This is a genomic window from Bacillus sp. FSL K6-2971 (genome assembly GCF_038006405.1).
Taxonomy (GTDB): Bacteria; Bacillota; Bacilli; order Bacillales; family Bacillaceae; genus Bacillus; species Bacillus pumilus.
In genome coordinates this window covers 2924462-3039804 of sequence record NZ_JBBOVD010000001.1, presented here as the reverse complement: position 1 = coordinate 3039804, position 115343 = coordinate 2924462, and the positions used below count along the sequence as shown (strand labels likewise).

109 protein-coding genes and 3 other annotated features (2 of these 112 running past the window's edge) are annotated in these 115343 nt (G+C 42.0%); of the genes, 81 read left to right on the top strand and 28 right to left on the bottom strand.

All coding sequences use genetic code 11. The features are described 5' to 3' along the window. On the top strand, window positions 1-955 hold the 3' portion of the coding sequence (gene ccpA, locus MHI33_RS16230; protein ID WP_034665514.1) for a catabolite control protein A. Its footprint begins 47 nt before the window's first position; only the last 955 of its 1002 coding nucleotides appear in the window; its start codon lies beyond the left edge, outside the window; it ends in the stop codon at window positions 953-955. A 42-nt stretch (window positions 956-997) separates the two neighbouring features. Here ccpA and MHI33_RS16225 read toward each other — a convergent pair whose 3' ends face one another. The 3 genes from MHI33_RS16225 to MHI33_RS16215 are packed head-to-tail and all read right to left on the bottom strand — an operon-like array spanning window position 998 to window position 3468. Further along, window positions 998-2158 (bottom strand): acetoin utilization protein AcuC, encoded by a 1161-nt coding sequence (locus MHI33_RS16225; protein ID WP_340912581.1) that lies wholly within the window; start codon window positions 2156-2158, stop codon window positions 998-1000. After that, window positions 2155-2796 carry a CBS and ACT domain-containing protein gene (locus MHI33_RS16220; RefSeq protein ID WP_340912579.1) on the bottom strand — a complete coding sequence of 214 codons (642 nt, stop codon included), beginning with the start codon at window positions 2794-2796 and terminating at the stop codon, window positions 2155-2157. Before MHI33_RS16220 ends, MHI33_RS16225 begins: the two co-directional genes overlap by 4 nt. 39 nt (window positions 2797-2835) lie before the next feature. Beyond that, window positions 2836-3468 (bottom strand): GNAT family N-acetyltransferase, encoded by a 633-nt coding sequence (locus MHI33_RS16215; protein ID WP_340912576.1) that lies wholly within the window; start codon window positions 3466-3468, stop codon window positions 2836-2838. Between the two features lie 155 nt (window positions 3469-3623). On the opposite strand from MHI33_RS16215, the gene acsA reads away from it, so the two are divergent. The 6 genes from acsA to MHI33_RS16185 all read left to right on the top strand — a co-directional run bounded on the left by acsA (window position 3624) and on the right by MHI33_RS16185 (window position 11235). After that, window positions 3624-5348: an acetate--CoA ligase gene (gene acsA, locus MHI33_RS16210; RefSeq protein ID WP_044142212.1), complete on the top strand. Its 1725-nt coding sequence runs from the start codon at window positions 3624-3626 to the stop codon at window positions 5346-5348. A 59-nt stretch (window positions 5349-5407) separates the two neighbouring features. Next, window positions 5408-5646: a binding site (T-box leader), on the top strand. Between the two features lie 53 nt (window positions 5647-5699). Further along, entirely contained in the window at window positions 5700-6968 is a 1269-nt protein-coding gene (gene tyrS / locus MHI33_RS16205) for a tyrosine--tRNA ligase (protein WP_340912574.1), read from the top strand. 302 nt (window positions 6969-7270) lie between these two features. Beyond that, a complete protein-coding gene (locus MHI33_RS16200; protein WP_376699985.1) occupies window positions 7271-7849 on the top strand; it encodes an esterase/lipase family protein in 579 nt (192 codons plus the stop codon). Between the two features lie 88 nt (window positions 7850-7937). Beyond that, window positions 7938-8156, top strand: a complete 219-nt coding sequence (locus MHI33_RS16195; RefSeq protein WP_254111034.1) for a hypothetical protein — start codon at window positions 7938-7940, stop codon at window positions 8154-8156. A 106-nt stretch (window positions 8157-8262) separates the two neighbouring features. Next, window positions 8263-8826 carry a cysteine hydrolase family protein gene (locus tag MHI33_RS16190; protein WP_340912570.1) on the top strand — a complete coding sequence of 188 codons (564 nt, stop codon included), beginning with the start codon at window positions 8263-8265 and terminating at the stop codon, window positions 8824-8826. Window positions 8827-9102: 276 nt separating this feature from the next. Beyond that, window positions 9103-11235 carry a collagen-like protein gene (locus tag MHI33_RS16185; RefSeq protein WP_340912568.1) on the top strand — a complete coding sequence of 711 codons (2133 nt, stop codon included), beginning with the start codon at window positions 9103-9105 and terminating at the stop codon, window positions 11233-11235. 180 nt (window positions 11236-11415) lie between these two features. On the opposite strand, the gene rpsD is transcribed toward MHI33_RS16185, so the two are convergent. Together rpsD and MHI33_RS16175 are read right to left on the bottom strand one after the other, a co-directional pair. Beyond that, complete coding sequence (gene rpsD, locus MHI33_RS16180; RefSeq protein WP_003216816.1) at window positions 11416-12018, bottom strand: 30S ribosomal protein S4; 603 nt, start codon at window positions 12016-12018, stop codon at window positions 11416-11418. A gap of 299 nt (window positions 12019-12317) precedes the next feature. Beyond that, window positions 12318-12815, bottom strand: a complete 498-nt coding sequence (locus MHI33_RS16175; RefSeq protein WP_065098609.1) for a GAF domain-containing protein — start codon at window positions 12813-12815, stop codon at window positions 12318-12320. Window positions 12816-12941: 126 nt separating this feature from the next. On the opposite strand from MHI33_RS16175, the gene refZ reads away from it, so the two are divergent. Further along, window positions 12942-13607 (top strand): forespore capture DNA-binding protein RefZ, encoded by a 666-nt coding sequence (gene refZ / locus MHI33_RS16170; protein WP_044139330.1) that lies wholly within the window; start codon window positions 12942-12944, stop codon window positions 13605-13607. Here the strand turns inward: refZ and hisJ are convergent. Further along, window positions 13577-14392, bottom strand: a complete 816-nt coding sequence (hisJ, locus tag MHI33_RS16165; protein ID WP_106066880.1) for a histidinol-phosphatase HisJ — start codon at window positions 14390-14392, stop codon at window positions 13577-13579. The two genes, refZ and hisJ, sit on opposite strands and share 31 nt — an antisense overlap. 340 nt (window positions 14393-14732) lie before the next feature. Between hisJ and ezrA the strand changes: the two genes are divergently transcribed. After that, window positions 14733-16436: a septation ring formation regulator EzrA gene (gene ezrA / locus MHI33_RS16160; protein WP_265208030.1), complete on the top strand. Its 1704-nt coding sequence runs from the start codon at window positions 14733-14735 to the stop codon at window positions 16434-16436. A 41-nt stretch (window positions 16437-16477) separates the two neighbouring features. Here ezrA and brnQ (MHI33_RS16155) read toward each other — a convergent pair whose 3' ends face one another. Continuing rightward, window positions 16478-17821, bottom strand: a complete 1344-nt coding sequence (brnQ, locus tag MHI33_RS16155; protein WP_065098606.1) for a branched-chain amino acid transport system II carrier protein — start codon at window positions 17819-17821, stop codon at window positions 16478-16480. Between the two features lie 208 nt (window positions 17822-18029). Continuing rightward, window positions 18030-19373, bottom strand: coding sequence for a branched-chain amino acid transport system II carrier protein (gene brnQ, locus MHI33_RS16150; RefSeq protein WP_065098605.1), 1344 nt, complete (start codon window positions 19371-19373; stop codon window positions 18030-18032). Between the two features lie 200 nt (window positions 19374-19573). Between brnQ (MHI33_RS16150) and MHI33_RS16145 the strand changes: the two genes are divergently transcribed. The 7 genes from MHI33_RS16145 to MHI33_RS16115 all read left to right on the top strand — a co-directional run bounded on the left by MHI33_RS16145 (window position 19574) and on the right by MHI33_RS16115 (window position 25976). Continuing rightward, the gene (locus tag MHI33_RS16145; RefSeq protein ID WP_278176078.1) at window positions 19574-20716 is read left to right on the top strand and encodes a cysteine desulfurase family protein; all 1143 of its coding nucleotides are present in this window, start codon (window positions 19574-19576) and stop codon (window positions 20714-20716) included. 4 nt (window positions 20717-20720) lie between these two features. Further along, window positions 20721-21926 (top strand): tRNA uracil 4-sulfurtransferase ThiI, encoded by a 1206-nt coding sequence (thiI, locus tag MHI33_RS16140; RefSeq protein WP_340912561.1) that lies wholly within the window; start codon window positions 20721-20723, stop codon window positions 21924-21926. Between the two features lie 89 nt (window positions 21927-22015). After that, window positions 22016-22228 (top strand): alpha/beta-type small acid-soluble spore protein, encoded by a 213-nt coding sequence (locus MHI33_RS16135; protein WP_003216385.1) that lies wholly within the window; start codon window positions 22016-22018, stop codon window positions 22226-22228. 225 nt (window positions 22229-22453) lie between these two features. Further along, the gene (gene mbcS / locus MHI33_RS16130) at window positions 22454-24034 is read left to right on the top strand and encodes an acyl-CoA synthetase MbcS (protein ID WP_217013068.1); all 1581 of its coding nucleotides are present in this window, start codon (window positions 22454-22456) and stop codon (window positions 24032-24034) included. A 130-nt stretch (window positions 24035-24164) separates the two neighbouring features. Then, window positions 24165-24779 (top strand): LysE/ArgO family amino acid transporter, encoded by a 615-nt coding sequence (locus MHI33_RS16125; RefSeq protein WP_340912558.1) that lies wholly within the window; start codon window positions 24165-24167, stop codon window positions 24777-24779. Window positions 24780-25032: 253 nt separating this feature from the next. After that, window positions 25033-25785 (top strand): hypothetical protein, encoded by a 753-nt coding sequence (locus MHI33_RS16120; RefSeq protein WP_217013070.1) that lies wholly within the window; start codon window positions 25033-25035, stop codon window positions 25783-25785. Window positions 25786-25799: 14 nt separating this feature from the next. Further along, entirely contained in the window at window positions 25800-25976 is a 177-nt protein-coding gene (locus tag MHI33_RS16115) for a hypothetical protein (RefSeq protein WP_185107143.1), read from the top strand. Window positions 25977-26025: 49 nt separating this feature from the next. Here MHI33_RS16115 and MHI33_RS16110 read toward each other — a convergent pair whose 3' ends face one another. Continuing rightward, window positions 26026-26451, bottom strand: a complete 426-nt coding sequence (locus tag MHI33_RS16110) for a MarR family winged helix-turn-helix transcriptional regulator (RefSeq protein ID WP_340912554.1) — start codon at window positions 26449-26451, stop codon at window positions 26026-26028. Between the two features lie 117 nt (window positions 26452-26568). Here MHI33_RS16110 and MHI33_RS16105 point away from each other — a divergent pair, with 117 nt between their 5' ends. Both MHI33_RS16105 and MHI33_RS16100 read left to right on the top strand, forming a co-directional pair. Beyond that, window positions 26569-27156 (top strand): NAD(P)H-dependent oxidoreductase, encoded by a 588-nt coding sequence (locus MHI33_RS16105; protein ID WP_111911292.1) that lies wholly within the window; start codon window positions 26569-26571, stop codon window positions 27154-27156. 104 nt (window positions 27157-27260) lie between these two features. Beyond that, window positions 27261-28613 (top strand): amidohydrolase family protein, encoded by a 1353-nt coding sequence (locus tag MHI33_RS16100; protein WP_340912549.1) that lies wholly within the window; start codon window positions 27261-27263, stop codon window positions 28611-28613. Window positions 28614-28653: 40 nt separating this feature from the next. On the opposite strand, the gene MHI33_RS16095 is transcribed toward MHI33_RS16100, so the two are convergent. From MHI33_RS16095 to MHI33_RS16050, 10 genes are all read right to left on the bottom strand, one after another. Next, window positions 28654-30591 (bottom strand): ABC transporter permease, encoded by a 1938-nt coding sequence (locus MHI33_RS16095; protein ID WP_126740809.1) that lies wholly within the window; start codon window positions 30589-30591, stop codon window positions 28654-28656. Further along, window positions 30581-31342, bottom strand: a complete 762-nt coding sequence (locus MHI33_RS16090) for an ABC transporter ATP-binding protein (RefSeq protein ID WP_044139317.1) — start codon at window positions 31340-31342, stop codon at window positions 30581-30583. The genes MHI33_RS16095 and MHI33_RS16090 overlap by 11 nt, the downstream gene beginning before the upstream one ends. A 105-nt stretch (window positions 31343-31447) precedes the next feature. After that, on the bottom strand, window positions 31448-32452 hold the full coding sequence (locus MHI33_RS16085) for a sensor histidine kinase (protein WP_065098595.1): 1005 nt from the start codon (window positions 32450-32452) through the stop codon (window positions 31448-31450). Continuing rightward, window positions 32452-33141, bottom strand: a complete 690-nt coding sequence (locus tag MHI33_RS16080; RefSeq protein WP_148660152.1) for a response regulator transcription factor — start codon at window positions 33139-33141, stop codon at window positions 32452-32454. The genes MHI33_RS16085 and MHI33_RS16080 overlap by 1 nt, the downstream gene beginning before the upstream one ends. A 110-nt stretch (window positions 33142-33251) precedes the next feature. Continuing rightward, on the bottom strand, window positions 33252-34172 hold the full coding sequence (locus tag MHI33_RS16075; RefSeq protein WP_340912544.1) for an iron-hydroxamate ABC transporter substrate-binding protein: 921 nt from the start codon (window positions 34170-34172) through the stop codon (window positions 33252-33254). 201 nt (window positions 34173-34373) lie between these two features. Next, entirely contained in the window at window positions 34374-34973 is a 600-nt protein-coding gene (locus tag MHI33_RS16070; protein WP_044139312.1) for a response regulator transcription factor, read from the bottom strand. After that, on the bottom strand, window positions 34970-36106 hold the full coding sequence (locus tag MHI33_RS16065) for a sensor histidine kinase (protein ID WP_340912541.1): 1137 nt from the start codon (window positions 36104-36106) through the stop codon (window positions 34970-34972). The genes MHI33_RS16070 and MHI33_RS16065 overlap by 4 nt, the downstream gene beginning before the upstream one ends. A gap of 118 nt (window positions 36107-36224) precedes the next feature. Then, window positions 36225-37274 (bottom strand): fatty acid desaturase, encoded by a 1050-nt coding sequence (locus MHI33_RS16060; protein WP_106066888.1) that lies wholly within the window; start codon window positions 37272-37274, stop codon window positions 36225-36227. Between the two features lie 189 nt (window positions 37275-37463). Continuing rightward, a complete protein-coding gene (locus tag MHI33_RS16055) occupies window positions 37464-38906 on the bottom strand; it encodes a DEAD/DEAH box helicase (RefSeq protein WP_106066889.1) in 1443 nt (480 codons plus the stop codon). 101 nt (window positions 38907-39007) lie between these two features. Then, on the bottom strand, window positions 39008-39811 hold the full coding sequence (locus MHI33_RS16050) for an NAD kinase (protein ID WP_003216672.1): 804 nt from the start codon (window positions 39809-39811) through the stop codon (window positions 39008-39010). Window positions 39812-40256: 445 nt separating this feature from the next. On the opposite strand from MHI33_RS16050, the gene sppA reads away from it, so the two are divergent. The 14 genes from sppA to MHI33_RS15980 all read left to right on the top strand — a co-directional run bounded on the left by sppA (window position 40257) and on the right by MHI33_RS15980 (window position 53361). Next, window positions 40257-41258, top strand: a complete 1002-nt coding sequence (gene sppA / locus MHI33_RS16045; protein ID WP_050943576.1) for a signal peptide peptidase SppA — start codon at window positions 40257-40259, stop codon at window positions 41256-41258. A gap of 14 nt (window positions 41259-41272) precedes the next feature. Continuing rightward, window positions 41273-41794: an RDD family protein gene (locus MHI33_RS16040; RefSeq protein WP_003216326.1), complete on the top strand. Its 522-nt coding sequence runs from the start codon at window positions 41273-41275 to the stop codon at window positions 41792-41794. A gap of 98 nt (window positions 41795-41892) precedes the next feature. Continuing rightward, complete coding sequence (locus tag MHI33_RS16035; protein WP_106066890.1) at window positions 41893-42600, top strand: DUF2953 domain-containing protein; 708 nt, start codon at window positions 41893-41895, stop codon at window positions 42598-42600. Between the two features lie 14 nt (window positions 42601-42614). Then, entirely contained in the window at window positions 42615-43067 is a 453-nt protein-coding gene (gene ytfJ, locus MHI33_RS16030; RefSeq protein WP_003216488.1) for a GerW family sporulation protein, read from the top strand. A 112-nt stretch (window positions 43068-43179) separates the two neighbouring features. After that, window positions 43180-43680 (top strand): thiol peroxidase, encoded by a 501-nt coding sequence (gene tpx / locus MHI33_RS16025; protein ID WP_003216787.1) that lies wholly within the window; start codon window positions 43180-43182, stop codon window positions 43678-43680. A gap of 88 nt (window positions 43681-43768) precedes the next feature. Next, on the top strand, window positions 43769-44743 hold the full coding sequence (locus tag MHI33_RS16020) for a class I SAM-dependent methyltransferase (RefSeq protein ID WP_268508592.1): 975 nt from the start codon (window positions 43769-43771) through the stop codon (window positions 44741-44743). A 229-nt stretch (window positions 44744-44972) separates the two neighbouring features. Then, on the top strand, window positions 44973-46157 hold the full coding sequence (locus tag MHI33_RS16015; RefSeq protein ID WP_044139304.1) for an acetate kinase: 1185 nt from the start codon (window positions 44973-44975) through the stop codon (window positions 46155-46157). A gap of 307 nt (window positions 46158-46464) precedes the next feature. Beyond that, window positions 46465-46980: a MogA/MoaB family molybdenum cofactor biosynthesis protein gene (locus MHI33_RS16010; RefSeq protein ID WP_217013083.1), complete on the top strand. Its 516-nt coding sequence runs from the start codon at window positions 46465-46467 to the stop codon at window positions 46978-46980. Between the two features lie 174 nt (window positions 46981-47154). Next, window positions 47155-48366, top strand: coding sequence for an argininosuccinate synthase (locus MHI33_RS16005; protein WP_003216486.1), 1212 nt, complete (start codon window positions 47155-47157; stop codon window positions 48364-48366). Beyond that, entirely contained in the window at window positions 48363-49736 is a 1374-nt protein-coding gene (argH, locus tag MHI33_RS16000) for an argininosuccinate lyase (protein WP_217013075.1), read from the top strand. The genes MHI33_RS16005 and argH overlap by 4 nt, the downstream gene beginning before the upstream one ends. A gap of 119 nt (window positions 49737-49855) precedes the next feature. After that, window positions 49856-50245, top strand: coding sequence for a hypothetical protein (locus MHI33_RS15995; RefSeq protein WP_265208036.1), 390 nt, complete (start codon window positions 49856-49858; stop codon window positions 50243-50245). Between the two features lie 139 nt (window positions 50246-50384). Then, on the top strand, window positions 50385-51140 hold the full coding sequence (locus MHI33_RS15990) for an SDR family oxidoreductase (RefSeq protein ID WP_065098681.1): 756 nt from the start codon (window positions 50385-50387) through the stop codon (window positions 51138-51140). Window positions 51141-51207: 67 nt separating this feature from the next. Then, window positions 51208-51891, top strand: coding sequence for a metal-dependent hydrolase (locus tag MHI33_RS15985; RefSeq protein WP_106065740.1), 684 nt, complete (start codon window positions 51208-51210; stop codon window positions 51889-51891). Between the two features lie 147 nt (window positions 51892-52038). Then, window positions 52039-53361 (top strand): CBS domain-containing protein, encoded by a 1323-nt coding sequence (locus tag MHI33_RS15980; RefSeq protein ID WP_003216834.1) that lies wholly within the window; start codon window positions 52039-52041, stop codon window positions 53359-53361. A 71-nt stretch (window positions 53362-53432) separates the two neighbouring features. On the opposite strand, the gene MHI33_RS15975 is transcribed toward MHI33_RS15980, so the two are convergent. Continuing rightward, a complete protein-coding gene (locus MHI33_RS15975) occupies window positions 53433-53735 on the bottom strand; it encodes a YtpI family protein (protein WP_003216665.1) in 303 nt (100 codons plus the stop codon). Between the two features lie 147 nt (window positions 53736-53882). Between MHI33_RS15975 and MHI33_RS15970 the strand changes: the two genes are divergently transcribed. Beyond that, the gene (locus tag MHI33_RS15970; RefSeq protein ID WP_044139298.1) at window positions 53883-54824 is read left to right on the top strand and encodes a DHH family phosphoesterase; all 942 of its coding nucleotides are present in this window, start codon (window positions 53883-53885) and stop codon (window positions 54822-54824) included. A gap of 51 nt (window positions 54825-54875) precedes the next feature. Here the strand turns inward: MHI33_RS15970 and MHI33_RS15965 are convergent, their stop codons facing one another. The 3 genes from MHI33_RS15965 to MHI33_RS15955 all read right to left on the bottom strand — a co-directional run bounded on the left by MHI33_RS15965 (window position 54876) and on the right by MHI33_RS15955 (window position 56012). Continuing rightward, the gene (locus tag MHI33_RS15965; RefSeq protein WP_003216400.1) at window positions 54876-55061 is read right to left on the bottom strand and encodes a hypothetical protein; all 186 of its coding nucleotides are present in this window, start codon (window positions 55059-55061) and stop codon (window positions 54876-54878) included. A gap of 109 nt (window positions 55062-55170) precedes the next feature. After that, window positions 55171-55674, bottom strand: a complete 504-nt coding sequence (gene ytrI / locus MHI33_RS15960) for a sporulation membrane protein YtrI (RefSeq protein ID WP_003216226.1) — start codon at window positions 55672-55674, stop codon at window positions 55171-55173. Continuing rightward, window positions 55671-56012, bottom strand: a complete 342-nt coding sequence (locus MHI33_RS15955; RefSeq protein ID WP_034661856.1) for a YtrH family sporulation protein — start codon at window positions 56010-56012, stop codon at window positions 55671-55673. The genes ytrI and MHI33_RS15955 overlap by 4 nt, the downstream gene beginning before the upstream one ends. Window positions 56013-56149: 137 nt before the next feature. Here MHI33_RS15955 and dnaE point away from each other — a divergent pair, with 137 nt between their 5' ends. The 7 genes from dnaE to MHI33_RS15920 all read left to right on the top strand — a co-directional run bounded on the left by dnaE (window position 56150) and on the right by MHI33_RS15920 (window position 66583). Then, entirely contained in the window at window positions 56150-59485 is a 3336-nt protein-coding gene (dnaE, locus tag MHI33_RS15950; RefSeq protein WP_340912527.1) for a DNA polymerase III subunit alpha, read from the top strand. Window positions 59486-59626: 141 nt separating this feature from the next. Next, window positions 59627-60859, top strand: coding sequence for an NAD(P)-dependent malic enzyme (locus MHI33_RS15945; RefSeq protein ID WP_044139296.1), 1233 nt, complete (start codon window positions 59627-59629; stop codon window positions 60857-60859). Between the two features lie 304 nt (window positions 60860-61163). After that, a complete protein-coding gene (gene accD / locus MHI33_RS15940; RefSeq protein WP_185107122.1) occupies window positions 61164-62039 on the top strand; it encodes an acetyl-CoA carboxylase, carboxyltransferase subunit beta in 876 nt (291 codons plus the stop codon). Next, window positions 62024-63001 carry an acetyl-CoA carboxylase carboxyl transferase subunit alpha gene (accA, locus tag MHI33_RS15935; protein WP_106066893.1) on the top strand — a complete coding sequence of 326 codons (978 nt, stop codon included), beginning with the start codon at window positions 62024-62026 and terminating at the stop codon, window positions 62999-63001. Before accD ends, accA begins: the two co-directional genes overlap by 16 nt. A gap of 341 nt (window positions 63002-63342) precedes the next feature. Beyond that, window positions 63343-64302, top strand: a complete 960-nt coding sequence (pfkA, locus tag MHI33_RS15930; RefSeq protein WP_012010865.1) for a 6-phosphofructokinase — start codon at window positions 63343-63345, stop codon at window positions 64300-64302. Between the two features lie 27 nt (window positions 64303-64329). After that, window positions 64330-66090 (top strand): pyruvate kinase, encoded by a 1761-nt coding sequence (gene pyk / locus MHI33_RS15925; protein WP_340912519.1) that lies wholly within the window; start codon window positions 64330-64332, stop codon window positions 66088-66090. A gap of 103 nt (window positions 66091-66193) precedes the next feature. Further along, window positions 66194-66583, top strand: coding sequence for an FxsA family protein (locus tag MHI33_RS15920; protein WP_044139293.1), 390 nt, complete (start codon window positions 66194-66196; stop codon window positions 66581-66583). Window positions 66584-66608: 25 nt separating this feature from the next. Here MHI33_RS15920 and ytvI read toward each other — a convergent pair whose 3' ends face one another. Beyond that, window positions 66609-67727 (bottom strand): sporulation integral membrane protein YtvI, encoded by a 1119-nt coding sequence (ytvI, locus tag MHI33_RS15915; RefSeq protein ID WP_106065737.1) that lies wholly within the window; start codon window positions 67725-67727, stop codon window positions 66609-66611. Window positions 67728-67828: 101 nt separating this feature from the next. Between ytvI and MHI33_RS15910 the strand changes: the two genes are divergently transcribed. The 20 genes from MHI33_RS15910 (at window position 67829) to MHI33_RS15815 (ending at window position 90299) form a co-directional block, all read left to right on the top strand. Further along, window positions 67829-68293 (top strand): DUF441 domain-containing protein, encoded by a 465-nt coding sequence (locus tag MHI33_RS15910; protein WP_044139290.1) that lies wholly within the window; start codon window positions 67829-67831, stop codon window positions 68291-68293. Window positions 68294-68668: 375 nt separating this feature from the next. Then, complete coding sequence (gene citZ, locus MHI33_RS15905) at window positions 68669-69787, top strand: citrate synthase (protein WP_008346063.1); 1119 nt, start codon at window positions 68669-68671, stop codon at window positions 69785-69787. Window positions 69788-69934: 147 nt separating this feature from the next. Then, window positions 69935-71206, top strand: coding sequence for an NADP-dependent isocitrate dehydrogenase (gene icd / locus MHI33_RS15900; RefSeq protein WP_044139289.1), 1272 nt, complete (start codon window positions 69935-69937; stop codon window positions 71204-71206). A gap of 34 nt (window positions 71207-71240) precedes the next feature. Further along, window positions 71241-72179, top strand: a complete 939-nt coding sequence (gene mdh / locus MHI33_RS15895; RefSeq protein ID WP_007501693.1) for a malate dehydrogenase — start codon at window positions 71241-71243, stop codon at window positions 72177-72179. Window positions 72180-72365: 186 nt separating this feature from the next. After that, window positions 72366-73094 (top strand): response regulator transcription factor, encoded by a 729-nt coding sequence (locus MHI33_RS15890; RefSeq protein WP_044139288.1) that lies wholly within the window; start codon window positions 72366-72368, stop codon window positions 73092-73094. Continuing rightward, entirely contained in the window at window positions 73087-74829 is a 1743-nt protein-coding gene (gene pnpS / locus MHI33_RS15885; protein WP_340912512.1) for a two-component system histidine kinase PnpS, read from the top strand. Before MHI33_RS15890 ends, pnpS begins: the two co-directional genes overlap by 8 nt. Before the next feature lie 254 nt (window positions 74830-75083). After that, the gene (gene polA, locus MHI33_RS15880; protein WP_340912509.1) at window positions 75084-77723 is read left to right on the top strand and encodes a DNA polymerase I; all 2640 of its coding nucleotides are present in this window, start codon (window positions 75084-75086) and stop codon (window positions 77721-77723) included. A gap of 28 nt (window positions 77724-77751) precedes the next feature. Next, complete coding sequence (gene mutM / locus MHI33_RS15875; RefSeq protein ID WP_044139285.1) at window positions 77752-78585, top strand: DNA-formamidopyrimidine glycosylase; 834 nt, start codon at window positions 77752-77754, stop codon at window positions 78583-78585. 174 nt (window positions 78586-78759) lie between these two features. Further along, window positions 78760-79392 (top strand): sporulation membrane protein YtaF, encoded by a 633-nt coding sequence (gene ytaF / locus MHI33_RS15870; protein WP_340912505.1) that lies wholly within the window; start codon window positions 78760-78762, stop codon window positions 79390-79392. A gap of 14 nt (window positions 79393-79406) precedes the next feature. Beyond that, a complete protein-coding gene (coaE, locus tag MHI33_RS15865) occupies window positions 79407-80012 on the top strand; it encodes a dephospho-CoA kinase (protein WP_050943596.1) in 606 nt (201 codons plus the stop codon). A 170-nt stretch (window positions 80013-80182) separates the two neighbouring features. Continuing rightward, window positions 80183-81205, top strand: coding sequence for a glyceraldehyde-3-phosphate dehydrogenase (locus MHI33_RS15860; RefSeq protein WP_003216683.1), 1023 nt, complete (start codon window positions 80183-80185; stop codon window positions 81203-81205). A 234-nt stretch (window positions 81206-81439) separates the two neighbouring features. Beyond that, window positions 81440-81820 carry an adenosylmethionine decarboxylase gene (gene speD, locus MHI33_RS15855; protein ID WP_003216492.1) on the top strand — a complete coding sequence of 127 codons (381 nt, stop codon included), beginning with the start codon at window positions 81440-81442 and terminating at the stop codon, window positions 81818-81820. 185 nt (window positions 81821-82005) lie between these two features. Then, the gene (locus tag MHI33_RS15850) at window positions 82006-82392 is read left to right on the top strand and encodes a hypothetical protein (protein WP_044140645.1); all 387 of its coding nucleotides are present in this window, start codon (window positions 82006-82008) and stop codon (window positions 82390-82392) included. Window positions 82393-82396: 4 nt separating this feature from the next. Next, a complete protein-coding gene (nrdR, locus tag MHI33_RS15845) occupies window positions 82397-82855 on the top strand; it encodes a transcriptional regulator NrdR (RefSeq protein ID WP_003216720.1) in 459 nt (152 codons plus the stop codon). Between the two features lie 102 nt (window positions 82856-82957). Further along, complete coding sequence (locus MHI33_RS15840; protein ID WP_340912501.1) at window positions 82958-84382, top strand: replication initiation and membrane attachment family protein; 1425 nt, start codon at window positions 82958-82960, stop codon at window positions 84380-84382. A gap of 17 nt (window positions 84383-84399) precedes the next feature. Next, window positions 84400-85329 (top strand): primosomal protein DnaI, encoded by a 930-nt coding sequence (dnaI, locus tag MHI33_RS15835; RefSeq protein ID WP_340912498.1) that lies wholly within the window; start codon window positions 84400-84402, stop codon window positions 85327-85329. A 33-nt stretch (window positions 85330-85362) separates the two neighbouring features. After that, window positions 85363-86001 carry a TVP38/TMEM64 family protein gene (locus MHI33_RS15830; protein ID WP_340912496.1) on the top strand — a complete coding sequence of 213 codons (639 nt, stop codon included), beginning with the start codon at window positions 85363-85365 and terminating at the stop codon, window positions 85999-86001. Between the two features lie 60 nt (window positions 86002-86061). Further along, a complete protein-coding gene (ytxC, locus tag MHI33_RS15825; RefSeq protein WP_044140650.1) occupies window positions 86062-86931 on the top strand; it encodes a putative sporulation protein YtxC in 870 nt (289 codons plus the stop codon). Window positions 86932-86974: 43 nt separating this feature from the next. Further along, window positions 86975-87222 (top strand) — a binding site (T-box leader). A 45-nt stretch (window positions 87223-87267) separates the two neighbouring features. Continuing rightward, entirely contained in the window at window positions 87268-89208 is a 1941-nt protein-coding gene (thrS, locus tag MHI33_RS15820; RefSeq protein ID WP_340912491.1) for a threonine--tRNA ligase, read from the top strand. A gap of 170 nt (window positions 89209-89378) precedes the next feature. Continuing rightward, on the top strand, window positions 89379-90299 hold the full coding sequence (locus MHI33_RS15815) for a methyl-accepting chemotaxis protein (protein WP_340912489.1): 921 nt from the start codon (window positions 89379-89381) through the stop codon (window positions 90297-90299). Window positions 90300-90352: 53 nt separating this feature from the next. Here MHI33_RS15815 and MHI33_RS15810 read toward each other — a convergent pair whose 3' ends face one another. Further along, window positions 90353-91132 carry an HAD family hydrolase gene (locus MHI33_RS15810; protein ID WP_061409040.1) on the bottom strand — a complete coding sequence of 260 codons (780 nt, stop codon included), beginning with the start codon at window positions 91130-91132 and terminating at the stop codon, window positions 90353-90355. 175 nt (window positions 91133-91307) lie between these two features. Between MHI33_RS15810 and MHI33_RS15805 the strand changes: the two genes are divergently transcribed. The 8 genes from MHI33_RS15805 (at window position 91308) to MHI33_RS15770 (ending at window position 96883) form a co-directional block, all read left to right on the top strand. After that, complete coding sequence (locus tag MHI33_RS15805; protein WP_065098567.1) at window positions 91308-93065, top strand: sensor histidine kinase; 1758 nt, start codon at window positions 91308-91310, stop codon at window positions 93063-93065. After that, entirely contained in the window at window positions 93062-93799 is a 738-nt protein-coding gene (locus MHI33_RS15800; RefSeq protein ID WP_340912483.1) for a LytR/AlgR family response regulator transcription factor, read from the top strand. Before MHI33_RS15805 ends, MHI33_RS15800 begins: the two co-directional genes overlap by 4 nt. A gap of 136 nt (window positions 93800-93935) precedes the next feature. Further along, complete coding sequence (gene lrgA, locus MHI33_RS15795) at window positions 93936-94379, top strand: antiholin-like murein hydrolase modulator LrgA (protein ID WP_003216712.1); 444 nt, start codon at window positions 93936-93938, stop codon at window positions 94377-94379. A 14-nt stretch (window positions 94380-94393) separates the two neighbouring features. After that, window positions 94394-95089: an antiholin-like protein LrgB gene (lrgB, locus tag MHI33_RS15790; protein WP_170966027.1), complete on the top strand. Its 696-nt coding sequence runs from the start codon at window positions 94394-94396 to the stop codon at window positions 95087-95089. 129 nt (window positions 95090-95218) lie between these two features. Continuing rightward, window positions 95219-95350, top strand: a sequence feature (ribosomal protein L20 leader region). Window positions 95351-95421: 71 nt separating this feature from the next. Then, window positions 95422-95937, top strand: a complete 516-nt coding sequence (gene infC / locus MHI33_RS15785) for a translation initiation factor IF-3 (RefSeq protein WP_044139937.1) — start codon at window positions 95422-95424, stop codon at window positions 95935-95937. A 24-nt stretch (window positions 95938-95961) separates the two neighbouring features. After that, window positions 95962-96162 carry a 50S ribosomal protein L35 gene (gene rpmI, locus MHI33_RS15780; protein ID WP_003216324.1) on the top strand — a complete coding sequence of 67 codons (201 nt, stop codon included), beginning with the start codon at window positions 95962-95964 and terminating at the stop codon, window positions 96160-96162. 31 nt (window positions 96163-96193) lie between these two features. Further along, window positions 96194-96553 (top strand): 50S ribosomal protein L20, encoded by a 360-nt coding sequence (rplT, locus tag MHI33_RS15775; protein ID WP_003216409.1) that lies wholly within the window; start codon window positions 96194-96196, stop codon window positions 96551-96553. A gap of 63 nt (window positions 96554-96616) precedes the next feature. Continuing rightward, on the top strand, window positions 96617-96883 hold the full coding sequence (locus MHI33_RS15770; protein WP_044139938.1) for a DUF1294 domain-containing protein: 267 nt from the start codon (window positions 96617-96619) through the stop codon (window positions 96881-96883). Between the two features lie 17 nt (window positions 96884-96900). Here MHI33_RS15770 and MHI33_RS15765 read toward each other — a convergent pair whose 3' ends face one another. Then, the gene (locus MHI33_RS15765; RefSeq protein WP_044139939.1) at window positions 96901-97305 is read right to left on the bottom strand and encodes a hypothetical protein; all 405 of its coding nucleotides are present in this window, start codon (window positions 97303-97305) and stop codon (window positions 96901-96903) included. Between the two features lie 179 nt (window positions 97306-97484). On the opposite strand from MHI33_RS15765, the gene MHI33_RS15760 reads away from it, so the two are divergent. Both MHI33_RS15760 and cstA read left to right on the top strand, forming a co-directional pair. Further along, the gene (locus MHI33_RS15760; protein WP_050943605.1) at window positions 97485-98573 is read left to right on the top strand and encodes a M42 family metallopeptidase; all 1089 of its coding nucleotides are present in this window, start codon (window positions 97485-97487) and stop codon (window positions 98571-98573) included. Window positions 98574-98925: 352 nt separating this feature from the next. After that, the gene (cstA, locus tag MHI33_RS15755) at window positions 98926-100722 is read left to right on the top strand and encodes a carbon starvation protein CstA (RefSeq protein WP_340912477.1); all 1797 of its coding nucleotides are present in this window, start codon (window positions 98926-98928) and stop codon (window positions 100720-100722) included. Window positions 100723-100763: 41 nt separating this feature from the next. Here the strand turns inward: cstA and sspI are convergent, their stop codons facing one another. Next, window positions 100764-100985 (bottom strand): small acid-soluble spore protein SspI, encoded by a 222-nt coding sequence (gene sspI, locus MHI33_RS15750; RefSeq protein ID WP_003216243.1) that lies wholly within the window; start codon window positions 100983-100985, stop codon window positions 100764-100766. 113 nt (window positions 100986-101098) lie between these two features. Here sspI and MHI33_RS15745 point away from each other — a divergent pair, with 113 nt between their 5' ends. From MHI33_RS15745 to pheT, 3 genes are all read left to right on the top strand, one after another. Continuing rightward, the gene (locus MHI33_RS15745; protein WP_044139942.1) at window positions 101099-101842 is read left to right on the top strand and encodes a TrmH family RNA methyltransferase; all 744 of its coding nucleotides are present in this window, start codon (window positions 101099-101101) and stop codon (window positions 101840-101842) included. Window positions 101843-102218: 376 nt separating this feature from the next. Next, window positions 102219-103253, top strand: coding sequence for a phenylalanine--tRNA ligase subunit alpha (gene pheS, locus MHI33_RS15740; protein ID WP_044139943.1), 1035 nt, complete (start codon window positions 102219-102221; stop codon window positions 103251-103253). Between the two features lie 15 nt (window positions 103254-103268). Then, entirely contained in the window at window positions 103269-105683 is a 2415-nt protein-coding gene (gene pheT / locus MHI33_RS15735; RefSeq protein WP_340912473.1) for a phenylalanine--tRNA ligase subunit beta, read from the top strand. Between the two features lie 38 nt (window positions 105684-105721). Here the strand turns inward: pheT and rnhC are convergent, their stop codons facing one another. Next, entirely contained in the window at window positions 105722-106645 is a 924-nt protein-coding gene (rnhC, locus tag MHI33_RS15730) for a ribonuclease HIII (RefSeq protein WP_340912472.1), read from the bottom strand. 134 nt (window positions 106646-106779) lie between these two features. On the opposite strand from rnhC, the gene zapA reads away from it, so the two are divergent. The 8 genes from zapA to MHI33_RS15690 all read left to right on the top strand — a co-directional run. Next, on the top strand, window positions 106780-107046 hold the full coding sequence (gene zapA, locus MHI33_RS15725; RefSeq protein WP_044139945.1) for a cell division protein ZapA: 267 nt from the start codon (window positions 106780-106782) through the stop codon (window positions 107044-107046). 7 nt (window positions 107047-107053) lie between these two features. After that, window positions 107054-107587 carry a CvpA family protein gene (locus tag MHI33_RS15720; RefSeq protein WP_003216761.1) on the top strand — a complete coding sequence of 178 codons (534 nt, stop codon included), beginning with the start codon at window positions 107054-107056 and terminating at the stop codon, window positions 107585-107587. Between the two features lie 114 nt (window positions 107588-107701). Further along, a complete protein-coding gene (gene polX / locus MHI33_RS15715) occupies window positions 107702-109414 on the top strand; it encodes a DNA polymerase/3'-5' exonuclease PolX (protein ID WP_340912468.1) in 1713 nt (570 codons plus the stop codon). A 21-nt stretch (window positions 109415-109435) separates the two neighbouring features. Continuing rightward, window positions 109436-111793: an endonuclease MutS2 gene (locus MHI33_RS15710; RefSeq protein WP_044140037.1), complete on the top strand. Its 2358-nt coding sequence runs from the start codon at window positions 109436-109438 to the stop codon at window positions 111791-111793. A 14-nt stretch (window positions 111794-111807) separates the two neighbouring features. Beyond that, on the top strand, window positions 111808-112212 hold the full coding sequence (locus tag MHI33_RS15705) for a DUF350 domain-containing protein (protein WP_007501637.1): 405 nt from the start codon (window positions 111808-111810) through the stop codon (window positions 112210-112212). A gap of 162 nt (window positions 112213-112374) precedes the next feature. Continuing rightward, complete coding sequence (locus MHI33_RS15700; protein ID WP_044139947.1) at window positions 112375-112830, top strand: immunity 63 family protein; 456 nt, start codon at window positions 112375-112377, stop codon at window positions 112828-112830. Between the two features lie 101 nt (window positions 112831-112931). Next, window positions 112932-114653 (top strand): AMP-binding protein, encoded by a 1722-nt coding sequence (locus MHI33_RS15695; RefSeq protein ID WP_340912465.1) that lies wholly within the window; start codon window positions 112932-112934, stop codon window positions 114651-114653. Window positions 114654-114820: 167 nt separating this feature from the next. After that, window positions 114821-115343, top strand: the 5' portion of a protein-coding gene (locus tag MHI33_RS15690) for a TetR/AcrR family transcriptional regulator (RefSeq protein WP_003216590.1). 62 nt of this gene lie beyond the right edge of the window; 523 of the gene's 585 nt are visible here — the first part of the coding sequence; the start codon lies at window positions 114821-114823; the stop codon falls past the right edge of the window.

The following is a 115343-nucleotide window of genomic DNA, read 5'->3' as shown; positions in this document are numbered from 1 at the left end:
TATGGCAACGGTATCACGCGTAGTGAATGGGAATCCGAATGTAAAACCAACAACAAGAAAAAAGGTACTTGAAGCGATTGATCGCCTTGGCTATCGCCCGAATGCTGTGGCGCGAGGCCTTGCAAGTAAAAAAACAACAACGGTTGGGGTCATCATCCCTGATATTTCTAGTATCTTCTATTCGGAGCTTGCTCGCGGAATTGAAGATATCGCCACAATGTATAAGTACAACATTATTTTGAGCAACTCAGATCAAAATACCGATAAAGAGCTCCATCTTTTAAATACAATGCTAGGTAAACAAGTAGATGGGATTGTCTTTATGGGTGGAAATATCACAGATGTGCTTGTTGAAGAATTTAAGCGCTCTCCTGTGCCAATTGTTCTTGCTGCATCTGTTGAAGAGCAGGCTCAAACACCATCTGTCAACATCAACTACGAGCAAGCGATTTATGATTCAGTTCAGCTTTTAGTTGAAAAAGGACATAAACGAATTGCCTTCGTATCTGGCCCAATGTCAGAACCGATTAACTCTATGAGAAAGCTTGCAGGCTATAAGCGCGCGCTTGAAGAAGCGGGCATCGCATTTGACGATGCGCTCGTCGCTGAAGGCGATTATTCGTATGATTCTGGAATTGAATCACTTGCTCACTTGCTTGAGCAGTCTGACAAGCCGACAGCTGTTATTGCGGCTACGGATGAAATGGCGCTAGGTGTCATTCATGGAGCACAAGATAGAGGCGTATCCATTCCTGAGGATTTAGAAGTGATTGGTTTTGATAACACGAGACTTTCTCTCATGGTGCGTCCTCAGCTGACAACTGTTGTTCAGCCGACGTATGATATTGGTGCTGTCGCAATGAGACTGCTGACAAAGCTGATGAACAAAGAGCAAGTGGATGACCAAATTGTGGAACTTCCGCACAGAATTGAAGAAAGACAATCAACAAAATAAAACGAAAAAGCAGGCTTACACATCAGTGAATGCCTGCTTTTCTTATGCATTTTTCTTTTCTCTTCTAACGGGCATCAGTGCTTTTTCTACAGTTTGAGCATTTTTTTCTGTGATTTCTGCTTTTCTTGGGATCGGTGGATATAAATCGTCAGAATCTCCCCATGTGGATGGCAGGGTGACAGGCGATTGTTTATGCCAAGCCTGAACCCAGTCCTGAGGCAGTTCATCAGGCGGTGTAATGCCTTTCATTTCAAGCCAAATCCGGCTCCACGCCCTTGGCACGACACGCCAAATATCATATCCTCCTCCGCCGACAGCGATCCATTTGCCATCACAATATTGATGCGCTAACTCATGGGCAAGTCTAGGAATTTCCTCATATATTTTCATGGTGGCAGATAAATGGGTTAACGGATCATAGTAGTGTGCGTCTGCACCGTTTTGCGTCAAAATCACATCTGGTTTAAAAAAAGCAGCAATTTCAGTCACTGCTGTTCGGTATGCTTCAAGGAACGATTCGTCTTCTGTAAATGCATCAAGCGGAATATTGTAGGCGTAGCCATAGCCTTTATCATGACCTCTTTCCTGTACTTGTCCAGTTCCAGGGAACAAATAGCGTCCCGTTTCATGAATTGAGACTGTACAAACCTCAGGGTCGTCATAGAAACTGAATTGTACACCATCTCCGTGATGGGCATCCGTATCAATATACAAAATTCTTGCACCGTATGTCTTTTGAATATATTGAATCGCCACTGAGCTGTCATTATAAATACAGAAGCCAGATGCACGCCCTTTAAACCCGTGATGAAGTCCACCGCCAAGATTCAGTGCATGCTGCGAGTGTCCCATCATTACTTGGTCAACGGCTGTGAGTGTCCCGCCAACAAGGAGAGAAGCTGCCTCATGCATACCTGCAAACATCGGTGTATCCTCCGTGCCAAGACCGTAGCGCTCACCCTCTGCTGTAGAGAGCTTTCCTTCACTAGCCCGCTGCACAGCTTGAATATAATCGGCTGTATGGACGAGCTTTAATTCCTCAAGGGTCGCCATACGCGGTGCGACGATCTCATCATTTGTTAACGCCTTCATTTTTTGAAGCATGTCATATGTTAAGTAGACACGAAGCTGATTGAAGGGATGGTCTTGGTGAAACTGGTACGTTTGAAAAGAGGGTGAAAAAACAAAGGTCGCTTCCTTCATTTGATCGTCTGCTCCATAGGCCACAGCACCTTATAGCCTTTTGCACGAATCAGCTTCGTCACATGATCTGCATGCATGGTTTGAAGGCGGAAGACGAGTACTTTAGATGATTCATTTGCATGCGGATACACAAGCACACTCAGCATTTGAATATGCTGCTCTTTTAAAATGGTCGTAATGTCTGCAAGACCTTCTGTCATTTGGTCCACTTCAACCTCTAAGTGTGACCCAGGCTGATCTGCACCTGTCAGTCTGACAAACGTACGAAGCAAATCAGTCTTTGTGATAATGCCTACAAGCTTGCCGCGTCTCACCACTGGAAGGCAGCCAATTCCGTGTTCAAAAAAGACACTAGAAATCTCTTCAACGAAATCAAGCGGATGAGCAGTAATCGTCTCTAATACCATGATCTCTTCAACAGGCCGCTGAACAAAGAGCTTCCTTTTTTCTGTTTCAAATATACTTGGACTGGCATTTTTAATATCTCGATCTGTCACCATCCCAATGACAGAATCTTGATCAGATACGATTGGAATATGCCGAATGTGATGTGCACTCATTTTGTTTATGGCTTCTTCAATCGTATCGGTTTTTCGCAGCGTGATCACATCACGCTCCATAATTTGTTCAATCATCATTGTTTACCAATCCCCTTTGCCAAAAAAACGAATTGAACGTTAATACATAAAGCGTTGATGGAAGCGAAGACGATCGAAGCGCTCAATCGAATCAGGATTCACATTTTTCCCGATTCTGGCCATTAAACAATTGGCTGGATGTGAGCTGATCTCTGGCTCGTCTGTTGCAAACCAAACAAGACCGCCTGCGTTCATCATTTTCTCCATCATCTTGCGGTACTCCCATACGTTTTTCTTTGTCCCCTTTAAATCCCAATGCCAGTAATATTCAGTTGTAATGATGATATAATTCTCCATTTGCTCATCCATCATGCTCACATCAAGTAAATGCTTACCAAGTGAGCAGCCTCTAAATGGAGGAGCGACCTCAATCGCGCCAAGCTCGATTAAATTGTCCATGTTGCCCTCTGACCAGCGCTCAAGCGGATCAGGATATACATACGTGACATAGCCGACAACAAGCTCATCCACTCGTGCAATGATAATACGTCCTTCTGGAAGGTCTGCTATTTCAACAAGTGCTTGTTTCTGTTCCTCTGGCGTGCGAAATGCCGTTAGGCCTTCATGAAACGTATAGTTCGCAAGCTCTGATGCAGGTACCGGACCTTCAATAAGGATGGTACCTGTTTCTCGCTCAATGGTTTTTGAATAATAAGTTTTAGGATGCTCCACGTATCCACCGCCTCAAATTCTAGTGAGTCGTCTCTATTTTATCTTAAAACCTGCAAGAATTAAAACGGTTTCACTATAAGTTTTTTAAAAATTGAGAAAAAAAGTCATCTATACTATAATGGTCATTGTAAACGTATGCAAAGGGGGACTGTTTGATGAAAGTGGAAACGCTACCATCAGTAAAAGGAAACTATCATTTAAATGATTATGAGCAGGCATACAAAGAATTTTCATGGGAGGAAGCAAGAAAAAACTTCTCATGGTATGAAACAGGAAACATAAATGCAGCCTATGAAGCGATTGACAGACATGCGGACTCGTTTCGTAAGAACAAGGTGGCGCTTCACTACAAAGATTCACAGCGGGATGAAAAGTATACGTTCAGGGATATGAAAATCAACACAAATAAAGCGGGAAATCTATTCAGAGAAAAGGCGCATGTGCAAAAAGGGGATCGCGTATTTATCTTTATGCCAAGATCACCTGAGCTCTATTTTCTTCTGCTTGGCGCAGTTAAAATTGGTGCGATCGTTGGCCCGTTATTTGAGGCATTCATGGAAGGTGCGGTCAAAGACCGTTTAGAAAATAGCGAGGCGAAGGTCATTGTGACAACGCCCGATCTGCTTGAACGAATTCCGTTTGCAGAGCTTCCGAAACTTGAATCCGTCATCATTGTCGGCGGTGAAAAGGAAGATATCGATGGCGTTCGGACAATCCATTATGAAGAGGCTTTTGCGCAGGCGGCGAAGGACCTTGAAATCGAATGGATGGATGAAAAAGACGGCTTTCTGCTTCATTACACGTCAGGGTCGACAGGTACGCCAAAAGGTGTGCTGCATGTCCATGGTGCAATGGTGCAGCAAGACCAGACTGGTAAATGGGTGCTTGATCTGAAAGAAGACGATGTCTACTGGTGTACAGCTGACCCAGGCTGGGTAACAGGCACAGTGTACGGCATTTTTTCACCGTGGTTAAATGGGGCGACGAATGTCATTTTAGGCGGCAGATTTAACCCTGATACGTGGTATGAAACGATTGAATCACTAGGTGTGACCGTTTGGTACAGTGCACCGACCGCCTTTAGAATGCTAATGGGAGCAGGAGATGACCTCATTCAAAAATATGATCTCAGCTCGCTCCGTCATGTGTTAAGTGTAGGTGAGCCTCTTAATCCAGAAGTCATCCGCTGGGGAGATGCTGTATTTGGCAAACGAATTCATGACACTTGGTGGATGACTGAAACCGGTGCTCAACTGATTTGTAATTATCCATGCATGGACATTAAACCAGGCTCAATGGGAAAACCGGTTCCAGGCGTAGAAGCTGCGATTGTGGATAATGCCGGAAATGAACTTCCGCCATATCGGATGGGCAACCTCGCCATCAAAAAAGGCTGGCCGTCTATGATGCATACGATCTGGAACAATCCTGAAAAATATGAATCTTACTTTATGCCGGGAGATTGGTATGTTTCAGGAGATTCAGCTTATATGGACGAAGACGGATACTTTTGGTTCCAGGGACGTGTCGATGATGTGATCATGACATCAGGAGAGCGGGTCGGTCCTTTTGAGGTGGAAAGCAAACTGGTCGAACATCCAGCCATTGCAGAGGCTGGTGTCATTGGAAAACCAGATCCGGTCCGCGGTGAAATTATTAAAGCATTCATTGCGCTTAGAAGCGGATATGAGCCGACAGATGAGCTAAAAGAAGAGATTCGTACGTTTGTGAAAAAAGGACTCGCTGCACATGCGGCACCGAGAGAAATCGAGTTTAAAGACAAACTGCCTAAAACGCGAAGCGGAAAAATTATGAGACGTGTGCTAAAGGCGTGGGAACTGAATTTACCGGCTGGCGACCTATCGACAATGGAAGATTAATTTTTTTCATCAGTTGACTTGATATCAAAAGTATGTTTAAAATGGCATTAGTTGAATATATAAAGGTTTTGACTGAGATTCAGTAGAATCATCTTTCCCTGTCCAAGAGAGCTGACGGCTGGTGCGAGTCAGTACAAAGAGATATTCGAATTACCCTCACGAACCGCTTTTACGAAAAGGAGCATACGTGCTTCCCTGATTAGTGAAAGAACGGATCTGTCCGTTATCAGTGTAAGTGAAAAGATGTGATTTGTTGTCTTTTAAGCAGGGTGGTACCGCGATATATATCGTCCCTTCGTTCATTCGAAGGGGCGTTTTTTATGTTAAATTGTAAAAAAAGGAGAATGAAATATGAGTCAATTGATGGAAGAGTTATCGTTCAGAGGATTAATTCAGCAGCAAACAGATGAAGAAGGTTTAACAAAATTATTATCGGAAGAAAAAATCAAGCTTTACTCCGGTTTTGACCCAACAGCGGACAGCTTACACATTGGTCACCTATTGCCAATTTTAACATTACGCAGATTCCAGGAAGCAGGCCATCACCCGATTGCCCTCGTTGGCGGCGCAACTGGACTAATCGGCGACCCTAGCTTCAAAAAGGCAGAACGTTCACTAAACCCAGCAGAAATCGTGGAACAGTGGTCAGAGAAAATCAAAGGACAGCTCTCTCAATTTCTTGATTTTGAAGCAGGCGAGAACCCAGCCGTTATCGTGAATAACTACGACTGGATCAGCCAAATGAATGTCATCACGTTCCTTCGTGATATTGGAAAGAACTTCGGTGTGAACTTCATGCTGGCAAAAGATATCGTCAGCTCACGTATCGAAACAGGGATTTCGTACACAGAATTCAGCTACGTCATTCTGCAATCTTTAGACTTCTTAAACCTTTACAGAAATGAAAACTGTAAGCTGCAAATCGGCGGAAGCGATCAGTGGGGAAATATCACGTCTGGACTTGAGTTGATCCGTAAGTCTGAAGCAGAAGGCGCAAAAGCATTCGGTCTCACGATGCCGCTTGTCACAAAAGCAGACGGCACAAAGTTCGGTAAAACAGAAGGCGGCGCAATCTGGTTAGATAAAGAAAAAACGTCCCCATATGAATTCTACCAATTCTGGATCAACACAGATGACCGTGACGTCGTGAAATACTTAAAATACTTTACGTTCTTATCGAAAGAAGAGATCGCATCGTACGAAGAAAAAGTGCAAACAGCACCTGAAAAACGTGAAGCACAGCGCCGTCTAGCAGAGGAAGTCACGACACTTGTACATGGCCGTGAATCACTAGAACAGGCAGTCAACATCTCAAATGCGCTATTCAAAGGCGAGATTAAATCTCTTTCAGCCGAAGAAGTCAAAGTAGGCTTTAAAGATGTTCCATCAATGGAGAAAAGTAGCACAGAAGAGTTAACACTTGTCGATGTCCTTGTGGAATCAAAGCTGTCACCATCAAAACGTCAAGCACGTGAAGACATCACAAATGGGGCAGTTTCCATTAACGGAGAGAGACAAACCGATAAAGACTATGTCCTTTCAGCTGAAGATAGAATTGAAAACCAATTTACTGTTTTAAGAAGAGGGAAAAAGAAATACTTCCTTGTGAATTACAAATAAGAACGATGTGCAGCCGGCTGCGATAACCGGCTGCTTTTTTTATTCAGAGTTAAGAGTCTATTAGACTGCTAATAGAGACTTAGTCTAGTCTTTTGGCATTGGCGTTTTAGAAAGTCAAAGGTGCTTTTTCAGTAATTATTTTCTATAAAATAAAGCAACAAACAGTGCCTTGTTCACTTTTCTGACATATTTTTCTTGTATAAAATAGAGTCGAATAAGATGAATTAGGGGGAATGAAAGTGATTTGTTTTAAGAAAAAGAGTTTGCAAATTCTTGTTGCCCTTGCCTTAGTGATAGGTTCAATGGCCTTCATCCAGCCGAAAGAAATCAAAGCGGCTGAGCACAATCCGGTTGTGATGGTGCATGGTATGGGAGGAGCGTCTTACAACTTCGCTTCGATTAAAAGTTACTTGGTCACACAAGGCTGGGATCGAAATCAATTATTTGCTATCGATTTCATAGACAAAACAGGGAATAACCGCAACAATGGCCCGCGTCTATCTAGATTCGTCAAAGATGTGCTAGGCAAAACAGGTGCCAAAAAAGTAGATATTGTGGCACATAGTATGGGCGGAGCGAACACGCTATACTATATTAAGAATCTAGACGGCGGTGATAAAATTGAAAACGTCGTCACACTTGGTGGAGCGAATGGACTCGTTTCACTCAGAGCATTACCAGGCACCGATCCAAATCAAAAAATTCTTTATACATCTGTCTATAGCTCAGCCGATATGATTGTTGTCAACAGCCTCTCGCGTTTAATTGGCGCAAGAAATGTCCTCATTCACGGCGTTGGTCACATCAGTCTATTAGCTTCAAGCCAAGTCAAAGGGTATATCAAAGAAGGACTGAACGGCGGGGGCCAGAATACGAATTAAAGGAAAAATGAAAAAAGACAGCGAAATGTGCTGTCTTTTTTGATGTTATTAGAGAGATTGTGACGAATAGATCATGAGAGAGGCTTTGATGGAGGAACGTGAAAGCAAAAGCATGCAGACGATGACGCAAAAGCTAAAGCTATATTTTTTAGGATACTTTCTTTATTTTTCATGCTCATTTTTCATCATCTATTTCATCTGGATGAATATCGTCAAATCAGTTCAAATGGGAGAGGTGATGTCTAACTGTACCTCGACCATCGCGGTATCTATTACATTCTTGCTAGTGTATGGTTTGTCTTGTTGATTCAAAAACAAGCAAAACATCATGAAGAGAAATAAAAGCATATACAAATGGATCACCATTCCTTACACTACATGTATTGGATAAGAATTTTCGGAGGTGGGCATTTGTGCAGAAGAATCAAAAAGCTTTAATCATTGTGGATGTACAGAAGGCATTCGAGCATGAAAAATGGGGAGAACGTAATAATCTAGAGGCAGAGAAGAATATTAGCCGTCTATTAACGTTTTGGAGAGAGAAAGGCTGGAAAGTGATTCATATTCAGCATACAGCTGACAATCCGGATTCTTTATTTTATCCGGCAAATGAAGGGCATTGCTTCAAAGGTATCGCCAAACCGCTAGATGATGAAATGGTGATACAAAAGAAAGTCAACAGCAGCTTTATAGGCACAAACTTAGAGGAACAACTAAGATCAAACGAGATCGACACTGTTGTAATCGCAGGATTAACAACACCGCACTGCGTATCTACAACAACAAGAATGAGCGGCAATCTAGGCTTTGATACATTTCTCATTTCTGATGCATCTGCTGCCTTTGGACTAACAGATCAAAACGGTACATATTATAATCCCGAAATGATTCATCGGCTATCACTTGCTACATTGCATGATGAATTTGCTACTGTCATGACAACAGAGCAATTGATTAGTGATTTGATGGAAAAATAAAAAATCACACTTGAGAGAAACATGGAACAAAAGATCCTCTAGAATTCTAGGGGATTTTTTTTATGATAGAATTTATGGATTTGAACAGTTTCTAGTCATCATGAAAAAAATAGACAAATTTAGCGCAAAATTCAATCAAATTTTCATAAAAGGCTTTTGTCAGAGTCTAGCAAATGATGTTGATTCTACGCTTATCTTTATTCTTTGGAGATTTAACTTATCTGCACGTATTTATAGATGTAACATATCTATAATGATAAAGGAGATGAATAACTGATGGGTTGTGATAAGTATAAAAAATGCCCTAAATGTAAACAGAAACTATCAAAATCAAATTGTTGCATCATTTGTGAAACAAAAGTAATTGTAGGACGAAGAGGATTACGGGGATTACGAGGGGTTCGAGGAGCCACAGGAGCGACCGGTGCAACAGGAGCAACAGGCACGGGCACAGGAGCAACGGGAGCAACGGGAGCAACGGGTGCCGCAGGAGCTACAGGAGGCACAGGTCCAACAGGTGCAACGGGAGATACGGGTGCCACAGGAGCGACCGGTGCAACAGGAGCAACGGGTGCCGCAGGAGCCACCGGTCCAACGGGTGCAACAGGAGCAACGGGTGCCGCAGGAGCGACCGGTCCAACAGGTGCAACAGGAGATACGGGAGCTACAGGAGCGACCGGTCCAACAGGTGCAACAGGAGATACGGGAGCAACAGGAGCCACCGGTCCAACGGGTGCAACAGGAGCAACAGGTGCCGCAGGAGCGACCGGTCCAACAGGTGCAACAGGAGATACGGGAGCTACAGGAGCGACCGGTCCAACGGGTGCAACAGGAGCAACGGGTGCCGCAGGAGCTACAGGTCCAACAGGTGCAACGGGAGCCACAGGAGCGACCGGTCCAACGGGTGCAACAGGAGCAACGGGTGCCGCAGGAGCGACCGGTCCAACAGGTGCAACAGGAGATACGGGAGCAACAGGAGCGACCGGTCCAACGGGTGCAACAGGTGCCGCAGGAGCCACAGGTCCAACAGGTGCAACAGGTGCAACAGGAGATACGGGAGCTACAGGAGCGACCGGGGCAACAGGAGCAACGGGTGCCGCAGGAGCTACAGGTCCAACAGGTGCAACGGGAGCAACGGGAGCCACAGGAGCAACGGGAGCCACAGGAGCAACGGGAGCCACAGGAGCAACGGGAGCCACAGGAGCAACGGGTGCCGCAGGAGCGACCGGTCCAACAGGTGCAACAGGAGATACGGGGGCTACAGGAGCCACAGGAGCAACGGGTGCCGCAGGAGCTACAGGTCCAACAGGTGCAACAGGAGATACGGGAGCAACAGGAGCGACCGGTCCAACGGGTGCAACAGGAGATACGGGTGCCGCGGGAGCAACAGGAGCGACCGGTCCAACAGGAGCGACCGGTGCCGCAGGAGCAACCGGTGCAACGGGTGCAACAGGAGATACGGGAGCTACAGGAGCGACCGGGGCAACGGGTGCAACAGGAGATACGGGAGCAACAGGAGATACGGGAGTCACAGGAGCGACCGGTCCAACGGGTGCAACAGGAGATACGGGAGCAACAGGAGCCACCGGTCCAACAGGAAATACGGGTGCCGCGGGAGCTACAGGAGCGACCGGTCCAACAGGTGCAACAGGAGATACGGGAGCCACAGGAGCCACCGGTCCAACGGGTGCAACAGGAGATACGGGTGCCGCGGGAGCAACAGGAGCGACCGGTCCAACAGGAGCGACCGGTCCAACGGGTGCAACAGGAGATACGGGTGCCGCAGGAGCCACAGGAGCGACCGGTCCAACAGGTGCAACAGGAGATACGGGAGCCACAGGTGCAACAGGAGTAACCGGTGCTGCGGGAGCAACAGGAGCGACCGGTCCAACGGGTGCCACAGGAGATACGGGAGCCACAGGAGCGACCGGTGCAACGGGTGCCGCAGGAGCTACAGGAGCGACCGGTGCAACAGGAGCCACAGGAGCCACAGGAGCAGGGCTAGCTGAATTTGCATATGTATACAATCTAAGTGCTGAAACAGTAGCTTTAGAGGCCCCGGTGATTTTTGACTCAACTGGAATTATTACTTCTGGTATTACACATGCCCCTGGAACTTCTCAAATTATAGTCACCAATCCAGGAAACTACGAGGTTACTTTTTCAGTTTCTGGCGTAGAGCCAAATCAATTTACCCTATTTGTAAATGGAGGTCCTGTGACGAACACAGTTTATGGGTCAGGAGCTGGTACTCAACAGAATAACGGTCAGGCAATCCTCGCTCTAGCAGCGGGTGACACGCTTACTCTTGTAAACCATACTTCCGCAGCAGCAGTTACTCTTCAAACCCTAGCAGGAGGGACTCAAACAAACGTGAATGCTTCTATTATTATTAAAAAATTAGACTAACTTCAATGTGTAGAAATGCTTTTAGAAGTTTTGTCTGGTGCTCGTCTTGTGTATAGTCTGTTTTCTATATATGTTTTTAATTCATTTGTTCATAGGAGAATGCAAACAAAAAAACCTAGACCACCTTGAACAATCAAGGGATCTAGGGTTTGTTTGACCTCTCTTTGGAGAGTCATGAAATTAACGAGAGTAGAACTCAACGATTAGTTGTTCGCTGATTTCAGGCGCTAATTCAGAACGCTCTGGAAGACGAGTGAAAGTTCCTTCAAGCTTTTCAGCATCGAAAGTAAGGTATTCAGGAACGAAGCTGTTAACTTCAACTGATTCTTTCACAACTGCAAGGTTTTGAGATTTCTCACGAAGAGCAATCGTTTGACCTGGTTTCACAGAGAAAGATGGGATGTCTACACGGCTTCCATCAACAAGGATGTGACCATGGTTGACTAGCTGACGAGCTTGGCGGCGAGTACGAGCAAGGCCAAGACGGTATACTAGGTTGTCAAGGCGAGTTTCAAGAAGGATCATGAAGTTTTCACCTTGTTTACCAGGAAGTTTATCAGCTTTGTCAAATAGTGTACGGAATTGACGTTCGTTGACACCGTACATGTGACGAAGCTTTTGCTTCTCTTGTAATTGTAAACCATATTCAGATAGTTTTTTGCGTTGTCCTGGACCATGTGGGCCTGGAGCGTAAGGGCGTTTTTCAAGTTCCTTACCTGTTCCGCTTAATGAAATGCCTAAACGGCGGGAAATCTTCCAACTTGGACCTGTATAGCGAGCCATAATGTGACTCCTCCTTATTTGTTTTTATTTGTGAAAAATAAAAACCGTCTGTTCTTTGTCTTTTCCGTCATTATGTTTTCATGCATCCTCGCTCCAGCAGCAGGGAGTTACAAGATGCACCTTCATATAGAAGGAACAAAATGATACAAAAAAGCCGAACAAAAAGGCTGCCATATTTCACACAAATTCTATTATATGACGCTGGATAGGAGAAGTCAACCTATTTAAAGGGCAATGGCGATGCTTTGCGTCTGCGAAGAAAACAAAAAAGCAGACAATATGCCTGCTTTTTTGTAAGATTACGCATTTGTAGAGGCGGATAATGCCTTTTGGAGTACCTCGGTAAATTGAATTAAGTAGGTTTCATCTAATTCACTGAAACGGTCTTTCACGGGACTGTCAATGTCGAGCACCCCAATGATCTCTCCATTTACCTTGAGCGGAACGACAATTTCAGATTGTGATGCTGCATCACATGCAATATGTCCAGGGAATGCGTGCACATCAGCGATACGCTGGACTTCACCTGTTGCAAATGCAGTACCGCAAACGCCTTTTCCAGATGGGATACGCACACATGCAGGCAGTCCGTTAAACGGTCCGAGCACAAGCTCGCCGCCTTTAGCCAAATAAAATCCTGCCCAATTGACCTCTGGGAGTGAATGATACAATAGCGCCGCCGCATTTGCTAGGTTGGCAATTAGATCAGGCTCGCCATCTGTAATGGCTTCGACCTGTTTAACGAGCAATTGATAGTCTTTTGATGGATCGCCAGACTGTTTTTCGACATGAAACATGAAAATCTCCTACTTTCTATCTCAAAAATACATAACTTGCGTTTCGCATGTGGGATTTGTCGAGCAAATATAAAAGGAACTTCCGCCTTCATCTTGAAGTATGTACACATGAAGAGGGGTGAGCGGATGAAAGCATCAACAACCGTGCAAACAAAAGACCGTATTATTGAAGCTGCCATCAGACTTTTTAACCAAAAAGGATTTTCTGGAACCTCTGTCCGTGAGATTGCGAAGGAAGCAAACGTCAACGTTGCCCACATTTCTTATTACTTTCAAGGAAAAGGAGGGCTGCTTGAGCAGCTCGTATCCGATTTTTATGAAGGCTATATTCACATGATTGAATCACATATCCATCACATGGAAACTCGTCATGCAAAAGAATGCTTACTACATGTGGTTTTTGATATTTTATCTTATCAGCACAAGCACCGTCAATTAACCCGTTTCGTTTATCGAGAGGTGACGATTGATTCGACGCTCATTAGAGAAATTATGTCGACCTATTTAACGAAAGAAAAATATTTGTTTCAGCTCATCATTGAAAAAGGAAAAAGCACCCATGTGATTTGTGAGCAGCTCTCCATCTCATCTTTTATGATTCAGCTGAAATCACTACTCATGATGCCCTATTTACAGCCGCAATATTTAACGGAGGTGCTTTATTTAAATCCAAATGAGCCTTATTTCTATCAAATGTATTTTAAGGAACTGAGCCGCTCGCTTCATCATTTACTAGAACCAAAAAAGCCGGCATTAGATTCTCATTTAAAACTCATGATGTCTTCGAATTGATCATAAGCATATCCGAGATCTTCCGCTTGATGGGCATCAGACCCAAAAATGAGCGGAATTTTTTTCTGTTTTGCAAGATCAATCATCCATTGATCTAAATAGATACTTCTGGCATATGTTTTACGAAGACCTGATGTATTAAAATCTAAGGACATGCCTTTTTTTTCCGTTTCTTCAAGACAAAGGGTGACCTTTTGACAAAGTGCAGGTGTCATCTCAAATGGGAAAAGCTGTTTAAATTTCTGCACAAGGGTGATATGACCGATTCTATTTGGCTTATAGCGACCTAAAGATGATAGAATAGAAGAGTAAATTTGGTCATAGTAGCTTTGATAGACCTGTTCGATGCTGCCGTAGAGGCTTATTAGCTGCTGGAAGGCATGCTCGTCAAAATCAAGGCAAATATAATCATCGCAAGCAGGAAGAAAGTGAACAGATAAAATGCTATCGTCTAGTTCTGGACCATAGCAGTCTAAAAAGGCACTTGTTTCCTCTTCATACTCTTTGATATAGTCAACCTCAAGCCCAGTTTTTACTATTAATTGGCCTTTGTATTCCTGTTTCAACTGATCCAATTTCGTTATATACGATTCAAGTTCTTGGAGCTTCATTGCACTATCCTGCTCTGGTGTTGGATCATGGAACGATGGAGGCAGAGGGGCATGCTCGGTAAAGGTTATGGAATCAAATCCCTTTTTGATGGCTTTTTCAATATAAGAATGAAAAGAATCAAGCGAGCCGTGCGGGCAAAACGGTGTATGTAGATGTGCATCTTGCTTCAGCATGTCGTCACCTCTTGTCGATATTTTGAAAAACGTCATGTTTATCAGCGAAAATAATGAAAAATCATGACCAAAAATGCTGGTTACATGGTATCATAATAACAATGAAAACGACAGCTTCCGCATACATAAAAGCAGGTCACATGAAGACGTGTGATCAAATGATAGAAAGCACTCAAATACTTTCTTGAAAAACATACATACAACCGTGAATGGATGGTATTGGAAAACATACGATCCTGTTTATAAAAAAACAAATGCAAAGCGGACACGAAAGGGTTCTCAGGTCTACTCGGGACACTTTTACCCTGACATCACTTAGATCACAACAAGGGGGCTCATTATGGAGTTTATCATCGGTTTAATTGTCATTTTGCTTGCTTTGTTTTCAGTCGGTTATTTCCTCAGAAAAAATATATATAAAGAGATTGACCGATTGGAAGCATGGAAAATTGAAATTTTGAACAGATCAATTGTAGAAGAAATTTCAAAAATCAAACACTTAAAAATGACCGGAGAAACAGAGCAATTTTTTGAAAGATGGCGTGCAGAGTGGGACGATATCGTCACAGCCCATCTTCCAAAGGTAGAGGAGCTATTATATGACGCAGAAGAGTATTCTGATAAATATCGATTCTCCAAAGCCAAGCAGGTTCTAACGCATATTGAGGACTTGCTGAGTGCTGCTGATTCGAACATTGAAGACATTTTAAAAGAAATTGCAGACCTTGTCACAAGCGAGGAGCAAAATCGCAAGGACATTGAAAAGGTCAAAGAGCAATATCAAACGGTTCGAAAAAATCTACTTGCGTACAGCCATTTATATGGCACCCTTTATGACAAAATGGAGCAGGACTTAGATGAGGCCTGGGAAGGGATCAAGCAGTACGAGGAAGAAACAGAAAACGGAAACTACATGAAAGCAAGAAAGATTTTGCTTGAGCAAGACCGCAGACTCGACCTGCTTCAACTATATATCAATGATGTACCAAAGCTTATTGCAGACTGCAAACAAACCGTACCAGGTCAGCTGACGAAGCTGAAAGACGGATATCAAGAAATGTCAGAAAAAGGCTACAAGTTGGAGCACATTCAGATCACGAAAGAGCTGGAGACTTTAAACAAACAGCTTGCGAGGGCGGAAAAATTGCTCATTGATGAACTCAATTTAGAAGAGGCATCAAGCATTCTGCAAATGATTGATGATGCGATTGAGACGCTGTATGATCAGCTGGAGGCGGAAGTAGAAGCAGGTCAGGAAATCAAAAGCAGATTGCCTGAGCTCACAGAAGCATTCGAAAAGCTCGAGCAAGATCACACACAAACAAAGGCAGAAACGGCTCTTGTGAAAGAAAGCTACAAGCTGACAGCAGGAGAACTCGATCAACAGAAAGCATTTGAAAAACGTTTAGAAGAAATTGAAAAGCTGATGAAACAAATCCGTGAGAAGCTTGATCGTGATCACGTGGCATATTCATTATTAATGGATGAAATCAATCAGCTGGAGACCTTTATCGAAGATGCAAAAGCATTGCATGACACATTTAAAGGTCATCTCCAATCGTTAAGAAAAGAAGAATTACAAGCGAGAGAAACACTGGCTGAGCTCAAAACCATGCTGACAGATACAGTACGCCAGCTGCATAAAAGCAATATTCCAGGTGTACCTGCTGAGATGAAAGAGCGGGCTGAAAAAGCGCAGGAGATGATTCATCAAGTACATGAGCAGCTGGAAAACCTGCCGCTCAACATGCCGGCAGTAAATCAGCAATTAAAAGATGCCTCTGACACAGTCAGAAATGTTGTGGATGAGACAGAAGAAATGCTTGGTAAAGTGGATCAAATTGAACGAATCATTCAATACGGCAATCGTTTTAGAAGTCAAAACCATATTCTTTCAGAACAATTAAAAGAGGCTGAACGAAGATTTTACGCCTATGATTACAACGGATCATTTGATATAGCAGCAGCGGCTGTTGAAAAAGCATCACCCGGAGCTGTTCAAAAGCTGTTAGCTCAGCAAGAAAAAGAGTATCAGCATCAATAAAAAAGCTGAAGTCCTATCAATGGACTTCAGCTTTTTTTATATTATGACGCTTGTTTTTGACGCTCTTCTGAAGCAGAAGAAGTGAAAAGAGAGATTACAAATCCGATCACGATCCCAAGTATTGCAGGGACAATCCAGCCTATGCCAAGGTCATATAAAGGTAGTATTGATTGGAAGAAGTCTTTTATTGGATCGATTGGAAGTTTCGCAGCTGCTAAGCCGTCAAATAAGCTGACGCAGCCTGTTAAAATTAAAGAGAGAGCATATACAGGTCTTCTATGTCCAAGCCACTTATCAGCAAGTGACAAAACAATGATCACAATCGCTAGCGGATAAATCGCAGTTAAAACTGGTACAGAGAAAGCGATAATATGAGCAAGTCCAAAATTCGAAATGATAAAACTGAATAATGTCACGAGTGTAACGACCATTTTATACGAAAGCTTAGGTAGTAACTTCGAGAAATACTCTCCGCATGATGTAACGAGGCCGATACTTGTTGTTAAACAAGCAACCGTAATCGCAGCACCCAACACAATATTTCCTAAACTGCCAAATAGGAATTGAGAAGACTGAGCCAAGATTTTACTGCCATCTCCAACAAAACCAATGGCGTGTGTACTTGAAGCGCCTAAATAAGCAAGAGATAGATAAACAAATGTTAATCCGCAAGCTGCAATCAGACCCGCTTTGATACAAGCAGATGTCAGTGCCTTTTTACTTGTCACACCGCGTCCTTTAATGGCGTTGATGACAACAACCCCAAACACAATAGAAGCAAGAGCATCCATTGTTTTATAGCCCTCTAAAAATCCTTTGAAAAATGACCCGTTGCTATAGGATACATCAGGTGTGCCAATGACGCCCATCGGCGTTAAAATGGCTTTGACAATAATAAGAAGAATAATCGTAAATTTAATCGGTGTTAACACTTTCCCTACACGATCTACAATCTTCGTTGGATTTAGAGCAAGATAATACGTAATACCAAAAAAGACAAGTGTGAATAAAAGAAGGGAGAGCCAAGCTGGTACACCTGCTAAAAAGGGTAATGCACCAATTTCATATGAAACTGTTCCTGTACGAGGAATAGCGAAAAGTGGCCCAATAGATAAATATAAAATGACGGTAAACGCTGTTCCAAAAGCTGGGTGAGCTTTATCAGCTAATCCTTTCGCATCTCGACCTGTCAAAGCGATTGCAATAATCCCTAGAAGAGGTAAACCGACACCTGTTAATAAAAATCCGCCCATTGCTTTCCATACATTTGTGCCAGCATATTGCCCAAGTTCTGGTGGATAAATCATATTTCCGGCGCCGAAGAATAGAGCAAATAACATAAAACCGATAATAACTGTATCTTTCGTCGACAATGTTGCCTTCATTGAATATAAAGCCTCCAATATTATGTTGAAATATTCTGTTAATTAGTTGCTAAAACCGTTCTTCATTAACATTCACTAATTATAAAGGATGTGCGTCTGATGTCAACATGTGTTTTCGTACAAAAGTCATGAATTTTTCTATTTTAGTATATGGAGGACAATAAAAAAACATCCCCTTCATCTTTGGAAGGGGATGTTTGAAGCATGATTATGATGCGAGCTGTTTAGGCGGGCTAGTAAACATAGAGATGAGTACGCCAATACCTGCGCCGATAATTGCTGGTACGACCCATCCAATGCCTAAATCGTAAAATGGAATGAATGCGTCTAAGAAGGCAGGCAAACCACCGAGATTGAATTTGGCAGCCAGTAAGCCGTCAATAATGGCAAAAAACCCAGTGAAAATCAGGGGTACTGCATAAATCACTCGTCTACCGTTAATCCAGCGGTCAAGGAATGACAATAAAATAATGACAATTGCCAGTGGATATATCGCTACGAGTACAGGGACCGATAGAGAGATGATTTGTGCCAGTCCAAGGTTTGCAACCAATGTGCTAAATAAAGAAACAATGAGTACGACTGTGCGATAAGAAAGTGCTGGGAAAAGCTTTGAAAAATATTCGCCGCATGATGAGACAAGCCCAACACTAGTTGTGAGACAAGCAAATAAAATGGCTACACCAAGGACAATGTTACCAGCAGAACCAAATAAAAAGCTTGCTGATAGTGAAAGCAGTTTGCCGCCTTCATTTGCCCCAACCATTCCGGTTGTATCAGGACTTGAAGCACCGACATAAGCAAGCGAGATATACACTAGTGCTAGTCCAGCTGCTGCAACAAGGCCAGCTTTTATACAGGCCGCCGCAAGAGATTTGCGCTCTGTGATGCCTCTTTCTTTAACAGCTGTCACAACAACGATTCCAAATACGAGAGAAGCGAGAGCATCCATTGTTTTATAGCCCTCTAAAAACCCAGTGAAGAGAGGGTTTGCTTTATAAGTCGCATCAGGCGCACCGATTATTCCCATCGGTGTAGCTATGGCTTTAAATACAATAATTGCAATGACCGTTAATAAGATAGGTGTCAACACTTTGCCGATTCGATCAACAAGCTTTGAAGGGTTCAAAGCGAGCAGATACGTAATCGTGAAAAACACAAGGGTGAATAAGAAAAGCGGTACCCATGAAGAGATTTGTGTTTCAGACAGAAACGGTGCTAATCCAATCTCGTAAGAAACCGTACCTGTTCGCGGGATAGCAAAAAATGGTCCTATGGATAAATACAGAATGACAGTGAAAATGGTTCCAAATATAGGATGGGCTTTATCCGCAAGGCCTTTTGCACCGGTACCTGTAAGGGCGATAGCAATAACTCCTAGAAGCGGAAGACCAACTCCTGTGAGTAAAAATCCACCGATAGCAAGCCAAACATTCTCACCTGCATATTGTCCAAGGACAGGCGGGAAAATCATATTTCCTGCGCCAAAGAATAATGCAAAAAGCATTAAACCAATGGCTAATGTCTCTTTTATACTTAAACTATTTTTCAAAATAGTTCCTCCTTATCCAGTGTATTGTGCTAAATTTAAATATTCTGACAATTTAGGTGTTTATGTGCCAATTGCACTATGCATGATATAGTGAAAATGAAAAGTTGTCAACTGCCATTTTCAGAAAATTCTCTGTCTGACTTCATTATGGTAACATATAAATGCATTTATTTTTAAAGCTTTTTGTAAGGAGTCCAAGTATGATTTATCTCGATAATAGTGCAACAACAAAACCGTACCCTGAGGTTTTACAAGTATATCAGCAAGTGAGTGAACGTTTTTTTGGGAATCCGTCTTCGCTACATCAGCTCGGAATTGATGCGAGCCGCTTGCTAAGTGAAACGAGAAAACAAATCCTTCACTATACAGGTTTGAAACAATATGAGGTTATTTTTACTTCTGGTGCAACAGAAGCAAATAACATCGCCATTAAAGGAGCAGCTCTCGCCAAAATGAATCGGGGGAAACATATTGTGACAACAGCAATTGAACACCCCTCTGTCATCGAATCGTTTGAACAACTGAAGGCTTTATTTGGTTTTGACATCTCCTATATTCAAGTAAATGAGCATGGCCATGCAGATATGAACCATTTAAAAGAAGTGCTTCGCCCTGATACAGTGCTTGTCAGCATGATGCACGTCAATAACGAAACGGGTGCCATCCAGCCGATTGAAGAAGCTGCTGGCATGATTCGTGAGCATGCTGAAAATGCCCTATTTCATGTCGACGGGGTGCAGGGAATGTGCAGAGTAGCACTTGATAAACAACTGGATGTGGATCTTTTGACGATATCTGGCCATAAAATTCATGGCTTAAAAGGCACAGGAGCGCTCTTTTTAAAGAAAGGTGTAGTGCTCGCACCTTTTATCACAGGAGGAGAGCAGGAATTAGGCCTACGTTCAGGTACCGAAAACCCTGCTGGTGCTGTCAGCTTAGCAAAAGCCATGAAACATTCATTCGAACTGCTGAAAATACATCATGATGAAATGCTAAACTTAAAAACGCAGCTGCAAAAGCAGCTTGGAGAAATAGAAGGTATTGTCATCAACACACCGCTAACCCAAAGTGCGCCGCATATTGTGAATTTTTCAGTACCAGGTATTCAAATTGAGGTCCTTCTTCATATGCTTGAAAAAGAAGGCATGTATGTTTCGACAACATCTGCCTGCTCAGCCAAGAAAAAAGAGCCAAGCCAAGTTCTCCTAGCGATGGGGAGGCCGGAAGAAGTGGCAAAAAGCAGTATGAGAATCAGTTTGACGTATGGACAAGGACCCGAACTAGCGCCGCAAATCATCACATCGATCGCACAAAGTGTGAAAAAATTAAAAGGAATGAGATAACAGCATGAAATATGATCATATTTTAGTCCGTTTTGGTGAAATTTCAACAAAAGGAAAAAATAGAAAGAAATTTATTGAAAAACTAAGGCAGCATATCCGGTTTGTATTGAAAGACTTTGAAGCATTAAAGTATGCATCTGACAGAGACCGCATTACGATTATGCTGAACGGAGAAGACCCTGAACCGATTTCAGAACAGCTTAAAGGCGTATTTGGCATTCAAAGCTTTAGTCTGGCGGTGAAATGTGAGACAAATCTCGATGCCATTAAAGAAGCATCTTTAACAGCGGTACAGGAAGTGTATGAACAAGGAAATACATTTAAGGTCTCAACGAAACGCTCTTATAAGCAATTTGAACTTGATTCAAATGAAATGAACCGGGAAATTGGCGGACATGTGCTGAAGAATACGGAAAACTTAACGGTCAATGTCAAACAGCCGGATGTGCATTTGCGCATTGAAATAAGAGAACATGCGACATATATTACATTTAAAGATGTCAAAGGTGCAGGCGGACTGCCAGTTGGTTCAAGCGGAAGAGCGATGCTCATGCTTTCAGGCGGCTTTGACAGCCCAGTTGCCGGCTATCAGGCCATGAAACGCGGAATTCAAATTGAAGCTGTACATTTCTTTAGTCCCCCATATACAACTGAACGTGCCAAGCAAAAGGTCATTGATCTTGCAGAATGTTTAGCGGCATATGGAGGCGAAGTGAAGCTGCACATTGTTCCTTTCACCAAAATTCAAGAGCTGATTCACAAACAAGTACCTGAAAACTATACGATGACATCAACAAGAAGAATGATGCTGAAAATAGCAGATAAAATAAGAGCGAAGCGTGATGCACTTGCGATTATTACCGGTGAAAGCCTTGGCCAAGTCGCAAGCCAGACGCTTGAAAGCATGTATGCCATTAATCATGTCACAAATACGCCAATCATTCGCCCGCTGATTGCGGTTGATAAAAATGACATTATTGATGAAGCGAGACGAATTGGCACATATGATACAAGCATTCAGCCTTTTGAGGATTGCTGTACGATCTTTACGCCGCCGTCTCCTAAAACAAAACCAAAGCTTGAGAAAGTAGAACGCTACGAAAGCTTTGCTGATTTCGAGCCAATGCTTGATGAGGCAGTAGATCAAATCGAAACGATTATCGTCAAAAATGAGAAGAAAGCGGCTGACGAATTCGCTGATTTATTCTAAAATAAAAATTTCATAATAATTACCATAAAATCAATCGCATGAAGTCATGTGTTTCTACACATTCTATATTCACAAGGAGGTGAGAACACATGGCTCAACAAAACAGACAAAGCAGTTCTAACCAATTAGTCGTTCCAGGCGCTGCACAAGCGATCGACCAAATGAAGTATGAAATCGCTTCAGAATTTGGTGTAAACCTTGGACCAGAAACAACAGCTCGCGCTAACGGATCAGTTGGTGGAGAAATCACTAAACGTCTTGTATCTTACGCTCAACAACATATGGGTGGCGGATCTTTCTAAGACACACAATTGAAAAGCTATGGCTTATGAGCGGGATTATTCCCGCTCTTTTCTTTTTGTACATATAAATTGTTAGAATATTTTTTAAAAAGAGGACGAATGGCGAAAATTATGGCATAATACTAGGAGTAGGTCCTAATTCAAGCATTTTTCAGTTATGAATGTTAGAATAGGTAAATTGAAACATGAATGGTTTCATAGAAAGAGGCAAAAAGGAGCTGTACCATGAAAAGAGAAGACTTAATTGCACCAGAACAATATAACTTAGTCAGCGAGATTGAAGCATTCAGTCATAACCGCGAGAAAATGGCTCTGCACTGGCAGGACGGAAATGGCGGGGAAGCACATGTGACTTATGCAGCTTTAGTGGAAGATGCCAATAAAATCGGACATGTGTTGTTAGATGCAGGCTTTAAAAAAGGCGATAAAATCATTGTGATGGTGCCGCGCATGCTAGAGGCATACAGCATTTATTTGGCTATTTTGAAAACAGGGATGGTCGTCATTCCTTGTTCAGAAATGCTGCGTGCAAAAGATTTAGATTACCGAATTGAACATGCAGAAGCAAAAGGAGCGATCGTTTACTCTTCATTCATTCAATCGTTCGATGGAACCAATCAGCCAAACGATTTTAAAACATTCTCAATCGGTGAAAACGATTATGGCTGGACAAACATTTTCGCGCAAAAGGAAGAGCAATCAAGCGAGCTGCAAATGGCTCCAACAACACGCACAGACATGGCGTTCTTATCCTATACATCAGGTACAACTGGTAACCCAAAAGGGGTTGTTCATACACATGGCTGGGCATATGCACATTTACGCACTGCTGCCAAAGCATGGCTCTCCATTAATGAAGGAGATAAAGTGTGGGCGACAGCAGGACCAGGCTGGCAAAAATGGGTGTGGAGCCCTCTCTTATCTGTGTTAGGAAGTGGCGCAGAAGGCTTTGTATACGGAGGGAAGTTCAATCCAAATACGTACTTAGAGCTACTTCAAAAAAATGAAATCAATGTCCTATGCTGTACGCCGACAGAATACCGATTTATGGCGAAAGTAGATGACTTGAGTCAATACGAGCTTCCAAAGCTGCATAGTGCCGTGTCTGCGGGAGAGCCGCTGAACCGTGAAGTCATTGATACATTCAAAAAGCATTTCGATATAGAAGTACGAGATGGCTATGGCCAAACAGAAAGCACACTGCTCGTAGGGGTGCTAAAAGGAATGGACATCAAGCCTGGTAGTATGGGCAAACCAACACCTGGTAACGAAGTCGAGATCATTGATGAAGACGGCAACGTATGCGCTCCTGGAGAAGTTGGTGACATTGCGGTTCATCTCGAAACGCCAGCGCTATTTAAGGAATACTACAAAGATGATGAGCGTACAAAGGCGCAGCGCCGCGGGAATTACTTTATTACCGGTGACCGAGCGAAAAAAGATGAAGATGGATACTTCTGGTTTGAAAGCCGCAGAGATGATATCATCGTCAGCTCAGGCTATACCATTGGGCCGTTTGAAGTAGAAGATGCGCTGATTAAACACCCAGCAGTTAAAGAATGTGCGGTTGTGGCTAGTCCAGATGAAATCAGAGGATCCATCGTGAAGGCATATGTTGTCCTGCGTGATGAATCAGCGCAAAGTGATAAGCTGATCAAAGAGCTACAAACACATGTCAAAAACACAACAGCACCTTACAAATACCCAAGAGAAATTGAATTCATTGACGAACTGCCAAAAACACCGTCAGCGAAAATCCGTCGTGTCGAGCTGAGAGAAAGAGAGCTTGCACGTAAGGGATCATGATGAATAAACGAAAAGCGTTTGGATGAAAGCATCCAGCGCTTTTTTTATGGAAAATTAAATCTGCTGGAAGTGATTATGATGTTTTATGTTAAAATGTGTAGGAATTGCTGGAAAAGGAGAATGTTAGAAGATGTTCATTGCCATCGTTCATGGAATTGTGCTTGCCTTTGGCCTCATTTTACCATTGGGCGCACAAAATGTATTTGTGTTTCAGCAAGGAGCGCTTCAGCCGCGATTATATCAGGCCTTACCTGTCGTTATCACTGCTGCTCTTTGTGACACACTTTTAATTGCGTTAGCTGTCATTGGGGTTTCTGTTGTGGTGTTCAACATTCCTGTACTGCAAATGTGTCTTTATCTCATTGGATTTTGTTTTTTAGTTTATATGGGATGGTCTGTGTGGAACACAAGCTCATCAACAGATGCTAAAGAGCAGCGGGAATTCATGCCTGCGAGAAAACAAATTCTCTTTGCCTGTTCAGTTTCACTTTTAAATCCCCACGCCATTCTCGATACCATTGGCGTGATTGGAACAAATTCGCTTCAATATAACGGGGCAGAAAAACTGGCATTTACACTCGCTTGTATCATCGTGTCCTGGTTATGGTTTATTGGGCTCGCTCTTTTAGGGAAAATGCTAGGGAAGTTAGATACAAACGGTAAGTGGATGAACCGTATCAATAAAGCTTCAGCGGTCATGATCTGGCTTGTCGCGTTATATATTGCGTATCAATTGGTTGTATAAAAGTACATAGAGGATAAAGCAAAGAAGCGCTTGGGAGGTAAGATCCGGCGCTTTTTTGTGTATTGGAAAGGCTCTTCAGCCAGTATCACTATCATCGCAAGAGGAAGATCACATTCAATTGCCTATAGGAAATGATAAGAAATAGGGTATATGATACATTACCACTAGTGGGTTTTATTAGCAAAAAGGACTATTACATTATTTTCCTTTAGAGGTTATAATTTTTTTGAAATTTGCTAAAGGAGGATATATGATGAAGTTAAGAAAAATGTTTTGTGTGTTAATGTTTATAGCACTTTTATTCGGACAATTTCCTGTAGGAAAAGCTATTACCATAAAAAAGGACGAGTCTTTTAAAAAGATACAAAATGATAAAATAGAAGAAAAACTCATAAAAAAGGCAAAAAAAAGCTCTCAATTTTTAAAGGCAAAAGAATTAGCCCAAAATAAAGGTTATCTATTAAATGGAGAAAGTGCAGCCGTTCATCTGAACGCTGCTGAAACGGATGTTGTTTACTTTTATCTTAAAAAGAAGAAGTCAGATAATCAGCTGTTAGACAATGTTTCCTTCATTTCAGTTTCATTGAGCCAAATAAAAGCTTACTATATTCAACTTGCAGAATACGATGAGAAAGGAAATTTGCACTCATATTTCTTCCAAAATGGAAAATTGAAAAATAAGTTCCATATCAACCAAAAAGGGGAGTTTTTAAAAGGATCTTTTACCTATGGTGAAAATGGTGCAAAGCAAGATATGATGGAATTAAATAAAAAAATTTTCCAGGCAGATGATTCAGAAATTCAAACGAGTTTTAGTTGGAACAAGTTTTGGAACTGCTTAAAAAAGCAAAGCGGCCCGAATGAATCTCTTCCGCTACGTTCAATGGTTTTAGGAGCGTGCTATTATATTTGTTTAACGGGACCTGCTAGCTGTATAGCATGCGCAGTGATTAATGGAGGAATATCTGCAGGAATAGCCGGTTATTGTGTGAAAAAAGTTTGGTGAATGGGGGTTTTAGAATGGCTCATAATGAACAGCGCAAGGGAGTAGTTCTTGCTGTTTTTGATACGTTGACATTTGGTATACCAGTGCTGCTATGGAATTTATATAAGAATACAAATACAACATTGAAATTCATGATTCCAATTATTCCTATTGTTGGTTTCATTACGTATCTTTTAGCATCTCTTCATTAATAAAATAAAAAACCTTTGCATGAGCATACCGCTCATGCAAAGGTTTTTTTTAAAAGATTGTTCGGTTTAAAAGACGGAGAGCTTGTACGATGTCATCCACCTGTTGTATATCTGAGGAAGAGAGACGGTCTATCAACATCTTTTCGATATACATGAAGGCTTCGTTCATACAAGCGCGGCCTTGGTCAGACAGCGTAATGACATGCTTTCGTTTATCAACTGGGTCTTCCTTTTTATCTATCAATTGTTTTTCATGTAGTTTTTTCAGTTCTCTACTGACATTCGGAAGAGACATGTGCTGACAGTCGGCAATTTCACTAGGCGTAAGCGGTTCGCTGACTGCTAGCTGCTCTAGTATTAAGTATTGTAAGGTCGTTAAGTTAGCTGGTTTGACTTTGTTCATCAGGTCATGTTTTAGTTCTGAAAAAGTAGAAGCAAATGCTACGAATTCCTGGAAGAAATGGGGATGCTTCATGTTTATCACCTCCTACGTAACATACCAAAATTATTATCAAAAAACAATTATCATTTGACAACTATATAACGAAGGTATATCCTTTAGTTATCAAATGATAATAAAAGGAGATCATACATGAATGTACTCATTATTTATACTCACCCCCATCACAATAGTTTAAATGGTGCTTTTTTAAAAGAAATTATGAAAGGCAGTGAAGAAAATCCACTAGTTCATGAAGTGAAAATCATCGATTTATACAAAGAAGAATTTGATCCCGTGCTGATTTTTAATAAAGAGAAAAAAAGACGTGACATGCATAAGGACCCTGACATTCAGGTGTATCAGGAGAAGATCAAATGGGCGGACAAAATCGTGTTCGTATATCCTATTTGGTGGGGAAGACCTCCAGCCATGCTGCTTGGCTTTATTGACCGCATGTTTGCTGCGAATTTTGCTTATCGTCAAACAGGCGGGCTGTTTCCAGAAGGACTGTTAAAAGGAAAAAGTGCTGTTTGTGTATCGACGATGCAAGGGCCAACCAACTACCCTTTGTTCTTTTTGCAAAATGCACACAAGATCTTAATGAAACGAGCCCTTTTACACTATGTCGGAATCAAACCTGTGAAGTTTTTTGAGTTCGGCATGATGGAAAGCCCAAAAGGAAAACATGACGTCAAATTAAAACGTATTTACAACTATTTCAGAAAAATCAGCTCATAAAACAGTTAGCGAAGTCACTTTTCTTCTAATTTGATCCTTTTATGTTTTAAAATAACAGTGAGGGTGGGAGAACTCTTCCTCGTCATTTGAAAAGGGGGATATGGATGAAGAAAACATTGTTTAAAGATGCAGCGCTTTTAACTCTTGATCCAACTTTAGGTTTTTTAGAAAAAGGAGATTTATTAATTGAAGGGACACACATTTTAGAAGTCGGACCTTTAATTGAAGCAAATGATGCCGCCATTGTTGATGCGTCCGATATGGTGATCATGCCAGGGCTTGTGGATACACATCGTCATGTGTGGCAGTCTGTCATCAGAGGCATAGGCACAGATTGGTCTTTACAGACATATTTGAGCAAAATCTATTATAGGAACTATGGTGCGATGAGACGCCCATCTGACGATCGAATTGCGAATTATTTAGGGGCATTAGAGGCGTTAGATGCCGGAGTGACCACATTTCTAGACTGGACGATGATCAATTCAATGGATCATACAGAAGAACTCATCGGAGGGTTGAAAGATGCGGGCATTCGAGCTGTTTTTGCTTTCGGTTCCTCTGGAGATGCTGAGTATTGGGATAGGGGGAGCACGCTCACCAATATGGAGGACGCAGCACGCGTGAAAAAAGCACATTTTCAATCATCAGATCAGCTTTTGACAATGGGGCTTGCGATTCGTGGACCAGAGTTTTCTTCATGGGAAACTTCAGTATTTGAAATTGAAACAGCCCGGTCGCTAGATGCTCTATGCAGTATGCACATTGGCTTTGGGAACTGGGGAGCGGAGGATCATTCGATTGAGCTGCTTCACAAAGCAGGGTTACTTGGACCTGACCTCAACATGGTGCATATCAATGCAATCGATGCGGATCAAATGAAGATGCTGGCAGATAGTGGAAGCTCCATATCCATTACACCTGAAATTGAGATGATGATGGGTCACGGTTATCCTGTCACAGGACTTGCGATCGAACAAGGTGTTCTTCCAACGCTCGGTGTAGACGTGGTCACAGCGACAGGCGGAGATTTGTTTGCTCAAATGAAATTCGGGCTTCAGGCAGAGCGTGCGATCCAAAATCAATCATTGCTGATGGAGGGCATTATGCCAGGACCTGAACTTGGAATTTCTGCTCATCAAATGCTTGAAGCTGCGACGATCAATGGAGCTCGTGCATTACAGCTTGATCATAAAATTGGCTCGCTCACACCTGGAAAAGAAGCTGATTTCATCCTGATCGACCGGACAAGCATGAATCTTCTGCCGATGACAGACCCTGCTGGAGCGGTTGTCCAAACGGCACATCCTTCAAATGTTGATTCTGTCTATGTGGCTGGAAAAGCAGTGAAACGAAACGGAAAGCTTGTCGGTGTGAACCTAGAAGAGGTCAAACGGAAAGCTTATGCGGCAAGAGATCATATTCTATCGCATAAGTTTGAATCAACTCCATCATAAACAAACATATCCCCATAGGCAACTGCCTATGGGGAATAGATTACAAGGATTCTTTAATGACCTTTTTGTAATACTGGACAGATAGGAATCCAAAGATAGAATATAACACCGTATAAATCGACATGACGATGAGCATTGGTGTCCACAGTTCACCGCCGAATAAAAACCAGCCTGACTGTATTGCAAAGTAGCTGTGCAGTAATCCGATGATGAGCGGAATCCCAAAGTTAAATAGCTGTTTGAGCCGAATGCCTTTTAATAGATCTTTCTCTGTAAAGCCAAGCTTACGTAAGATCGTGTACGAGCTTTGTTCCTCTTCACTTTCATTCATCTGTTTGAAGTATAAAATACAGCCTGATGTGACAAGGAAGCTTAGGCCTAAAAATCCGAGGACAAACATCATCAGTCCCATTGTTTGCTTCTGCTGCTGAGCTGAAGCTAATTGAGACATGCTGTCATCACCCATTTTTAAAGAAGTAAAGATGTCATTGGCTTGTTCAACATGTTTCTCATCATTTACATTGATCGCAATATATTGGTTATTCTCAAGCTGAAGCTTAGGATCCTTGTTTTGGTCCAGCTGTTCAAAGACGTTTTGACTAACAACGGCAACAGGCATGCCGCCAGCAGTGAACCGGTAAGAGATTAAGTGATCTTTCTTCATATCAATGACTTTTAAATCAAGTGGTTTCTTTATCAGAAGTTTCACATCACCTGAGCTTTTAATCGGCATGACTTTTTTTAATAAATCATTGTAGCCGCTTAAAATGACTTCGTTGTTCTCCACATGAATGCTTGGTACGTTCCTCTCACTAATTACAGGAAATATCAATACTCCTGGACTCTTATTCAAACTGCTTAACTCCGTATCAATGATCTTCTTTGCGTCAAAATCCGCTTGAATGACCTTGAACTGCTTTTTTTCATATGCAATATGCTTGTCTGAAAGTGCACGAGTGAAGGTGGCTGCTTCCTTTTCAGAGCCCATGACAAAATGTGATGGAATCTGTTGTTCAGCCGTTTTTTCTGCTGAGTAATAGGAAATGTAGCTTAAAGATAACAACCCGATCGCAAGAGCAGATACGGTTGTTATAATCGTTAAAAGCAGTGCATTTGATTTTAATCGGAACATAATAGATGACAAAGACAGGACTTCATGAATGGCGAGATAGCCATTTTTTCTTTTCCGTACAATATTGGCAATGAAAGAAACAGAGCCTTTATAAAAAAGAAAGGTACCGATAATGACAGAGGCTAGAATATAAATCATGGCTGAAAATAACTCAAGCATGGACGTGTATGAGCCGCTAAAAAGCTGAGAAGAAATATAATAGCCTGAGCCGATCAAGACAATACCGAAAACCCCAATGATGATTTCAAACACAGAGATTTTTTTCACACGCTGCTCTGTAGAAGACGTGGTTCTAAACAAAGATAAAATCGTCTGTCTATTAATAAACCATCTATTTCTTAACATAATTAATCCATAGATGATGAAAAAGACAATGAGCGTTTGCAGAAGGGCCATGCCTGAAAAATGCAGGTTGGCGATGGCGTTCACGCCGGTTACTTTAAATAACACCATCAGCATGAGCTTTGAACCGATAAATCCAGCTATGATGCCAACAGCCATTGAGAACACATATAGGATAAAATTTTCTGCATTGAGCAGTTTGGCAATTTTTTGTTTCGTCATGCCAATGAGCTGCAGGAGACCTATTTCTTTCCCTCGGCGTTTAATAAAAATGCTGTTCGCATATAACAGGAAGATCCCAACAATGGCAATGAGTAGGACCGAAGCGGCTTTAATCGACGCACCGCCCTTAATGGACCCTTTTACATCATCAAGTGCTGGTGAGTACTGCAAGGTGACAAAAGAAAAATAGAGCGCCACACTAAACACAAGAGCGAACACGTATAAGTAGTAATTTTTCAAATTTTTCTTCAGGTTTCGGAAGACGAGCTGATTAATGTTCATGCTTCACACCGCCTAAGACACCTTGCGTTTTCATAATATCCTCGAAAAACATCTTTCTCTCTAAAGCACCTTTATTTAACTGAGTATAGATTTGTCCGTCCTTGATAAAAATGACGCGTCTTGAATAGCTGGCTGCGACAGGATCATGTGTCACCATGACAATGGTTGCTTTTCGTTTTTGATTGAAATCTTGCAGCTTATTGAGTAAATCAGATGCAGATTTGGAATCAAGCGCTCCAGTAGGTTCATCTGCGAAAATCAGACTCGGCTCATGAATGAAGGCACGGACCGCTGATGTCCGCTGCTTTTGTCCACCAGAGAGTTCATTCGGGTATTTGTCTCTTAGTTCATAGATACCCATGTCCTCCGCAAGCTGTTGAAAACGTTCGAAAGCTTCTTTCTTCGGCGTTTTGGAGATAGATAATGGCAAGAGGATGTTCTCTTTGACCGTGAGTGTATCAAGTAAGTTATAATCCTGAAAAACAAAGCCAAGCTGCTTTTTTCTGAATTCTGCGAGCTGCTGATCCTTCATTTGCGTCATCTCAGCATCTGCGATACGAATCGATCCGCTGGACACATGATCGATCGAGGACAATACGTTCAGAAGGGTTGTTTTCCCCGAGCCTGATGGCCCCATGATGCTGACGAATTCTCCGGCTTCAATGGTCAAGTCAATGCCACTCAGCACCTCTTGTTTGTTGAATTTATTTCCGTAGCTTTTATATATTTTGCGAGCTTCTAAAATGTTCATTTGTCGATCCCCTTTTCTATTTAATTGATACCTCTAGTATAAAAAGAAGCCCGCCGCATTTCCTTCGATTTGGCGAACAAAACAGACGAGCATGTGACATTGTTGTCACATGCTCGCAATATGCACAAAATCATTCTTTTTCGGAAAGATGAAGGTGAAGGTTGTACCTTGATCTATCGTGGAGTTGACCTCGATCTTGATATGAAGAGCGTCTGCTCCTTTTTTTGTTAAATAGAGTCCCATTCCTGTTGAGGCTGTGTCATTGTGATGTCTTGTTGAGGTAAAGCCTTTTTCAAAAATACGTGGAATGTCTCTTGGGTCAATTCCTCTGCCTTGATCTGTAATCGTCAGCATCACTTGGTCATCCATTTTCTTGCTTTCAATGGCAATATCGGACGAATGACTGTACTTGACTGCATTTGTGAGTACCTGCCTGATCATAAAGGATAACCATTTTGTATCACTTAATACGTGACGTTCTTCTAGCGTGATTTCAAAGCCGATTCCTTTTTGCATGCACCATGATTGGAGCGCTTTGATTTCCTTCGCTATGATGCTTTGCAGGTCCAGCTGTTCAATAAATAAATCATTTTCGATATGACGTATTCTGCTTTGATGCAGCTGGGCATCGAGTAATAAATGAATTCTGAGCCATTCGTACGTCATATTCGATTTCAGCGGCTGTTCTGTTAAACGGTCAATCATTAAGTGCATCGCTGTGAGAGGTGTTTTCACTTCATGTATCCATGAGAGCAATTCATCCTTCTCTTCTTCAAGGGCGATTTGCTGCTCTGCTGCCATTAGCCTGTAGCGGGCAATTTGCTCAGACGTCGCATCATGTACAAGCTGTTCAAATGGGGAAGATGGAGTGAGCCGCATTTGATGATCAATATGATCGTCCCATTCTTTCAGACGCTCATAATACGCCGTTTCTTTACGGTATCGGAAAAAGAGAAAGACGATCATGAAAAACGTAGATAATAACACAATATAAAAAAGCGACGCCATTGGAATGGTCGTATCCAAATAAGCAACAAACAGAATGAGGAGCTGCAAACCAAGAAAGAACAGGATCCAGCTTCTTCGTTCTTTTAAAAATGCTTGCAGCATCATTGATCATCCTTTTCTTTTGCAAGATAGCCTTGGCCCACTTTTGTTTCAATGTAGGTGCCAAGGGAGATCTCATCTAGTTTTTTTCTAAGGCGATTGACGTTTACGGTCAGTGTGTTGTCACTGACAAACCGTTCATCCTCCCACAATGCTTGAATGAGTGATTCACGGCTGACAATATGATTTTTATGCTGAATCAATTCCTTAAGAATAAACAGTTCATTTTTCGTTAATTCCACTTCACCGTGGTCATTTGTGACGGTGTTTTTTTCTAGATCAATCGTAGCGCCACACCATACCTTTAGGCTAGCCGGTTCTGCATTATAATCATGCACGCGGCGAAGAACAGCACTGACTTTGGCAATGAGCACGTCAAAGTGAAAGGGCTTTTGTACAAAATCATCGGCACCGAGCTGCATTGACATGACCATATCAGCAGGATGGTCACGAGAGGAGAGGAAGATGATTGGTACATTTGAATGATGCCGAATCATCCGGCACCAATGAAAGCCATCGTATTTTGGCAGCTGTATATCAATAATGACGAGATCAGGCTGAACAGAAGTGAATTCCTGCATCACCTGTTGAAAATCGTGAATCCCATAAACATCATAGGACCAGTTGACTAGACGTTCTTTGATTTCTTGGAAGAGGGTTGTATCGTCCTCAATGAGTAGAATTTTAAACAAAACCAGCACCACACTTTTTGTATTCGCTTGTATGTCATTGTAGCGGAAAAAAGATGCTGCCGCTAGAAGCAGATAAGAAAAAAGCAAGGGAAGGGGTCCCTTGCTTCTGTTTATTTACCTAAAAAGTGCTTTTTAAAGAATGATAGTTGATACTCGAGTGTGAGCGGATCATTAAAATAGAATTCTTCTGCATTTGCCACATACACACGATGTTTTTTCACAGCTGGTATGGACTTGTAAATTTCACTGTTTTGATAGGAATTGTCCATTTCGCTGTTTTTACTAATGATCATATAGTCTCCAGCAAATTCAGGGATGACCTCTTGCGAAACTGCATAGTAGCCAGCTTTTAATGCTTTTTCTTTCACTTTTTCAGGCATTTTTAGTTTCATTTCTTGGTAGAGAATTTCTGTGCCGCGGCCCCATGCATCTCCAAACACGTAAAGATCTTTTGTGCCGCTTTCAAATACAGAAACCGTCGCATCCTTACCGATTTTTGCTTTGATTTCTTTTCCAGCTTCAGCTGCGCGTTTTTTAAAATCTTTTACCCATGATTTGGCTTCTTTTTCTTTGTTTAATACTTTTCCAATTTCAATATGCTGCTGAAGGTAATCGACTTTGTTATACGTAAACAAGACGGTTGGTGCGATTTTTTTTAGTTTTTCTACATTTTTTGTATTGCTTAAGCCAATGATGACATCAGGCTTTAGCTTCATGATTTTTTCCACATTCTCATCCGACACTTCTTCCACATTTTTTAATTCCTTTTGGAAGCGTGGGTTCTTTTTTGACCAAGAGTCGACGCCGACCAGGTTCACACCAAGTGACATGACATTACCTGTGTAGGAACCAAGTACAACGACACGTTTTGGGTGCGCTGGCAGCTTCACAGGGCCATTTTCAGATTCATATGTAATCTTGTCTGATGATGTTGATTGATTTCCTTTATTTGAGGAAGAGCTGCTGCTATTGCCACATGCGCTCAATGCAAGTACAAAGATGAGCATCAGAGGGAACAATATTTTCTTCATGAATGTAGACTCCTTTGAAATCGGCACATTAGCCGGGTATTTGATTACATGAGTGATAATGATAATTATTATCACTTGGATATCATATCATAGAAGTACGGTCTATTGTCAATTACATTTTGATAGTTGGTGATAAAAAATAGGAGGGGAGATTTTTGGTAGAAAAAAAGATCAAGGCAGCATATGACCTGATCTTTTTTCTTATTTAAACCAGCCTTTTTCTTTAGAGCGTGTGATAGCCTCAATACGGTTTTTGACTTCTAGTTTATCTAAAATAATGGAAATGTAGTTACGGACAGTGCCGCTTTTAATGCTGAGTTCCTTTGCGATCTCTTTCGTGTTTTTGCCGTCTGCGACGAGTTCAAGGACGGATTTTTCTCGTTGGGTTAAAGGATTTTCGTCGCTATATAAGTCTTCCATTAATTCAGGGGCGTATACCTTTTTTCCTTTCATCACGCTGCGAATGGCACTTGCCAGATCTTCGCTTGGGCTGTCTTTCAGCATATAGCCGCTAACGCCAGCTTTCAGCGCCCTTTGGAAATATCCAGAACGGGCAAAGGTCGTTAAAATGATGATTCTCACATCTGATTCCTTGAGTTCTTCGGCTGCATCCAGTCCCGTTTTCCCTGGCATTTCAATATCCATTAAACAAATATCAACGGGGTGTTTTTTAGCAAAATCAATGGCGTCCTGGCCGTTTGTGCCTTTTCCAACAACCGTCATATCATCTTCTAAATCAAGTAGTGAACCGAGTGCACCAAGCAGCATTTGCTGATCCTCTGCGATAAAAATGTTGATCATTTCATTCCCTCCTTGTCTTTTGCTGCTGAATCATTTGGAATGCTCATGATCAGCTTCGTCCCATTTTTTGTCTCAAGGTGAAGGCGTCCATTTGCAAATTCCAATCGTTCTCTAATCCCTAAAAGGCCATGTCCCTTCGTTTGAGAGGAGGGGGGATCACCTTTAAATGTCCCATCATCTTCAACCGTGATGACCGCTTCTTTTGACTTTTGATGAATGGTTATTTTACAGACTGTGGCATCACTATGTTTGACGATATTGGTGACCGCTTCTTTGATACACATGCTCACAATGTTTTCGTTAAGAAGAGAGATGTGTTTTGGCGCTTCCTTTTCATCATAGATCAATTCAATTCCAGCTGCTTCGAGAATTTGCTCAATGTTCGACAGTTCATCCTTGATCCGAATACCTTTCATGGAGGACACAATTTTCCGCACTTCATTGAGAGACGTTCTGGCTGTTTGCTGGACGCTTTTCAGTTCGGCGCGTGCCTGCTCTGGGTCTTTATAAACCAGTTTTCGGGCAAGATCACTCTTTAAACCGATGAGGGAAAGCTTTTGTCCAAGGGTATCATGCAGATCACGTGCAATGCGCTGCCTTTCTTCAATTTTTACAAGGTCAGCGATCCGTTCATTGGCATCTTCTAATTTCTCTTCGAGCCGTTCACGTTCCTTCCTGCTTCGAATGCTGAGAGGGAGGAGAATGGCACTAATGAGTGTAATGAGAACCAAGGGAATTTGCGTGAGAAACCAGCCCTTTTTTAAGATCAGACTGAAGTTTACCGCAATGGCGGCGCTCCCGACATGAATATAGTATAAGATATAGAAAGGTACTTTTCTTTTAATATGCCCATTGAAATAGGCGATGCAAAAAGCGAAATAAATGTAGCTGTAGAGTATGACATAGCCAGTAGAAATCGCAATCAAGAGAAGGCCTAATACATATAAAGACCAGCCTTTTGCGATAAAGGCAAAACGATAGACAGCGAAAAAGACAACGTTCAAAATAATGCCGATCACAATGCCTAAAGTCGAAGGAGCCTTAATGATAAAATAAAAGGGAAGGATGAAAAAAATGGCCCATATATACGGGGATATCCCATGCAATTTTTGAATTTTAAGTTGTTTTTTCATCCGTGAATCACCTTTTCCATTTTTTCATTCTTTTTCACTACTTTAACAAATTGAACACGTTATCGCATCCTGTAAATACCAACAAGCTCCTTCTATTGTAAGAAAGAGCTTGCGTCGTTTATGCATTCTTCTTGAGAATGTCTCCTTTGATGACAGGTGTGCTTCTCGTCTGACGTGCTTCTTTAAAGGTAACGAATGCTTTCGTTTCTTCATCCCAAAGTCTAAATTTCATTGACTCGATACTTGTTTTTAAAGTGATGGTTGGAACATTTTGAAGCGGCTCACTATGCTCATGTGCATGCTCCAAGTGATAATTTGGTACCCTCGGACTTAAATGATGGACATGGTGATAACCGATATTACCTGTTAACCACTGAAGAAGCTTTGGCAATTTGTAAAAAGAACTGCCTTCTACAGCTGCCTGCACATAATTCCAATTCTCATCTGCTTCAAAGTAAGAATCCTCAAACGTATGCTGCACATAAAACAGCCATACACCGATTGATCCAGAAATCAGAAAGATTGGACCTTGGACAAGTAACAAACCTTCCCAGCCAAAAAGGAGATAGGTAGCTCCTGCCAATAAAACAATTGATATGTTTGTGAAATACGTGTTCCAACGCTCTTTTTTACGAGCATTTTTGACGTTGAAACGGTTTTGAAACAGGAAAACAAAGATCGGTCCTAAAATAAACATGACAAAAGGATTGCGATAAAATCTGTAGCGGAATTTCGTCCAAGCTGATGCTTCTTGATATTCTTTGACTGTCAGGAGCCAAATGTCGCCAGTACCTCGTTTGTCTAGATTACTGCTTGTGGCATGGTGAATTGAATGATCTCTTTGCCATTGAAGATAAGGGAAAAGGGTGAGTACACCCGTTATGAAACCAAACAGGTGATTCAGTGGCTTCTGTCTGAAAAAGGATTGATGGCAGCAGTCGTGAAAAATAATAAAGACACGTACTAAAAAACCAGCTGCAATAACCGCAAAGAAGAGGGTTAAAAGATAGGAGATGTTCAGGCTATAATAGGCAAGAAACCAAAGCCCCAAAAATGGAATAAATGTATTAAGGAGTTGCATGATACTTTTTTTTGAATCAGCACCAGAAAATTGACCAACTTGTTTTCTTAAAGTCGCTTGCTTCTGTGTGTTTGTTGAAGTCGTCATGAACGTTCAAGTCCTTTCCGTTTCTTTCTACTTCAAAGTATAGAAGGAAAGGTGTCATGCTCATAGTAGCACCCATCATGTATTCGATATGACATTTGTCATGTTGATTGCAGGAAAGGCTGACGGTATCAAGGTTTGTAAGCTTATTTTATTTTAAATAAAAAAGTAAAGGCGATTAGCCTTCACTTTTTATGAACGTGCTTCATGAACTTTTAATTGCTTGCCTTTAATGGTTGTGTGGCGCATGGCATTCAGCACAAGAGGGCCTTTACCGTTTAAAATATCGACATATGTTTTTGTATCTTGAATGGTAATAATCCCAATGTCATCAAAGGCAACGCCTTCTATTTTGGCAATGGTCCCAACGAAATCAACAGCCCGCAGCTTCTTTTTCTTCCCGCCGTTAAAATAAAGCTTCATTATATCCTTTTCAACGCCTGCCTGTTTATTTTCCTTTTGAATCGGCGTTTCAATCTTTTCTTCAAAGCGTTCTACATGCTGCTCTGCGTCTTCCTTTGTTGGGTATGGCTGCGTCTTGAAATCAATACCTGCTTCCTGCTTTAATTCATCAATCAGAGGCTTTGCATTATTGGTCATAAACGCAATGGTTTTTCCGCTTTTTCCCGCTCTGCCTGTTCTTCCTGTTCGGTGAATATAGCGCTCTTTTTCATAGGGGAGGTCATAATGAATCACATGTGTCATATCACTGACATCAATGCCCCGGGCTGCTATATCGGTTGCGATCAAATAACGGAATTCGCCGTTTTTGAATTCATCCATGACAGCGAAGCGGTCTTCTTGTCTCATGCCTCCATGAATTTTGTCACAAGGCACATCCCATTCATCCAGCTTCATCGTGAGTTCATTCACTCGGTCCTGTGTATTACAGAAAATAATGCAGCTATCTGGATTTTCAATGACGATCGTACGCTGAAGAAGAGAGAATTTCGCTTCTTCTTCCGTTTCAATCACGGTGTGGGTGATTTGTGGTACAGACGTTTCCGCGCGTGCTATTTCAATTACTTTTGGTGATTGTAGAAACTGTTCACTTAATTTCTTCATCTCATCAGACATGGTCGCTGAAAAGAGCATTGACATGCGCTTTGGTGGCAGATACTGAATAATAGAAGAGACTTGATCAATAAATCCCATGTTCAGCATTTCATCCGCTTCATCTAACACGAAAAATTTAAGGTTTTCTAAGGAAAGAGTACCTTTCTCAAGGTGATCTAAGACTCGTCCTGGTGTTCCGCACACAATGTGGTTTTTTTGTGCAAGCTCTACTTTTTGAGCTTGGAAAGGGGCTTTTCCATAAATGGCAGTGGCTTTGATTCGTTTCAATCGTCCAAGGCTTGTGAGATCCTGTTTGACCTGCATGGCGAGTTCTCGCGTTGGAACGAGGATAAGGGCTTGAGGTTTATTTTCAGCCCAATCGACCATTTCACAAATCGGGAGACCATAGGCTGCGGTCTTGCCGCTGCCAGTCTGAGATTTGACAATCAAATCCTGCCTTGAAAAAGCAACGGATAATGTCTCGTGCTGAACAGGTGTAGGTGTATGGAAGTGAAGTGCTTTTAGCGCTTGTTTTAAATCATCGCTTAATGGATATTGATCAAATTGTTGTAATGTCATCGAGTTCTCCTTTTCGTACATTCATACTTGTGACATCATACCATAATCATGACCGGGAATGAAAAAACATGAAAAAAAGCCCCATAAAGGAGCTTTTTTGATTAAAGGAATCTGCGTTTTACTTTTTCCCAGTAGGAGTTGTCTTTTAATTTCACCGTTTTAATGACTTTTCCTGAAAGGCCGATGTCAATTTGTTTGACATGTTTCGTGCCAAGCGCTTCGTTATCAAGCCCGATAATCGGATGGTCGTTACCGTCCTGCACAACCTTCAGCGTTAGCTTGCGGTCACTGCTTAAGATGAAAGGAGCACCCAGTGTACGATACGAGTTGTTGTTTAGAGATGCGAGCTCTGTGACTTGCATACAAGGGAGCATCGGATCAACCACTGCGCCATTTACCGATTTGTTGTAGGCTGTTGAGCCAGTCGGAGTAGAAATAATCATTCCGTCTCCTCTAAATGTTTCAAAGTGGAAATCATCTATATACACATCGATCACAAATGTTTTAATAATGCTTGAGCGGATCGACAGTTCATTTAAGCAATGGAACTGGTTTGTACTGTCAACGCTTACATCAATGATCGGATATTTTCTCACTTCAATCTGTTCAGTGTTCATGGCATCAATCATTTTATCAAAATGTTCTAATGAAAAATCGCAGTATAGATGCGAATTCTCTGTTTTTGATACCCCTACATACAGGCAGTCATCCCGGAAATTCGTTTTACGGACTGCTTGAAGAAATGTGCCATCTCCGCCAATTGAAGCAATAATATGGGCATCCTCTGCACGCTTGACGACTTGAAAGCCTTGATCGGTAGCGAGCTTCTCCAGAGAAGAAATGTGTCCATCCAATTCATGATCTTTTTTGTAAAAGAAAAATACATTGCGACGATTGTCTGTCATTGACGTTCTCCCCTTCGTTGTCAAAAGTAGATTTAGAGTAATAAAGGGCTTACATATGAAGCCTTGCTCACATTTTACACTTTTTTCATATGAAAGTAAAAACATTAGAAAAACCTTCATGATGGTGGCATTCATTTTTAGAAATGAGTCAATGTAAGGGATTTGAAAAGGGCAGAATTTGAGCATAATTGAATAGCTGTTTTCTCATGAAAGAGTGGATTAGGTGTTTCGTTGTGGTGAAGCTCTAGCCTATTAGATGCAGAGAGAGGAGAAAAAAGCCAATTTTTCGTCATGCGTATCACTTGGCAGACGATGTAAAGTTGATCGTGAATAAAGAGAGGTGCTATCATATGATGAAATGAAATGTAAAAAAACCACAATTCCTGTGAAACATTTCATGTGAATATTCGTATCAATGAAGAGAGACAAAAAGGAGGAGAAAAAGATGAATGCGAAAAGATGGGTAGCGTTAATCATTGCACTTGGAGTTTTCGGATTTTCAATTGTGATTAGTGTCACGACGGCTTTGTATGAAAGCTTCAATGACAATAAAATGAGCTATCAATTTGGGGATGAAATAGAAGAAAAGGTACTAGAGGATGGAAGTGGTGCTGGAAAAATAGCGGTTCTTGAGATTAATGGAACCATTCAAGATAATGGCGGCGCATCAAGTCTATTAGGCGGAGAAGGTTACGATCATCGTGCATTTCTTAAGGAACTAGAAAAAGCGAAAGATGATGCTTCAGTAAAAGGTGTACTGCTGCGCGTCAACTCTCCTGGCGGCGGTGTCTATGAAAGTGCAGAAATACATAAAAAATTAGAAGAAGTGAAAAAAGCGAAGAAGCCGATTTACGTCTCCATGGGCTCAATGGCAGCTTCTGGCGGTTACTACGTATCAACTCCAGCCAAGAAAATCTTTGCTTCACCTGAAACATTAACAGGATCGTTAGGTGTGATCATGCAAAGCTTGAACTATTCAAAGCTGGCAGATAATTTAGGTATTAAATACGAAACAATTAAGAGCGGAAAATTCAAAGACATCATGTCGCCAAATCGTGACATGACAAAAGATGAGCGCGACATCATGCAAAGCATGGTCGATAACTCGTATGAAGGATTTGTCAAAGTCATCTCTGAAGGACGCGGCATGTCAAAACAGAACGTCAAGAAAATTGCTGACGGCCGGGTCTATGACGGAACACAGGCGAAATCCAACGGATTAGTCGATGAGCTTGGATATTATGAAGATGCAATTAAAGCAATGAAGAAAAATGAAAAAGGGTTAAAAGGAGCGACAGTGATCAGCTATTCTCAAAGCTTTGGCTGGAACTCTCTCTTCAATATGAGTGCAAGCAAACTTTTTAAAAGCGAAATTGATTTTCTCAATCTAAAAGAAACACTGGCTGGCTCAAACGGGTCTAAACCGATGTATCTCTATTCAAAATAAAGGAGGGATCATAGATGGATTCTACATTCGATGAAGTAACCGAAAGCCGTAGCCAAGAAGAATCGAATCCGGCTCTTGCGAAACGTGCAGTGATTGAAGCACAGGCGTTTGCAGGCTTTTGGATTAGGTTTTGGGCGTTTATTCTTGATTGGCTTGTCGTCTGGGGTGTCAACCATTTGACGGTTTCTCCAATCTTTAGTCTGTTTGGCTGGTCCAAAGGAGGAGGATGGTTTTCTCCATTCTCTGTCACAACGACGATAGTATTCCTACTTTATTTCGCCATCATGACGAAAATCTTTCAACAAACGCTTGGGAAAATGGTGTTTGGGATCAAAGTGGTCTCACTTCAACCTGAGAAGAAACTGGCATGGGATGTCATTTTCTTTAGAGAGATTGTGGGACGCTATATTAATACGCTTTTTGTACTCTATGCTGTTGTTGGATTCACACCGAAAAAGCAAGGGGTTCATGATTACTTTGCCGATACGGTGGTCGTCCATGAACATTTATATGAAAAAACAGAAGCAAACGTATAATCAGAGGAGTTTGGCCGGGTACCGGTCAAACTCTTTTTTCATGATTGGGTATAAAATCCCGAATGAGAGCCATAATCGTAGAGGAAGCATCATTTGTTATGGAGGAAGTGAGCACAGTGCTTTACGTTTGGATCGCAGCTTTTTTGTTCCTTGGGATCTTATTGATCTTCATGAAAGTGACCATTTCACTGGATTATTCACATGCAAATGACAATGACCACCTTGCACTGAAAATCATCACCTTATATGGAATCATCAGACTCAAAAAAGACATTCCGATGGTGAGGGTCAATCCAGAAGATCAAACGATCGATATACGTGAAAAGAAAATGGCGAGCGCCAAAACCCCTAGTCACGAAAAAGAATCTATACATAAAAAAGTGGGAAAACGTGATATGAAGCAAATCCTTCATCAAATGGAGCGCATCACAAAAGAGATCGTCGATTTAAACCGGATCATGCATAAATTCTTCATTCACATGAGAATTGTATCGTTTCACTGGTCAACATGGATCGGCTTTCATGACGCCGCTTTAACAGGTGTAGCAGCCGGCGGGGTGTGGTCAGTGAAAGGAGCACTGCTTGCCTTTATGCAGGAGCATCTCACCTTTAAGCATAAACCGGTATATGAAGTCATTCCTGCCTTTCAGCACAATGTGTCACAAACCCAGTTTACATGTATAGCTTATTTTCGTATTGGACATGCTATGCTTGCAGCCATTCGTTTACTTGTCCATTGGTTAAAAGGAAGAAAGGCGAGAAAAAGTGCCTCTCTTCAAGCAACGAAGAATGAATCATCTGTTTAAGGAGGAACCCGAAAATGGCAGATCATCCAATCCAAGGTCTTATGAAGACAGCGATGGAAAACTTAAAAGAAATGATAGATGTGAATACGATCATCGGCGATCCAGTCGAAACACCTGACGGCAGTGTCATCCTTACTGTATCGAAGGTTGGTTTTGGATTTGCAGCAGGCGGCAGTGAATTTAACGGGAACCAAAAGAAAGAAAAACGTTCTGATGATCAAGAACGAAAAGAACCGAGACTCCCATTTGGCGGAGGAAGCGGCGGAGGTGTGTCTATTACACCAATCGCCTTCTTAATTGTCGGAACAAACGGCGTTCGAATGCTTCATTTGGATGAACATACACATCTGCTTGATAAAATATTGGATTCTGCTCCTCAAGCAATTGAACGTCTTCAGCACATGTTTAAGAAGGATGAACGGGAGAACCGTCATAAAGAACGAAAACTAGATGACATAGACCTTTAAAAAGTTAGCTGCGCTGCAGTTAACTTTTTTTTCAAAAGCGAAGATTAGGCTTTGCAGTTTTTTGCTTTCTCTACTATGATAGAACCATACATTTGATAAGGGAGGAATTGTTTTGGCATCGATCACATTTAAAGGGAGTTCTGTCACGCTTGTAGGAAATGAAGTAAAAGTAGGCGAGCAGGCTCCGGATTTCACGGTATTAACGAACTCACTAGGGGAAGTTTCACTTTCTGATTTAACAGGAAAAGTGACGATCATCTCAGTGATTCCTTCTATTGATACAGGTGTGTGTGACGCACAAACAAGACGTTTCAATGAAGAGGCAGCCGGTTTAGGTCCGGTCAATATCTATACAATTAGTGCAGACCTTCCATTTGCACAAGCACGCTGGTGCGGAGCAAACGGAATTGAAAATGTCGAAACATTATCTGATCACAGAGATATGTCATTTGGTGAAGCATTCGGTGTATATATGAAAGAATTGCGTTTATTGGCGCGTGCAGTTTTCGTATTAGACCCTAATGGGAAAGTGGTTTACACTGAATACGTAAGCGAAGCAACGAATCACCCAAATTATGAAAAAGCCATTGAAGCTGCAAAATCACTGTTATAAAAGCAGCATCGACAAGAGCTCCGGCTTCATACTGGGGCTCTTTTCAATGAGAACATATAGCTTTTAACAAAGCGAGGAGAGAAAAGCATTGCAGAAAGATCAAGTAAGTACGATTTTCGAGCTGCTCGATACAGCTTCTATTCGATTAAAAAAGGATCAAAGCATTTCCTATATTGAGGCATTAGCTGAAGCAGGAGAAGCCTTTTTCCAAGCAAATGATCGAGACGGTTTACTAAAGGATGTAATAGAGAAAGCAGATTTTGCTTCTTATGATCATGAGCAGATTCGTAAAGCGTTTCAGCTCGCCGTATTGAAAGGACAAAAGGATATTTCCCATCCAAATCGTCAGATGACCCCAGATACGATCGGGCTGTTTGTCAGCTATTTGGTGAATAAATTTTTAGAAGGTCAAAAAGAGCTAGTTGTCTTTGATCCAGCAGCAGGGACAGGGAACTTACTGCTTGCTGTCTTAAATAATCTGACTGCAGAAACAAAGCGCGGTTTTGCGTCTGAAATTGATGATGTACTCATTAAAATTGCATGGGCACAGGCGAACTTGGAAGAGAAGGAAGTCGAGCTTTTCCATCAAGACAGTCTTGAGCCGCTTTTGATCTCTCCAGTAGATGTCACTGTATGCAGTCTGCCAGTTGGTTATTATCCAAATGATGAGCGTGCAGCAGACTATGAATTAAAGGCAAAAGAAGGACATGCATTTGCGCATTATTTATTTATTGAACAAAGCCTTCGTTACACGAAAGAAGGCGGCTTCCTATTCTTCATCATTCCAAACGATTTGTTTGAAGGAAAAGAAAGCGTGCAATTAAAGGACTTTATCAAAGATCAGGCATATATGAATGCATTAATTCAGCTGCCGGTCTCCATGTTCAAGGACAAAAAGCACGTCAAAAGCTTGTTTGTGATGCAAAAGAAAAAGGAAGGCTTGGAAGCACCAAAACGGATGCTGTTTGCCAATCTGCCGTCTTTCTCACAAAAAGAATCAATGGTGGGTGTAATGAGAAAATTAGACCAATGGTTTATAGAAGAAAAAGAAACGAAAGAATAGCCAGAGTGATGTCTGGCTTTTTTATTATTCAGAAAATAACGACTTATCGATGTAAGCGATAACAGTTCGAAGGTGCACTTGAAATGCAAAGTTTTCAATGTTTAAATGAAAAAGTCAGATATTTTTCGGACTAATCGTTAAACTATAAAAGACCCGTCAAACAGGTTGAATATAGCACCGGAAAAAACGTGAAACCTTATATAACAACTGAGTAAAAGGAGCGACAAGAATGTCTAAAATTATTGCAATCAACGCAGGAAGCTCATCTCTTAAATTCCAATTGTTCGACATGCCAGAAGAAACCGTTTTAACAAAAGGTCTTGTTGAAAGAATCGGAATGGACAACAGTATCTTCACGATTTCTGTAGATGGAGAAAAGAAAACAGAAGTCACAGATATTCCAGATCATGCAGTAGCGGTTAAAATGCTGCTTGAAAAACTAATTGAATTTAACATCATAAAAGACTTTAATGAAATTGATGGTGTAGGACACCGTGTTGTTCACGGCGGAGAGAAATTCAGCGACTCTGTTCTTTTAACTGATGAAGTCATCAATGACATTGATAAGCTTTCAGAGCTAGCACCACTGCACAACCCTGCAAACGTTGTAGGAATCAAAGCATTCAAACAAATTCTGCCTGACGTACCAGCGATTGCTGTGTTCGATACAGCCTTCCACCAAACAATGCCAGAGCAGTCTTACCTATACAGCCTTCCGTACGACTACTATAAAAACTTTGGTATTCGTAAATACGGATTCCACGGGACAAGCCATAAGTTCGTAACAGAGCGTGCATCAGAGCTCTTAGGCCGTCCTCTTGAAGAGCTTCGTTTGATCTCTTGTCACCTTGGAAATGGTGCGAGTATCGCAGCAGTTGAAGGCGGAAAATCAATCGATACTTCAATGGGCTTCACGCCGCTTGCGGGTGTTGCAATGGGTACACGTTCAGGTAACATTGACCCTGCCCTTATTCCATTTATTATGGAGAAAACAGGACATACAGCTGAAGAAGTACTTTCTACTTTGAATAAGAAGAGTGGTCTTTTAGGTGTGTCTGGTCTATCAAGTGACCTTCGTGATATTGAAGAAGCAACAGAAGAAGGAAACGACCGTGCAGAAGTAGCTCTTGATATTTTTGCAAGCCGTATTCATAAATACATCGGTTCTTATGCAGCGAGAATGAATGGCGTAGATGCGATCATCTTCACAGCTGGAATCGGTGAAAACAGTTCAGAAGTAAGAGCACGTGTCCTTCGTGGTCTAGAATTCATGGGCGTTTACTGGGATCCTTCTCTTAACAACATGAGAGGCGAAGAAGCATTCATCAGCTATCCGCACTCTCCTGTGAAAGTGATCGTCATTCCAACGAACGAAGAAGTCATGATTGCAAGAGACGTTATGCGCTTAGCATAATCAAAATGAAGAAGCTCTTTTCCAAAAAGGAAAAGAGCTCAGATTGTTGACAAAGGGCTAAAATGACTTTTATTTTAGCCCTTTGTCTTCTTTTCAGCGTGATAGAAAACCTTTGCAGCCCTAGGAAGGACGAGCACTGGCGCGGAGCGAATTTGTCATTCGTGAGCACCAGTGCAGAGGACTGACACCGAATGCGAGGGTTTGTCTACACGCTTAGCTCTTTTCCAATAAGGAAAAGAGCTTTTTTCTGTTGAAAGCAGCATGCTATAATGTTGTCCAATACGAACCAAAAGGGAGCGGTGCGAAAATGAGCGTGACAGAACATAAACGTGAGGCGAAAACGAGGCTTTATGTGAAAGTCATTACGGTCAGTGATACAAGAACGAAAGAAACAGATAAAAGCGGCCGCTTGATGATTGATTTGCTTAAAGAACAGGGACATCTCATTCTTGCATACGATATTGTAAAAGATGACATTGGAGCGATCCAAGACGCTGTGTTAGAGGGAACAGGCGAACCGAAAATAGATGCCGTCTTGTTAAACGGGGGCACAGGAATTGCCGCAAGGGATGTCACCATTGAAGCGATCACCCCGCTTTTCTCCAAGGAGCTGCCAGGCTTTGGCGAAATCTTCCGCATGCTGAGCTATACAGAAGACATTGGTTCAGCCGCTATCTTGTCCCGGGCAGCGGCTGGGGTCGTTAACCAAAAAGCGGTCTTTGCCACACCAGGCTCTACTGGAGCTGTTCGTTTAGCCATGACAAAACTCATCATTCCTGAGCTTCCTCACGTCTTGCGAGAGCTTGAAAAGGATCAAAAATAGCCCAAAATGACTCTGCCAAGAAAATTTGGCAGAGTTTTTTTCATAAAGGGGTTGAAAAAACAATTTTTCCTTGTTACAGTGTATACATACTAAATGCATGTTTATAAATTAAAACTTATTTTTATGCAAAAAAACATTCACAGAATCAAAACAAGTGAGAGGAGCTTTTCAATCATGTCACAAAATAAAAAAGTCGTATTAGCATATTCCGGAGGTCTTGATACCTCTGTTGCAGTTAAATGGTTACAAGAGCAAGGATACGAAGTCGTTGCTTGCTGCCTGGACGTAGGTGAAGGAAAAGACTTAGCATTCGTTCAACAAAAAGCACTTCAAGTCGGAGCGGTTCAGTCTTACATGATTGACGCAAAAGAAGAATTCGCAGAGGAATTTGCACTAACTGCTTTACAAGCACACACGATGTATGAAGGGAAATATCCGCTTGTATCTGCATTATCTCGTCCACTTATTGCAAAAAAACTAGTGGAAGTCGCAGAAAAAGAAAATGCAGTAGCGGTTGCGCACGGATGTACTGGAAAAGGAAACGACCAAGTCCGTTTTGAAGTATCCATTAAAGCGTTGAATCCAGACCTAGAAGTTCTTGCACCAGTGCGTGAGTGGAAATGGTCTCGTGATGAAGAAATCGATTATGCACAAAAACATGGTATTCCAATTCCGATTAACTTAGACAGCCCATATTCAATCGACCAAAACCTTTGGGGCAGAAGTAACGAGTGCGGCATTTTAGAAGACCCTTGGGCTGCGCCGCCAGAAGGAGCATATGATTTAACGACGCCACTTGAAAAAACACCTGACACACCTGAAATCATTGAAATCACGTTTGAAAAAGGAAAACCAACAGCTATTGATGGTATTCAGTATTCATTATCTGATCTCATCCTTCATTTAAATGAAGTCGCTGGTCAGCATGGGGTTGGCAGAATCGACCACGTTGAAAACCGTCTTGTAGGCATTAAATCTCGTGAAGTGTACGAATGCCCAGGTGCTGTCACACTTCTAAAAGCACATAAAGAGCTTGAAGATTTAACACTAGTGAAAGAAGTCGCACACTTTAAGCCAATCGTTGAACAAAAAATGGCTGAATTAATATACAATGGCTTATGGTTCTCACCTCTTAAAGGAGCACTAGATGCTTTCTTACAAGAAACACAACAGAACGTAACAGGTGTTGTACGTGTGAAACTATTTAAAGGCCATGCCATTGTAGAAGGACGTAAATCACCATATTCACTTTATGATGAAAATCTAGCAACTTACACAAAAGCAGATGAATTCGATCATGATGCAGCGGTAGGATTTATTAACCTTTGGGGCTTACCAACAAAAGTAAACAGCATCGTGAATAAAAAGGAGCAGGTTAAAGCATGAAAAAGCTTTGGGGAGGCCGATTTCAAAAAACACCAGAAAAATGGGTCGATGAGTTTGGCGCGTCCATTCATTTCGACAAACAATTAGTCAAAGAAGATCTGACCGGCTCCCTTGCTCATGCAAGTATGCTGAATACATGCGGTATCCTGGGCGATGACGAGGCCGCTGCCATTAAAGATGGACTGAATACGCTCATGAAAAAGGCAGAGGCAGATGAACTCGAATTCTCAGTGGATTATGAGGACATCCATTTAAACCTTGAAAAAATGCTCATTGATGAGATTGGTCCGCTTGGCGGCAAATTGCACACAGCGAGAAGCCGGAATGATCAGGTTGCAACCGATATGCATTTATATTTGAATAACCAAGTAGAGCATATCATTGAACTGATCTCTTCCTTTCAAACAGTGCTAGTGGAAAAAGCAGAACAGCACGTTGAGACGATTTTTCCAGGATATACGCACTTGCAGCGTGCACAGCCTATTTCCTTTGCGCATCATATGCTCGCCTATTTCTGGATGCTAGAGCGTGACAAAGCGCGTTTCCAAGATTCTTTGAAGCGAATTAACGTGTCTCCACTTGGATGCGGGGCGCTAGCAGGAACGACATTCCCGATTGATCGTGAATATACAGCAGAGCTGCTTGGCTTTGATCATATTTACGAAAACAGCCTTGATGGCGTGAGTGATCGGGATTTCATTTTAGAGTTTTTGTCTAATAGCAGCCTTGTCATGATGCACCTCTCGCGTCTTTGTGAGGAAATCATTTTATGGTGCTCTCAAGAATTCAAATTCATTGAGCTTGATGACACATATGCAACGGGCAGCAGCATGATGCCGCAAAAGAAAAATCCGGATATGGCAGAATTGATCCGCGGGAAAACAGGCCGTGTGTATGGCAACCTGATGGGGCTTCTCACCATTATGAAAGGCTTGCCGCTTACGTATAACAAAGACTTGCAAGAAGATAAAGAAGGCATGTTTGATACAGTCAAAACCATTGCTGGCAGCCTGCAAATCTTCACAGGCATGATTCAAACAATGACAGTGAACGAAGATATCATGAAAAAAGCAACAAAAGAAGATTTCTCAAATGCGACCGAAGTGGCAGACTACCTTGCGAAAAAAGGCATGCCATTCCGTGAAGCACACGAAATCGTTGGCAAGCTCGTGTATACATGCATTCAAAAAGGCATCTACTTAAGTGATCTTCCGTTTGAGACATTTATAGAAGCGAGCGATCTTTTTGAAGAAGATATTTACACTGTTCTTGATCCATATGTTGCTGTTGAAAAAAGAACAAGTGCAGGTGGAACTGGATTTAAACAAATTCAACTCGCTTTAGAAAAAGCAAAAGCCTGCCTAGCGTAACTGACCAAAACCATTCGTTTATACGGATGGTTTTTTGTCATGGAAAAAGGAGATTGATCATCATTGGAGAAGTTTGAAAACATACCAGTGTTAAGCTGAAGAGGGAGTGACAGCAGTTCATGAAGAAAACGCTTCAGGCTTTGTTTGACCAGCCCATCGTATCAGTTGAAACGTTAGGAGAACAGTACGACGGACGGGCTAATGATGTGTGGCTGATCTCCTTACAAGACAAAACGGAATATGTGGTGAAATCTCCTGAAATGACAATAGTAGAAAGTGAATTTGTATATGGGATCAACATGATCTATGGAGTAAATGCCCATACAGGACAAGAACATCTCGATCAAATCAATGAAAAGCTGGCTCTGACGAATTCCTTTCATATTCCGGAAGTTGTTCGTAAAGTGAAGAAGGTGGGGAGACACTATTATGTCATGGAAAAAGTAGAAGGAACGCCTTCTATCGTTTTGTTTCGCTACTTCTTGATATCCATGGCTCATGGGATTTGAAAAAGTGGATGAATCACCCTATACTGTTTTACCCGCATTGATAAGGGGTTCATAAGTGCGAAGGGAGCCGGTTTATAGTAAAGTAAAGATAACAAAAGAAACACATGAACTTGCAACCTTTGTTTTAGGAGGAGATTGTGTGCGACACGCATTAATAACAGCGGGTTCTAAGGGACTTGGCAGGAAAGTCACCGAGTCTTTACTGAATATGGGGTATTCTGTGACAGTAAATTATCGAAGTGATGATGAAGCTGTGCGCCAGATGAAAGAAGAATTGCAGCAATATGAAGATAAGCTTCAATTTGTCCAAGGTGATGTGACAAACAAAGAAGATTTAAAAAATATGGTCGAGCTGGCAGCCGAGCGATTTGGGCGGATCGATGCCTTGATTAACAATGCCGGACCTTATATTTTTGAACGAAAAAAACTAGCGGATTATTCCGAAGATGAATGGTATCAAATGATGGAAGGCAACCTATCTGCTGTGTTCCATTTGTTCCGAATGGTCATCCCAATGATGAGAAAGCAAGGCTTCGGCAGAATTGTCACATATGGCTTTCAAGGCGCAGACCATGCGCCGGGATGGATGCACAGATCAGCCTTCGGAGCAGCAAAAGTGGGGCTGGCGTCACTTACGAAAACCATTGCGATTGAAGAAGCCGAAAATGGCATCACAGCCAATATGGTTTGTCCAGGCAAAATCGTTGGAGACATGAAAGAATCGACAATAGAAGAAGCACGCCAGATGAAAGACGATGAAACGCCGATTGGCAGGTCTGGTACTGGAGAAGATATCGGGCGCATCATTTCCTTTTTATGCGATGACCGCTCTGATCTGATTACAGGAACCGTTATTGAAGCAACAGGTGGTCTTAACGTCATTCACAGACATTAAGTTTTTCAGTTTTTTTATACAGGGAATAGATGAAATGAGATCAAATTCGAAAGGTGGATATACTCACATGAAAGCTACATATCACGGACATTCAGCCGTACACATTGAAACAAACGGATACCATATTTGGATTGATCCATTTTTAAATGGAAATAAGCACACAGATATCAAACCGCAAGATGTCAAAGCGGATGTCATTTTGCTCACGCACGGGCATGGAGATCATGTCGGTGATACCATTGAAATCGCTAAAAACAATGACGCGCTTGTTATCGCGCCATTCGAGCTTGCCACTTATTTAAGCTGGCAAGGGGTGAAAACGCACCCGCTTTCTATTGGGGGCGGACGTGAGTTTGAATTTGGTAAAGTGAAGCTCACTCAAGCGTTCCATGGTTCTGCTATCATTGATGAAGATGCAAAAACGATTACGTATACAGGCATGCCATCAGGTATTTTATTTACTGCAGAGGGCAAAACGATTTATCATGCCGGAGACACTGCACTCTTTTCAGATATGAAGCTGATCGGTGAGCTGAATCATATTGAGCTTGCATTCCTTCCGATCGGTGATAACTTCACGATGGGACCGGACGATGCAAGAATCGCAGCCGAATGGCTTCGGGCGAAGCAAGTCGTGCCGATTCACTACAGTACATTCCCGCCGATTGAGCAGGACCCACATGCATTTGCAGACAGCCTGCATGGCGGCGTCGGTCATGTGTTAAATAGCGGAGAATCGATAGAGATTTAATCAACATAGCAAAAAGCCGGCACTCAAATGCCGGCTTTTTTTGTTTACATGTATCGCGCTGAAAAAAAGACAAATTGCTATTAAAAGCCTCCTGCCCTTATAATGAAACTTAGATGAAAACGCTGAAAACAAAAAGGGTGAACGGGATTGGCGACAAAGCATGAACAAATTTTATCGTATATTGATTCATTAGAAGTCGGAGAGAAAATTTCTGTCCGGCGTATTGCGAAAGAAATGAAAGTGAGTGAAGGGACCGCTTACCGGGCCATCAAGGATGCTGAAAATAAAGGATTCGTTAGTACCATTGAACGAGTTGGTACCATTCGAATTGAACAGAAGAAAAAAGAAAATATTGAAAAACTGACATATGCAGAAGTGGTCAATGTGATTGACGGACAGGTGCTTGGAGGACGAGCTGGCTTACATAAAACATTAAACAAATTTGTCATCGGAGCGATGGAGCTTGATGCGATGATGCGCTATACGGCAGCTGGAAACCTGCTGATTGTCGGAAACCGGATCAATGCCCACAGACAAGCATTAGAGGCAGGAGCAGCTGTGCTGGTCACGGGCGGCTTCTCAACAGATGATGAAATCATTCAGCTCGCAGATGAGCTTGAGCTGCCGATCTTATCGACAAGCTACGATACATTTACCGTAGCAGCTCTCATTAACCGGGCCATTTATGACCAACTCATAAAAAAAGAGATTGTGCTTGTGGAAGATATTTTAACGCCGATCGAACGAACAGTGTATTTATCACCAGAGGATAAGCTTGAAAAATGGTATGAAAAGAACTATGAAACTGGTCACGGACGCTTTCCGGTCGCAGACGACCAAATGAAGATTCACGGCATTCTCACCTCAAAGGATATCGCGGGGCATGACCGCTCCACACCGATTGAAAAGGTGATGACGAAAAACCCGCTGACAGTCATTGGCAAAACCTCTGTCGCTTCTGCTGCTCAAATGATGGTATGGGAAGGCATTGAGGTGCTGCCTGTTGTAGATGATTATGCGAAACTGATTGGAATGATCAGTCGTCAGGATGTGCTGAAGGCGCTTCAAATGATTCAAAAGCAGCCGCAGGTCGGAGAAAAACTGGATGATGTTGTCTCAAGAGGGTTTAAAGAGACCGATACAGAAAAACCAAAGGCAGATGCCGTGTATCAATATGAGGTCACACCACAAATGACAAACCAGCTCGGAAACATTTCATATGGCGTGTTCACGCAAATTTTAATTGAATCCGCCAACCGCTTCTTAAAGTCTCATAAAAAAGGAGAGCTGATTGTCGAAAGTCTCTCTGTCTACTTCTTAAAACCGGTTCAAATGGAATCCACGATACAGATTAAGCCAAATATTTTAGAAGTAGGACGCAAGTTTGGAAAGCTGGAAGTAGAGGTTTATCATCAATCGAATATCGTTGGTAAAGCGATGCTGATGGTGCAGCTCATGGAGAGAGGATAATCAATCATAAAAGGGCGATGATGAAAAAGACAAAGGGCTAAAATAAGCATCATTTTAGCCCTTCTCTCTTATTATGCGTGATCTTTTTCGCCTTCCTTTAAAAAGAGTGGAAGGTAATGCTTGTAGGCTTTATATCCAGCCCACGTACTGCCGATACCGACAGCAACAAAAATAAATCCAATGACAAATGCGAGTGACGAGCGGTTTAAAAATAATTGATTCACACCGAAGAGCAGGACAAAGCAGCCAAGTGCCATACTGGATTTCGCCGACCAGAATTTCTTTTCGACTGGGCGGTTCGTACGGACATTCTTTGCTTTGTAGTATAAATAAAACATGGCAGAACAAATAATAAACACAATCAAAACAAGCATGTGCCAAGCCTCCATTGTAAGTGGTTACAACCCTATTTTAAACGTAAATAGGCTTGCTTACTAGAATAAATTGTCTATTCCTCACTTTTCCGTCAGGATAGATTATGATTTAATAATAAAAAGAGTATCGGATAAGAAGGAGTTTTTATGAAAAAAGAACTGATTAGAACCATATCATTATATGACACCATCATCATTCATAGACATGTAAGACCAGATCCTGATGCGTATGGATCGCAGTGCGGCCTTACGGAAATCTTGCGTGCCACCTATCCAGAAAAAAATATTTATGCAACAGGAACCCCGGAGCCAACCCTTTCATTTTTGTATGAACTTGATGAGGTGCCGGATGACGTGTACAAAGATGCCCTTGTCATTGTCTGTGATACAGCCAATCAAGCAAGAATTGACGATCAGCGCTATTCAATGGGCGACAAGCTGATGAAAATTGACCATCATCCAAATGAAGATCCTTATGGTGATTTGCTTTGGGTAGATACAGAGGCAAGCTCTGTGAGCGAAATGATTTATGAATTGTATTTAGAGGGGAAAGAAGAAGGATATCAGCTGAATACAAAGGCGGCTGAACTCATTTATGCCGGCATTGTAGGAGACACAGGCCGCTTCCTTTTCCCAAATACGACGAAAAAGACGCTCAAATATGCTGGAGAACTGATTGAATATCCATTTTCATCTTCAGACCTTTTCAATCAATTGTATGAGACGGATCTGAATGTCGTGAAATTAAATGGCTATATTTTTCAACATATTTCTTTGTCAGAGAATGGGGTCGCTTCTGTTTTCATTAAGCAGGATATTTTGGAATCGTTCCAAACGACAGCGCAGCAAGCCTCACAGCTTGTTGGGACACTTGGAAATATTGCAGGGATTAAGGCATGGGTCTTTTTTGTGGAAGAAAATGATCAGATTCGTGTTAGATTCCGCTCGAAAGGCGTCGTCATTAATACCATTGCGAAAAAATATCATGGCGGCGGTCACCCGCTTGCAGCTGGTGCGTCTATTTATGATTGGGCCGTGGCAGATGAGATTTTGCGTGATTTAGAAGAAGTATGTAAATCATCATCATGAGAGAGGGGGGCTTCAAGTCCCCTCTCTCTTTTTTTGTCATGGAGAAAAGGGTTACTTGCATACAGGGATAAACCAGCAGCCGATGTCAGTTGAATCTTCATAGGCTTGGAGATTTTGATGTTTTAATTCTTTTTTAATTAAATGAGCCATCATTTCTGTCTCAGCATAAGCACACATGCCGTCCTTGATCCGGCTTGCTTTGTCTCGTGCCATTTGACGATAGCTATAAACCTCCATTGTCCTCACCTCTTTCTGTTTTAGATCTCGTTCTACTTTTAGTGTATAAAAATTAAGGGGGAAAAGCGATCATTGAGGGCAGAAATTCATAAAAATTCCACATGATCATTTATTCAGCAAATGAAATGCGCACTTCAAGTGAAAGCTTCGTATAGATCGTCAGCTCCGTCACTTTGGCGCGGTATGCTTTTTCCCGAATGGTATATTCTTTGTTTTCGACCGTGCGTTTTAATAATTCCTTTGTTTTATAGACACTTTCAATATCCTTTGTAATAACCTCTGAGATATCCTCCTTGACCTGATCTTCAAATTTTAGCGTATCTGGCTCTGGTATTTTATATTGCTCACGATTGACGAGATGGACATCTACGCTTTGGATCAGCAGCCGCTTCTTATTATCCTCATTTAACTTATGCAAATCTTCCCGATAGAGTGTGATTTGTTCTTTCAGACTGTCCATATGGTGCTGCTGGCTTCTCAGCAGTGTCACCTGCTTTTCCTGAAAGGTTCCGTATGTAAAGAGGAAAATGAGCCAGCTCACAATCGCGCCAAACATCATCCCCGCAAAAAAACGCTGCCAGCCTGGACGTTTGTAAAGCTCCGGTACCCTCATGATGACACATGCTCCTGTGTGAGCCACGTTATAATAAGATAACCCGTTTGCGCACCGCCCATGGCAGAAACAATTAATAAAATCTGTTTGAAAATATCACGCGTGTTCCCTTCAAAAATGCCTCGTTCAAAGCTATAAACAGCATCAAACGTTCCGCCGATAGCTGCGACAAGTGCCCAAATCTTTAAACGGTTGGCAAGACTCGTAATAATGGATAAAGGCGGCTGACCAGACAAATAAGCACCAACACCGCCTATAATGGCACCACCCAAAATGACCCCAAGTGCAATAAAATAACAGCTAATAAAATTTGGAATAAAAGCTTCCTTCACATCCATTTTGTCCACCTCACTCTATTCAATATATGGTGCGTGCGGGACAAGTATGAACGGACAGAAAAGAAAGAACATTTGTTTCTCATCGCATCGCGTTTTATAATGAAAGAATGACTTTAGACGAAAGGAGTGGATTAAGCATGTCTTATGTTCATCTTCAGGTCCACAGTGGATACAGCTTATTAAGCAGTGCAGCAAAAGTAAAGGAGCTCGTGCTGAAAGCAAAAGAACTTGGCTGCAAGGCGCTTGCTCTTACCGATGACCATGTGATGTATGGAACGGTTGAATTTTATAAGGAATGTAAAAAACATGGCATCAAGCCGGTCATCGGTTTAACAGCTTCTGTCTTCATAGATGAACAAGAGACAGAGGCTTATCCCTTGGTACTCCTTGCCAAAAACAATGAAGGCTACCAAAATTTGATCAAGATCAGCAGTGTGCTGAAATCAAAATCAAAAGCTGGACTGAAAGAGAAATGGTTGAAAAGCTATCACCGCGGGCTCATTGCCATCACACCAGGCGTTTCCGGCTACATTGAAACGCTGCTTCAGCATGATCAGATAGAAGAAGCGCATGATGCGGCGAAACAATTGAAACATATTTTCGGTGAGGGACATGTGTACATCGCACTTCAGCCATTTCAGCAAGACGAATCGCTTGCCGGTAAACTGAGGGACGTCTCAAAAAGTGCGGACATTCCTCTTGTTGCGACAGGAGATGTCCACTACATCAACCTGGAAGACAAAACGGCCTATACGTGTTTAAAGGCTATTAAAGCAGGGCAGCAGCTGCCTGAGGTTGTGGAAGACCGAGCAGAAAAGCATTTCAGAACCTTTGAAGAAATGAAGGAATGGTATACGCAGGATATGGAGCTGCTGACAAGAACTGTGGAGATTGCAGACCGCTGCGAAGTCGATTTAAATCTTGGGCAGACAAAACTCCCATCCTATCCGACCCCTGATCAATCAACAGCAGATCAGTTTTTACGCAAAGTGTGTGCAGAAGGGATGAAGCAAAGAAAGATTGCTTCAAATGACGCGTATGTTAAAAGGCTTGAGTATGAACTGAGCATTATCCAAAAAATGAATTTCAGTGATTATTTTCTCATCGTGTGGGATTTTATGAAGTATGCCCATGACCAAGGCATTGTCACAGGGCCAGGACGGGGATCGGCAGCAGGCTCACTTGTTGCCTATGTACTGTTTATTACGGATGTTGATCCGCTCCGTCACGGTCTGTTATTTGAGCGTTTCTTAAATCCTGAGCGAATCAGTATGCCTGATATTGATATTGATTTCCCCGATACGAGAAGAGATGAAATCATTTCTTATGTAAAAGACAAATACGGAGACATGCATGTGGCGCAAATCGTCACGTTTGGAACCCTTGCAGCAAAAGCAGCCTTAAGAGATGTCGGACGTGTGATGGGGATTGATTCAAAAGCAGCGGACCGTCTCGCAAAGCTGATTCCATCAAAGCCAGGAACGACGCTGAAAGAAGCGCTCACTTCATCTCCTGAATTAAAAACAATGCTCCAGCAGTCCGAAGAGCTCAGGCAAGTCTTTCAAACTGCTTTAAAGGTTGAAGGCTTGCCAAGACATACCTCGACACATGCAGCCGGCGTTGTGCTGAGCGAGGAGCCGCTGACAGAGATCGTTCCTATTCAAGACGGCCATGATGGTGTGTATTTAACGCAGTATGCGATGAATTATTTAGAAGATCTCGGGCTTTTAAAGATGGATTTCTTAGGACTAAGAAACTTAACCTTAATTGAATCCATTAAAAACCAGATTGAAAGACAGGAAAACGTCCACATTAACTTTAGTGACATTTCATATGAAGATCAGAAAACATTTGAATTGTTATCAGCGGGAGATACAACTGGGATTTTCCAGCTTGAATCACAAGGGATGCGTCAGGTGCTGAGACGCCTCAAGCCCTCTAGTTTAGAAGACATCGTGGCAGTCAATGCCCTCTATCGCCCAGGTCCAATGGAGAATATCCCGCTTTTTATCGACCGAAAGCACGGCAGAGTCAAGGTCTCTTACCCGCATCGTGATTTGTATGACATTTTAAAAGACACATATGGCGTCATCGTCTATCAAGAGCAAATAATGCTGATTGCAGCGAAGATGGCAGGCTTTCAGCTTGGCGAGGCAGATCTATTAAGAAGAGCCGTTTCGAAGAAGGATAAAAAGGTCCTTGACGAAGAACGGAGCCATTTTGTTGAAGGATGCCTAAAAAAGGAGTATCCTGTTAACATTGCAAATGACGTTTATGACTTAATCGTCAAATTTGCAAACTATGGTTTTAATAGAAGCCATGCTGTTGCATATAGCATGATTGGCTTTCAGCTTGCTTACTTAAAAGCGCATTATCCGTTATATTTTATGTGCGGACTTTTAACGAGTGTGATTGGAAATGAAGACAAAGTCGCTCAATATTTCTATGAGGCAAAGGAAAAAGGGATATCTGTGTTGAAGCCTTCTATTAATAAGAGTGAATTTCCATTTACGGTTGAAAAAGGGGAGATCCGCTACAGCTTAAGAGCGATCAAAAATGTCGGAGTGTCAGCTGTAAAGGATATATACAGGGCAAGACAGGAAAAGCCGTTTGAAGATTTATTTGATTTTTGCGCAAGAGTATCAGTAAAGAGTGTCAACCGAAAAACGATTGAAGCGCTCATTTTTTCAGGGGCGATGGATGAGCTTTATCCAAATCGTGCGTCGTTATTGGCATCAATAGATATTGCATTAGACCACGTGTCATTTTTAAATCCAGATGATCAGCTCGACTTTCTGGGGGATACAACCTTCTCCATTAAGCCAAAATATGCGGAGATAGAAGAATTGCCGCTTGTCGATCTCCTGCAATTTGAAAAAGAGGCACTTGGACTATATTTATCAAATCATCCTGTACAAGCGTACCGAGATCGCTTAAGAGAGAATGGTGCAGTGGAAATCATCAGGCTTTCTTCCTATATAAAGCGAAGAGTCTCAATGGGTGGTCTTTTGACAAAAGTGAAATCGATTCGAACAAAAAATGGACAATCGATGACATTTGTCACATTTGGGGATGAAACGGGAGAAATGGAAGGCGTCGTCTTTCCAGAGCAATTTAGAAAGCTGTCCCCCTTACTTGAGGAGGGCGCCATGCTTTATGTTGAAGGCAGAATAGATGTCAGAAATGACAGCAGCCAGATCATCGTGCAAGAAGCCGTTCTGCTTGAAGAGATGGGCACACAAAGAAAAGAGTCTGTCTACATTCGGGTGAAAGAAGAAAATCATACGCAGGAGCTGCTAGAGCAAGTAAAGCGGGTGATCTCGATGCACAGCGGAGAAGCAGATGTCTATTTGTATTATGAGAAGCAAAAAAAGACAGTGAGACTTCCAGATGCATACAAAGTTCATGCAGATCATGCTGTCATTTTCCAGTTAAAAGAGCTGCTCGGTGAACAAAACGTTGTGATTAAATGATGACAAATCGCCTGAATATGTTTTACAAATTCACCTATTGTGTTATCATTTTAAAGATTCTGTGTATTTAAAACTGCCAGTATGTGCTTATCAACTTAGCAATTCATTAAATCATTTTCCACTTGAAGGAGTGTTCATCACATGTCATTAAGAGAAGAAGCATTACATATGCACAAAGAGAATCAAGGCAAACTTGAATCAAAATCAAAAGTACAAGTGAAAAATGCGAAAGACTTGAGCTTGGCTTACTCACCTGGTGTTGCAGAACCATGTAAAGATATTTATGACGACACAAGCAAAGTGTATGATTATACAATGAAAGGCAATATGGTCGCTGTTGTCACAGACGGAAGCGCTGTTTTAGGGCTTGGAAATATTGGTGCAGAAGCATCTCTTCCAGTCATGGAAGGAAAAGCTGTATTATTCAAAAGCTTCGCTGGCGTTGATGCCTTCCCAATCGCGCTTGCGACAAACGATGTAGACAAAATCGTTGAAACAGTAAAGCTTCTTGAGCCAACGTTTGGCGGTGTCAACCTTGAAGATATTGCAGCTCCAAACTGCTTTATTATCGAAGAGCGCTTGAAAAAAGAGACAAACATTCCAGTGTTCCACGATGATCAGCACGGAACAGCGATTGTGACAGTAGCTGGACTTGTAAATGCACTGAAACTGTCTGGAAAATCAATGTCCTCTATCAAAGTGGTGGCAAACGGCGCTGGAGCAGCGGGAATTGCGATTATCAAGCTTCTATATCATTTCGGTGTACGTGATATCATCATGTGTGATACAAAAGGCGCAATTTACGAAGGCCGCCCGAACGGTATGAATGCAGTGAAAAATGAAGTGGCTAAATTCACGAACCAAGACCGTAAAGAAGGTTCATTAGAAGAAGTTATTGAAGGCGCTGACGTCTTCATCGGGGTTTCGGTAGCAGGTGCTTTAACAAAAGAAATGGTTGGAAAAATGGCAAAAGATCCTGTCATCTTCGCAATGGCGAATCCTAATCCAGAGATCATGCCAGAAGATGCACATGCAGCAGGCGCAAGTGTTGTAGGAACTGGCCGTTCTGACTTCCCGAACCAAGTGAACAACGTACTGGCATTCCCAGGAATTTTCCGCGGAGCTTTAGATGTACGTGCAACCCACATTAACGAAGAAATGAAAATTGCAGCCGTAGAAGCAATTGCTTCTCTTGTTTCAGATGATAAATTGTCAGCTGAATACGTCATCCCTGACCCATTTGATGCACGTGTAGCACCAGCGGTAGCAAAAGCGGTAGCAAAAGCAGCAATGGAAACTGGTGTTGCAAGAATCAAAGTCGACCCAGAAGAAGTCGCTGAAAAAACAAGAAAATTAACGATTATCGGCGAATAATCAATTGGAAAAGTGTGCACGTTCTTTCTGAAATTGGAGGAAAGACGTGCACTATTTCCTCTCATACGCGAAATTTTTTTCATCCGGAATGATATTTTTTTGTAGACGTTCACAATTCACATATATCAACTGCTCAGCGCCCCAAACACATACTCATTTCTCATCAATTCCCCACTGAAAAAATTGAATGAAGGATGACAGCGTTTGACAAAAAAAGTACAATAGTTTCGGTACAGTTATGACATGTCCTATAATAGTGGATGTGCGTGTAAAGAAAAAACCCTTCAAAAAGGGAGGTAGTCATTTGTCAATCAAAAATATTTTCAGTAAAAAGAAAAAATATGCATCTGTACCCTCTGAACAGGCAAGTCAAGATGTGCCTGAAGGCATCATGACCAAATGTCCGCAATGTAAAAAAATAATGCTCACCAAAGAACTAGATAAAAATTTACGTGTTTGCATGAATTGCGGTAGACATTTGCAAATGAATGCAAAACAGCGTATTGACAGCCTTGTTGACGAAGGCACATTTGAAGAATTTAACGGGCATCTGATCTCAGAAAACCCGCTCGGATTCCCAGGCTACGAAGAAAAGCTTGAGAAAGACAGAGAAAAAACGTCTTTGAATGAAGCCATTGTTACAGGTCAAGGTGAAATTGAAGGCAAGCGTGCTGTGATCGCTGTCATGGATTCCACATTCCGTATGGGCAGCATGGGCTCAGTTGTTGGTGAAAAGATCACACTTGCGATCGAGAAAGCAAAAGCGGACAAGGTGCCATTTATCATCTTTACTGCATCAGGCGGAGCGAGAATGCAGGAGGGGATCCTCAGTCTTATGCAGATGGCAAAAACAAGCTCAGCATTAAAATTGTTCAGCGAGGACCAAGGTTTGATTATCTCTGTGATGACGAACCCAACAACTGGCGGTGTATCAGCTAGTTTCGCGTCTCTTGGTGATTACAACTTTGCAGAACCTGGTGCTTTAATTGGGTTTGCAGGCCGTAGAATCATTGAACAAACCATTCGTGAAGACCTGCCAGAGGACTTCCAAACGGCTGAATTTTTAATGAAGCATGGTCAATTGGATGCTGTCATCCATCGTGCAGAGATGAAAGAAACATTAGGCCGAATCTTAGCATTACACAGCACAGGAGGTGAACGAGAGTGGCTGGAGAACTAGAATTTGAAAAACCTGTCATTGAACTTCGAGCGAAAATTGATGAACTGAAAAAGTTCACACAAAACTCAGAAATGGATTTAAGTGCAGAAATTGATCGTCTTGAAACACGTCTGAGCAAACTTGAAGCAGACATTTATACAAATTTAAAGCCGTGGGACAGAGTACAGATTGCTCGTCATGCGATGCGCCCAACAACTCTCGATTACATTCAAGAGCTGTTTGACAACTTTTTCGAGTGTCACGGTGACCGTTTTTATGGCGATGATGAAGCGATCGTTGGAGGAATTGCCACGTTTAAAGGGCTTCCTGTCACGGTGATTGGCCATCAGCGCGGTAAAGATACAAAAGAAAACTTGCGCCGTAATTTCGGAATGCCTCATCCAGAAGGCTACCGTAAAGCGCTGCGCTTGATGAAACAAGCAGATAAATTTAATCGCCCGATCATTTGCTTTATTGATACAAAAGGAGCTTATCCTGGTAAAGCAGCTGAAGAACGCGGGCAAAGTGAAGCAATTGCGAAAAACCTATTCGAAATGGCAGGACTTCGTGTACCGGTTGTCTGTATTGTCATTGGAGAAGGAGGAAGTGGCGGCGCACTAGGCTTAGGCGTAGGAAACCACCTATACATGCTAGAGAATTCAACGTATTCAGTGATTTCACCTGAAGGTGCAGCAGCACTGCTCTGGAAGGACTCATCACTTGCGAAAAAAGCTGCAGAATCAATGAAAATTACGGCTCCAGACCTAAAAGAATTAGATATTATAGATGATGTTATTAAAGAAGTGCAAGGTGGAGCACACCGAGACGTGAAACAACAAGCAGCCTACATTGAAAAAACATTAAAACAGTCACTTACATCTTTGCTCAAACTAACACCTGAAGAACTAGTCGAACAAAGATATCAAAAATACAAAGCAATCGGGAAAGTATCGGTTGAAAATCAATATATTGGGGTAAACTAAATAAACGTGCAGCCTTTTTGGCTGACGTTTATTTTTTTCATCTTTTTTCATGAAAATCGTCCTCATGTAAGCGCTATTTGAAAATAATTTTCTTTTGTTTTCATAAAGTTTGAAACGTCTGAAAACCTTGATGCCGTGGGCTTTAGAAGGCTGAATCTTCCTCGGTTTTGAAAGAATTGCTTTCATGACTGTCTTAACTTTTGTTTAAAAACGGTTTATTTAATTGTATAATAAGTACGGTTTTAGAAATACGTATTGAAAACATCAGGTTTTGCTCATGATTGTTTTCAAGCAGTGGAAATGGTATGTTTAATTCATATATGGTCTCTGAGGTGAAAAAGATGAAGCGTATAGGAGTTTTAACGAGCGGTGGGGACTCCCCAGGAATGAATGCAGCTGTGCGCGCAGTTGTAAGGAAAGCGATTTACCATAATGTTGAAGTTTACGGTATTTATAATGGATATTCAGGTCTAATTAACGGTAAAATTGAGAAACTTGAAATAGGTTCAGTTGGAGATATCATTCATCGTGGAGGAACAAAACTTTACACGGCAAGATGCCCTGAATTCAAGACAGTTGAAGGTCGTGAAAAAGGCATTGAGAACTTAAAAAAATTCGGTATTGAAGGACTTGTTGTGATCGGCGGAGACGGTTCATTCATGGGAGCGAAGAAATTAACTGAGCTCGGTTTTCCATGTGTAGGTGTCCCGGGTACAATCGACAACGATATCCCAGGTACTGATTTCACTATTGGCTTTGATACAGCACTGAATACAGTCATTGACGCCATTGATAAAATTCGTGATACAGCCACATCTCATGAACGTACATACGTAGTGGAAGTAATGGGAAGACATGCTGGTGATATTGCTCTTTGGTCAGGTCTTGCAGGCGGAGCCGAATCTATTTTGATTCCTGAAGCAGACTATGACATGGATGAAATTATCGCGAGATTAAGAAGAGGGCACGAGCGCGGCAAGAAGCACAGTATCATCATCGTCGCAGAAGGCGTAGGCAGCGGTGTTGAATTTGGTAAGCGGATTGAAGAGGAGACAAGCCTTGAAACCCGTGTATCTGTCTTAGGACATATTCAGCGCGGAGGTTCTCCAAGCGCATTTGACCGAGTACTCGCAAGCCGTTTAGGAGCATACGCAGTAGAACTACTTCTTGAAGGAAAAGGCGGACGCTGTGTGGGGATTCAAAGCAACGAACTCGTTCACCACGATATTTTAGATATCTTAGATAAAAAACATACAGTCGATCAAAATATGTACCGACTTTCACAAGAGCTCTCTATATAAAACGAGAAGACCTTAGGAGGAACAGTAATGAGAAAGACAAAAATCGTTTGTACAATCGGTCCAGCAAGTGAAACCATTGAAAAGCTGACTGAATTGATTGAAGCAGGAATGAATGTAGCCAGACTAAACTTCTCTCATGGAGATTTTGAAGAGCATGGTGCACGCATCGAAAACATTCGTAAAGCAGGTGAAACATTAGGCAAGGACATTGCGATCCTTCTTGATACAAAAGGTCCAGAGATCCGTACACGTACAGTTGAAAACGGCTCAATTGAGCTAGTCGCTGGTGCAGATCTTATCGTAAGTATGGAAGACATTGTTGGAAATACGGAAAAAATTAGTGTGACGTATGAAGAGTTAATTCATGATGTAGAAGTAGGCTCAACGATTCTGTTAGATGATGGTCTCATTGGTTTAGAAGTGAAAGAAATTAACATGGACCGCAAAGAAATCGTCACAAAGGTCATGAATACAGGCACGCTCAAAAACAAAAAAGGTGTAAACGTTCCAGGTGTAAGTGTGAACCTGCCAGGTATTACAGAAAAGGATGCCAATGATATTTTGTTCGGAATTGAACAAGGCGTCGATTTCATCGCAGCTTCTTTTGTGAGACGAGCTTCTGATGTTCTTGAAATTCGTGAGCTTCTTGAAAAGAATAACGCGGCTGACATTCAAATCATTCCTAAGATTGAAAACCAAGAGGGTGTTGATAACATCGATGAAATCCTTGAGGTATCAGACGGTTTGATGGTTGCACGTGGAGATCTTGGTGTAGAGATCCCGGCAGAAGAAGTACCGCTTGTTCAAAAAATGCTGATCAAAAAATGCAATCGCTTAGGCAAACCAGTCATCACAGCGACCCAAATGCTTGACAGTATGCAGCGTAATCCTCGTCCAACTCGTGCGGAAGCAAGTGACGTGGCAAATGCTATTTTTGATGGCACAGATGCGATTATGCTTTCTGGTGAAACAGCAGCAGGAACATATCCAGTGGAAGCTGTACAAACGATGCATAACATTGCATCACGTTCAGAAGATGCACTCAACTATAAAGCCATTCTTTCTCGTAGAAGCGAAGAAGTAGATGTCAGCATTACAGATGCCATCGGTCAATCTGTTGCACATACAGCGATGAAGCTTGACGTTGCAGCGATTGTGACACCTACGGAAAGCGGTCATACAGCGAGAATGATTTCAAAATATAGACCAAAAGCACCAATCGTAGCAGTCACAGCAAACGAATCAGTAGCGAGAAAGCTGTCTCTCGTATTCGGTGTATTTGCAAAGAGCGGATCGAAAACGACATCTACTGATGAAATGCTTGAGAATGCAGTCGAGAAGTCGATTGAAACAGGCTATGTGAGACATGGCGATTTAATTGTTATTACAGCTGGTGTGCCAGTTGGTGAAACAGGTACTACGAACTTAATGAAAGTTTATGTTGTCGGTGACATCATTGCGAAAGGTCAAGGAATTGGCCGTAAATCTGCATTTGGACCGGTTGTCATTGCACAAAGCGGAAAAGAAGCAGAGGAAAAAATGTACGATGGTGCGATTCTTGTCGCAAACTGTACAGACCGTGACATGATGGGTGCTTTAGAAAAAGCATCTGCTCTGATCACTGAAGAAGGCGGCTTAACAAGCCATGCAGCAGTCGTTGGACTTAGCCTGGGCATTCCAGTGATTGTGGGTCTTGATGGTGCTACAACACTGCTAAAAGAAGGCGAAGAAATTACAGTAGATCCGGCACGCGGAGCGATCTACAAAGGCCGTGCAAGCGTCCTTTAAATGATACACACGAGGGGAGTTGTCTGACTCCTCTCTTTTTTTATGTTACACTAAAAAAGTAAAACAGCTTTCGGGTGAAAGATACCCCATGAGGTGATATGGCTTGAAAAAATATTTGCTACTATTATTGATTCTGTTCCCTGCAGTGGAAATCAGTTTATTTTTAATATCAAGTAAAATCATTGGCATTTTGCCAACGATGCTGATGATCGTACTCACGAGTGCATTAGGTGCTTATTTTGCAAGAAAACAAGGAATCGAAGCTTTTCAAAAAGTGCAAAGAGATTTACAATATGGCAAAATGCCAGGGGCAACGATTGTCGATGGTTTTTGCATTCTAATCGGCGGTCTACTTCTGCTCATTCCCGGCTTCTTATCTGATATCATCGGTGCGCTGCTGCTCATTCCGATGACGAGAAAGCAAATCAAGCCGCTTTTTGAACGCTGGCTCAGGAACATGTCTAATCGCAGTCGCTATACAATTATTCGCTAAAGAGACCTTGAGCTGAAGGTCTCTTTTACTTTTGCATGCCGTACCGAATGTACTGATAGATATCCCTGAAAACACCTGCATTACGAAATGCTTGCCACACGACAAGGGAGGCAGGGCCAATGACGAGTCCGAGGAAACCCAACCATTTTAACCCGACAAATAGTGCCACAAGGGTGGCTAAAGGATTAAGCCCAATGGATTTGCTTAAGACTTTTGGCTCTGAAATTTGTCTTTGAATGAGCACGACAATATACAAAATGCCGAGCCCGATGGCGAGTGAAAGGTTTCCTGTCATAGCAGAGTAAATGATCCATGGCAGAAAAACAGTGCCGCTCCCGATATAAGGAAGTAAATCGACAAACCCAATACATAAAGCAATGACAAGGGCGTGCTCGACTTTTAAGATGATCAGTCCAATGACGACAAGGCCGATGGTCATAGCAACAAGCAAAAGCTGCGCCTTCATAAAACCGGTAATGGCTTTTTTGATTTCAGATAAAATGGCTCGTGTATGCTGCATCCATTTTGCGGGAAAGATACGAGAACCATATTTTTTTAATGTAAACCAATCTTTCGTGATAAAAAAAGTCGCCAGTGCAGAAAACAAAAGGGTTGCGGCTGCATCAGGCAAAAGACTTAAAAAAGCCGGGATGAGCTCGAGTGTTTTTGAAAGAAAAGTCCCTATTTTTGCGGCAGCTTCATCGCCTAGCGCTTGGATTTGTCCCAAAATCGATTCCTTTTGACCTGCTTGAAGTGTATTAAATTGGGCGGTTACATCATGGTACAAAGGTAGGATCTTATCTGTAAAAAACTGTTCCACAATCCCAATCATTTGATCAAGGTGACCAGGCAGAACCTTTGCCAAATAAGCACTTCCTGAAATGATTTCTGCTACTAAGAGTGTGATGAAACCGGCTGCTACTACTAAAAAGAGCAGTAGTACAATGACTACAACAAATCCTCTCGGCATTCCGGTGATCTCTTCTATTTTGCATACAGCAGGGTGAATCAGGCAGGATACAATAAGTGCAATCCAAAAAGGATATAAAAAAGGAAAAGACTGATATAAAAAGGCAACCGCAAATACAGCAATGCCGATCATCATCAAACTTCGTAGAAAAATGGCCATATAGGTGTGGTTCACACAATCCCCTCCAAAAAAACAAGCATGTCCGATACTTCATTTTATTCAAAAAGATTAGTAATATGAAAAGGTCGCAATAAAAAGAAAGGAAGGGGCGGCGTATGTTTACTCAAGCAAATTTATTTTTGGTTCTTTTACTCGTTATTGCACTTATTGCAAAAAACAATTCATTAATTTTAGCGGTTTCTGTGCTCATTGGGATTAAACTGATTGGTTTGGATCAAAAAATTTTCCCAGTTCTTCAATCGAAAGGCATCAATTGGGGGGTCACCGTCATTACAATTGCTGTGCTTGTTCCTATTGCAACAGGTGACATTGGATTTAAGCAGCTTGGAGAAGCCATGAAATCATCTTATGCTTGGATTGCACTTGGAGCGGGTATATTAGTAGCATTAATCGCAAAAAACGGTATTGTGCTACTCGAAAATGATCCGCATATCACGGCAGCGCTTGTGTTCGGGACGATTTTGGCAGTTAGCTTATTTAAAGGTGTAGCTGTCGGTCCGCTGATCGGAGCAGGAATTGCTTATTTGGCGATGCAGGCTGTGAAATTTTTCAGCGGTTGAAAAGAGAGTGGTTCATGCCACTTTCTTTTTTATTTTTTTCTTGCGTGAGCTTTTGCAAAAAAACATAATTAAATATAATAAAAGAAGCAAAATCCCTTTATTCCATGCCTCATATGGAAGACTGGAAAAAAAAATATCAAAAAAAATTATAGTTAAACATTTAACAAATGTCTGATTATTGTTTATAATGGGAATAGGCTTAATTTTGAACTCATTGATCACACAAGAGATATGAGGCTAAAAGCGCTCTAACCGTATAGGTAAATGTAAGCATTTTCTTTTCTGAACCTGCCGTCTTATTCGGATTGGATAGCGCTTTCAAAAAGCGAGAATTCTGCAACGAAGGGGAATTTTTTTAAAAAGGGGAGATTGAACATGACAGCAACAAGAGGTCTTGAAGGTATTGTGGCAACAACTTCATCCGTAAGCTCAATTATTGATGATACTCTTACTTATGTAGGGTACAATATCGATGATTTAACTGAAAAAGCTACATTCGAAGAAATTGTCTACCTGTTATGGCACTTAAAGCTGCCGAATGAGCAAGAGCTGAGTGAGTTAAAACAGCAGCTCAACGAAAATGCTCACATTCCGCAAGAAATCATTGAGCACTTTAAATCGTATTCGCTGGATGGGGTTCATCCAATGTCTGCGATTCGTACAGCGGTATCCTTACTAGGATTACTTGATGACGAATCAGAGATTATGGACAAAGAAGCGAATTACAGAAAAGCCATTCGCTTACAGGCGAAAATTTCTGGACTAGTCGCTGCGTTTTCACGTATTCGTAAGGGACTTGAGCCTGTACAGCCAAAAGAAGAATACAGCTATGCTGCGAACTTCTTGTATATGCTAAATGGCGAAGAGCCGTCACCAGTAGAAATTGAGGCAATTGATAAGGCACTCATTCTACATGCGGATCATGAATTAAACGCATCGACATTTACAGCGCGTGTATGTGTTGCTACACTATCAGATATCTACTCTGGTGTAACAGCGGCTATCGGTGCGCTGAAAGGACCACTTCATGGCGGAGCCAACGAAGGCGTGATGAAGATGCTTTCAGAAATTGGCGAAGTTGAAAACGTAGATTCCTATATTCATGGTAAGCTAGAGAAGAAAGAAAAAATTATGGGCTTTGGCCACCGTGTATACCGTCAAGGTGACCCGCGTGCAAAGCATCTAAAAGAAATGAGCCAGCGTTTAACAAACCTGACTGGCGAGCCGAAATGGTATGAAATGTCTGTTCGCGCAGAGGAAATCGTGACATCAGAGAAAAATCTTCCACCAAATGTTGATTTTTATTCTGCATCTGTATATCACAGTCTTGGGATTGATCATGACTTGTTTACACCAATTTTCGTGATCAGCCGATTCTCTGGATGGATTGCTCACATTTTAGAGCAGTATGACAACAATCGTCTCATCCGTCCAAGAGCTGACTACATTGGACCTGATCTTCAAACCTTTGTTCCGATCAGTGAAAGAGACTAATGTTTATAGAATAAGCGGAGGCTGATCCAAATAAACCAATCAGCCTCCATATCAACAAAAAACGAATCACGTGAAAAACTTCTTCGCTTGCAGACATCAAGCCAAGAAGTTTCAAATATTCACTACATAACCTGGGAGGTAATATCATTGTCACAAGGCGAAAAAATTACAGTTACTGGCGGCGTATTGAATGTACCAAATAATCCAATTATCCCGTTTATCGAAGGGGACGGAATCGGTCCTGACATTTGGAAAGCAGCATCAAGAGTACTTGAAGCCGCTGTAGAAAAAGCATATAAAGGTGAAAAGCAAATCACTTGGAAAGAAGTATATGCTGGTGAGAAAGCTTACAATAAAACTGGAGAATGGCTTCCTGAGCAAACACTTGAAGACATTCGTGAATACTTAATCGCAATCAAAGGACCACTGACAACACCAATCGGCGGAGGAATCCGTTCGTTAAACGTGGCACTTAGACAAGAGCTTGATCTATTCACGTGCTTACGTCCAGTTCGCTGGTTCAAAGGTGTACCGTCTCCTGTGAAACGTCCAGAAGACACAGATATGGTCATCTTCCGTGAGAATACAGAAGATATCTATGCTGGTATCGAGTATGCACAAGGATCAGACGAAGTGAAGAAGTTAATTGACTTCTTGAAAAACGAATTAGGTGTAAACAAAATCCGTTTCCCAGAAACATCAGGTATCGGAATCAAGCCAGTTTCTGAAGAAGGAACTTCTCGCCTTGTCAGAGCGGCTATCCAATATGCAATCGACCAAGGCCGTAAGTCTGTGACACTTGTTCACAAAGGAAACATCATGAAATTCACAGAAGGTGCCTTCAAAAACTGGGGCTACGAAGTGGCTGAAAAAGAGTTTGGCGACAAGGTCTTTACATGGGCACAATATGATCGTATTGTGGAACAAGATGGAAAAGATGCGGCAAACAAAGCGCAAAGTGAAGCAGAAGCTGCTGGCAAAATTATTGTCAAAGACAGCATTGCAGATATTTTCCTTCAACAAATCCTAACTCGTCCAGCTGAGTTCGATGTTGTGGCAACAATGAACTTAAACGGAGATTACATCTCTGATGCTCTTGCAGCACAAGTTGGTGGAATTGGTATCGCACCAGGTGCGAACATCAACTACGAAACAGGACACGCTATTTTTGAAGCGACTCACGGAACAGCACCTAAATATGCTGGTCTTGATAAAGTGAACCCATCTTCTGTTCTTCTATCAGGCGTGCTTTTACTTGAGCACCTTGGCTGGCAGGAAGCAGCTGATCTAGTGATTCAATCTGTTGAAAATACAATTGCATCAAAAGTCGTCACTTACGATTTTGCTAGATTAATGGATGGCGCAAAAGAAGTGAAATGTTCTGAGTTTGCTGACGAGCTCATCAAAAACTTGTCTTGATTCTTAAACTTTAAAGTTAAAGGGGAAAAAGGAAATGGCAAACAAGCGTAAAAAAGTATCTGTTATCGGAGCAGGCTTTACTGGAGCAACTACAGCATTTCTAACGGCTCAAAAAGAATTAGCGGACGTCGTATTAGTCGATATCCCGCAGCTTGAGAACCCAACAAAAGGGAAAGCACTTGATATGCTGGAAGCAAGTCCTGTTCAAGGCTTCGATGCAAACATTACAGGAACTTCTAACTACGAAGATACAGCCGGTTCTGATGTCGTGGTCATTACGGCGGGGATTGCAAGAAAGCCGGGAATGAGCCGTGACGATCTCGTGTCAACAAATGAAAAAATCATGCGCAGTGTGACACGCGAAATCGTTAAATATTCTCCAGAAGCCATCATTGTTGTATTAACAAACCCTGTTGATGCAATGACGTATGCAGTTTATAAAGAATCAGGATTACCAAAAGAAAAAGTCATTGGACAATCGGGTATTCTTGATACAGCACGTTTCCGTACGTTCGTTGCTCAAGAATTAAACCTATCTGTTAAAGACGTGACGGGCTTTGTGCTTGGTGGACATGGCGATGACATGGTTCCTCTTGTTCGTTACTCTTATGCAGGCGGTATCCCGCTTGAAACATTGATTCCTAAAGAGCGAATTGATGCAATTGTTGAAAGAACAAGAAAAGGCGGCGGCGAAATCGTGAACCTGTTAGGTAACGGTAGTGCATATTATGCACCTGCTGCTTCACTAGTCGAAATGGTTGAGGCGATCCTTAAAGATCAGCGCCGCGTCATGCCGACGATTGCTTACCTTGAAGGTGAATATGGCTACGAAGGCATTTACCTAGGTGTACCAACAATCGTAGGTGGAAACGGCCTTGAGCAGATCATCGAGCTTGAGCTGACAGAAGAAGAAAGAAGTCAGCTTGACCGTTCTGTTGAATCAGTTAAGAATGTCATGAAAGTATTGTCTTAATATGAATAAAAAAGAAGGCTTCTCGTATGAGGAGTCTTCTTTTTGTTTACAAAACAAATCTTGTCGAAATTTTAAATTGTTCTCTTGTTAAGCTTTCGTTAAAATGAAAGAGAAAGCATGACTTCTCGCTTTTCACATAAGATACAAAAAACGGATGCAGGGGAAATCACTAATTGGAGGCACAACATGAATAAAAAAATATTAGTTGTGGATGATGAAGAATCGATTGTAACACTTCTAAGCTATAACCTTGAAAGAGCGGGCTATGATGTCGTCACAGCAAGAGACGGGGAAGAAGCGCTTGAAAAAGCAGCAAGTGAACAGCCTGACCTTATTGTATTAGATTTAATGCTTCCGAAGATGGACGGCATTGAAGTGTGCAAACAACTGAGAATTCAAAAAATGATGTTCCCTATTTTAATGCTGACAGCAAAGGACGATGAATTTGATAAGGTGCTAGGTCTTGAGCTTGGGGCCGATGATTACATGACAAAGCCATTCAGTCCTAGAGAAGTGGGTGCTCGGGTAAAAGCCATTTTGAGAAGAGCACAGCAATCTCAGCCTGCCCCCACGCAAGAGGAGAAGGAAGAGATCGTTGCAGATCAAATCAAAATTGGTGAACTGCGCATTTTACCAGAACACTACGAAGTCTATTTCCAAGAAAAACGTCTAGAGCTGACGCCAAAAGAATTTGAACTACTGCTTTATTTGGCGAAGCATAAAGGACGTGTCCTCACGCGTGATTTATTGCTAAGTGCCGTTTGGAATTATGACTTTGCAGGTGACACTCGTATTGTGGATGTCCATATTAGTCACTTGCGGGACAAAATTGAAAAGAACACGAAAAAACCAACATACATTAAAACGATTCGCGGCTTAGGCTACAAATTGGAGGAGCCAAAGTCAAATGAGTAAAATTAGAACCCGTCTGTTTTCGGGACTCATTTTTCTCCTTTTTATTGTGTTTGTGGCACTTGGTCTTTTCCTGGATCACATGTTCCATGTTTTCTATGAAACAAAATTAACAGAACGAATGGAAAAGGAATCGAGCTTTCTCCTGTCTTCTATGAATGGTGATGATCTAAAGGCGAAGCAAAACAAAGAGGTCCTCAACCAGGCAAAGCAGCATTTTGATATGAATGCGTCGATTGTGGATTTAAAGGGGAATATCATACATACAACGGGTCAAGCAGAACAAAAGGCCGTCATTCAAAATACACTAAACAATGAACGTCTCCAAACAAAAGGGGTCGTTATTGACGATGAGAAGGATGCGCTTTTCCATTATGCTGTCCCGATCTTAAAACAAAACGAACCAGCGGGTTATTTATTTCTTCATGCGTCATACGAGCCTTTAAATGAAATTGACGACCAGCTTTGGCTTGCATTAGCCTTTTGTCTTGGCTCGGCGATTATCATTATCGTTTTCTTTGGGTACCGCATGTCGATGAAATATGTGAAACCAATTGATTATGCGACAAAGGTAGCCAAACAGCTAGAACGCGGGAACTATGATACGAATAATTATGAAGAGCTGATGATTGAAACAAGTGAACTGAATACTTCCATGAAGCGTTTGGCAGGAAGTCTTCAAGAAATGACAAGTGCCGGTGAAATGCAGAGAGACCGGCTGCAAACGGTCATTGAAAATATTGGAGCGGGGATTATATTGATTGATAAGATGGGGTATATCCACCTCGTCAATCGAACCTTCCGCAAGCAGTTTAAGGTGCAAAAGCACATTTACATGCACAAGCTGTATCACGAAGCGTTTACCCATGAAGAGATTATCGAATTAATTGACGAGATTTTCATGACAGAAACGAAGGTGCGGAAGTTTTTACGTCTAGCCGTTGACATTGAACGCCGCTACTTCCAAGTGGATGGTGTACCCATTTTAAGTACAGACGATGAATGGAAAGGAATTGTTCTCGTATTTCATGACGTGACAGAAACGAAGCAGCTGGAGCAGATGCGAAAAGATTTTGTCGCCAATGTGTCTCATGAGTTAAAAACACCGATTACGTCGATTAAAGGATTTTCTGAAACCCTTCTTGATGGCGCGATTGATGACAAAGAAGCACTGACAGAATTTCTTTCTATCATTTTAAAAGAGAGTGTCCGTCTAGAAACATTGATTCAAGACTTACTTGATCTTTCTAAAATTGAGCAACAGCAATTCAAGCTGAATATTCAAGAAGCCAATGCGACAGAAATCATCCAAGAGATTCAAGTGCTGTTAAGTCAAAAGGCTACAGAAAAAGGCATTCAATTACATGTGCGTGTCCCAAAAGAACCGGTCTATGTCATGGCAGACCCGCTAAGGTTAAAGCAAATCTTTCTCAATCTCGTTAATAATGCCCTTACCTATACACCAGAGGGAGGAAGTGTCACCATCTCAGCAAGACCGAGAAAAGGTGCCTATGAATTTGATGTAGCAGATACAGGAATTGGTATGAAGAAAAGTGAGATTCCAAGAATATTTGAGAGATTTTATCGAATTGATAAAGATAGAAGCAGGAATTCAGGCGGTACAGGTCTTGGGCTTGCCATTGTCAAACACCTTGTGGAGGCGCATGAAGGAACAATTTCTGTCGGCAGCAAACAAGGTAAAGGAACGACTTTTACAGTGAGCCTGAAATCGACATAGAGAAAAAAGGAAAGTCACGTTAAAATTTACATGATCTTTACAATGAATTCATGTTTTGTTAAACATTCATTGATAGGATGAATAGGAACCCCTTCATCCAAGGAGCCAATTTTGGAAGGACGAAAACACTTGTTGTTTTCGTCCCTTTTTTATGAAGGCTCGACTATTTTCTTTTCAAAATAAACTTTGATAAAATGAAGATACAATGTGTGAAAGAGACGGCTGAGATGGCTCAGCCGATGGAGGATTAAAACATGACAGACAAAAAGAAATTAGTGTTAGTGGATGGAAACAGCCTCGCATATCGAGCTTTCTTTGCTTTGCCGCTATTATCAAATGATAAAGGCGTACATACAAATGCTATTTATGGCTTTGCGATGATCTTAATGAAGATGCTGGAGGACGAGAAGCCAACCCATATGCTCGTCACATTTGATGCGGGAAAAACAACATTCCGCCACGAGACATTTAAAGAATATAAAGGCGGAAGACAAAAAACCCCGCCAGAGCTATCAGAACAAATGCCGTTCATCCGTGAACTATTAGATGCCTATCAGGTGAAAAGGTACGAGCTTCCTCAATATGAGGCAGATGATATTATCGGTACATTGGCTGTCGAGGCAGAAAAAAACGGCTTTGAAGTCAAAATCTTCACAGGAGATAAAGACTTAACCCAGCTCTCAACAGATCATACGACAGTGGCTATTACGAAAAAAGGCATTACAGAAGTAGAATACTACACACCTGCTCATATTGAAGAAAAATATGGCTTGCGACCAGATCAAATCATTGATATGAAAGGGCTGATGGGAGATTCATCAGATAATATCCCAGGCGTCCCAGGTGTAGGCGAAAAAACAGCCATTAAATTGTTAAAGCAGTTTGAAACAGTTGAGAACCTGCTTGAACATATTGATGAAGTGAGCGGGAAAAAGCTCAAAGAAAAGCTTGAAGAATATAAAGAACAAGCAGTCATGAGTAAAGAGCTGGCGACCATTCTCGTAGAAGCACCTATTGATGTGTCGAGCAAAGATCTCGCCTACGAAGGTCCACACATGGATCAAGTGATCTCTCTTTATAAAGAACTAGGCTTTCAAACCCTGCTAGAGCGTCTAGGAGAAGCACCAGAAACAGATGAACAGGTTGAAGTAGACGCATTAGAAGTGAAAAAAATGACAACTGTAACGGGCGATATACTGACAGATCATGCAGCCCTTGTGGTAGAACAGCTTGGAGATAATTATCACGAAGCGGATTTGATCGGTTTTGCGATCCATAATGAAAATGGTGCGTTTTTTATGACGAAAGAAGATGCGCTTCAATCAGATGCATTTAAAGAATGGGTACAGGATGAAACGAAGAAAAAATGGGTCTTTGATTCAAAAAGAGCAGTTGTCGCTCTCAGATGGCATGATGTCGACCTAAAAGGTGTCGACAATGATGTTCTGCTCGCTTCCTACGTCGTCAACCCGCAGAAATCATACGAAGACGTCTCAAGTGTAGCGAAGGAATATGGTCTGAATATCGCTCTTTCTGATGAAAAAGTATACGGAAAAGGAGCAAAACAGGCGATTCCATCTGAAGATGAACTGAAAGAACATCTTGGACGAAAAGCAGCGGCGATCTCAGCCTTGCATGATTTAACACTAGAAGCATTAGAAAAAAATGATCAGCATGAACTATATGAAGATTTAGAGCTGCCGCTAGCACTCATCTTAGGCGAAATGGAATCTCTTGGAGTAAAGGTAGATCTAAAGCGCCTAGAGAAAATGGGTGAAGAATTAACGAAAAAGCTTAAAGAATATGAAGAAACCATTCACCGCTTAGCAGGAGAAACGTTTAACATCAATTCTCCTAAACAGCTTGGTGTCATCCTTTTTGAAAAATTAGGTCTCCCGATTATCAAGAAGACAAAAACAGGCTATTCAACGTCTGCAGATGTGCTTGAAAAGCTTGAAGATAAGCATGAAATCATTCGATCCATTCTGCACTACAGGCAAATCGGAAAGCTGCAATCGACCTATGTAGAAGGGTTAATGAAAGTAACGCGCAAGGATACCCATAAAGTGCATACAAGGTTTAATCAAGCACTCACCCAAACAGGAAGATTAAGCTCAACAGATCCAAACCTTCAAAACATCCCGATTCGTTTAGAAGAAGGACGGAAGATTCGTCAAGCATTCGTTCCTTCAAAAGAAGGCTGGCTCATGTTTGCAGCTGACTATTCACAAATCGAGCTGCGTGTACTTGCTCATATTTCACAAGATGAGAATTTGATCGAAGCATTTACGCAAGACATGGACATTCACACGAAAACAGCGATGGATGTGTTCCATGTCTCAGAAGATGAAGTGACTTCCGCTATGAGAAGACAAGCCAAGGCAGTAAACTTCGGTATTGTATACGGAATTAGCGATTATGGACTTTCTCAAAACCTTGGGATCACAAGAAAAGAAGCAGCCGCATTTATCGAGCGCTATTTAACAAGCTTTAAAGGCGTGAAAACCTATATGGAAGAAATCGTCCAGGAAGCAAAACAAAAAGGCTACGTCACGACGCTTCTCAAACGCAGACGATATATCCCAGATATCACAAGTCGTAATTTTAATATCAAAAGCTTTGCAGAACGAACAGCCATGAACACACCGATCCAAGGCAGCGCAGCCGATATTATTAAAAAAGCGATGATTGATATGGCGCGAAGGCTCAAAGAAGAAAACCTGCAGACAAATCTTTTATTACAGGTGCACGATGAATTGATCTTCGAAGCGCCGAAAGAAGAAATCGCCATCCTTGAAAAGATTGTTCCTGAAGTCATGGAAAATGCACTTCAGCTTGATGTGCCGCTAAAAGTTGATTTTTCTTCAGGTCCATCTTGGTACGATGCGAAATAAATAATAGAGAGAAAAAGGAGCGAGGAGCATGCCGGAATTACCAGAAGTTGAAACCGTCCGGCGCACTCTCAAGCGGTTAGTCGAAGGAAAGACGATTGAAACGGTCGATATCAAATGGCCAAACATCATCAAACGTCCTGGGGAGCCGGAAGAGTTCGCAAGAAGAATGGTAGGAGAAACCATACAAACCATTGAAAGAAGAGGGAAGTTCCTCCTCTTTCATTTAGACCATTATGTGATGGTCTCCCATTTAAGGATGGAAGGGAAATACCGTGTACATGAAGCGCATGAGCCTTATGATAAACACGTACACGTCGTCTTTACGTTTACAGATGGGACGGAGCTTCGGTACCATGATGTGCGTAAATTTGGCACGATGCATTTATTTCAGCCGGGTGAAGAGGAAAAAGAACTCCCGCTATCACAGCTGGGATATGAACCATTTGATGAACAGTTCACTCCTGAGTATTTATGGGAGAAATTGAAAAAAACAACCCGAATGATCAAAACAGCACTGCTTGATCAAAAGATTGTCGTAGGACTTGGTAACATTTACGTAGATGAGGTCCTGTTTAAATCAGGGATTCATCCAGAAACAAAAGCGAATCAGCTCAGCCTGGAATCCTGCAAGGTGCTTCACAAACAGATCATCGATACGCTTCAAGTGGCGGTAGATGCGGGAGGAAGCACGATTCGTTCTTATATCAACTCACAAGGAGATATTGGCACATTTCAATTGCAGCTTCTTGTATATGACCGGCGGGGAGAGCCTTGCCAAACATGCGGAAGCATCATTGAGAAAACAGTAGTCGGAGGGCGCGGCACGCACTTTTGTGTGACCTGCCAAAAACGTCCTCAATAAAACTTAGCCATGAGCATGCTTCCTTTTTGCTATGCATACGATAAAAAACATTCATTTTTCAGCAAGGTGTAGACTGACACACAGCCCACCTGCTCTTCATATAGTGAAGAAGAGTCTAAGGACGCCTAGAGACTCTTGATCATCGTTGCATGAACAGAAAGGAAGAGTTCAGGTATGATTTCGATTTCGCTCCTGTTTTTAGCTATTGCAGTCAGCATCGACAGCTTTTCTGTAGGCTTTACGTATGGTCTCCGCAAAATGAGGATCCCATTTAAAGCTATCGTCATTATTGCATGTTGCTCAGGGATTGTGCTGCTCATTTCTATGCTGATTGGCAGCCTGCTGACGACATTTCTCCCTGTTTCAGTGACCGATAAACTGGGGGGAGGCATCTTAATTGCCATTGGCCTTTGGGTCCTGTATCAATTTTACAAACCAGCGAAAGAGCGTGATTTGCTTCTTCATGAAAAGACATTGCTCAATGTGGAAGTCCAATCACTTGGGCTTGTCATTCACATTTTAAGAAAGCCGACAAGTGCAGATATTGACCGATCTGGGACGATTAATGGAATAGAAGCGGTACTTCTTGGAATTGCTTTATCCATTGATGCATTTGGCGAAGGGATTGGCGCAGCGATATTAGGCTTTTCTCCAATTGTCATGAGTATCACGGTGGCAGTGATGAGCTCACTTTTTGTATGTATCGGGCTACGAGCCGGTCATTACTTGGCAAATTGGCGCTGGATCGATAAACTTGCATGTTTACCAGGGCTTCTGCTCATATTAATTGGGGTTTGGAAGCTGTAAAAGGAGGAAATCAATTGACGCTTGTCATTGGATTAACAGGCGGGATTGCTAGCGGAAAAAGCACAGTCTCACAGATGATAAAAGAGCAGGGCATCCGGGTTGTGGACGCAGATGTGATTGCAAAAGAAGCGGTCGCCAAAGGAACACCCGCCCTTCATCATATCGTTCAAACCTTTGGTGAGGGTGTCCTCCTGCCAAATGGAGAGCTAGACCGGCAGCAGCTGGGAGCCATTATTTTTTCTAATGAAGAGAAAAGAAAGCAGCTAAATGCGATCGTTCACCCAGAAGTGCGAAAGGAAATGCTCAGGCAGCGAGATGAAGGAATCGACAGCCGAGAAACATTCGTTGTCCTGGATATCCCGCTTTTATTTGAGAGTCAGCTGGAAAGTCTCGTCGACCGCATTATTGTGGTGTATACAACACCAGAATTACAGCTATCCCGACTCATGAATCGAAACGACCTTAGCGCGGAAGAAGCGCTGAATCGGATTCACTCTCAGCAGCCACTTGAGGAAAAATGTAAGAAAGCAGACCGGGTGATAGAAAATACACAAGATCTCGCTTTTATTAGAAAGCAATTGCAGAACATATTAAATGAATGGGAACATACAGATAAGTAAGAGTACATACACGTACTCTTCTTTTTTTATGCTTTTTATATTTCTCATGAAAAGAACAGCCCTTTTTAGAAAATATACGTTTATATACTGGCAATTACATTCTAATGTGATATACTAATTTCATAAATAAATTTATTGAGTATAACACATAATAGAGGAGTGACCTGTTCATGAAGGTAAAAGCAGCGATCAATGGGTTTGGCAGAATTGGACGCATGGTCTTCAGAAAAGCAATGCTTGATGATCAAATTCAAATTGTAGCGGTGAACGCAAGCTATCCTGCCGAAACGCTAGCACATTTAATTAAATATGATACAAATCATGGACGTTACGAATGCGATGTGACAGCAGAAGATGACGCACTGATTGTAAATGGGAAAAGAGTGCTTTTGCTCAATAACAGAGACCCAAAGCAGCTTCCGTGGGGAGAGCTTGGGATTGATATCGTCATAGAAGCAACAGGAAAATTTAATTCAAAAGATCAAGCGATGGGCCATATAGATGCCGGAGCGAAAAAGGTCGTACTTACAGCTCCAGGTAAAAATGAAGACATTACAATTGTGATGGGTGTCAATGAGGATGATCTTGATCCTGAAAAGCACGTCGTTATTTCAAATGCATCTTGTACAACAAACTGTTTAGCACCAGTTGTCAAATTGTTAGATGATGAATTCGGTATCGACAACGGTTTAATGACAACGGTTCATGCGTATACAAATGATCAAAAAAATATCGACAACCCGCATAAGGATTTGCGCCGGGCAAGAGCATGTGCCCAGTCCATTATTCCAACGACGACGGGTGCCGCTAAAGCGCTTTCTTTAGTGTTGCCGCACATGAAAGGGAAATTGCATGGACTTGCACTTCGCGTGCCAGTTTCCAATGTATCGATGGTTGATCTTGTTGTCGACTTGAAAAAAGATGTCACAGCAGAAGAAGTCAATGCAGCCTTCTCAAATGCATCAAAAACTTCTCTTTCCGGTATTTTAGATTACACGGATGAGCCGCTTGTTTCTACAGACTTTAATACGAACCCTTATTCAGCTGTCGTAGATGGACTGACAACGATGGTGATGGGGGATAGAAAAGTAAAAGTTCTTGCATGGTATGACAATGAATGGGGTTATTCATGCAGAGTGGTGGATCTTGTGAAGTTTGTCGGATCGCAGATGAAAGAGCTTTCTGCTGTTTGAAATGAAGAAGACGAACGTCCCTTTTCAAGGAATGAGAGAAAATCCCATTGAAAACACAGCTTGCAAAATGGGTCTAAACAAAGTATACTATTTTTCGTGAACTTCTTGTTCGCAGACTCATTCGGGTATACTTAAAGGGTTAGGACCTCTTTGGACTAACTTTCCCCCGTGGTATATGTCCGGTCCGGCTGCTTAGAACTTCACTCTTTCATTCTTGTTTAAGGGGGGTCCATGATGGAAACAATCGGACGTCACGTTATCTCCGAGCTATGGGGATGCGACTGTGATAAACTGAACGACATGGATTTTATTGAAAAAACGTTTGTAAATGCAGCTTTGAAATCAGGAGCTGAAGTAAGAGAGGTTGCTTTTCACAAATTTGCACCTCAAGGAGTAAGTGGAGTTGTCATTATTTCTGAATCTCATCTGACAATTCACAGCTTTCCTGAACATGGTTATGCGAGCATAGATGTTTATACTTGCGGCGACCTAGATCCGAATATCGCAGCAGATCATATCGGAGATGAATTAGGTGCTGAAACAAGAGAAAACATTGAAATTCCTCGAGGCATGGGACCTGTACAAGTGAAACAGGCACAAGCCAAAGCACTGTAAACATAAAAAAGATTGCAATGGGAGCTGGCCAAAAGCATTGAAATGCCTTTGTGTTATGCTCCTTTTTATATTTCTTTGATAGACAAAATCCAACATTCCCCAACTTGCCTATACTTTTGTTCTAGGAAAACAAAGGTTTTTTTTATAAAATAAAGAAGAGGCATTATGGCAAAGGGGATACGTATATGACTTTAGGACAAAAGTTCAAACGGTTCATGTCAAACCATACAGAAACATCTGACGAGCATCCAGTGTCAGAACTGAAAAGCCATTACTACAAATCGACGAATGCGCAAGTTTTTCAAGCGCTTGAAGCCATGCTTTCTGGGCACGCTTCCTATCAAGTGACATCTGTTTCAGCAGAACGAGGTGAAATCAGCGCAAACATCAGTATGCCGAAAAAAGCCTTTCTCGTAGCGACTGTCATTTCAATTCGTCCTTTTGAAACAGCTGTCGATTTTAATGTGACAACAGAAACAGCCTTGCCAACAGATTTTGGCTATAGTGAGAAAACGGTTTTTTCCCTTTATGATGAACTAGACAAACAACTTCCAAGAATAGATCGGAGCTGATGAAATGAAATGTCCCACATGTCAGCACCTTGGCACAAGGGTGCTTGATTCAAGACCAGTAGATGAAGGGAAATCCATCCGTCGTAGAAGAGAGTGCGAAAGCTGCCAATATCGCTTTACGACGTTTGAGAAATTAGAAGAGTTACCACTGATTGTGGTGAAAAAAGAAGGAATTCGAGAAGAATTCAGCCGCGAAAAGATGCTGAGAGGACTCATTAAAGCATGTGAAAAGCGTCCTGTTGCTTTAAAGCAGCTGGAGGATGTCTGCTTTAATATCGAAAAAGAACTGCGTAATCAAGGCATGTCAGAAGTGAAAAGTGAGCTTGTAGGTGAAATGGTAATGGACGAGCTGGCAAAAATTGATGAAGTGTCTTACGTCAGGTTTGCCTCCGTTTACCGGCAGTTTAAAGATATCAACGTCTTTATTGATGAATTAAAAGATTTATTAAAGAAAGAACGCTAAAAAAGAGCTGAAGATTCTTCACGCTCTTTTTCCTGCGTAAAGCGTAAAACGTAAAAAGGGTGTACAATAGAAACAATTGCAATTCATGGGGAGGATCAGCATATGACAGAGCATTGGAAGGAAGTGCTAGCCGTCGATCCGTATGTCGTCAAAAGCGCTTCATTGCTCGGTGACATCGATAGACAGCTCATCACTCTTTTATATCAGCCGCTTATAGGCATGTCCGCTTTCAGCTTATATATGACGCTGTGGGGAGAGCTGGAACAAAATCGTATGTGGGGAAAACCCGCACCTCATCGGCAGCTCATGGTCATGCTGCAAACGAATTTGAATGATATTTTTGAGGAACGTTTAAAGCTTGAAGCGATTGGGTTACTCCGCACATATGAACAGGAAACGGAAGAAGGCAGACTGTTTACATATGAGCTTGTGCCGCCGCTAAGACCAGATGAGTTTTTCCAAGATGGTATGCTGAATGTCCTGCTGTACCATCGTGTAGAGAAAGCGAAATATATGCAGCTTCGTGATTATTTCTCATATCCTGGTGTTTCGGCAGAGGCAAAGAACATCTCGCGGTCGTTTGAAGAAGTCTTTCACGTATTGCAGCCAGGTGAACGCAGGATGACAGAAGAAATCAATCAGGCGTCATCACTTGATCAGGGCTATGAATATGTGACCGTTGGATCGAGTCAACCGGCTCCTCTCTCAGACGATTCTTTTGATTTCGATTTATTGTTAGCAGGCATGTCTGATATGATGATTCCAAGAAAGGCTTTGACAAAGCAGGTGAAAGAAACCATTAAGAAGTTAGCCGTTGTATACGGCATCACCCCGCTTCAAATGCAAAATATTGTAGCAGGCGCCTGCGGTTCGGATCAAATGATCTCAACAGAAGAGCTGAGAAAAGCAGCAAGAGACTGGTACCAAATTGAATACAGAGGCGAGCAGCCAAAACTCATTGATCAAAAACAGCCGAGACACTTGCGTCAAGATGCTTCAAAAGCGCCAGCGGCAGAAACGCCGGATGCCAAATTGATTGAAAAGCTTGATCATATTTCGCCTAGGGAGCTGCTAAAAGATATGGCTGACGGCATTGAGCCAACATATGCCGACTTAAGAATTGTCGAAGATATTATGCTTGAGCAGCAGCTAGAGCCAGGTGTCATGAACGTTTTGATCTACTATACATTACTGAAAACAGATATGAAGCTGTCGAAAACATATATGCAAAAAATCGCCGCTCATTGGGTGAGAAAGAAAATTAAAACCGTAGCGGCGGCCATGAAAATGGCCAAAGAAGAGAACAGGCAAATGACAGAGTGGGCGCAGCAGAAAAAGCAGCGCAGCACATACGGATCAGGGAAAGTTGTCCGTGAAGAGAAGCTTCCTGACTGGATGAAAGAAACCGAAACGAAAGAACAGCCGGCAAAAGAACAAACAGACAGCCTATCGACAGAAGACCTCGAACGAGAAAAAGAAAAACTGTTAGATCAGTTTAAAAATATGAAAAAGTACAATGCACATTAAGATGAGGTGAGATGAGGATGAAACCGATCGGTCGTTCATTTGAACAGCTAAAAGGGCGCGTAGATTTTCGTGTAAGATACAATCAGATTAAAGAAAGTGTACTATCTGATGAAAATGTAAAAGCCTTTTTACAGGAGCACCAAGAAGACATGCACGAAGACATGATCAATCGTAGCTTGAACCGGCTTTTTGAATATGTGCAGCAGTCGAAGGGCTGTTCATATTGCTTAGATGAAGAGAACGTCAATGCGATTTTAGACGGTTATCACCCGAAGCTTGTGATCAAAGGTCAGAGTATTGATATTGAATATTCCCCTTGTCCAGTCAAGCTGCGGCTCGATAGACAGAAAAAACAGCAAGAACTCATGAAAAGCATGTACATTCCGCAAAATGTTCTTCAAGCGACGTTCGCTGATCTGAACGTTGTGGGAAGACAGGAAGTCATTCAAAAAGTAGGACAATTCCTGCAAAGCTATGATGAGACGGGCAAAGGGAAGGGCTTATATTTACACGGAAAGTTCGGAGTAGGAAAAACGTATATTCTGGCAGCCATTGCGCAGCAGTTAGCGGAGAAGGAATACCCATCTCTCCTTGTGTACGTGCCTGAATTTGTGAGAGAGCTAAAAAATTCGTTAGCCGATCACACACTAGAATCAAAACTGAACATGGTCAAATCCACTCCTATTTTAATGCTTGATGATATTGGGGCAGAGTCGATGACAAGCTGGGTTCGAGATGAACTACTCGGAACGATTTTACAATACCGTATGGCAGAGCAGCTGCCGACTTTCTTCTCTTCTAATTTCGCACCAAGTGAACTGAAGCATCACTTTACGTACTCACAGCGCGGGGAAAAAGAAGAGGTCAAAGCCGCTCGTTTAATGGAACGAATTCTCTATTTAGCAGAGGCAGTCTTGCTCGAAGGAGAAAACCGCCGTCATTTATAAAACCGTCTATCACCTGAAGGAGGAGCAAATGAAATGAACAAAAGAAAATGGCTGCTTTTTCTCGTGATTGCAGGTCTCGCTGTTTTACTTTGGTGGCTGAACAAACAGCATCTTCAGCTGGCGCCGAAAGATGTGAAGAATTGGGTGCTTGAATTTGGACTGCTGGCTCCCTTTGTTTTTCTTTTCTTATCTCTTTTTCGCCCGTTTGTTCTCGTCCCACTTACGGTCTTTTCGCTGGCAGCAGGTTTGGCATTCGGAAGTGTCCTTGGGACGATTTATGCCCTCGTTGGTGCTACTGCCGGGGCAACAGGCTCCTTCCTTCTTGCTACAACCTTTCGTTCAAAAAAGAAGGATACAGAATCAAGCAGCCGGAAGCTGAGAGCGGTGACGTCCCGCATTCAGGAGCATGGGTTTCTTTACATTTTGTTATTGCGAATTGCCCCAATTCATTTTGACTTTGTCAGCTATGCGGCAGCAGCTTCACGTGCAAATTATCGTGCATTTACGGCAGCTACCTTTTTAGGCTTAATACCGGGTACAGTTGCATTAAATGTCCTTGGCTCAAGCTTTGTCAGCGGCAATTATGCCGCTTTAGCAATCGTTTGTTTGATTTATCTGATCTTTATCTCAGTTCCGCTCATTTTAAAAAGAAAGATGCCTGATTTATTTTAGGCGTCTATTTTTTATGTTCTCCCCATATATATGTAACAGATGTCGTTAGGGGGGACAAACATGCTTGAAATAATCTTTGAAGATGAATATGATACCGCCGCTTTTTTACATCTTGCTGAACACTTGGACAGTCGGCATCACATGTCAATTCAACAAGGGAAAGACCGGCTTCTCATAGAGGCGAAGGAATCAAAAGAAGGACTTGAGTCCATTGTGCGGCCATTACTAGTTCACTTTTTTTTGGAATGCAAAGAAAATGAGCGCATGCGCAGCATTCTTGAAAACACGTATTTATTTAAAGATCCTGAAGAGCAGCACCAAATTCTTTCAATTGCCCACAGCATCATGAATGGGGATTTAGATGATATTCCCGGCATTCATCAAGAACCGTCAAGAGATGCCCTGTTAACAAAGGAGCTTGAGACCATTTCTTTACAGCAAGGTATTTTTTCAATTGGTTCATTTATGACATTCAGACTGTCAGAGTATGACAGGAGGCTGAAGAACTATGTTGAAGTCTCCATTGAAGAATACAAAATGGAACAAGAATATCAAAACTTCATTCAATCGCTTCGAGACTATGTGATGGCAAAAGAACCGAAGCTCGAAAAAGTACATGTTGTGCATCAGGATCGCCTGATGATTTGGGAATTTCGGTACGCTTCTGAGCGTGATCAAAAACAATACATAGACAGACAGTTTGTAAGAGAGCATCCAATGTATATTGATTCGCAGCTGATTGCACCACTCGTATCCATAGCGCCCAAAAAGATTGACCTGTTTACAAATGATACGGGTCACTCGATGGTACAGACCATTCAAAATATTTTTCAAGAAAGGGTCGAGGTATTCCCGGCTCATTCATTTCAAGAACACAATGTTCAATTTGTCCATGACCATTTGGAAGAGAAAAGTGAAAAGCTTTCTTGATTTTCACGAAAAAACGTTTTATAATACGGTGTAACTTCATACAGAGACCGTATTGATAAGGACATGAACAAATGAATACCCGCTTAAAGAGAGGGAAGCCTTGGCTGAAAGCTTCCTAGCAGAGGACCATTTGCTTTACCACCTTTGAACATCAGCTGTGAACGTTTTAGTAATGGCTGACGGGAATTCCCGTTATCGAAACACAAGCCGTGTTTGCTTATGAAAAAGAAAGCTGCAAATACGGGAAAAAGGGTGGAACCACGATTCCGTTTATTCAACCTCGTCCCTTTCCAGGGGGCGGGGTTTTTATATTGCCAAAAAAAGGAGTGACCAGAGATGTCAGAACAAATTCAACTTACATTTCCAGATGGAGCAGTCAAGGAGTTTGACAAAACAGCTACAACAGAAGACATCGCGGCATCAATTAGCCCAGGCCTAAAGAAAAAAGCGCTTGCCGGTAAATTGAACGGTAAAGAAATAGATCTGCGTACGCCGCTACTAGAAAGTGGAACAATTGAGATCATCACAGATAAAAGTGATGAGGCACTCGATATTATGCGCCACAGCACAGCTCATTTGCTAGCACAGGCAATCAAACGCCTGTATGGAAAAGAGCATCACGTTCAGTTTGGCGTAGGTCCTGTGATTGAAAATGGCTTCTACTACGATGTGGACATCGATGTTGCCATCACACCTGAAGATTTACCAAAGATTGAAAAAGAAATGAAAAAAATCATTAACAGCAATCTGCCAATCGAGCGAATTGAAGTATCAAGAGAAGAAGCGAAAAAACGCTTTGAAGCGATTGGTGATCAATTAAAGCTTGAGCTGTTAGAAGCAATTCCAGAAGGTGAAGCTGTTACGATTTATGAGCAGGGTGAATTCTTTGACCTCTGCCGCGGCATTCACTTGCCATCAACAGGGAAAATCAAAGAGTTTAAGCTGTTAAGCCTTGCAGGTGCATACTGGAGAGGTGACAGCAACAATCAAATGCTTCAGCGTATTTACGGTACAGCTTTCTTCAGCAAAGATGATCTAAATGAGCACTTACGCCTGCTTGAAGAAGCGAAAGAACGCGATCACCGTAAACTAGGAAAAGAGCTAAAACTGTTTGCGAACTCTCAAAAGGTAGGTCAAGGTCTACCACTTTGGCTGCCAAAAGGCGCAACGATCCGCCGCGTGATTGAGCGTTACATTGTCGATAAAGAAGTACGACTTGGTTATGAGCATGTGTATACACCGGTTCTTGCGAATGTCGAATTGTATAAAACATCAGGGCACTGGGCGCATTATCAAGAAGACATGTTCCCTGTGATGGAAATGGACAACGAAGATCTTGTTCTTCGTCCGATGAACTGTCCTCACCATATGATGATTTACAAAAACGAGCCGCATAGCTATCGCGAATTGCCAATTCGTATTGCAGAGCTTGGTACAATGCACCGTTATGAAATGTCAGGTGCTTTATCTGGCCTTCAGCGTGTTCGCGGTATGACATTAAACGATGCACATATCTTTGTACGTCCAGATCAAATCAAAGACGAATTCATTCGTACAGTTCGCCTAATTGAAGAAGTGTATCAAGACTTTGGCTTGAATGACTACACATTCCGCTTATCTTACCGTGATCCAGAAGATACTGAGAAGTATTTCGACGATGATGCAATGTGGAATAAAGCGCAATCGATGCTAAAGGATGCAATGGACGAGCTTGGTCATGACTATTATGAGGCAGAAGGCGAAGCGGCATTTTATGGTCCGAAGCTTGACGTTCAAGTGAAGACAGCTCTTGGAAAAGAAGAGACACTGTCTACTGTACAGCTTGATTTCTTACTTCCAGAGCGCTTCGATCTCACATATATCGGAGAAGATGGCAAGCACCATCGTCCAGTCGTGATTCATAGAGGTGTTGTTTCTACAATGGAGCGTTTTGTTGCCTTCTTAATTGAAGAATACAAAGGAGCCCTTCCAACTTGGCTGGCACCTGTACAATTCCAAGTCATACCGGTTTCACCGTCTGTCCATTTAGACTATGCGAAAAAAGTACAAGAACGTTTGCAGCTTGAAGGTCTTCGTGTAGAGCTTGACAGCCGTGATGAAAAAATCGGATACAAGATTAGAGAAGCGCAAATGCAAAAGATCCCATACATGCTAGTCGTCGGAGATCAAGAAGCAGAAAATGGCGCAGTCAATGTAAGAAAATACGGAGAGCAAGATTCAGAAACAATGGATCTTGAAGCCTTTGTGGAACATGCAGTAGCAGAAGCGAAAAAATAATCTTTTTCAAGCGAAGCAGCCAGTGATCTTTCTCTTTAGATCACTGGCTTTTTCTTTTTGGGGAAAATCCTCCACTAGTGATCCAGTCCCTTGAATCATACGTTTAGATAGTGCGAAAGTATGGGTAAGTATGTACTATTGGTTCGAGTTAAATTGGGGGAATGAAAGCGATGACGCAAACAACAAACACTTTATCATCACAAGTATTGGAGCGATCAGCAGTACTTCGTGCATTGGAACACTCACTGGCGATGATTGAATTTGATGTGACAGGTGAAGTCCTATGGGTCAATGATATTTTTGCAAAAGCCATGGGCTATTCAAAGCAAGAGATGATTGGTTTAAAACATAGACAGTTTTGTCCTCCTCATATTGCAGAACACGCAAGCTATCAAATGTTTTGGAAGCGTTTGAAAGAGGGGCAAGTCTTTCAGGAAAAGGTGCAGCGGACGACGAAGAATGGTGACAGCTTATGGCTTGAAGCGACATATACACCTGTCCGCAATGAAGAGGAACGCGTAGTGGGTGTTGTGAAAGTCGCAACAGACATAACAGAAAGAGAAAACACGATGAAACAGGTCGTAGACGATTTAAAGGAGATGTCTGCGAAATTAATGGAGCGAGCAGAAGTGGGCATCCAGCATAGTCAAAGAGTCAATGTCTCCTTTGATCATATAGCAAACGAAACAGATCAAAATATGAGCTTACTAGAAGGATTAACAGAGCAGGTAGAGTCCATCAGCTCCATCGCTACAACGATTAACAGCATTTCCTCACAAACCCAGCTCCTTGCATTAAATGCGGCGTTCGAAGCAGCCCATGCAGGTTCCTATGGAAATGGCTTTAGTGTAGTGGCGGCAGAAATTCGAAAGCTTGCAACTAATTCAAAAGAAGCGATTGTCAAAGTAGATCAATATGTAAAGGCGATTCATGCAGAAGTAGAGAAGGTCAGCAGCGGAACGAGCCGGGCCAAGACAACCGTGTTTACAAATCGTGATCTTGTGAAGCAGGCAAGCGAGGAATTTATAAATATAGGAGAAGCAGCCCGCAGCTTAGACAAGCAAGCGCAAAGTCTAGCGGTCATTGTGTAGTTTGAGCACACAAAAACACCCAATCTCGTCAGGGAAAGGGTGTTTTTTGTGTTCTATTTTAATATATCAAACAATTCATGTAAGTCTTTGATTTCATAATCTGGCGTTACATCTGTTTCATTCTTTTTGCCATGCCGATTGATCCAAACGGTTTGAATCCCGGCTCGAGATGCCCCAAGAATATCTGTTTTTGGATTGTCTCCGACCATGATCACATCGTCTTTTGTTAGATTTAACAGCTGAAGGCAGTGTTCAAAGATGCCAGGGTCAGGTTTGCCTTTCCCGTAATCTCCTGAAATTACAATTTCATTAAAATAAGGCGCAAGCTCAGGAACACCTGCTAGTTTTTCTTTTTGAAGACTAGGATCTCCGTTTGTTAAAAGGAGCAATTCATAGCTGCCTTTCAGACGGTCTAAAACAGGGTACGTTTCTTCATAGACAAATGGGCGTTTTCTCCGCTCGGCTGCAAAGAAATCAGCCAAATATTGTCCAAATGCCTCATCGTCAATTCCTGCTTCTTTTAAGCCATTGGTCCAAGCGTTCTTGCGGTACTCTGGTGCAAGGGCATTCAATTTTTGAAAGCCTTCGCTAATCGGTTCACTAAAATTGGACCACAGTCCTTCGAAAGGATTAATTCCGATCATGACAGTATAATCATATGTTTCATAGGACGAATACAGCTTTCTTGCTTCTTCACGAACAATCTGTTCAAATGTTTCTGGATTCAGTCCATATTTTTTTTCCGCTTCGCGGCATGTTTCCTGAAAAGTGGTATGAATGCTTTTTTCATCCCAAAGCAAAGTATCATCTAAATCGAAAAATACGGCTTTCATGATCTTCTCCCTTGTTATGTATGTGTTACCTTCAATTGCAAGTGACGGCTCAAGTTCATTTTACAATAGAAGATGAGGGCAATAAAGAAAAGATTTGAGAGATATTTGAACATTGACCGCACATGATAGAATAGAAAGACAGTAAATAATACATACATCAATTGAGGTGGCAGGTTTGCTTCATTTAATTATTATGATGATCGAGCGTGTTGGGATCATCGTTATTTTAGGGTTTGTGCTTGCACATGTGAAGGGCTTTCGCAATCTATTGCTTCATAATGAAGGGTTTCGAAAAAAGGCAGTTCTTGTCTTTATTTTTGCTTCTTTTAGTATTATCAGCAATTATACAGGAATTGAAATCCAGCAGCAGATGGTCATGAATCATGAGTTTTCCTATCATCTCGGCTCGTCAAGCTCAATTGCCAATACGAGAATCATGGGAATCGAAATGGGCGGATTAATAGGAGGGCCATTTGTTGGCATTGGTGCAGGGCTTCTAGCTGGGATTCATCGCTATTCATTAGGAGGAAGCACGGCACTCAGCTGTGCGATTTCTTCGATTTTAGCCGGTGTGATTGCTGGCTATGTCGGCAGCAGGTTTAAGCGGAAGAATCGAATGGTGACACCTCGCCAAGCCGCACTTTTTGGTGTGGCAATGGAATCCTTGCAAATGATCATTATTCTTCTATTTGCAAGACCATTTGCTGATGCCTGGGGGCTTGTGAGTATCATTGCTTTGCCGATGATTTTTGTGAATGGAATTGGCAGCTTTATCTTTTTATCGATTTTACAGTCAGTCATTAGGCAAGAAGAGCAGGCAAAGGCGATGCAGACACACCGTGTATTTTCAATCGCTGATCAAACGCTGCCTTTCTTCCGCCAAGGGTTAAATGAACAGTCATGTAAAAGCGTGGCGGAGATCATTCATCGATTAACAGAAACAGATGCGGTCTCCTTAACCGATACAGAAAAGATTTTAGCGCATGTTGGAGATGGGACGGATCATCATATTCCATCGAAAAGCCTCATTACAGGGCTGTCGAAACAAGTATTGATGAGCGGCAAAATTATGAAGGCACATTCGAAAGATGAAATCAATTGTTCAGTCACCCATTGCCCGCTTCAAGCGGCGATTGTGCTGCCCCTTACCTCCAATGGTCAAACGATCGGAACGTTAAAAATGTATTTCAATTCTCCGGTCGGATTAAGCAGGGTGGAAGAGGAGCTTGCAGAAGGCCTGGCAATGCTGTTTTCCACACAGCTTGAGCTTGGGGAGGCAGAAACCCAAAGCCGTCTGCTAAAAGATGCAGAGATCAAAGCGCTTCAAGCGCAAGTGAATCCGCACTTTTTATTTAACGCCATTAATACCATCTCTGTCTTGTGTAGAACGAACGTAGAGATGGCTAGGAAGCTGCTACTGCAACTGAGTATTTATTTTCGATCCAATTTGCAAGGCGCCCGCCAGCTGCTCATTCCACTTCATAAAGAAATTCAGCATGTAGAAGCATATTTGTCACTTGAACAAGCGAGATTTCCAAATAAATACCATGTGACCTTTCAAATTGAAAAGGAGCTGGAGCAGGTGATGATTCCGCCATTTGTGCTTCAGGTGCTTGTTGAAAATGCAGTGAGACACGCTTTTCCTAAACATCAAACGAGCTGTGAAGTCATCGTATCCGCTGTGATGAAAGATGGGCATGTCAATATGAAAGTGACGGATAATGGACAGGGAATCGAGAATGACAAGATGGCTCAGCTATTAAAAGCGCCTGTTGAATCCAAAGAAGGAACAGGTACGGCTCTTTTTAATTTAGATCAGCGGTTAAGAGGGATTTTTGGCAGACAAGCCGCTCTATCTATTCATAGCGGTCAAGGCACTGACATCTCATTTCGCATTCCAATGGACTATGTAAAAAAGGATGATTTTCGTTGATAAACGTATTAATCGTAGATGATGAAGTGTTAGCAAGAGACGAATTAAAATACTTATTACGCAGAACGAAAGAGGATGTTCAAATAGAGGAAGCAGAAAATATAGAATCTGCTTTTGACCGGATGGTGGATCATAAGCCGGACCTGCTCTTTTTAGACATTGATTTATCAGGTGAAAATGGATTTGATATTGCCAAAAGGCTCAACCGGATGTCTGATCCGCCAGCGATTGTATTTGCGACAGCATTTGATCAGTATGCGCTGAAGGCGTTTGAGGTCAGTGCGCTTGATTATTTAACAAAACCATTTGATGAAGAACGGCTTTTGCAAACGATCCAAAAGTTTAAAAAGTGGAAATCTGTTGAGACGCAAGACCACCAGCTGTCAGATGAGAAAATCCCCCATCAGCAAAAGCTAGCCATTTCAGTTGATGACTCAATTGTCATTCTGCAAGTAGAAGAGATCATGTATGTAGGGCTCAGTGAGGGGAAAAAGGTCGTGAAAACAAAGGATCACATGTATGAGGTCACAGAACCGCTTGTGGTCATTGAAAAGAAACTCCCTGAGGCTTACTTTATGAGGGTTCATCGAAGTTATATCGCGAACACCTCTCATATGAAAGAAGTACAGCCGTGGTTTAATTCGACGTATAATCTACATATGACAGACGGGTCGATTATTCCTGTCAGCCGCACTTACGCCAAAGAACTAAAGAAGTCGCTCCTGCTAGAATAGGACGGCTTTTTTATTTGTATTTCAATACTCGTTTTCTGCATTTCATTCATTGAATTCGGCGAGTTTGATTGTAAACGCTTCATTCATTTATTTCATGCCGTATACTGAGGGCAGTCGAAGAAAGAGGTGAAGGGGCATGAGTGCCACTAAAGTATATGGATTTCTATCTCAAGCATTTATCTTTGCAACCGTAATGTTCGTTTCTAATCTCATTTCAATGTATTTACCAATTCCGATGCCTGCATCTGTGATTGGTCTGGTTCTATTATTTGTTTTGCTGACAACGAAAATCGTCAAACTGGAGCAAGTGGAGCAATTAGGTACATCATTGACAGGGCTCATTAGCTTTCTATTTGTTCCCTCTGGTATCTCGGTTATTCAATCACTAGGTGTCATGCAAGAAGTAGGTGTGCAAGTCGTCGGTGTCATTATCATTGCAACGATTATGTTACTAGCAGCGACAGGGCTATTCACGCAGCTTCTCATGCAATTATCAGACAAACCACAGAAACGTAAAGAGACAAAGGAGAGCAAATCGACTCCTTCTCATTCTAATAAACCAGCTTCAAGTACGCATTAAAGGAGAGATGCAGGATGGGTACAAGTACGATGAGTCCTTATTTTGGTATAGTCGTCTCATTGGTCGCCTTTGGAATCGGTACATTCTTATTTAAAAAATCAAAAGGCTTCTTCTTATTCACACCACTTTTTGTGGCCATGGTGTTAGGTATTTTATTTTTAAAAATTGGCGGTTTTTCCTATGCAGATTATAATGAGGGCGGCAAGATTATCAAGTTTTTCTTAGAGCCTGCGACGATTGCTTTCGCTATTCCGCTTTATAAGCAGCGCGCATTGCTTAAAAAATATTGGTGGCAGATTTTATCCGCTATTTTTGTAGGGTCACTTTGCTCCATTACAATTGTGTATGTTGTAGCAAAAGGAATTCATCTTGATGCGGCTGTAATGAAAAGTATGCTCCCACAGGCAGCGACGACAGCGATTGCTCTTCCGATTGCAAAGGATATTGGCGGAATTGCAGATATCACAGCCTTTGCGGTCATATTTAATGCAGTCATTGTGTATGCACTAGGTGCTTTCTTCTTAAAATGGTTTCGAATTAAAAATCCAGTGGCAAAAGGGCTTGCACTCGGTACATCAGGACATGCACTTGGCGTCTCTGTTGGGATTGAGATGGGAGAAGTAGAAGCGGCCATGGCAAGTATCGCCGTTGTGGTCGTAGGAGTTGTGACCGTCATTGTCATCCCAATCTTTATGCAATTCATTCTTTGATGGCGTCATTGTTTTGAAAAAGCCTTGCCCAATTCGTTTAATCATGCTAAAATGAAAAAGTTGTTTCAAGAGTTCGCTTACTTGACGGACAAATGAAAATTGTGTAGAATTATTAACGAATTGAATAGATATCACAAGCAGAAGCACCCGCTTCTCACCTGATTGACACGTGTTTGTAGTTGACAGGTTGACCGTACATTTATTTTTTCATGCAAATGTTCGCAGTGTGGGTGTTTTATATGCCCACACTTTTTGTTTGCCTGTAAAACATACAACGAAATGGTCAAAATGAATTGTGAACTCAATTCAAAATCTCATGGAGGTGGCTCACTATTAGCAAAGATCAATTAGTTAATGAAGGTATTCGTGCGCGTGAAGTTCGTTTGATCGGACAAAATGGCGATCAGCTGGGGATTAAAACCCGCCAGGAAGCTCTGGAGATAGCTGCTAAAGCCAATCTTGACCTTGTGTTAGTTGCTGCAAATGCAAAACCACCTGTTTGCCGAATCATGGACTATGGTAAGTTCCGATTCGAACAGCAGAAGAAGGATAAAGAGGCACGTAAGAATCAAAAAATCATTAGCTTAAAAGAAGTTCGGTTGAGCCCGACAATTGATGAACATGATTTTAATACGAAGCTCCGTAATGCAATCAAATTCCTTGAAAAGGGCGATAAAGTGAAAGCTTCTATCCGCTTTAAAGGGCGTGCGATTACGCATAAAGAAATCGGACAGCGCGTGTTAGACCGTTTCTCTGAAGCTTGCGCTGAAGTAGCAACAGTAGAAACAAAACCTAAGATGGACGGACGTAGCATGTTCCTCATGCTTGCACCAAAAGTCGAAAAGTAAAGTAACAGAGGGAGGAAATATCCAATGCCAAAAATGAAAACTCACCGCGGATCTGCTAAACGTTTCAAAAAAACAGGTTCTGGTAAACTTAAACGTTCTCATGCGTACACAAGTCACCTGTTCGCTAACAAATCTACAAAGCAAAAACGTAAATTGCGTAAGAGCGCAATCGTAAGTGCTGGAGATTTCAAACGTATCAAACAACAACTTGCAAACATCAAGTAATTTGGAATAGGAATCATAGGAGGGAATTACAATGCCAAGAGTAAAAGGCGGAACTGTGTCGCGTCAGCGTCGTAAAAAGGTTCTTAAATTAGCAAAAGGTTATTTCGGTTCAAAACATAGATTATACAAAGTAGCAAACCAACAGGTGATGAAATCTGGAAACTACGCTTTCCGTGACCGTCGTCAGAAAAAACGTGACTTCCGTAAACTATGGATCACTCGTATCAATGCTGCAGCTCGTATGAACGGTCTTTCTTACAGCCGTTTAATGCATGGTCTAAAGCTTTCTGGTATCGAAGTAAACCGCAAAATGCTTGCTGACCTTGCTGTGAATGACCTAAGTGCATTCAATCAGCTTGCTGATGCTGCAAAAGCACAACTAGACAAGTAAGTCATATAAAAGATCATTCCGTCGAGGGATGATCTTTTTTGCTCATCATGTGAGGTGAAATGAATGAATATCGCGTTGATTGTGCTGCTCATTTTGGTAAATGGCTATGGTTTCTTTCTCATGGGAGAGGACAAGCGCCGGGCAAAAGCGCATAAATGGAGAATTTCAGAGGCGCACTTATGGAGTGCTGCCGTGCTTTTTGGGGCTTTCGGATCGTATCTAGGGATGCAGTATTTCCGTCATAAAACAAAGCATCCTGCCTTTCAAATTGGCATGCCAGTGTTAATCATGGTGCAGTTGATCATATTAGGATATATCAAGTTCATCTGAAAAAGGAGCAGACGCCATCAAGACGGCGTGTCTGCTCCTTTTTTTTGTTTGATTTTTTTAATGGGCTGATCCCAATCAATTTTTGTTTGAGGATAACGTTCGATAATGTTTTCCTCCAATTTTTCAAAGTCTTCTAATGTAAATTCACTTAGCTTCCCAGGTGACTCCGTCCAAACGTAAATGGAGTGGACAAATAGAGGATGATCCTTAGACGGAACATGCTTCTCCCCTTCAAACAAGACACCTTTATAGACGAAATTAAAATTTTTACGTGCATTTTGTTGTTCGTCCATAAAATAAAAGCCTTCTTTTAATTGTGCTTGTTTCAGCTTTCTTCTCGGATTTGAGAAGAATTTTACCGCCATGTAGAAGATGTAGACAAGCAGTGCAACAAGAGCTAGTCTAATGAGGATTACAAACATGACAGGATGCACCTCCAATACCGTTATCTGATATACTACGAATGAAAAGGCCAAAAGGTTTCAACTTTTTTTAAAAAAATATTTCGTAAAACGAAAAAATATTCATAAAAAGATCGTATTGAACGAAAAAGGTTTTGTATAATAAGAATGCACCATGAAGATAAAGGAGGATATATGGAATGACAAAGCTAGATCAAACATTAACTATGCTGAAAGACCTAACGGATGCAAAAGGGATTCCAGGAAATGAACGTGATGTCAAAAAAGTCATGCAGACATACATAGAATCATATGCAGATGAAGTCTCCAGTGACCGCCTTGGCAGCTTAATCGCTAAGAAGGAAGGAAACGCAAACGGACCTAAAATTATGCTTGCTGGTCACTTAGATGAAGTAGGATTCATGGTGACAAAAATTGATGACAAAGGCTACATTCGCTTCCAAACTGTCGGCGGATGGTGGTCACAGGTCATGCTCGCGCAGCGTGTGACCATTGTAACGAAAAAGGGAGACATTACAGGTGTGATTGGCTCAAAGCCGCCGCACGTCTTGTCACCTGAAGCTCGAAAAAAATCGATTGAGATCACAGATATGTTTATTGATATCGGTGCATCAAGCAAAGAACAGGCAATGGAGTGGGGCGTTCTGCCTGGAGATCAAATCGTCCCTTATTTTGAGTTTACAGTGATGAATGATGAAAAAATGCTCCTTGCAAAAGCATGGGACAACCGTATCGGCTGTGCAGTTGCGATTGATGTCATGAAGAACTTACACAATACTCAGCATGAGAATATTGCTTACAGTGTTGCAACTGTACAAGAGGAAGTTGGCCTGCGCGGGGCTAAAACAGCAGCGGCTACAATCCAGCCTGATATTGGATTTGCCATTGATGTTGGTGTAGCAGGAGACACGCCGGGCATTACTGAAAAAGAAGCAACAAGCAAACTTGGCAAAGGGCCAACGATTGTTGTATTTGATGCTTCGATGGTATCTCATAAAGGGCTTCGGGATTTTGTTGTCCAAACAGCGGACGAATTGAACATTCCTTACCAATACGACTCCATGCCTGGCGGCGGGACAGATGCTGGCGGTATCCATTTAACAGGTCATGGTGTGCCATCACTATCGATCGGGATACCAAGCAGATATATTCATACCCATGCAGCGATGATTCACCGAGATGATTATGAAAATGCAGTGAAGCTTTTAACAGAAGTGATCAAAAGACTTGATCAAAAAACGGTTGAGCAGATCACGTACGGTTCTTAAGTAAGAAAGCCTTTCCTCAGTATAGGGGAAGGGCTTTTTTTATTTGATTGAATTTCCCAGGAAATGAACTGTCATTTTAAGTTACGCCAAAAGAACTGTTTTTGGCAGAAGAAGAAAAAATATTCTAGTGAATAAGGCACATGTGATCTGGCTTTTATTTTTGTAAGATGAAAGCAATAAAAAGGACAGAGCCTAAAGAATGCCCTGTCAAAAGAGAGTTTATGGAAGTAGGTGAAGCTACCTTAAGAATAAACACATTATTCTTATTTGTCAACTTGGTTTTAAAAGAGAGAAAAATCAATCAATTTATGTTATATTTGTAACAAATTGTTTGTGCAAAGGGGAAGGTTAAATGAATGCGATTACAATTGTCATAGCATCTATGTGTATTTTAGCGATTGCCTATCGTCTTTATGGCACATTTATGATGGTCAAGGTCTTAAAGGTGACAGACGATCATCCTACACCAGCTCACACATTAGAAGACGGGAAGGATTATGTGCCAACTAATAAATGGGTCACATTTGGGCATCACTTTGCTGCGATTGCAGCTGCCGGCCCATTAGTGGGTCCGATTTTAGCCGCACAATTCGGGTATTTACCGGGTCTCCTTTGGCTGTTAATTGGCGCAGTGATTGGCGGAGCTGTACATGATCTTGTCGTCTTATTTGCGTCGATGCGAAAAAAGGGGAAATCGTTATCAGAGGTAGCGAAGGAAGAGCTAGGACCTGTCGCAGGATTTTGTACAGGGCTTGCGATGCTGTTTATCATTACGATCACAATGGCAGGTTTGTCTATGGTTGTGCTTCATGCGTTAGAACGTAACCCTTGGGGGACATTTGCAGTCGGAATCACGATTCCAATTGCGATGGGGGTTGGTCTTTATTATAAAAGGACAGGCAATTTAAAACAGGCCACAACTGCGGGATTTATTTTGCTGATGGTTGGCGTATTCCTTGGGCCGAATATTCAAGGAACGGCACTTGGCGATCTTTTAACACTTGATACAAAAACGCTTGCTCTTGCCTTGCCGGTCTACGCTTTTTTTGCTGCGGCATTGCCGGTTTGGCTGCTGCTCGCACCGAGGGATTATTTAAGCAGCTTTATGAAAATAGGTGTTTTTATCGCATTGATTGCTGGAATCTTTGTCGTCAATCCAACGATTCAATTCCCAGCCTTTACGGAGTTTGTGAATGGAGGAGGTCCTGTTTTAGCTGGTCCTGTCTGGCCTTTTATTTCGATTACCATTGCTTGCGGGGCCATATCTGGTTTCCACGCATTTGTTGGATCTGGGACAACGCCTAAGATGCTTGACCGCTGGAGCGATATGAAGCCTGTCGCTTTTGGCGCAATGCTAGTAGAATGTCTAGTTGGAATTATGGCGTTAATTGCCGCTACGGCTCTTCATCCAGGCGATTATTTTGCGATAAACAGTACGCCAGAAGTGTTCAGAACACTCGGGATGAGTGTCGAGAACCTTCCGCAGCTGAGTAAGGAAATTGGTCTTGATTTAGAAGGAAGAACGGGTGGAGCTGTGACATTAGCTGTAGGGATGGCGTATATCTTTACAGGAATTCCGTTCTTTGGTCATTTGGCGTCTTATTTTTTCCAATTCGTCATTATGTTTGAAGCTGTTTTTATTTTAACCGCTATTGATGCAGGGACACGTGTGGCACGTTATTTAATTCAAGACTTCTTTGGCGAAGCTTATAAACCGCTTAAACGAAATGACTGGGTCCCTGGGTCGGTGTTCGCAAGTGCGCTTGCTTGTTTTATGTGGGGCTACTTGCTTTACTCTGGAGACATCGGGTCCATTTGGGCGCTGTTTGGGGTGTCAAACCAGTTAATGGCATCGGTCGGTCTCATCATCGGAGCAACCGTTGTATTAAAAATTGCAGATAAAAGGCGATATATGCTGACTTGTTTAATTCCACTTGCTTACTTATATGTGACAGTGAATTATGCGGGCTATTGGATGGTAGCAAATGTATACCTTAATCCCGAGGCATCAGGTTACAGCGTGCTGAATGCGGTGCTATCAATCATTATGTTGATCTTAGGATTTGTGATTATTGTGTTTGCGATTAAAAAATGGGTCGACATTTGGCGTGATCCAGCGCTTCGGATGGAAACACCGATCACTGGCTAAATGAAAAAGCCGGTTTGCTATGATAAGCAAACCGGCTTCTTTTATTGCTGTTGATGAGGCTTTAAGCCTTGCTCTAATGTTTCAAGAATCTCATTTTTCTCGTTTTCTGATGCTTCTTGCCATAGCACTTCGAACAACACGCCAAGGCCTGGCAGCATTTTTTCCTCACCGCTTTGAATGGCATCTAAAATCGTATGCTCAAGCTGCTCTTGATTATGGCCAGTGATGTTTTGAATGACTGCGCCTCTTAAATTAAAATCCATTGCCCACACTCCTTTTTTGATGGTAATAGCCCTATTCTGTCTCAAAGACAGGTTTATTATGTAGTGTGCATGAGATATAATAAATTCATGATATTTAAAGGAGTTAAAGTCGCTTGAAATATATAGAATCTGCTAAAAACACAAACATTAAACAGTGGAAAAAGCTCCATACGAAAAAAGAACGAACGAAAACGGGGCTGTTTCTCGTGGAGGGAATCCACTTAGTGGAAGAAGCATTGAAGAGCGGAGTTGTGAAAGAATTAATGGTCACATCGCCTGATAAGCTTCCTTCTCATATTGATCCGGACATTGAACTGTATGAACTGAGCGAGGAAGCCTTTTCTGCCATGACCGAAACGGAAACGCCTCAGCACATCGCGGCAGTTTGTACAGTTCCTGTATTTGAAGAAAAGAAGTATGAACGACTTCTTCTATTAGATGCAGTGCAGGACCCAGGGAATCTAGGCACACTCATTCGGACAGCAGATGCCGCTGGACTTGATGCTGTGATCTTAGGCGATGGAACAGTTGATGCGTTTAACGGAAAAACGCTCCGTTCCGCACAAGGGTCGCATTTCCACCTGCCCATTTTAAAGCAAAGCCTTCAGCAGACCATACCAGTATGTAAGGAGCAAGGCATTCCTGTATACGGAAGTGCTCTAAACAATGCGAAAGCGTATAGAAGCGTAACGGCAGAAGGTTCGTTTGCATTAATTGTGGGCAATGAAGGTGCGGGTATAAACCCAGAGATTCTGCAAATGACAGACCACAATTTATATGTGCCAATGTATGGACAGGCAGAATCATTAAATGTGGCTGTTGCAGCAGCTGTTCTTGTCTATCATTTGCGTGGATAGTGTTGCATCATGCGCTCATTTTCACTATAATGAAACTAATATTTTAAAAACCATGATAGAGGAAGATTGTTTCAAAGAGCGGCCTGATAGGGAGAATGCATCGTAGACTGAAAGTGCATTTAAGGAATGCTGAAACAGGAATTCACCTCTGGAGTTGTCACCGGGACCGCAAGTTTTGCGTAAAGGTGAACCGGATTCGTTTGATTCCGTTATGTCAATGAAGCTTATTCGCACATGTATTTGTGCTTAACAAGGGTGGTACCGCGACCACAACTCGTCCCTTCTTTTTTAGAGGGACGGGTTTTTTTATTGTCTTCAAACGATCAAACAGCCGTTTATCCAGACGGTTTTGTATATCAAAAGGAGGATTACACTCATGCAAGAAACGTTAAAACAGCTTGAATTAGAAGCGATAGCGAAGGTTGAAGCAGCTAGCTCGCTCAAAGAAGTCAATGACATTCGTGTTCAATATTTAGGGAAAAAAGGGCCGATCACAGAGGTGCTTCGCGGAATGGGCAAGCTGTCCGCAGAAGAAAGACCAAAAATGGGCGCACTCGCAAACGAAGTGAGAGAGCAGATTGCTGGTGCTATTGCTGAAAAAAATGAACAGCTGGAAAAAGAAGAAGTGAAGAAGAAACTTGCGTCTCAAACGATCGATGTTACATTGCCAGCAAGCCCAATCAAAATAGGGGCAAGACATCCATTAACGATTGTTGTCGAAGATATTGAAGATTTATTTATTGGTATGGGCTATACCGTTGAGGAAGGTCCTGAGGTCGAAACGGATTATTATAACTTTGAAGCGCTGAATCTTCCAAAGGAGCATCCGGCACGTGATATGCAGGACAGCTTCTATATTACCGAGGATACACTACTCAGAACACAAACGTCACCAGTTCAAGCACGTACACTTGAAAAATATAAAGGACAAGGTCCTGTGAAGATCATCTGCCCTGGGAAAGTATATAGACGAGACAGTGATGACGCGACTCATTCACATCAATTCATGCAGATTGAAGGGCTTGTTGTCGATCACAATATTAGTATGAGTGATCTAAAAGGTACGCTAGAGACAGTGGCGAGAAAAATGTTTGGTGAAGATCGTGAAATTAGACTGCGTCCAAGCTTTTTCCCATTCACAGAACCATCTGTCGAAGTGGATGTGTCTTGCTTTAAATGCGGAGGAAAAGGCTGTTCTGTATGTAAAGGAACAGGCTGGATTGAAATTTTAGGAGCTGGGATGGTTCATCCAAATGTCCTGAAGATGAGCGGATTTGATCCAGAAACTTACCAAGGCTTTGCTTTTGGAATGGGTGTTGAACGGATTGCAATGCTCAAATACGGCATTGATGATATTCGCCATTTCTACACAAATGATATTAGATTCACAAAGCAATTCAAGCAGGACTAAGAGGAGGAAATCAACATGTTTGTTTCATATAAATGGTTAGAAGACTATGTCGATTTAGAAGGCATTCAGCCGGATGAATTAGCAGAAAAAATCACAAGAAGCGGAATTGAAGTGGAAGCCGTTGAATATAAAGGCGAAGGCATTAAAGGAGTTGTCGTTGGACACGTCGTGGAGCGAGAACAGCACCCGAATGCCGACAAATTAAACAAATGTCTCGTGGATATCGGAGAAGACGAACCGGTTCAAATTATTTGCGGAGCTCCGAATGTGGATAAAGGACAATATGTGGCTGTCGCAACGGTTGGCGCAGTCCTTCCTGGGAACTTTAAAATTAAAAAAGCAAAGCTGCGCGGCGAAGAGTCTCATGGCATGATTTGTTCTCTGCAAGAATTAGGTGTCGAAAGCAAACTCGTACCAAAGGAATATGCAGAAGGTATTTTTGTTTTCCCAAATGACGTCAAACCCGGAGATGATGCCCTTCAGGCACTTCAATTAGACGATGCGGTACTTGAGCTTGGCTTAACGCCAAACCGTGCGGATGCCCTGAATATGCTAGGTGTCGCCTATGAGGTTGCAGCCATCTTAGGGAAAGACATCAAACTTCCTGATACAGCACATAACACGTCTTCAGAAAAAGCAGCAGACTATATTTCGGTGAAAATTGAGGATCAAGAAGCGAATCCACTTTATGCAGCGAAGATCATTAAACATGTAAAGATTGGACCAGCACCGCTTTGGATTCAAACAAGATTGATGAATGCAGGCATTCGCCCAATTAACAACGTCGTCGATATTACGAACTTTGTACTGCTTGAATACGGTCAGCCGCTTCATGCGTTTGATTATGACCGCTTTGGTTCAAAGCAAGTGGTCGTACGTAAAGCGACTGATAGCGAAAGCATTCAAACACTTGATGAGCAAGAACGTACACTTTCATCAAAGCATCTTGTGATCACTAACGGAACGAAAGCGCACGCTGTCGCAGGCGTCATGGGCGGTCTTGAATCAGAGGTGCGTGATGAAACGACAACGATTCTTTTAGAAGCGGCATATTTCAACGGTCAAACAGTCCGTCAAGCATCTAGAGACTTGGGGCTTCGCAGTGAATCAAGCACACGATTTGAAAAAGGACTTGATCCGCAGCGTACGAAGTCTGCAGCCGAAAGAGCAGCGCAATTGATCAGCATCTATGCAGGCGGTGAAGTGCTAAGCGGGACTGTGGAGGAAAACCACCTTGAAACAAGTATGAATGTCATCCACGTATCCACTGAGCGTGTGAACAAGGTGCTTGGCATGAGCATTTCAAAAGAAGATATGATTCAAATTTTCAACAAACTGGGCTTTACAGTGGGCGAATCAAATGACGTTCTTGTCGTAACCGTTCCTTCTCGTAGAATGGATATCACGATTGAAGAAGATCTCATTGAAGAAGTTGCGAGATTATACGGCTACGATAATATCCCGTCTACACTGCCTGCGACAGCTGGTACAGTTGGCGGTCTCACGCCATACCAAGTGAAGCGCAGAAAGGTGAGACGCTTCTTAGAAGGCGCAGGTCTTTCTCAAGCGATCACGTATTCATTGACAAATCAGCATAAGTCTACAGCTTTTGCACTGAATCCAGCTTATAAAACGAGACTTTCCCTGCCAATGAGTGAAGAACGAAGTGTGCTTAGACAAAGTCTTCTGCCAAACTTACTTGATTCTGTTGCATATAACTTGGCAAGACAAGCTGATTCATTTGGTTTTTATGAAACGGGTTCTGTGTTCTTAGCAGAAGCTGAAGGAGCAAAACCGGTGGAAAAAGAGCATGTCGCTGGTGCGCTGACAGGCTTATGGCATAAAAATCTTTGGCAGGGCGAGAAAAAAGCCGTCGATTTTTATGTAGCGAAAGGAATTGCAGAAGGTCTATTTGAAAAACTTGGTGTATCAGACCAAATCACATATGTTCAAGCAGAGCGTGAGGGTCTTCACCCAGGTCGAACAGCAGATGTTCATTTAAATGGAAAAGTCATTGGGTTTGTTGCTGCACTTCATCCAGTCATTGAAAAGGAATTAGATTTAAAAGAAACATATGTCTTCGAGTTTGATTTGACAGATGTGATGACGTCTGAATCGAAGGATATGAAATATACAGCGATTCCGAGATTCCCTGCTGTGACAAGAGATATTGCACTTGTTGTAGATCAGAATATCTCAAGCGGACAGCTGGAGCGCGTCATCTATGAGGCAGGCGGGGATTTACTGACAGACCTATCCGTCTTTGATGTGTATGAAGGTGAACATATGGAAGAAGGCAAAAAATCTGTTGCATTCTCTCTCCAATATCTAAATCCGGAACAAACATTGACAGAGGAAGAAGTCACGGCTGTTCATACAAACGTATTGAAAGCATTAGAAGATACGTATCAAGCCGTCTTGCGCGGTTAAAGAAAAAAGAGCTAAGGCCACATGGGCCTAGCTCTTTTTTATAGCCATTTTTTCGCTTTTTGTGTGTTGGCAAAATGCAGTTTTGTAAATTGACGTAAAGCCTCTTCGCCGTGCAGCTTGATGAGCTTTGCAGCCGCCTTGTCCACATGAGGACCGGCTCCTTTTGGAATGTCAAACCCAGCTGCTTTAGATAACTTATCCATTTCAATTAAAAAAGCGTACCTTGCAATAATGGAAGCCGCAGCAACTGACAAATGAATGCCTTCTGCTTTTGTGCTAAAGTACGTCCGCTCCCGAATGATTTTTTTCCCAGCAAGATGCTTGAAATAAATACCCGGTTCTGCAAATTGGTCAATCAAAATAGCTTCAGGCTGCTTCCCGTCTAATTTCTCTAGCACAGAGGTGATGACTTGGTTATGAAGAAGCGCCTTCATTTTCCCTTGGCTCATGCCCTTTTCCTGCATCGCATTGTACTTTTCATTTCGGAGCACAAGAAGGCTGAACGGAATGGTTTTGATGAGATCTTTGGCAATATTGATAATCTGCGGGTCTTTTAGACCTTTTGAGTCTTTTACGCCAAGCTCTTTCATAAGAGCAAGCTGGCTGGCATCAACATAAGCGGCACAGACCGTCATCGGTCCAAAATAATCACCTGTTCCTACTTCATCTGAACCGATGACGGACATAGAAGCAATCTCTGACGGCGGACTATATTTTGTGACAGCCGGTGCTTTTGGGCTTTTCGTATCAGCTGCTTTTAAATGGCTGAATTGACTAGCTTCAGCTTCAGCCTTTTGTCCTTGAAACAGCACTTTTCCAGATCGATAGGCTGTAATTGTACAGCCAGAGACCTTTGCTTGAAAAAGGGCACCTGGTGGTAACGTATCAGTTAAGTGGTGCGCATACACGCTCTTCATTTTTTTAAGGTCTTCTGATGTTGCTTTTAAGACGGATTGGGGCACAGTGGATAACTCCTTTTTACCTTGATATCATTGATTTCTAAAGTGTACCATAACAGGGAAGGGCTCGTCTTTCCATTCAATGTCTAAACATGTTATGATAGAGACTAGGATTCTCGTGGAATGGAGGAGAAACGTTGTCTGACGGCGGTAAAACGAAAACAACAAAAACAACAGTTGAGATTTACGGACAGTCCTTTACGATCATCGGTCAAGAAACGAAGATGCATATGCGACACGTTGCTTCAATTGTTGATGATAAAATGAGAGAAATAAATGAAAAAAACCCATACCTTGATATAAACAAATTAGCTGTACTGACAGCAGTCAATGTCGTCCACGACTACATGAAATTAAAAGAGCAATACGAAAAACTAGAGATTCAGCTTAAAGAAAAGGAATGAAATTACCGTGATCGATATCATCATTTTGTTTTTGCTTCTTATGGGAACGCTTGTCGGTCTAAAACGCGGGTTTATTCTTCAATTTATTAAATTGATCAGCTTTGTTGTTTCTATCTTAGTGGCTTCCATGTTTTATCAGTCACTTGCACCACAGCTTACGTGGATTCCAGCACCTAATTTTAGCGGCGGTCAAGCGCAGCTCGCTTTCTTTAGTGGGAATCTAGAAACAGCTTATTATAATACCATTGCGTTTATCATTCTGTTTATCTTGACCAAAATCCTGCTCGCCATCATTGGCGGATTGCTCACAACCATTGCAAGTATACCTGTGATTAAGCAGGTCAACAAACTGCTTGGCGGTGTTTTAGGATTTCTTGAAACCTATCTATTTGTATTTATTCTCTTGTTTGTCGCTGCATTACTTCCAGTCGATGCACTGCAAACAATGTTGAGTAAATCCATATTAGCAGATGCGATCGTAAGCAACACCCCTTATCTGTCCGGTCTTGTCAAAGACTTATGGACGACGTATGGAGTTTAAAAACTTCTCCTTTCTTGGAGAAGTTTTTTCTCATTCCATGACAGAAAGTTGTAGGATGAAGGAAAAGTTTGTATATTTATAAAGGAAGATGCCAAAGCGGCTGGAGGATGAGAGATGAATAAAAAAGATATTATCAAACTTCTTGAAACAATTGCAGTATATATGGAGCTAAAAGGAGATAATCCTTTTAAGATTTCTGCCTTTCGTAAAGCAGCAGCGGCACTGGAGCAAGATGACCGCAGCCTTTCTCAAATAGATGATCTATTAGCATTACCTGGCATTGGAAAAGGAACCTTTGCTGTGATCACTGAGTATATCGAAAAAGGAAAATCAGAAACACTCGAACAATTAAAAACGGAAGTGCCCGAAGGACTTGTCCCGCTTTTGAAATTACCAGGACTCGGCGGGAAGAAGATCGCTAAGCTTTACCAAGAGCTTGGCGTCCATGATGCGCAATCTCTAAAAGAAGCATGCGAAGCGGAAAAGGTACAAGCGCTTGCTGGCTTCGGCAAAAAAACAGAAGAAAAGATTCTCGCAGCGCTTGAGGAAGCAGGAAAGCAGCCGGAACGACTGCCAATTGGCTTTGCATTAGATGTGGCAGAGCGGATTGATTATGCGCTTGAAGAGATGAAAGGTATCATCCGTTTTTCAAGAGCCGGCAGTTTAAGACGTGCACGCGAAACCGTCAAAGATTTAGATTATATCATTGCAACAGACAATCCTGAGCAAGTTAGAGAGCAGCTCGTTGCACTTGATGATGTCAAAGATGTTATCGCAAGCGGTGATACGAAGGTATCTGTTGTGCTTGCCCTTGATTTTGAGATCAGTGTCGACTTCCGGCTTGTGACAGTAGACCAATTCGCAACTACGCTGCACCATTTCACTGGCTCAAAAGATCACAATATTCGAATGCGTCAGCTTGCGAAGGAACGCGGAGAGCGCATTAGCGAATATGGTGTGGAAACAATTGAAACTGGAGAAGTAAAAACGTTTGAAGACGAAAGCGCTTTTTATGCACATTTTCAACTTCCGCTCATTCCGCCAGAAATTCGTGAAACCGGAGCGGAGATTGATACGTATAAAGAAAGTATGCAGTTTGTAGAACTGAAAGATATTAAAGGCGACCTTCATATGCACTCGACATGGAGTGACGGAGCATTCTCTATTCGTGAAATGGCGGAAGCATGTATCGCCAAAGGCTATGAATACATGGCGATTACAGACCACTCGCAATATTTAAAAGTAGCAAACGGTTTAACAAAAGAACGTTTGCGTCTGCAAGCAAAAGAAATTGATAAGATTAATCAGGAATTCGAGCATTTTCACATTTTCAAAGGGGTCGAAATGGATATCCTGCCGGATGGATCGTTAGATTATGATGATGACTTTTTAAAAGACATGGATTTTGTCATTGCGTCTATCCATTCTAGCTTCTCTCAGCCGGAAGAAGTCATTATGGAACGCCTTGAAAATGCCTTGCGTAATCAGCATGTCGATTTAATTGCACATCCAACAGGCCGTTTGATCGGCAGACGGGATGGCTATGCCTTAAATATAGATCAGCTCATAGAGCTTGCGAAGAAAACAGGCACTGCACTTGAGCTCAACAGTAATCCGTCAAGACTTGATTTGAAAACAGAGCATTTAATCAAAGCAAATGAAGCGGGTGTGCACATCATGATCAATACAGATGCGCACAACATCGCCATGCTGGAACATATGGAAGTCGGTGTAACAGCTGCAAGAAAGGGCTGGACACCAAAAGAAAATGTCGTGAATACTTTTACTCTAAACGAGATCAAAAAGTTTTTAACGCGTGACAGGTAGTCGTTAGGAGGCTGGACCATGCTGCAACAAAAAGTGTTAGCATCATTAGAATTTCATAAAGTAAAAGAAAAAGTGATGTCCTATACCGCATCCACATTAGGAAAAGAAAGAGCGCAGGATTTAACACCTCTGACGGATATAGAAACCATTCAGCATTTGCTGGAAGAGGTAGCAGAAGCGCAAGATGTGATCCGCTTAAAGGGATCAGCGCCATTTGGCGGGTTAACAGATATTAGACGCGCAGTGAAACGGGCAGAAATCGGCAGTACATTAAGCCCTTCTGAGCTGATGGAAATCGCAGGACTATTATATGCGGTGAAAAATATGAAGCACTTTCTCACGTCCATGTATGAAGATGGAGTAGATATACCACGCCTTCATACATATGCTGAGACACTGATATTACTGCCTGAAATCAGAAAAGAAATCGAAAGCTGTATTGGTGATAATGGAGAAGTGCTTGATCATGCAACTCCTGCACTTCGTTCATTGCGTATTCAATTACGCTCACTAGAATCAAAGGTCCGTGATAAATTAGAAGCGATGATTCGTTCACAATCGGCTTCGAAAATGCTGTCAGACACAATTGTCACCATTCGTAATGACCGCTTTGTTATTCCGGTGAAACAAGAGTACCGCTCGAATTACGGCGGAATTGTTCATGACCAGTCTTCATCAGGGGCGACCCTTTTTATTGAGCCGCAAGTGGTCGTGGATGTAAATAACACCTTGCAGCAAACCCGTTTAAAAGAGAAGCAAGAGGTTGAAAAGATTTTGCAAATGCTGACAGAGAGCGTATCAGAGCACATTGGGGAACTGCTTCACAATGTAAAGGAACTGCAGACGCTAGATTTTATTTTTGCTAAAGCTAAATATGCAAAGACAGAAAAAGCCACAAAACCTGCTGTGAATGATCAAGGAGAAATCTATTTAAAACGAGCAAGACATCCTCTATTGCCCCGGGATCAAGTTGTCGCAAATGATATTGAGCTCGGCAAAGATTTTTCAACGATCGTGATCACTGGACCAAATACAGGGGGAAAGACCGTTACTTTAAAAACGCTAGGTCTTCTGACGCTGATGACACAGGCGGGCCTCCATATTCCAGTTGAAGAAGGCTCTGAAGTGGCTGTGTTCGACCAAGTCTTTGCTGATATTGGAGACGAACAATCCATTGAACAAAGCTTGAGTACGTTCTCATCTCACATGGTCAATATTGTAGATATCTTAAAGCATTTGACTTCTAACTCTCTCGTGTTATTTGATGAATTAGGGGCAGGAACAGACCCAGCTGAAGGTGCGGCTCTTGCGATGAGCATATTAGATGAAGTGCATCAAACGAATGCACGTGTCATCGCAACGACTCATTATCCCGAGCTGAAGGCATATGGGTATAACCGGGAAGGCGTTACGAATGCAAGCGTGGAGTTTGATATTGAAACCTTATCACCAACGTACCGCCTGCTCATCGGTGTGCCTGGACGAAGTAACGCATTTGAAATTTCAAAGCGTCTTGGTTTGCCTGACCACCTTATAGACCGGGCAAAAGCGGATATGCATGCAGAGCATAATGAAGTAGACCAAATGATTGCTTCATTAGAAGATAGCAAGAAACAAGCAGAAGAAGAACTGCATGAGACAGAATTCTATAGAAAAGAAGCAGAAAAGCTTCATAAAGAATTGCAAAGACAAATTCTTGAATGGAATGAGCAAAAGGACAAACTGCTTGAAGAAGCTGAACAGAAAGCGAAAAAGAAAATTGAACAAGCATCAAAAGAAGCAGAAGATATCATTCAAGAGCTCCGTTCGATAAAAAGTGAACACCGTTCATTCAAAGAGCATGAACTCATTGATGCGCGAAAGCGTCTTGAAGAAGCCGTTCCTGAGTTTGACAGGAAGAAGAAGCCAGAGCCAGCGAAAAAAGCAGTAAGACAGCTGAAGTCAGGCGACGAAGTCAAAGTGCTCACCTTCGGGCAAAAAGGAACGCTGCTTGAACAAACAGGCGACAAAGAATGGAGTGTCCAAATGGGCATTCTGAAAATGAAGGTAAAAGAAAAAGACATGGAATTTATCAAATCAGCACCTGAATTTAAGCAAGAAAAAGCCATCACGGCAGTTAAAGGGAAAGACTATCATGTCTCGCTTGAGCTTGATTTAAGAGGCGAGCGCTATGAAAATGCCTTAAGCAGAGTCGAAAAATATTTAGATGATGCTGTATTAGCTGGTTATCCGCGCGTGTCTATTATTCACGGAAAAGGAACTGGCGCCCTTAGAAAAGGGGTTCAGGAATTACTGAAACAGCATCGAAGTGTGAAAAATGCTCGTTTTGGCGAACAAGGTGAGGGAGGATCAGGCGTCACCATCGTCGAATTAAAGTAAAAAGGAGAAAACGCATGAAAGCCTTTTGGGAAAATGAACTTGTGGAAATTGCCGCCTATTATAGCGTGGCCGTCCTGTGTCTCGTCTTATTTCTAACCATTTTTGAACTCGTCACCTCCTATAAGAACTGGGAAGAGATCCAGCGGGGGAACTTAGCCGTTGCCATGGCAACAGGCGGGAAAATCTTTGGGATTGCGAATGTGTTTCAGCATTCAATCGCTCAGCACAATTCCCTTCTTCAAATGGTTGGATGGGGCGTATACGGCTTTGTGATGCTGCTTGTCAGCTATTTCATTTTTGAATTTTTAACACCGCGTTTTAAAGTAGACAAAGAGATTGAAAATGATAATAGAGCGGTCGGGTTTATTTCACTCATCATTTCAGTTGGGCTGTCTTACGTAGTAGCAGCCGGCATTTAAGGAGACGACATGGAAAAGCTAGCAAAAGTATTAATCGTAGTTGCCTGCACTTTTGCGGTCATTGGTGCCGTTTATCTGTTCCTATGAAATGAAGAAAACAACGTTAGAAAGCTGTCAGGGAACCCCTTGGCAGCTTTTATCTCATCAAAGGCGGCGAATGACATGAAGCACATTCTGCAAAAAGACGAACTGATCAAGCGCATTGATACTTGTCTTCAAATGACATCCCTTCCAAGAGACATATACAAACCGTATATTGCACGTCCATTTCAAACGTCAGGATTTTTTGATGATTTGAGTCCCTATATTCAAATCGATTCGAGTGGTTATATCCTCATACAATATGAACGAGGAATTCAAATGCTGCATAAAAGAACAAAAGTGGCGGATGAAGTCATTTACTGGATTTTAGAAGACACCATTTTTCTCACGGTTTACATCGACATGATGAGGAAGTATCAAGTCGACAACATCCAGACGCATTTACCGAATGATCCAAGTATCCATCAACAGATCGTGGATAGAGTCAACGAGTCATTTCGTACAATTGGCGGTTTATATGAACAGTGGCATCATGAAGGAAAAAGAGCTTCTATCGAAACACCGGCGAACAAGTAAACATGTGCAATTGAACCAAGCCCTATTAGAAAAAAGCAAACTGCCCTAAGGAAAAGTTTGCTATAATATAATAGTACGAAAGTTCAGGAAGGAGGGTTTTTATGCAGTCAGATAAACGTTGGCTTCTGCATTACCCGAATCAAATTCCCCACGAACTCACCATCCCAAATGAAACATTACAATCTTACTTATTCAGCTCCGCAGAGGCTGCACCTGAGCATACAGCCATTCATTTTCTAGGAAAGAACATCACCTATGAACAACTAAAAGAAGACGTATTGAAACTAGCCAGTCATCTGATGAAAATTGGCGTGAAAAAAGGTGACAGAGTAGCGATCATGCTGCCGAACTGTCCTCATTCGGTCATTTCTTATTATGCTGTTTTAATAGCAGGCGGCATCGTTGTTCAAACAAACCCGCTTTATACGGAGAAGGAACTGGAATATCAAATGGAAGACAGCGGCGCCAAAGTGCTGATCACGCTAGATTTGTTGTATCCAAAGGCTTATAAAATGAAAGCGCTGACAAGTATGGAGCACTTAATTGTCACCAAACTACAAGATTATTTACCATTCCCGAAAAACATACTGTTTCCTATTGTGCAAAGAAGAAAAAATAAAATGGTCATCCAAGTGGAGAAAAATGACACCATTCATCACTTCGCGCAGATTATGAAAGAATCGGAAGGTGAACAGCAGATACCCGCACTTGCCTTTGATCCGAAAGAGGATATCGCTGTTTTGCAATATACAGGCGGAACGACTGGGTTACCAAAAGGGGTCATGCTCACACATGAGAATATTTTAGCGAATACTGAAATGTGCGCTTCCTGGATGTATAAAACGACCAGGGGGAAAGAACGCATCCTCGGCATCATTCCGTTTTTTCATGTCTACGGAATGACGACCGTTTTAAATCTTGCTGTCAAAGAAGGACATCAAATGATTCTTCTTCCACGCTTTGATGTCGCTGATACCCTCAAAACCATTGAAAAACAGAAGCCGACGCTATTTCCAGGCGCACCAACAATGTATATCGCCTTGCTGCATCATCCGAACATTGAAAAGTATGACCTGTCGTCCATCTCTGCATGTCTAAGCGGCTCAGCGGCACTTCCTGTTGAAGTCAAACAAAGCTTTGAAAAATTAACAGGAGGACGCTTAGTGGAGGGGTACGGACTTTCAGAAACCTCACCCGTCACTCATTCTAACTTTTTATGGGGAGCGAACAAAACAGGCAGCATTGGCTGTCCGTGGCCTAATACAGATGCCGGTATTTATTGCGAAGAAACCGGAGGCCTCAAAGAACCATATGAGCATGGGGAAATCATTGTTAAAGGCCCCCAGATCATGAAAGGATACTGGAATCAGCCAGAGGAGACAGAGGCTGTATTACGAGATGGCTGGTTTTTCACCGGAGATATAGGGTATATGGATGAGGACGGTTTTTTCTATATCGTCGACCGGAAAAAAGATGTCATCATTGCGAGCGGCTATAATATTTATCCAAGAGAAGTCGAAGAAGCCCTTTATGAGCATGAGCTTGTACAAGAAGTCGTTGTCGCCGGTATTCCAGATCCGTACAGAGGAGAAACAGTGAAAGCATTTGTTGTGCTGAAAAAGGGTGCCTACTTAACAGAGGACGAACTTGATCGCTTTGTCAGGACGAGAATTGCCTCATTTAAAGTACCGCGCGTGTATGAATTTAAAGAATCACTGCCTAAAACAGCCGTTGGGAAGATTTTGCGCAGAGTATTAATTGAAGAAGAAAAAAGAAAGCACGCTTCTTCATCTGAAACGCCTGCCGATCAACCGAGAACATAACGGCCTGCATCATCCGGTCCATCGGCCGGATGATTTGAATGTTGACTGTCTGCTCTGGTATGCTAAAGGTGGAAAAGAAAGAGAAGATCACTTGACAAATCGCCCGTTTCTTTTTAACATAAAGTTATGAATGAATACTCATTCAATCCAGAAAGGGACGAAGCACATTGAAGCAGAAAAGACCGAAGTACATGCAAATTATTGATGCAGCAGTTGTGGTGATTGCAGAGAACGGCTATCACCAATCACAAGTTTCAAAAATTGCGAAACAAGCAGGGGTAGCAGACGGAACCATTTATCTTTATTTCAAAAATAAAGAGGATATTTTGATCTCATTGTTCAAAGAAAAAATGGGACAATTCATCGAACGAATGGAAACAGATATTCAAAAGAAACCGTCGGCGAAAGAAAAGCTTCTACTGCTCATTGAGGAGCATTTCCGTATGCTTGCGCAAAATCATCATTTGGCTCTTGTGACACAGCTTGAACTTAGGCAGTCAAACCTTGAGCTGCGGCAAAAAATCAATGAGGTGCTGAAAGGGTATTTAAATATGCTCGAGTCGATTTTAGCAGAAGGAAAGAAAACAGGAGAATTCAGACAAAATCTAGATGTCCGTTTAGCGAGACAAATGGTATTTGGGACGATTGATGAAACCGCTACAACATGGGTCATGAATGATCAAAAATATG

What these genes read in the sequence shown, in the direction of transcription:
- brnQ (WP_065098606.1), bottom strand. Translation starts at nt 17,821, where the DNA reads ATGAAGGCAACATTGTCGACGAAAGATACAGTTATTATCGGTTTTATG.
- lrgB (WP_170966027.1), top strand. Translation starts at nt 94,394, where the DNA reads ATGGGTACAAGTACGATGAGTCCTTATTTTGGTATAGTCGTCTCATTG.
- rplT (WP_003216409.1), top strand. Translation starts at nt 96,194, where the DNA reads ATGCCAAGAGTAAAAGGCGGAACTGTGTCGCGTCAGCGTCGTAAAAAG.
- MHI33_RS16105 (WP_111911292.1), top strand. Translation starts at nt 26,569, where the DNA reads ATGAATGTACTCATTATTTATACTCACCCCCATCACAATAGTTTAAAT.
- MHI33_RS16145 (WP_278176078.1), top strand. Translation starts at nt 19,574, where the DNA reads ATGATTTATCTCGATAATAGTGCAACAACAAAACCGTACCCTGAGGTT.
- MHI33_RS16175 (WP_065098609.1), bottom strand. Translation starts at nt 12,815, where the DNA reads ATGTTTCATGTCGAAAAACAGTCTGGCGATCCATCAAAAGACTATCAA.
- MHI33_RS16115 (WP_185107143.1), top strand. Translation starts at nt 25,800, where the DNA reads ATGGCTCATAATGAACAGCGCAAGGGAGTAGTTCTTGCTGTTTTTGAT.
- MHI33_RS16060 (WP_106066888.1), bottom strand. Translation starts at nt 37,274, where the DNA reads ATGACGACTTCAACAAACACACAGAAGCAAGCGACTTTAAGAAAACAA.
- ezrA (WP_265208030.1), top strand. Translation starts at nt 14,733, where the DNA reads ATGGAGTTTATCATCGGTTTAATTGTCATTTTGCTTGCTTTGTTTTCA.
- acsA (WP_044142212.1), top strand. Translation starts at nt 3,624, where the DNA reads ATGAAAGTGGAAACGCTACCATCAGTAAAAGGAAACTATCATTTAAAT.
- dnaI (WP_340912498.1), top strand. Translation starts at nt 84,400, where the DNA reads ATGAAACCGATCGGTCGTTCATTTGAACAGCTAAAAGGGCGCGTAGAT.
- MHI33_RS16070 (WP_044139312.1), bottom strand. Translation starts at nt 34,973, where the DNA reads ATGATCAACATTTTTATCGCAGAGGATCAGCAAATGCTGCTTGGTGCA.
- MHI33_RS15765 (WP_044139939.1), bottom strand. Translation starts at nt 97,305, where the DNA reads ATGTTTGTAATCCTCATTAGACTAGCTCTTGTTGCACTGCTTGTCTAC.
- MHI33_RS15975 (WP_003216665.1), bottom strand. Translation starts at nt 53,735, where the DNA reads ATGCTTGTTTTGATTGTGTTTATTATTTGTTCTGCCATGTTTTATTTA.
- MHI33_RS16050 (WP_003216672.1), bottom strand. Translation starts at nt 39,811, where the DNA reads ATGACAGACAATCGTCGCAATGTATTTTTCTTTTACAAAAAAGATCAT.
- citZ (WP_008346063.1), top strand. Translation starts at nt 68,669, where the DNA reads ATGACAGCAACAAGAGGTCTTGAAGGTATTGTGGCAACAACTTCATCC.
- MHI33_RS15695 (WP_340912465.1), top strand. Translation starts at nt 112,932, where the DNA reads ATGCAGTCAGATAAACGTTGGCTTCTGCATTACCCGAATCAAATTCCC.
- MHI33_RS16100 (WP_340912549.1), top strand. Translation starts at nt 27,261, where the DNA reads ATGAAGAAAACATTGTTTAAAGATGCAGCGCTTTTAACTCTTGATCCA.
- pyk (WP_340912519.1), top strand. Translation starts at nt 64,330, where the DNA reads ATGAGAAAGACAAAAATCGTTTGTACAATCGGTCCAGCAAGTGAAACC.
- MHI33_RS16200 (WP_376699985.1), top strand. Translation starts at nt 7,271, where the DNA reads ATGGCCTTCATCCAGCCGAAAGAAATCAAAGCGGCTGAGCACAATCCG.
- MHI33_RS15700 (WP_044139947.1), top strand. Translation starts at nt 112,375, where the DNA reads ATGAAGCACATTCTGCAAAAAGACGAACTGATCAAGCGCATTGATACT.
- MHI33_RS16090 (WP_044139317.1), bottom strand. Translation starts at nt 31,342, where the DNA reads ATGAACATTTTAGAAGCTCGCAAAATATATAAAAGCTACGGAAATAAA.
- ytxC (WP_044140650.1), top strand. Translation starts at nt 86,062, where the DNA reads ATGCTTGAAATAATCTTTGAAGATGAATATGATACCGCCGCTTTTTTA.
- rpmI (WP_003216324.1), top strand. Translation starts at nt 95,962, where the DNA reads ATGCCAAAAATGAAAACTCACCGCGGATCTGCTAAACGTTTCAAAAAA.
- MHI33_RS16135 (WP_003216385.1), top strand. Translation starts at nt 22,016, where the DNA reads ATGGCTCAACAAAACAGACAAAGCAGTTCTAACCAATTAGTCGTTCCA.
- speD (WP_003216492.1), top strand. Translation starts at nt 81,440, where the DNA reads ATGGAAACAATCGGACGTCACGTTATCTCCGAGCTATGGGGATGCGAC.
- MHI33_RS15890 (WP_044139288.1), top strand. Translation starts at nt 72,366, where the DNA reads ATGAATAAAAAAATATTAGTTGTGGATGATGAAGAATCGATTGTAACA.
- tyrS (WP_340912574.1), top strand. Translation starts at nt 5,700, where the DNA reads ATGAGTCAATTGATGGAAGAGTTATCGTTCAGAGGATTAATTCAGCAG.
- MHI33_RS16005 (WP_003216486.1), top strand. Translation starts at nt 47,155, where the DNA reads ATGTCACAAAATAAAAAAGTCGTATTAGCATATTCCGGAGGTCTTGAT.
- MHI33_RS16085 (WP_065098595.1), bottom strand. Translation starts at nt 32,452, where the DNA reads ATGCTGCAAGCATTTTTAAAAGAACGAAGAAGCTGGATCCTGTTCTTT.
- MHI33_RS16110 (WP_340912554.1), bottom strand. Translation starts at nt 26,451, where the DNA reads ATGAAGCATCCCCATTTCTTCCAGGAATTCGTAGCATTTGCTTCTACT.
- MHI33_RS16065 (WP_340912541.1), bottom strand. Translation starts at nt 36,106, where the DNA reads ATGAAAAAACAACTTAAAATTCAAAAATTGCATGGGATATCCCCGTAT.
- ytaF (WP_340912505.1), top strand. Translation starts at nt 78,760, where the DNA reads ATGATTTCGATTTCGCTCCTGTTTTTAGCTATTGCAGTCAGCATCGAC.
- MHI33_RS15705 (WP_007501637.1), top strand. Translation starts at nt 111,808, where the DNA reads ATGAAAGCCTTTTGGGAAAATGAACTTGTGGAAATTGCCGCCTATTAT.
- MHI33_RS15970 (WP_044139298.1), top strand. Translation starts at nt 53,883, where the DNA reads ATGAAAAAAGAACTGATTAGAACCATATCATTATATGACACCATCATC.
- MHI33_RS16120 (WP_217013070.1), top strand. Translation starts at nt 25,033, where the DNA reads ATGAAGTTAAGAAAAATGTTTTGTGTGTTAATGTTTATAGCACTTTTA.
- ytrI (WP_003216226.1), bottom strand. Translation starts at nt 55,674, where the DNA reads ATGAGGGTACCGGAGCTTTACAAACGTCCAGGCTGGCAGCGTTTTTTT.
- MHI33_RS16035 (WP_106066890.1), top strand. Translation starts at nt 41,893, where the DNA reads ATGGAGGAAGTGAGCACAGTGCTTTACGTTTGGATCGCAGCTTTTTTG.
- MHI33_RS16225 (WP_340912581.1), bottom strand. Translation starts at nt 2,158, where the DNA reads ATGAAGGAAGCGACCTTTGTTTTTTCACCCTCTTTTCAAACGTACCAG.
- MHI33_RS16220 (WP_340912579.1), bottom strand. Translation starts at nt 2,796, where the DNA reads ATGATGATTGAACAAATTATGGAGCGTGATGTGATCACGCTGCGAAAA.
- rpsD (WP_003216816.1), bottom strand. Translation starts at nt 12,018, where the DNA reads ATGGCTCGCTATACAGGTCCAAGTTGGAAGATTTCCCGCCGTTTAGGC.
- MHI33_RS15955 (WP_034661856.1), bottom strand. Translation starts at nt 56,012, where the DNA reads ATGGATGTGAAGGAAGCTTTTATTCCAAATTTTATTAGCTGTTATTTT.
- thrS (WP_340912491.1), top strand. Translation starts at nt 87,268, where the DNA reads ATGTCAGAACAAATTCAACTTACATTTCCAGATGGAGCAGTCAAGGAG.
- MHI33_RS15770 (WP_044139938.1), top strand. Translation starts at nt 96,617, where the DNA reads ATGAATATCGCGTTGATTGTGCTGCTCATTTTGGTAAATGGCTATGGT.
- MHI33_RS16040 (WP_003216326.1), top strand. Translation starts at nt 41,273, where the DNA reads ATGGATTCTACATTCGATGAAGTAACCGAAAGCCGTAGCCAAGAAGAA.
- pheS (WP_044139943.1), top strand. Translation starts at nt 102,219, where the DNA reads ATGCAAGAAACGTTAAAACAGCTTGAATTAGAAGCGATAGCGAAGGTT.
- MHI33_RS16195 (WP_254111034.1), top strand. Translation starts at nt 7,938, where the DNA reads ATGGAGGAACGTGAAAGCAAAAGCATGCAGACGATGACGCAAAAGCTA.
- dnaE (WP_340912527.1), top strand. Translation starts at nt 56,150, where the DNA reads ATGTCTTATGTTCATCTTCAGGTCCACAGTGGATACAGCTTATTAAGC.
- mbcS (WP_217013068.1), top strand. Translation starts at nt 22,454, where the DNA reads ATGAAAAGAGAAGACTTAATTGCACCAGAACAATATAACTTAGTCAGC.
- MHI33_RS16125 (WP_340912558.1), top strand. Translation starts at nt 24,165, where the DNA reads ATGTTCATTGCCATCGTTCATGGAATTGTGCTTGCCTTTGGCCTCATT.
- nrdR (WP_003216720.1), top strand. Translation starts at nt 82,397, where the DNA reads ATGAAATGTCCCACATGTCAGCACCTTGGCACAAGGGTGCTTGATTCA.
- MHI33_RS16055 (WP_106066889.1), bottom strand. Translation starts at nt 38,906, where the DNA reads ATGACATTACAACAATTTGATCAATATCCATTAAGCGATGATTTAAAA.
- MHI33_RS16010 (WP_217013083.1), top strand. Translation starts at nt 46,465, where the DNA reads ATGAGCGTGACAGAACATAAACGTGAGGCGAAAACGAGGCTTTATGTG.
- lrgA (WP_003216712.1), top strand. Translation starts at nt 93,936, where the DNA reads ATGAGTGCCACTAAAGTATATGGATTTCTATCTCAAGCATTTATCTTT.
- MHI33_RS16015 (WP_044139304.1), top strand. Translation starts at nt 44,973, where the DNA reads ATGTCTAAAATTATTGCAATCAACGCAGGAAGCTCATCTCTTAAATTC.
- argH (WP_217013075.1), top strand. Translation starts at nt 48,363, where the DNA reads ATGAAAAAGCTTTGGGGAGGCCGATTTCAAAAAACACCAGAAAAATGG.
- pheT (WP_340912473.1), top strand. Translation starts at nt 103,269, where the DNA reads ATGTTTGTTTCATATAAATGGTTAGAAGACTATGTCGATTTAGAAGGC.
- MHI33_RS15860 (WP_003216683.1), top strand. Translation starts at nt 80,183, where the DNA reads ATGAAGGTAAAAGCAGCGATCAATGGGTTTGGCAGAATTGGACGCATG.
- mutM (WP_044139285.1), top strand. Translation starts at nt 77,752, where the DNA reads ATGCCGGAATTACCAGAAGTTGAAACCGTCCGGCGCACTCTCAAGCGG.
- cstA (WP_340912477.1), top strand. Translation starts at nt 98,926, where the DNA reads ATGAATGCGATTACAATTGTCATAGCATCTATGTGTATTTTAGCGATT.
- MHI33_RS15830 (WP_340912496.1), top strand. Translation starts at nt 85,363, where the DNA reads ATGAACAAAAGAAAATGGCTGCTTTTTCTCGTGATTGCAGGTCTCGCT.
- MHI33_RS15985 (WP_106065740.1), top strand. Translation starts at nt 51,208, where the DNA reads ATGAAAGCTACATATCACGGACATTCAGCCGTACACATTGAAACAAAC.
- refZ (WP_044139330.1), top strand. Translation starts at nt 12,942, where the DNA reads ATGAAAGCATCAACAACCGTGCAAACAAAAGACCGTATTATTGAAGCT.
- MHI33_RS15810 (WP_061409040.1), bottom strand. Translation starts at nt 91,132, where the DNA reads ATGAAAGCCGTATTTTTCGATTTAGATGATACTTTGCTTTGGGATGAA.
- MHI33_RS15965 (WP_003216400.1), bottom strand. Translation starts at nt 55,061, where the DNA reads ATGGAGGTTTATAGCTATCGTCAAATGGCACGAGACAAAGCAAGCCGG.
- MHI33_RS15995 (WP_265208036.1), top strand. Translation starts at nt 49,856, where the DNA reads ATGAAGAAAACGCTTCAGGCTTTGTTTGACCAGCCCATCGTATCAGTT.
- polA (WP_340912509.1), top strand. Translation starts at nt 75,084, where the DNA reads ATGACAGACAAAAAGAAATTAGTGTTAGTGGATGGAAACAGCCTCGCA.
- pfkA (WP_012010865.1), top strand. Translation starts at nt 63,343, where the DNA reads ATGAAGCGTATAGGAGTTTTAACGAGCGGTGGGGACTCCCCAGGAATG.
- MHI33_RS16185 (WP_340912568.1), top strand. Translation starts at nt 9,103, where the DNA reads ATGGGTTGTGATAAGTATAAAAAATGCCCTAAATGTAAACAGAAACTA.
- MHI33_RS15840 (WP_340912501.1), top strand. Translation starts at nt 82,958, where the DNA reads ATGACAGAGCATTGGAAGGAAGTGCTAGCCGTCGATCCGTATGTCGTC.
- MHI33_RS15945 (WP_044139296.1), top strand. Translation starts at nt 59,627, where the DNA reads ATGTCATTAAGAGAAGAAGCATTACATATGCACAAAGAGAATCAAGGC.
- polX (WP_340912468.1), top strand. Translation starts at nt 107,702, where the DNA reads ATGAATAAAAAAGATATTATCAAACTTCTTGAAACAATTGCAGTATAT.
- hisJ (WP_106066880.1), bottom strand. Translation starts at nt 14,392, where the DNA reads ATGCTGAAGCAAGATGCACATCTACATACACCGTTTTGCCCGCACGGC.
- MHI33_RS15910 (WP_044139290.1), top strand. Translation starts at nt 67,829, where the DNA reads ATGTTTACTCAAGCAAATTTATTTTTGGTTCTTTTACTCGTTATTGCA.
- MHI33_RS16095 (WP_126740809.1), bottom strand. Translation starts at nt 30,591, where the DNA reads ATGAACATTAATCAGCTCGTCTTCCGAAACCTGAAGAAAAATTTGAAA.
- MHI33_RS15760 (WP_050943605.1), top strand. Translation starts at nt 97,485, where the DNA reads ATGACAAAGCTAGATCAAACATTAACTATGCTGAAAGACCTAACGGAT.
- mdh (WP_007501693.1), top strand. Translation starts at nt 71,241, where the DNA reads ATGGCAAACAAGCGTAAAAAAGTATCTGTTATCGGAGCAGGCTTTACT.
- thiI (WP_340912561.1), top strand. Translation starts at nt 20,721, where the DNA reads ATGAAATATGATCATATTTTAGTCCGTTTTGGTGAAATTTCAACAAAA.
- sspI (WP_003216243.1), bottom strand. Translation starts at nt 100,985, where the DNA reads ATGGATTTTAATTTAAGAGGCGCAGTCATTCAAAACATCACTGGCCAT.
- MHI33_RS16075 (WP_340912544.1), bottom strand. Translation starts at nt 34,172, where the DNA reads ATGAAGAAAATATTGTTCCCTCTGATGCTCATCTTTGTACTTGCATTG.
- MHI33_RS15815 (WP_340912489.1), top strand. Translation starts at nt 89,379, where the DNA reads ATGACGCAAACAACAAACACTTTATCATCACAAGTATTGGAGCGATCA.
- pnpS (WP_340912512.1), top strand. Translation starts at nt 73,087, where the DNA reads ATGAGTAAAATTAGAACCCGTCTGTTTTCGGGACTCATTTTTCTCCTT.
- MHI33_RS15850 (WP_044140645.1), top strand. Translation starts at nt 82,006, where the DNA reads ATGACTTTAGGACAAAAGTTCAAACGGTTCATGTCAAACCATACAGAA.
- ytfJ (WP_003216488.1), top strand. Translation starts at nt 42,615, where the DNA reads ATGGCAGATCATCCAATCCAAGGTCTTATGAAGACAGCGATGGAAAAC.
- sppA (WP_050943576.1), top strand. Translation starts at nt 40,257, where the DNA reads ATGAATGCGAAAAGATGGGTAGCGTTAATCATTGCACTTGGAGTTTTC.